General features: G+C 63.2%; 116 protein-coding genes and 2 tRNA genes (2 of these 118 only partly in view). 75 read left to right on the plus strand and 43 right to left on the minus strand.

The window, feature by feature from the left end; translation table 11 throughout:
• The 3 genes from VR863_RS13530 to wecC all read left to right on the plus strand — a co-directional run.
• Positions 1-341, plus strand: partial view of a hypothetical protein gene (locus VR863_RS13530; protein ID WP_324828993.1) — the 3' portion only. Its footprint begins 244 nt before the window's first position; the window shows 341 of its 585 coding nt (coding positions 245-585); the start codon falls outside the window, past its left edge; the stop codon is at positions 339-341.
• A 45-nt stretch (positions 342-386) separates the two neighbouring features.
• Positions 387-1,508: a non-hydrolyzing UDP-N-acetylglucosamine 2-epimerase gene (gene wecB / locus VR863_RS13535; RefSeq protein ID WP_324828994.1), complete on the plus strand. Its 1,122-nt coding sequence runs from the start codon at positions 387-389 to the stop codon at positions 1,506-1,508.
• Between the two features lie 70 nt (positions 1,509-1,578).
• Positions 1,579-2,844, plus strand: coding sequence for a UDP-N-acetyl-D-mannosamine dehydrogenase (gene wecC / locus VR863_RS13540; protein ID WP_324828995.1), 1,266 nt, complete (start codon positions 1,579-1,581; stop codon positions 2,842-2,844).
• A gap of 9 nt (positions 2,845-2,853) precedes the next feature.
• Here wecC and fabI read toward each other — a convergent pair whose 3' ends face one another.
• Genes fabI through VR863_RS13555 form a run of 3 tightly spaced genes read right to left on the minus strand, consistent with a single transcriptional unit; the run spans position 2,854 to position 5,613 of the window.
• Positions 2,854-3,663: an enoyl-ACP reductase FabI gene (fabI, locus tag VR863_RS13545; RefSeq protein ID WP_324828996.1), complete on the minus strand. Its 810-nt coding sequence runs from the start codon at positions 3,661-3,663 to the stop codon at positions 2,854-2,856.
• The gene (locus tag VR863_RS13550) at positions 3,660-4,670 is read right to left on the minus strand and encodes a YihY/virulence factor BrkB family protein (RefSeq protein ID WP_324828997.1); all 1,011 of its coding nucleotides are present in this window, start codon (positions 4,668-4,670) and stop codon (positions 3,660-3,662) included. The genes fabI and VR863_RS13550 overlap by 4 nt, the downstream gene beginning before the upstream one ends.
• 4 nt (positions 4,671-4,674) lie before the next feature.
• A complete protein-coding gene (locus VR863_RS13555) occupies positions 4,675-5,613 on the minus strand; it encodes a DnaJ C-terminal domain-containing protein (RefSeq protein ID WP_324828998.1) in 939 nt (312 codons plus the stop codon).
• Positions 5,614-5,696: 83 nt separating this feature from the next.
• Between VR863_RS13555 and pdxH the strand changes: the two genes are divergently transcribed.
• From pdxH to VR863_RS13570, 3 genes are read left to right on the plus strand one after another with little or no spacing between them, the layout of a single operon-like run.
• Complete coding sequence (pdxH, locus tag VR863_RS13560; RefSeq protein WP_324828999.1) at positions 5,697-6,302, plus strand: pyridoxamine 5'-phosphate oxidase; 606 nt, start codon at positions 5,697-5,699, stop codon at positions 6,300-6,302.
• A complete protein-coding gene (locus VR863_RS13565; RefSeq protein WP_324829000.1) occupies positions 6,299-7,234 on the plus strand; it encodes a cation diffusion facilitator family transporter in 936 nt (311 codons plus the stop codon). The genes pdxH and VR863_RS13565 overlap by 4 nt, the downstream gene beginning before the upstream one ends.
• Positions 7,231-8,025 carry a PhzF family phenazine biosynthesis protein gene (locus tag VR863_RS13570; RefSeq protein WP_324829001.1) on the plus strand — a complete coding sequence of 265 codons (795 nt, stop codon included), beginning with the start codon at positions 7,231-7,233 and terminating at the stop codon, positions 8,023-8,025. The genes VR863_RS13565 and VR863_RS13570 overlap by 4 nt, the downstream gene beginning before the upstream one ends.
• On the opposite strand, the gene VR863_RS13575 is transcribed toward VR863_RS13570, so the two are convergent.
• Entirely contained in the window at positions 8,022-9,152 is a 1,131-nt protein-coding gene (locus tag VR863_RS13575; protein WP_324829002.1) for a serine hydrolase domain-containing protein, read from the minus strand. The two genes, VR863_RS13570 and VR863_RS13575, sit on opposite strands and share 4 nt — an antisense overlap.
• A 14-nt stretch (positions 9,153-9,166) precedes the next feature.
• Here VR863_RS13575 and VR863_RS13580 point away from each other — a divergent pair, with 14 nt between their 5' ends.
• Positions 9,167-9,526: a hypothetical protein gene (locus tag VR863_RS13580; protein WP_324829003.1), complete on the plus strand. Its 360-nt coding sequence runs from the start codon at positions 9,167-9,169 to the stop codon at positions 9,524-9,526.
• Here VR863_RS13580 and VR863_RS13585 read toward each other — a convergent pair.
• The 3 genes from VR863_RS13585 to mnmA form a co-directional block, all read right to left on the minus strand.
• Positions 9,523-10,458, minus strand: coding sequence for a GDP-L-fucose synthase family protein (locus VR863_RS13585; protein WP_324829004.1), 936 nt, complete (start codon positions 10,456-10,458; stop codon positions 9,523-9,525). The two genes, VR863_RS13580 and VR863_RS13585, sit on opposite strands and share 4 nt — an antisense overlap.
• Positions 10,459-10,460: 2 nt before the next feature.
• The gene (gene gmd / locus VR863_RS13590; RefSeq protein ID WP_324829005.1) at positions 10,461-11,507 is read right to left on the minus strand and encodes a GDP-mannose 4,6-dehydratase; all 1,047 of its coding nucleotides are present in this window, start codon (positions 11,505-11,507) and stop codon (positions 10,461-10,463) included.
• A 74-nt stretch (positions 11,508-11,581) separates the two neighbouring features.
• Positions 11,582-12,736, minus strand: a complete 1,155-nt coding sequence (mnmA, locus tag VR863_RS13595; protein ID WP_324829006.1) for a tRNA 2-thiouridine(34) synthase MnmA — start codon at positions 12,734-12,736, stop codon at positions 11,582-11,584.
• A gap of 105 nt (positions 12,737-12,841) precedes the next feature.
• Here mnmA and VR863_RS13600 point away from each other — a divergent pair, with 105 nt between their 5' ends.
• From VR863_RS13600 to VR863_RS13625, 6 genes are all read left to right on the plus strand, one after another.
• Positions 12,842-13,135: a hypothetical protein gene (locus VR863_RS13600; protein WP_324829007.1), complete on the plus strand. Its 294-nt coding sequence runs from the start codon at positions 12,842-12,844 to the stop codon at positions 13,133-13,135.
• The gene (sciP, locus tag VR863_RS13605; RefSeq protein ID WP_324829008.1) at positions 13,132-13,431 is read left to right on the plus strand and encodes a CtrA inhibitor SciP; all 300 of its coding nucleotides are present in this window, start codon (positions 13,132-13,134) and stop codon (positions 13,429-13,431) included. Before VR863_RS13600 ends, sciP begins: the two co-directional genes overlap by 4 nt.
• Before the next feature lie 144 nt (positions 13,432-13,575).
• The gene (locus tag VR863_RS13610) at positions 13,576-13,842 is read left to right on the plus strand and encodes a GlsB/YeaQ/YmgE family stress response membrane protein (protein ID WP_324829009.1); all 267 of its coding nucleotides are present in this window, start codon (positions 13,576-13,578) and stop codon (positions 13,840-13,842) included.
• 236 nt (positions 13,843-14,078) lie between these two features.
• The gene (locus VR863_RS13615; protein WP_324829010.1) at positions 14,079-15,269 is read left to right on the plus strand and encodes an efflux RND transporter periplasmic adaptor subunit; all 1,191 of its coding nucleotides are present in this window, start codon (positions 14,079-14,081) and stop codon (positions 15,267-15,269) included.
• 13 nt (positions 15,270-15,282) lie between these two features.
• Complete coding sequence (locus VR863_RS13620) at positions 15,283-18,753, plus strand: efflux RND transporter permease subunit (RefSeq protein WP_324829011.1); 3,471 nt, start codon at positions 15,283-15,285, stop codon at positions 18,751-18,753.
• Positions 18,754-18,818: 65 nt separating this feature from the next.
• Positions 18,819-20,027, plus strand: coding sequence for a DUF445 domain-containing protein (locus VR863_RS13625; protein WP_324829012.1), 1,209 nt, complete (start codon positions 18,819-18,821; stop codon positions 20,025-20,027).
• 15 nt (positions 20,028-20,042) lie between these two features.
• Here the strand turns inward: VR863_RS13625 and VR863_RS13630 are convergent, their stop codons facing one another.
• The 4 genes from VR863_RS13630 to sucC all read right to left on the minus strand — a co-directional run bounded on the left by VR863_RS13630 (position 20,043) and on the right by sucC (position 24,121).
• Positions 20,043-20,867: an energy transducer TonB gene (locus tag VR863_RS13630; RefSeq protein ID WP_324829013.1), complete on the minus strand. Its 825-nt coding sequence runs from the start codon at positions 20,865-20,867 to the stop codon at positions 20,043-20,045.
• Between the two features lie 155 nt (positions 20,868-21,022).
• Positions 21,023-21,952 carry an electron transfer flavoprotein subunit alpha/FixB family protein gene (locus VR863_RS13635; RefSeq protein WP_324829014.1) on the minus strand — a complete coding sequence of 310 codons (930 nt, stop codon included), beginning with the start codon at positions 21,950-21,952 and terminating at the stop codon, positions 21,023-21,025.
• Positions 21,953-21,979: 27 nt separating this feature from the next.
• Complete coding sequence (locus VR863_RS13640; protein ID WP_324829015.1) at positions 21,980-22,726, minus strand: electron transfer flavoprotein subunit beta/FixA family protein; 747 nt, start codon at positions 22,724-22,726, stop codon at positions 21,980-21,982.
• A 195-nt stretch (positions 22,727-22,921) separates the two neighbouring features.
• On the minus strand, positions 22,922-24,121 hold the full coding sequence (gene sucC / locus VR863_RS13645) for an ADP-forming succinate--CoA ligase subunit beta (protein ID WP_324829016.1): 1,200 nt from the start codon (positions 24,119-24,121) through the stop codon (positions 22,922-22,924).
• 146 nt (positions 24,122-24,267) lie between these two features.
• Here sucC and VR863_RS13650 point away from each other — a divergent pair, with 146 nt between their 5' ends.
• The gene (locus VR863_RS13650) at positions 24,268-25,047 is read left to right on the plus strand and encodes a 3'(2'),5'-bisphosphate nucleotidase CysQ (protein WP_324829017.1); all 780 of its coding nucleotides are present in this window, start codon (positions 24,268-24,270) and stop codon (positions 25,045-25,047) included.
• A gap of 90 nt (positions 25,048-25,137) precedes the next feature.
• Here VR863_RS13650 and VR863_RS13655 read toward each other — a convergent pair whose 3' ends face one another.
• Positions 25,138-25,836 carry a YiaD family glycine zipper/OmpA-like lipoprotein gene (locus tag VR863_RS13655; protein ID WP_324829018.1) on the minus strand — a complete coding sequence of 233 codons (699 nt, stop codon included), beginning with the start codon at positions 25,834-25,836 and terminating at the stop codon, positions 25,138-25,140.
• A gap of 186 nt (positions 25,837-26,022) precedes the next feature.
• Here VR863_RS13655 and VR863_RS13660 point away from each other — a divergent pair, with 186 nt between their 5' ends.
• Positions 26,023-27,351, plus strand: a complete 1,329-nt coding sequence (locus VR863_RS13660; protein WP_324829019.1) for a hemolysin family protein — start codon at positions 26,023-26,025, stop codon at positions 27,349-27,351.
• Positions 27,352-27,398: 47 nt separating this feature from the next.
• Here VR863_RS13660 and VR863_RS13665 read toward each other — a convergent pair.
• Positions 27,399-27,473 (minus strand) — tRNA-Thr (locus VR863_RS13665).
• A 90-nt stretch (positions 27,474-27,563) separates the two neighbouring features.
• Between VR863_RS13665 and VR863_RS13670 the strand changes: the two genes are divergently transcribed.
• The 10 genes from VR863_RS13670 to VR863_RS13715 are packed head-to-tail and all read left to right on the plus strand — an operon-like array spanning position 27,564 to position 36,224.
• Complete coding sequence (locus VR863_RS13670) at positions 27,564-27,707, plus strand: hypothetical protein (RefSeq protein ID WP_324829020.1); 144 nt, start codon at positions 27,564-27,566, stop codon at positions 27,705-27,707.
• Between the two features lie 36 nt (positions 27,708-27,743).
• On the plus strand, positions 27,744-28,430 hold the full coding sequence (gpmA, locus tag VR863_RS13675) for a 2,3-diphosphoglycerate-dependent phosphoglycerate mutase (RefSeq protein ID WP_324829021.1): 687 nt from the start codon (positions 27,744-27,746) through the stop codon (positions 28,428-28,430).
• A 1-nt stretch (position 28,431) separates the two neighbouring features.
• Positions 28,432-28,914 (plus strand): 5-(carboxyamino)imidazole ribonucleotide mutase, encoded by a 483-nt coding sequence (purE, locus tag VR863_RS13680; protein ID WP_324829022.1) that lies wholly within the window; start codon positions 28,432-28,434, stop codon positions 28,912-28,914.
• Positions 28,914-29,969 (plus strand): 5-(carboxyamino)imidazole ribonucleotide synthase, encoded by a 1,056-nt coding sequence (locus VR863_RS13685; RefSeq protein ID WP_324829023.1) that lies wholly within the window; start codon positions 28,914-28,916, stop codon positions 29,967-29,969. Before purE ends, VR863_RS13685 begins: the two co-directional genes overlap by 1 nt.
• Entirely contained in the window at positions 29,966-30,457 is a 492-nt protein-coding gene (locus VR863_RS13690; RefSeq protein ID WP_324829024.1) for a dihydrofolate reductase, read from the plus strand. Before VR863_RS13685 ends, VR863_RS13690 begins: the two co-directional genes overlap by 4 nt.
• Positions 30,454-31,380 (plus strand): bifunctional riboflavin kinase/FAD synthetase, encoded by a 927-nt coding sequence (locus tag VR863_RS13695; RefSeq protein WP_324829025.1) that lies wholly within the window; start codon positions 30,454-30,456, stop codon positions 31,378-31,380. The genes VR863_RS13690 and VR863_RS13695 overlap by 4 nt, the downstream gene beginning before the upstream one ends.
• Entirely contained in the window at positions 31,377-32,429 is a 1,053-nt protein-coding gene (locus VR863_RS13700) for a glycerophosphodiester phosphodiesterase family protein (protein ID WP_324829026.1), read from the plus strand. Before VR863_RS13695 ends, VR863_RS13700 begins: the two co-directional genes overlap by 4 nt.
• A gap of 41 nt (positions 32,430-32,470) precedes the next feature.
• Positions 32,471-35,278: an isoleucine--tRNA ligase gene (gene ileS / locus VR863_RS13705; RefSeq protein WP_324829027.1), complete on the plus strand. Its 2,808-nt coding sequence runs from the start codon at positions 32,471-32,473 to the stop codon at positions 35,276-35,278.
• Entirely contained in the window at positions 35,275-35,814 is a 540-nt protein-coding gene (gene lspA, locus VR863_RS13710; RefSeq protein ID WP_324829028.1) for a signal peptidase II, read from the plus strand. The genes ileS and lspA overlap by 4 nt, the downstream gene beginning before the upstream one ends.
• A complete protein-coding gene (locus tag VR863_RS13715) occupies positions 35,814-36,224 on the plus strand; it encodes a DUF3035 domain-containing protein (protein WP_324829029.1) in 411 nt (136 codons plus the stop codon). The genes lspA and VR863_RS13715 overlap by 1 nt, the downstream gene beginning before the upstream one ends.
• Here VR863_RS13715 and VR863_RS13720 read toward each other — a convergent pair.
• On the minus strand, positions 36,221-37,117 hold the full coding sequence (locus tag VR863_RS13720) for an SDR family oxidoreductase (RefSeq protein WP_324829030.1): 897 nt from the start codon (positions 37,115-37,117) through the stop codon (positions 36,221-36,223). The two genes, VR863_RS13715 and VR863_RS13720, sit on opposite strands and share 4 nt — an antisense overlap.
• 88 nt (positions 37,118-37,205) lie before the next feature.
• Between VR863_RS13720 and VR863_RS13725 the strand changes: the two genes are divergently transcribed.
• Positions 37,206-37,673 (plus strand): PH domain-containing protein, encoded by a 468-nt coding sequence (locus VR863_RS13725; RefSeq protein WP_324829031.1) that lies wholly within the window; start codon positions 37,206-37,208, stop codon positions 37,671-37,673.
• Positions 37,670-39,217: a PH domain-containing protein gene (locus tag VR863_RS13730; RefSeq protein ID WP_324829032.1), complete on the plus strand. Its 1,548-nt coding sequence runs from the start codon at positions 37,670-37,672 to the stop codon at positions 39,215-39,217. The genes VR863_RS13725 and VR863_RS13730 overlap by 4 nt, the downstream gene beginning before the upstream one ends.
• On the opposite strand, the gene VR863_RS13735 is transcribed toward VR863_RS13730, so the two are convergent.
• On the minus strand, positions 39,206-39,505 hold the full coding sequence (locus VR863_RS13735) for a GNAT family N-acetyltransferase (RefSeq protein ID WP_324829033.1): 300 nt from the start codon (positions 39,503-39,505) through the stop codon (positions 39,206-39,208). The two genes, VR863_RS13730 and VR863_RS13735, sit on opposite strands and share 12 nt — an antisense overlap.
• A 50-nt stretch (positions 39,506-39,555) precedes the next feature.
• Between VR863_RS13735 and VR863_RS13740 the strand changes: the two genes are divergently transcribed.
• Together VR863_RS13740 and VR863_RS13745 are read left to right on the plus strand one after the other, a co-directional pair.
• On the plus strand, positions 39,556-40,551 hold the full coding sequence (locus VR863_RS13740; protein WP_324829034.1) for a threonine aldolase family protein: 996 nt from the start codon (positions 39,556-39,558) through the stop codon (positions 40,549-40,551).
• Positions 40,548-41,492 (plus strand): DMT family transporter, encoded by a 945-nt coding sequence (locus VR863_RS13745; protein ID WP_324829035.1) that lies wholly within the window; start codon positions 40,548-40,550, stop codon positions 41,490-41,492. The genes VR863_RS13740 and VR863_RS13745 overlap by 4 nt, the downstream gene beginning before the upstream one ends.
• On the opposite strand, the gene VR863_RS13750 is transcribed toward VR863_RS13745, so the two are convergent.
• On the minus strand, positions 41,467-42,261 hold the full coding sequence (locus VR863_RS13750) for a Rossmann-fold NAD(P)-binding domain-containing protein (protein WP_324829036.1): 795 nt from the start codon (positions 42,259-42,261) through the stop codon (positions 41,467-41,469). The genes VR863_RS13745 and VR863_RS13750 overlap by 26 nt on opposite strands.
• A complete protein-coding gene (locus VR863_RS13755) occupies positions 42,258-43,505 on the minus strand; it encodes a M48 family metallopeptidase (RefSeq protein WP_324829037.1) in 1,248 nt (415 codons plus the stop codon). The genes VR863_RS13750 and VR863_RS13755 overlap by 4 nt, the downstream gene beginning before the upstream one ends.
• 148 nt (positions 43,506-43,653) lie before the next feature.
• Between VR863_RS13755 and pepN the strand changes: the two genes are divergently transcribed.
• The 9 genes from pepN (at position 43,654) to VR863_RS13800 (ending at position 53,312) form a co-directional block, all read left to right on the plus strand.
• Positions 43,654-46,308 (plus strand): aminopeptidase N, encoded by a 2,655-nt coding sequence (gene pepN / locus VR863_RS13760; RefSeq protein ID WP_324829038.1) that lies wholly within the window; start codon positions 43,654-43,656, stop codon positions 46,306-46,308.
• A 6-nt stretch (positions 46,309-46,314) separates the two neighbouring features.
• On the plus strand, positions 46,315-46,977 hold the full coding sequence (pgeF, locus tag VR863_RS13765) for a peptidoglycan editing factor PgeF (protein WP_324829039.1): 663 nt from the start codon (positions 46,315-46,317) through the stop codon (positions 46,975-46,977).
• A gap of 215 nt (positions 46,978-47,192) precedes the next feature.
• Positions 47,193-47,765 (plus strand): ubiquinol-cytochrome c reductase iron-sulfur subunit, encoded by a 573-nt coding sequence (gene petA, locus VR863_RS13770; protein ID WP_324829040.1) that lies wholly within the window; start codon positions 47,193-47,195, stop codon positions 47,763-47,765.
• 24 nt (positions 47,766-47,789) lie between these two features.
• Positions 47,790-49,082, plus strand: a complete 1,293-nt coding sequence (locus VR863_RS13775; RefSeq protein WP_324829041.1) for a cytochrome b — start codon at positions 47,790-47,792, stop codon at positions 49,080-49,082.
• A 24-nt stretch (positions 49,083-49,106) separates the two neighbouring features.
• On the plus strand, positions 49,107-49,961 hold the full coding sequence (locus tag VR863_RS13780) for a cytochrome c1 (RefSeq protein ID WP_324829042.1): 855 nt from the start codon (positions 49,107-49,109) through the stop codon (positions 49,959-49,961).
• Positions 49,962-50,040: 79 nt separating this feature from the next.
• Positions 50,041-50,571 (plus strand): adenine phosphoribosyltransferase, encoded by a 531-nt coding sequence (locus VR863_RS13785; protein ID WP_324829043.1) that lies wholly within the window; start codon positions 50,041-50,043, stop codon positions 50,569-50,571.
• Between the two features lie 76 nt (positions 50,572-50,647).
• A complete protein-coding gene (locus tag VR863_RS13790) occupies positions 50,648-52,531 on the plus strand; it encodes a cation:proton antiporter (protein WP_434784996.1) in 1,884 nt (627 codons plus the stop codon).
• Positions 52,532-52,533: 2 nt separating this feature from the next.
• On the plus strand, positions 52,534-53,151 hold the full coding sequence (locus VR863_RS13795) for an OmpA family protein (RefSeq protein ID WP_324829044.1): 618 nt from the start codon (positions 52,534-52,536) through the stop codon (positions 53,149-53,151).
• 87 nt (positions 53,152-53,238) lie between these two features.
• Positions 53,239-53,312, plus strand: a tRNA-Gly gene (locus VR863_RS13800).
• Between the two features lie 184 nt (positions 53,313-53,496).
• On the opposite strand, the gene panC is transcribed toward VR863_RS13800, so the two are convergent.
• Positions 53,497-54,342 (minus strand): pantoate--beta-alanine ligase, encoded by an 846-nt coding sequence (panC, locus tag VR863_RS13805; RefSeq protein WP_324829287.1) that lies wholly within the window; start codon positions 54,340-54,342, stop codon positions 53,497-53,499.
• A 214-nt stretch (positions 54,343-54,556) separates the two neighbouring features.
• Between panC and VR863_RS13810 the strand changes: the two genes are divergently transcribed.
• The 3 genes from VR863_RS13810 to pgmG are packed head-to-tail and all read left to right on the plus strand — an operon-like array spanning position 54,557 to position 57,080.
• The gene (locus VR863_RS13810) at positions 54,557-55,369 is read left to right on the plus strand and encodes a division plane positioning ATPase MipZ (RefSeq protein WP_324829045.1); all 813 of its coding nucleotides are present in this window, start codon (positions 54,557-54,559) and stop codon (positions 55,367-55,369) included.
• Positions 55,366-55,668, plus strand: a complete 303-nt coding sequence (locus VR863_RS13815; RefSeq protein WP_324829046.1) for a J domain-containing protein — start codon at positions 55,366-55,368, stop codon at positions 55,666-55,668. The genes VR863_RS13810 and VR863_RS13815 overlap by 4 nt, the downstream gene beginning before the upstream one ends.
• The gene (gene pgmG, locus VR863_RS13820; RefSeq protein WP_324829047.1) at positions 55,665-57,080 is read left to right on the plus strand and encodes a phosphoglucomutase/phosphomannomutase PgmG; all 1,416 of its coding nucleotides are present in this window, start codon (positions 55,665-55,667) and stop codon (positions 57,078-57,080) included. Before VR863_RS13815 ends, pgmG begins: the two co-directional genes overlap by 4 nt.
• A gap of 10 nt (positions 57,081-57,090) precedes the next feature.
• Here the strand turns inward: pgmG and speB are convergent, their stop codons facing one another.
• Positions 57,091-57,915, minus strand: a complete 825-nt coding sequence (gene speB / locus VR863_RS13825; protein ID WP_324829048.1) for an agmatinase — start codon at positions 57,913-57,915, stop codon at positions 57,091-57,093.
• Between the two features lie 84 nt (positions 57,916-57,999).
• On the opposite strand from speB, the gene VR863_RS13830 reads away from it, so the two are divergent.
• Complete coding sequence (locus VR863_RS13830; protein ID WP_434784997.1) at positions 58,000-60,480, plus strand: ligase-associated DNA damage response DEXH box helicase; 2,481 nt, start codon at positions 58,000-58,002, stop codon at positions 60,478-60,480.
• 150 nt (positions 60,481-60,630) lie between these two features.
• Here the strand turns inward: VR863_RS13830 and VR863_RS13835 are convergent, their stop codons facing one another.
• From VR863_RS13835 to VR863_RS13855, 5 genes are all read right to left on the minus strand, one after another.
• The gene (locus VR863_RS13835; protein WP_324829049.1) at positions 60,631-61,059 is read right to left on the minus strand and encodes an ExbD/TolR family protein; all 429 of its coding nucleotides are present in this window, start codon (positions 61,057-61,059) and stop codon (positions 60,631-60,633) included.
• A gap of 138 nt (positions 61,060-61,197) precedes the next feature.
• The gene (locus tag VR863_RS13840; protein WP_324829050.1) at positions 61,198-61,626 is read right to left on the minus strand and encodes an ExbD/TolR family protein; all 429 of its coding nucleotides are present in this window, start codon (positions 61,624-61,626) and stop codon (positions 61,198-61,200) included.
• 39 nt (positions 61,627-61,665) lie between these two features.
• The gene (locus VR863_RS13845; RefSeq protein ID WP_324829051.1) at positions 61,666-62,196 is read right to left on the minus strand and encodes an ExbD/TolR family protein; all 531 of its coding nucleotides are present in this window, start codon (positions 62,194-62,196) and stop codon (positions 61,666-61,668) included.
• Between the two features lie 84 nt (positions 62,197-62,280).
• Positions 62,281-63,057 carry a MotA/TolQ/ExbB proton channel family protein gene (locus VR863_RS13850; RefSeq protein WP_324829052.1) on the minus strand — a complete coding sequence of 259 codons (777 nt, stop codon included), beginning with the start codon at positions 63,055-63,057 and terminating at the stop codon, positions 62,281-62,283.
• Positions 63,058-63,108: 51 nt separating this feature from the next.
• The gene (locus VR863_RS13855; protein ID WP_324829053.1) at positions 63,109-63,774 is read right to left on the minus strand and encodes an energy transducer TonB; all 666 of its coding nucleotides are present in this window, start codon (positions 63,772-63,774) and stop codon (positions 63,109-63,111) included.
• 371 nt (positions 63,775-64,145) lie between these two features.
• On the opposite strand from VR863_RS13855, the gene VR863_RS13860 reads away from it, so the two are divergent.
• The 3 genes from VR863_RS13860 (at position 64,146) to VR863_RS13870 (ending at position 66,773) form a co-directional block, all read left to right on the plus strand.
• Complete coding sequence (locus tag VR863_RS13860; protein ID WP_324829054.1) at positions 64,146-64,979, plus strand: hypothetical protein; 834 nt, start codon at positions 64,146-64,148, stop codon at positions 64,977-64,979.
• A 71-nt stretch (positions 64,980-65,050) separates the two neighbouring features.
• Positions 65,051-65,470 carry an acyl-CoA thioesterase gene (locus VR863_RS13865; RefSeq protein WP_324829055.1) on the plus strand — a complete coding sequence of 140 codons (420 nt, stop codon included), beginning with the start codon at positions 65,051-65,053 and terminating at the stop codon, positions 65,468-65,470.
• Positions 65,463-66,773, plus strand: a complete 1,311-nt coding sequence (locus tag VR863_RS13870) for a homoserine dehydrogenase (RefSeq protein ID WP_324829056.1) — start codon at positions 65,463-65,465, stop codon at positions 66,771-66,773. Before VR863_RS13865 ends, VR863_RS13870 begins: the two co-directional genes overlap by 8 nt.
• On the opposite strand, the gene VR863_RS13875 is transcribed toward VR863_RS13870, so the two are convergent.
• Together VR863_RS13875 and VR863_RS13880 are read right to left on the minus strand one after the other, a co-directional pair.
• Positions 66,727-67,338: a hypothetical protein gene (locus VR863_RS13875; protein ID WP_324829057.1), complete on the minus strand. Its 612-nt coding sequence runs from the start codon at positions 67,336-67,338 to the stop codon at positions 66,727-66,729. The two genes, VR863_RS13870 and VR863_RS13875, sit on opposite strands and share 47 nt — an antisense overlap.
• Positions 67,335-67,769: a hypothetical protein gene (locus VR863_RS13880; protein ID WP_324829058.1), complete on the minus strand. Its 435-nt coding sequence runs from the start codon at positions 67,767-67,769 to the stop codon at positions 67,335-67,337. The genes VR863_RS13875 and VR863_RS13880 overlap by 4 nt, the downstream gene beginning before the upstream one ends.
• Before the next feature lie 97 nt (positions 67,770-67,866).
• Here VR863_RS13880 and glpX point away from each other — a divergent pair, with 97 nt between their 5' ends.
• Positions 67,867-68,841 (plus strand): class II fructose-bisphosphatase, encoded by a 975-nt coding sequence (gene glpX / locus VR863_RS13885; RefSeq protein ID WP_324829059.1) that lies wholly within the window; start codon positions 67,867-67,869, stop codon positions 68,839-68,841.
• A gap of 120 nt (positions 68,842-68,961) precedes the next feature.
• Complete coding sequence (locus tag VR863_RS13890) at positions 68,962-69,897, plus strand: ribose-phosphate pyrophosphokinase (protein ID WP_324829060.1); 936 nt, start codon at positions 68,962-68,964, stop codon at positions 69,895-69,897.
• On the opposite strand, the gene VR863_RS13895 is transcribed toward VR863_RS13890, so the two are convergent.
• A complete protein-coding gene (locus VR863_RS13895) occupies positions 69,878-70,837 on the minus strand; it encodes a helix-turn-helix domain-containing protein (protein WP_324829061.1) in 960 nt (319 codons plus the stop codon). The genes VR863_RS13890 and VR863_RS13895 overlap by 20 nt on opposite strands.
• Positions 70,837-71,724: a helix-turn-helix domain-containing protein gene (locus VR863_RS13900; protein WP_324829062.1), complete on the minus strand. Its 888-nt coding sequence runs from the start codon at positions 71,722-71,724 to the stop codon at positions 70,837-70,839. Before VR863_RS13900 ends, VR863_RS13895 begins: the two co-directional genes overlap by 1 nt.
• 227 nt (positions 71,725-71,951) lie before the next feature.
• Between VR863_RS13900 and hisN the strand changes: the two genes are divergently transcribed.
• From hisN to VR863_RS13985, 17 genes are all read left to right on the plus strand, one after another.
• Positions 71,952-72,731, plus strand: a complete 780-nt coding sequence (gene hisN, locus VR863_RS13905; RefSeq protein ID WP_324829063.1) for a histidinol-phosphatase — start codon at positions 71,952-71,954, stop codon at positions 72,729-72,731.
• Positions 72,728-73,471, plus strand: a complete 744-nt coding sequence (locus VR863_RS13910; RefSeq protein ID WP_324829064.1) for an SDR family oxidoreductase — start codon at positions 72,728-72,730, stop codon at positions 73,469-73,471. The genes hisN and VR863_RS13910 overlap by 4 nt, the downstream gene beginning before the upstream one ends.
• Positions 73,472-73,591: 120 nt before the next feature.
• On the plus strand, positions 73,592-73,795 hold the full coding sequence (gene rpmI / locus VR863_RS13915) for a 50S ribosomal protein L35 (protein ID WP_324829065.1): 204 nt from the start codon (positions 73,592-73,594) through the stop codon (positions 73,793-73,795).
• Between the two features lie 28 nt (positions 73,796-73,823).
• Entirely contained in the window at positions 73,824-74,183 is a 360-nt protein-coding gene (gene rplT, locus VR863_RS13920; protein ID WP_324829066.1) for a 50S ribosomal protein L20, read from the plus strand.
• 116 nt (positions 74,184-74,299) lie between these two features.
• A complete protein-coding gene (locus VR863_RS13925; RefSeq protein WP_324829067.1) occupies positions 74,300-74,959 on the plus strand; it encodes a helix-turn-helix domain-containing protein in 660 nt (219 codons plus the stop codon).
• Positions 74,953-75,168 (plus strand): helix-turn-helix domain-containing protein, encoded by a 216-nt coding sequence (locus VR863_RS13930; RefSeq protein ID WP_324829068.1) that lies wholly within the window; start codon positions 74,953-74,955, stop codon positions 75,166-75,168. Before VR863_RS13925 ends, VR863_RS13930 begins: the two co-directional genes overlap by 7 nt.
• A gap of 103 nt (positions 75,169-75,271) precedes the next feature.
• Positions 75,272-76,162, plus strand: coding sequence for a helix-turn-helix domain-containing protein (locus VR863_RS13935; RefSeq protein WP_324829069.1), 891 nt, complete (start codon positions 75,272-75,274; stop codon positions 76,160-76,162).
• A 90-nt stretch (positions 76,163-76,252) separates the two neighbouring features.
• Complete coding sequence (gene pheS / locus VR863_RS13940) at positions 76,253-77,353, plus strand: phenylalanine--tRNA ligase subunit alpha (RefSeq protein WP_324829070.1); 1,101 nt, start codon at positions 76,253-76,255, stop codon at positions 77,351-77,353.
• Positions 77,350-79,740 carry a phenylalanine--tRNA ligase subunit beta gene (gene pheT, locus VR863_RS13945; protein WP_324829071.1) on the plus strand — a complete coding sequence of 797 codons (2,391 nt, stop codon included), beginning with the start codon at positions 77,350-77,352 and terminating at the stop codon, positions 79,738-79,740. The genes pheS and pheT overlap by 4 nt, the downstream gene beginning before the upstream one ends.
• Positions 79,737-80,483, plus strand: a complete 747-nt coding sequence (locus VR863_RS13950) for an SDR family NAD(P)-dependent oxidoreductase (RefSeq protein ID WP_324829072.1) — start codon at positions 79,737-79,739, stop codon at positions 80,481-80,483. The genes pheT and VR863_RS13950 overlap by 4 nt, the downstream gene beginning before the upstream one ends.
• A 17-nt stretch (positions 80,484-80,500) precedes the next feature.
• Entirely contained in the window at positions 80,501-82,024 is a 1,524-nt protein-coding gene (locus VR863_RS13955) for a peptide chain release factor 3 (RefSeq protein WP_324829073.1), read from the plus strand.
• A gap of 37 nt (positions 82,025-82,061) precedes the next feature.
• Positions 82,062-82,931: an alpha/beta fold hydrolase gene (locus VR863_RS13960; protein WP_324829074.1), complete on the plus strand. Its 870-nt coding sequence runs from the start codon at positions 82,062-82,064 to the stop codon at positions 82,929-82,931.
• A 119-nt stretch (positions 82,932-83,050) separates the two neighbouring features.
• Positions 83,051-83,752: an endonuclease/exonuclease/phosphatase family protein gene (locus tag VR863_RS13965; RefSeq protein ID WP_324829075.1), complete on the plus strand. Its 702-nt coding sequence runs from the start codon at positions 83,051-83,053 to the stop codon at positions 83,750-83,752.
• A 145-nt stretch (positions 83,753-83,897) separates the two neighbouring features.
• Positions 83,898-84,236, plus strand: coding sequence for a P-II family nitrogen regulator (locus VR863_RS13970; RefSeq protein ID WP_324829076.1), 339 nt, complete (start codon positions 83,898-83,900; stop codon positions 84,234-84,236).
• Between the two features lie 20 nt (positions 84,237-84,256).
• Positions 84,257-85,591, plus strand: coding sequence for an ammonium transporter (locus VR863_RS13975; protein WP_324829077.1), 1,335 nt, complete (start codon positions 84,257-84,259; stop codon positions 85,589-85,591).
• Between the two features lie 284 nt (positions 85,592-85,875).
• Positions 85,876-88,572 carry a TonB-dependent receptor plug domain-containing protein gene (locus VR863_RS13980; protein ID WP_324829078.1) on the plus strand — a complete coding sequence of 899 codons (2,697 nt, stop codon included), beginning with the start codon at positions 85,876-85,878 and terminating at the stop codon, positions 88,570-88,572.
• Between the two features lie 76 nt (positions 88,573-88,648).
• Positions 88,649-89,173 (plus strand): GNAT family N-acetyltransferase, encoded by a 525-nt coding sequence (locus VR863_RS13985; RefSeq protein ID WP_324829079.1) that lies wholly within the window; start codon positions 88,649-88,651, stop codon positions 89,171-89,173.
• On the opposite strand, the gene VR863_RS13990 is transcribed toward VR863_RS13985, so the two are convergent.
• The 4 genes from VR863_RS13990 to VR863_RS14005 form a co-directional block, all read right to left on the minus strand.
• Positions 89,165-89,458 (minus strand): YkvA family protein, encoded by a 294-nt coding sequence (locus VR863_RS13990; RefSeq protein ID WP_434784998.1) that lies wholly within the window; start codon positions 89,456-89,458, stop codon positions 89,165-89,167. The two genes, VR863_RS13985 and VR863_RS13990, sit on opposite strands and share 9 nt — an antisense overlap.
• A gap of 76 nt (positions 89,459-89,534) precedes the next feature.
• Entirely contained in the window at positions 89,535-91,121 is a 1,587-nt protein-coding gene (locus VR863_RS13995; RefSeq protein ID WP_324829080.1) for a GMC family oxidoreductase, read from the minus strand.
• 24 nt (positions 91,122-91,145) lie between these two features.
• Positions 91,146-92,084 carry a sterol desaturase family protein gene (locus VR863_RS14000; RefSeq protein ID WP_324829081.1) on the minus strand — a complete coding sequence of 313 codons (939 nt, stop codon included), beginning with the start codon at positions 92,082-92,084 and terminating at the stop codon, positions 91,146-91,148.
• Positions 92,085-92,086: 2 nt separating this feature from the next.
• Positions 92,087-92,515 (minus strand): hypothetical protein, encoded by a 429-nt coding sequence (locus VR863_RS14005; protein ID WP_324829082.1) that lies wholly within the window; start codon positions 92,513-92,515, stop codon positions 92,087-92,089.
• A gap of 44 nt (positions 92,516-92,559) precedes the next feature.
• Between VR863_RS14005 and VR863_RS14010 the strand changes: the two genes are divergently transcribed.
• Complete coding sequence (locus VR863_RS14010) at positions 92,560-93,981, plus strand: amidohydrolase (protein WP_324829083.1); 1,422 nt, start codon at positions 92,560-92,562, stop codon at positions 93,979-93,981.
• 1 nt (position 93,982) lies between these two features.
• On the opposite strand, the gene VR863_RS14015 is transcribed toward VR863_RS14010, so the two are convergent.
• Positions 93,983-94,423 (minus strand): protein tyrosine phosphatase family protein, encoded by a 441-nt coding sequence (locus tag VR863_RS14015; RefSeq protein ID WP_324829084.1) that lies wholly within the window; start codon positions 94,421-94,423, stop codon positions 93,983-93,985.
• Complete coding sequence (locus VR863_RS14020; protein WP_324829085.1) at positions 94,420-95,232, minus strand: TerC family protein; 813 nt, start codon at positions 95,230-95,232, stop codon at positions 94,420-94,422. The genes VR863_RS14015 and VR863_RS14020 overlap by 4 nt, the downstream gene beginning before the upstream one ends.
• A gap of 258 nt (positions 95,233-95,490) precedes the next feature.
• Here VR863_RS14020 and VR863_RS14025 point away from each other — a divergent pair, with 258 nt between their 5' ends.
• The 7 genes from VR863_RS14025 to VR863_RS14055 all read left to right on the plus strand — a co-directional run bounded on the left by VR863_RS14025 (position 95,491) and on the right by VR863_RS14055 (position 102,355).
• Positions 95,491-96,267, plus strand: coding sequence for a cold-shock protein (locus VR863_RS14025; RefSeq protein WP_324829086.1), 777 nt, complete (start codon positions 95,491-95,493; stop codon positions 96,265-96,267).
• Positions 96,268-96,393: 126 nt separating this feature from the next.
• Positions 96,394-97,584, plus strand: a complete 1,191-nt coding sequence (locus tag VR863_RS14030) for an aspartate aminotransferase family protein (RefSeq protein ID WP_324829087.1) — start codon at positions 96,394-96,396, stop codon at positions 97,582-97,584.
• On the plus strand, positions 97,584-98,543 hold the full coding sequence (gene argF / locus VR863_RS14035) for an ornithine carbamoyltransferase (protein ID WP_324829290.1): 960 nt from the start codon (positions 97,584-97,586) through the stop codon (positions 98,541-98,543). The genes VR863_RS14030 and argF overlap by 1 nt, the downstream gene beginning before the upstream one ends.
• A 49-nt stretch (positions 98,544-98,592) precedes the next feature.
• Positions 98,593-99,495 (plus strand): Hsp33 family molecular chaperone HslO, encoded by a 903-nt coding sequence (gene hslO, locus VR863_RS14040; protein WP_324829088.1) that lies wholly within the window; start codon positions 98,593-98,595, stop codon positions 99,493-99,495.
• 113 nt (positions 99,496-99,608) lie between these two features.
• On the plus strand, positions 99,609-99,998 hold the full coding sequence (locus VR863_RS14045; protein WP_324829089.1) for a hypothetical protein: 390 nt from the start codon (positions 99,609-99,611) through the stop codon (positions 99,996-99,998).
• A 40-nt stretch (positions 99,999-100,038) separates the two neighbouring features.
• On the plus strand, positions 100,039-100,755 hold the full coding sequence (gene queC / locus VR863_RS14050) for a 7-cyano-7-deazaguanine synthase QueC (RefSeq protein WP_324829090.1): 717 nt from the start codon (positions 100,039-100,041) through the stop codon (positions 100,753-100,755).
• Between the two features lie 4 nt (positions 100,756-100,759).
• Positions 100,760-102,355 carry a spinster family MFS transporter gene (locus tag VR863_RS14055; RefSeq protein WP_324829091.1) on the plus strand — a complete coding sequence of 532 codons (1,596 nt, stop codon included), beginning with the start codon at positions 100,760-100,762 and terminating at the stop codon, positions 102,353-102,355.
• 11 nt (positions 102,356-102,366) lie between these two features.
• Here VR863_RS14055 and VR863_RS14060 read toward each other — a convergent pair whose 3' ends face one another.
• The 4 genes from VR863_RS14060 to VR863_RS14075 all read right to left on the minus strand — a co-directional run bounded on the left by VR863_RS14060 (position 102,367) and on the right by VR863_RS14075 (position 105,492).
• Entirely contained in the window at positions 102,367-102,894 is a 528-nt protein-coding gene (locus tag VR863_RS14060; RefSeq protein ID WP_324829092.1) for a superoxide dismutase family protein, read from the minus strand.
• A gap of 92 nt (positions 102,895-102,986) precedes the next feature.
• Positions 102,987-104,096 (minus strand): OmpA family protein, encoded by a 1,110-nt coding sequence (locus tag VR863_RS14065; RefSeq protein WP_324829093.1) that lies wholly within the window; start codon positions 104,094-104,096, stop codon positions 102,987-102,989.
• A 191-nt stretch (positions 104,097-104,287) separates the two neighbouring features.
• Positions 104,288-104,746: a DUF2793 domain-containing protein gene (locus VR863_RS14070; protein ID WP_324829094.1), complete on the minus strand. Its 459-nt coding sequence runs from the start codon at positions 104,744-104,746 to the stop codon at positions 104,288-104,290.
• A gap of 281 nt (positions 104,747-105,027) precedes the next feature.
• On the minus strand, positions 105,028-105,492 hold the full coding sequence (locus tag VR863_RS14075; RefSeq protein WP_324829095.1) for a hypothetical protein: 465 nt from the start codon (positions 105,490-105,492) through the stop codon (positions 105,028-105,030).
• Between the two features lie 571 nt (positions 105,493-106,063).
• Here VR863_RS14075 and VR863_RS14080 point away from each other — a divergent pair.
• A complete protein-coding gene (locus VR863_RS14080; RefSeq protein ID WP_324829291.1) occupies positions 106,064-106,534 on the plus strand; it encodes a DUF4760 domain-containing protein in 471 nt (156 codons plus the stop codon).
• On the opposite strand, the gene VR863_RS14085 is transcribed toward VR863_RS14080, so the two are convergent.
• The 3 genes from VR863_RS14085 to VR863_RS14095 all read right to left on the minus strand — a co-directional run bounded on the left by VR863_RS14085 (position 106,526) and on the right by VR863_RS14095 (position 108,664).
• Positions 106,526-106,675, minus strand: a complete 150-nt coding sequence (locus VR863_RS14085) for a hypothetical protein (protein WP_324829096.1) — start codon at positions 106,673-106,675, stop codon at positions 106,526-106,528. The two genes, VR863_RS14080 and VR863_RS14085, sit on opposite strands and share 9 nt — an antisense overlap.
• A complete protein-coding gene (locus tag VR863_RS14090; RefSeq protein WP_324829097.1) occupies positions 106,668-107,231 on the minus strand; it encodes a winged helix-turn-helix domain-containing protein in 564 nt (187 codons plus the stop codon). The genes VR863_RS14085 and VR863_RS14090 overlap by 8 nt, the downstream gene beginning before the upstream one ends.
• A gap of 467 nt (positions 107,232-107,698) precedes the next feature.
• On the minus strand, positions 107,699-108,664 hold the full coding sequence (locus VR863_RS14095) for an IS1595 family transposase (protein WP_324829098.1): 966 nt from the start codon (positions 108,662-108,664) through the stop codon (positions 107,699-107,701).
• A gap of 230 nt (positions 108,665-108,894) precedes the next feature.
• Between VR863_RS14095 and VR863_RS14100 the strand changes: the two genes are divergently transcribed.
• On the plus strand, positions 108,895-109,536 hold the full coding sequence (locus VR863_RS14100) for a YqaA family protein (RefSeq protein ID WP_324829099.1): 642 nt from the start codon (positions 108,895-108,897) through the stop codon (positions 109,534-109,536).
• Positions 109,537-109,538: 2 nt separating this feature from the next.
• Here the strand turns inward: VR863_RS14100 and VR863_RS14105 are convergent, their stop codons facing one another.
• Positions 109,539-110,225 carry a Crp/Fnr family transcriptional regulator gene (locus VR863_RS14105; RefSeq protein WP_324829100.1) on the minus strand — a complete coding sequence of 229 codons (687 nt, stop codon included), beginning with the start codon at positions 110,223-110,225 and terminating at the stop codon, positions 109,539-109,541.
• Positions 110,226-110,274: 49 nt separating this feature from the next.
• Between VR863_RS14105 and VR863_RS14110 the strand changes: the two genes are divergently transcribed.
• Positions 110,275-111,120, plus strand: a complete 846-nt coding sequence (locus VR863_RS14110) for a sterol desaturase family protein (RefSeq protein WP_324829101.1) — start codon at positions 110,275-110,277, stop codon at positions 111,118-111,120.
• Positions 111,121-111,171: 51 nt separating this feature from the next.
• Here VR863_RS14110 and spt read toward each other — a convergent pair whose 3' ends face one another.
• Positions 111,172-111,226 carry the final stretch of a serine palmitoyltransferase gene (gene spt, locus VR863_RS14115; RefSeq protein WP_324829102.1) on the minus strand. Its footprint extends 1,196 nt past the window's final position, so only the last 55 of its 1,251 coding nucleotides appear in the window; the start codon falls outside the window, past its right edge; the stop codon is at positions 111,172-111,174.

The raw sequence follows: 111,226 nt of genomic DNA on the forward strand, positions 1-111,226 counted from the left end.
CCCAGCGTGTCGAACAGCTGGAAATGGTCGGCGCCTTCGGTGCCATGTCCTGTTCGCCCACGGGAGCTGGTGGTTTTACCGGCTGCACGCAGGAAATGATTCGCCAGGCCTATGCCGACAAGGAAAATTCGTCCGATGTCCGCTTTGGCCAATTGGTGGCCGAAGCGCGCGAGGAACGCCTTTCCACGATCGACGCGGAAGCCGCCGAAGAACAGGAGCGCGTCGAGATGATCGAGCGCGACTATATGGAACGCCTGGAACGCGAACGCGCCGGCCCCACCCCCGACGAGGAAAACGAAGCGCTTCCCGTCCCGCAGGGTGCGACCGAACCGCAGAGTTGAAGGGCGTCTATCGCCAATTAACCATTTGCCGCTAACTGGCGGGACATGGTTTCACTTCGCAAGATCCTAACCGTATTCGGCACCCGGCCCGAAGCGATCAAGCTGTTCCCGCTGGTGCATGCGCTGGAACGGGATCCGCGCTTCGACAGCCGCGTCTGCGTGTCCGCGCAGCATCGCGGAATGCTCGACCAGGTGCTCGAGATAACGGGCATCACGCCGCACCACGATCTCGACCTGATGACGCCCGGACAGACGCTCGATGCGCTGACGGCGCGTGCGCTGGTTGAAATCGGCAAGGTGCTGGACGAGGAAAAGCCTGACCAGGTCGTGGTCCAGGGGGACACCACCACGGTCATGGCGGGCGCCATTGCGGCCTATTACCGCCAGATCCCGGTCTGCCATGTGGAAGCCGGCCTTCGCAGCGGCGACATCTATCATCCGTGGCCCGAAGAGGTGAACCGGCGAACGGTGGGCACCTTCGCCGCGCTTCATTGCGCGCCGACGGAGACCGCGCGCGACGCCCTGCTGCGCGAGAACGTCGATCCTTCCACGGTCCACGTCACCGGAAACACCGTGATCGACGCGTTGCACTGGGTGACCGACCGGATTGAACGCGATCCCGGCCTTGCCGCCGGGCTGGCGGGCCTGGAAAGGCGTTTTGCGGGCAAGCGCATCATCGGAATGACCAGCCACCGGCGCGAAAACTTTGGCGAGGGAATGCAGAAAATCGCCAATGCGGTTAAACGACTTGCTTCTCGAGATGACGTTGCGGTTATTTTTCCGGTGCACCTCAACCCCAATGTGCGTGCCGTGATGAACGAACAGCTGGCCGGACTGGACAATGTCGCGCTGATCGAACCGCTCGATTATCCGCATTTCGCCCGCCTGCTCGATATTTCGCACCTCATGCTGACCGATAGCGGCGGGGTGCAGGAAGAGGCGCCCGCGCTGGGCAAGCCGGTCCTGGTGATGCGCGAAACGACCGAGCGACCTGAAGGCGTGGAGGCGGGTACGGCCCGGCTGGTGGGTACGGATGCCGACACGATCGTGCGCGAAACGCAGCGCCTGCTCGACGATCAGGACGCCTATGGCGCCATGGCCCGCGCGCACAATCCCTTCGGCGATGGCCAGGCTGCCAAGCGCATTTGCGATCTTCTGGCCATCTGATTTCTGCCGTTACTGTAAAATTTACCGACACGCGTTAGACACGCGCCAAACGGTTTGGGGACACAAGTTCATGCGTGGTGATATCAAGCCCGACGTCTGCGTTATCGGCCTCGGCTATATCGGGCTGCCCACTGCTGCGATCATTGCGCGTGCGGGCTGTCCGGTCCTGGGGATCGACATCTCGCAAGGCGTGGTGGACACGATCAATCGGGGCGAAATCCACATCGAGGAAGTCGATCTCGACGGTCTGGTGCAGGCAGTCGTCCAGCGCGGGTTGTTGCGCGCCTCGACCGATATCTGCGCCGCCGATGTTTTCGTCATCGCCGTGCCGACCCCTTTTGCAAAAGACGGCAACCACACGCCCGACACGTCCTTCGTGATGGCGGCGGCCGAGATGGTCGCCGGTGTGCTGAAGAAGGGCGACACGATCATTCTTGAATCGACGTCGCCGGTCGGCACGACCGAGCAGATGCGCGACCGGATCGCGGACATGCGGCCCGATCTGGTCATGCCGGGAACGTGCGACGGGCAGGGCGATGTTTCGATCGCCTATTGTCCCGAACGGGTGCTGCCCGGCCATATCCTGGAAGAGCTGACGCATAACGACCGTTCGATCGGCGGCATTACTCCGCGCTGCGCGCGCAAGGCGCTCGCCTTCTACAAACGGTTCGTGAAGGGCGAATGCGTCACCACGGACGTGCGGTCGGCCGAAATGACCAAGTTGGTCGAAAACAGCTTCCGCGATGTGAACATCGCCTTTGCCAACGAACTATCGATGATTGCGGACCGTCAGGGTCTCGACGTGTGGGAGGTCATCCGGCTCGCCAACCGGCACCCCCGCGTCAACATACTGACGCCTGGCCCGGGCGTGGGCGGCCACTGTATCGCGGTCGATCCCTGGTTCATCGTGCACGGCGCACCCGAGGAAGCCCGGATCATCCGGCAGGCGCGCGAAACGAACGATGCCAAGATGCATCACGTGCTGGCCCGGGCGAAGGCGCTGATCGGGGCCAGCCCCGATGCAAAGGTCGCCTGCCTCGGGCTGGCCTTCAAGGCAAACATCGACGATTTTCGCGAAAGCCCCGCGCGCTATGTCGCAGCCAGCCTGGCGCGTGAATTCGGGTCGCGGGTCCAGGTGGTCGAACCGTACGCGGGCGAACTTCCGGCCGAATTTTCCGGCACAGGTGCCGAACTGGTCGATATCGACACCGCGCTGGAAGAAAGCGGCATCATCGTGGTCCTTGTCGATCACGATATCTTCAAGGTGATCCCGCCCGAAGAACGGGCCGGCAAGGCGGTTTACGACACGCGCGGCATCTGGCCCGACGTCGCCTGACGGCGCGGGTTATCCCTTGTCGAGCGCGATATCCGGCGCGTCTTCCTGCTTCATGCCCACGACATGGTAGCCCGCGTCGACATGATGGGTTTCGCCGGTGACGCCCGATGACAGGTCCGACAGGAAATACAGCCCCGAGCCGCCCACGTCTTCAATGGTGACATTGCGCCGCAGCGGCGCGTTGTATTCGTTCCACTTCAGAATGTAGCGGAAATCGCCGATGCCGCTGGCCGCGAGCGTCTTGATCGGTCCGGCGCTGATCGCGTTGACGCGGATGTTTTCCGGTCCGAGGTCGTTCGCGAGATACTGCACGCTCGATTCCAGCGCCGCCTTGGCCACGCCCATGACATTGTAATGCGGGATGACCTTTTCCGCGCCGTAATAGGTCAGCGTCAGAATCGACCCGCCATTGGGCATCATCGCCCGCGCGCGCCTGGTTACCGCGACCAGCGAATAGGCCGAAATGTTCATGGTCATGAGGAAATTGTCGAGGCTGGTGTCGACATACTTGCCGCGCAGTTCGGCCTTGTCGGAATAGCCGATCGCATGAACCACGAAGTCGATCGTGTCCCAGCGCTGCTTGAGCGCGTCGAACGCGGAATCGAGCGCGTCCATGTCGGAAACGTCGCATTCGAAGATGAAATCGCTGCCCAGTTGCGCGGCGAGGGGCTCGACACGCTTCTTCAGCGCTTCGCCCTGGTAGGTGAACGCCATTTCGGCGCCATGTTCCGCCAGTTTCCTGGCGATCCCCCACGCCAGCGACTTGTCGTTCGCGAGGCCCATGATCAGCCCGCGCTTGCCCGCCATCAATCCGCTCATTGCGCTTCCTCTTCCTTCGCCTGCGCGGCCCTTCGCCGGTCGTCCTTCTGGCCGACCAGATTCATTTCCTCTTCCGGCGTTTCCGCCAGCGCTGCGTTCAATTCCGCGCCGATAACCACACCCAGGCCCACAAGCCAGAAAAAGAACAGCGCAATCATCATGCCGGCAAGGCTGCCGTAGGTGAGATTGAGGGTGAAGAAGTTGCGCAGCACCGCCGGCAACAGCGATGTGGCCCCCATCCACCAGATCGTGGTCAGCAGGACGCCCGGCCACTTGGGATACCGGCGCGCGCGGTAACGCGACGGGGTCAGCGTGTAGAAAATCAGGTAAAGCGACGCGAACAGACCCGCTGCGGGCACGATCCGCGTGAGGCGCAGGTCAGAAACCCGGTCGAACAATTGCGGGAAATAGGCATCGATCACCTCCTGTGCGGCGCCGATCACGAATTGTGCGATCAGCGACAGCATCAGCAGGATGACCGCCCCGATGATCATGCCCGACGACCACAGACGGTATTTCCAGAAGGCATGGGTCATCTTCGTGCCGTATGCGCGCCGCAGGATATCGCGGATGGTTTCGACCAGGCTGCCCACGGTCCACAGCGCAACCAGCCCGCCGATCCATAAGACCCAGCCGTTGCGCGCTTCGATCACGTCGCGCGCCACTGGTTCGATGACGTTGCCGACAACGGGGGGCAGGGCCACCAGCACCGCGTTGACGGTTGCCGCGCGTTCGCTTTCTTCGCCGATCAGCGAAAATATGGCGGCGCCCAGAATGAAGAACGGGAAGATCGAGAACATTGCCAGATAAGCAAGGTTGCCGGCGTGAATGAACCCGTCGTTGAATGTGCCGACGAGGGTGCGCTTCACCACCTGAAAAGCGCGGGTCCCCGGGCCCATCCGGCCCGCCACACGCCCGCCAAGGGTTCGCGCTTCCGCCCGACGCGCCTCGGGGGAGAGCAAATGGACTTCGCGCTCCACTTCAGGCGGCGGATGCTTTGCGGTCAAATGGTTATACCCCGAGTTGGGCCCTTGGATCGCTTTCGTCCTTCCACCCCTCGAGCCGCTTGGCAAGCTCGGCAAGATCATCGGGCAGCTGGATTTGCAGTGTAACCAGCTGGTCGCCGCGCGTCCCATCCTTGCGGGTGAAGCCTTTCCCCTTGAGCCGCAGGACCGTGCCGCCGTCGGTGCCCGCCTTGATCGTCATCATGACCGGACCGTCGACGGTGGGAACGCGGACCTTGGCCCCGTTCACCGCTTCGTCGAGCGTGATCGGGAGGTCGAAACGCACGGCATCGCCGTCACGGCGATAGAGCTTGTGGCTGTCGATCTCGATTGCGACAAGCCCGTCGCCCGTGCCGCCCGGGCCTTGTTCGCCCTTGCCCTTGAGCCGCATCTGGGTGCCGCTTTCGACGCCCTTGGGCAATTTCAGGTCGATCGTCTTGCCGTCGGCCAAGGTGATTCGCTGATCCTTCAGCGTTGCCGCGTCGACGAAGGACACGCGCAGGCGATACCCGATGTCCGCGCCCTTGCGTGGCGGCGCGGACCGACGCTGTCCGGCGCCGAACGGGCTGCCGCTGGGGCGCCGCGCGCCGCCACCGAACAATCCTTCGAAAATATCGCCGAGATCGACTTCCTCGCCGCCGAAGCCCTGGAAATCCTGGGGCCGATGGCCGCCTTGTGCGCTGCCGCGAAAGCCGCCGCCCATCCCTGCAAAAGGGTTTGCGGGGTTGCCGTCGGCATCGATTTCGCCGCGATCGAACTGGGCGCGTTTGTCCTTGTCGGACAACAAGTCATACGCGTTGGTGATTTCGGAGAACCGCTCCGACGCCTTGGGATTGTCCCGGTTGCGATCGGGGTGCAGTTCCTTCGCCAGCTTGCGATAGGCGCTCTTGATGTCCTTTTCGCTTGCTGTGCGGGCAACGCCAAGGGTGGTGTAAGGATCGGCCATAGCGTGTTAGCTAGGTGCAACGCTTGGCCGGCGCAAGCATCGACGCTTCCACCATGTGCGCGGGGGCGTTAGAGCGTTGGTCCATGGACAACCAAAGCACCATTCCCGAATCCGATCCCTTTACCCTGTTCGAAGTGTGGTTCGGGGAAGCCAGGTCAAGCGAACCGAACGATCCCAACGCGATGGCTTTGGCCACCGCCACGCCGGACGGATTTCCGTCCGTGCGCATGGTGTTGCTGAAGGGGCATGGCGCCGACGGGTTCGTGTTCTACACCAACGCCGAGAGCCGGAAGGGTGAACAGATCCGCGCGAACATGCGCGCCTCGTTGCTGTTTCACTGGAAAAGCCTGCGCCGCCAGGTGCGTATCGAAGGTCCGCTCGAAGAGGTGACCGAAGCCGAAGCCGACGCGTATTTCCATTCGCGGCCACGCGCTTCGCAGATCGGTTCGGCGGCATCCGACCAGTCGCGGCCCTTGCCTGACCGCCAGGTCTATATCGACCGGGTTCATGCGCTCGAGAGCCGGTATCCCGAAGGAGACATTCCGCGTCCCCCGCACTGGACCGGATTCCGCCTGAGCCCGCGTCGCATCGAATTCTGGAACGACCGGGAATACCGCCTGCACGACCGCCGGTTGTTCGAGCGCGCCGCGCCGGACCGGCCATGGTCCAACACGCTTCTCTACCCATGACGGACAACCGCGCCAATCTGGCCCGTTCGGCGGCCATCGCGTCGATATCGGTCGCGTTGCTGCTGGTAACGCTCAAGACGTGGGCAAGCATGCGCACGGGTTCGACCGCGATGCTCGGCAGCCTTGCCGATTCGGCGCTCGACCTTATCGCTAGCCTGGCCACGCTCACCGGTGTCTGGATCGCTTCCCAGCCGGCTGACGAGGATCATCGCTTCGGACACGGCAAGGCCGAAGCGTTGGCGGCGATTTTCCAGGTCATGCTGATTGCCCTTTCCGCGTTCGGCATCGCGGTGCGTGCGATCATGCAGTTGACCGCGGGCACCCATACGGCGGCGGCCGAAGAAGGGATCGCGGTTTCGGTGATCGCGATCGTCGCGACATTCGCCCTGCTGGGTTGGCAGCGGTATGTCATGGCGCGCACCCGGTCGCTCGCCATTCAGACCGATCATCTGCATTACAAGTCGGATCTGCTGCTCAACGTTGCGGTCATCTGCGCGCTGGTTCTCGATCAATACGCCGGCTTTTCGCTGGCGGACCCATTGTTCGGGCTGGCGATCGCAGGCTGGCTGGCCTGGGGCGCGTGGCGTGCCGCGGGCGAGGCGGTCGATGATCTGATGGATCGCGAATGGCCGGAAGACAAACGCCTCGCCTTTGTCGAGGCGGCCGCCCGCCATCCCGAATTGTCGAACCTGCATGATCTGCGGACGCGGACCAGCGGCCATCGCGATTTCGTGCAGTTCCATGTCGACCTGCCCGGCGAAATGACCGTCGAAGAAGCGCATGATATCATCGAACGGGTGGAAGCCGACCTGTGCGGGCGGTTCCCCGCGATGGAACTGCTGATCCACATCGACCCCGAAGGCCATGTGGATGAACCCGGCAACCCGCTGGCCGAAGAAAACCAGTTTGCCCGGCTGGACGAACCGAAATGATCGCGCTGCCCTATTGGCATGTCGATGCCTTTGCGGACCGGCCGTTCACGGGAAACCAGGCGGCGGTGATGCCGCTTGAAGGCTGGCTGGACGATGCCACGCTGCTGGCCATCGCCGAAGAAAACAAGTTCGCCGAAACCGCCTATGTAGTTCGCGATGAAACGGGCGCTGCCGATTGGGAACTGCGCTGGTTCACGCCCACCGAGGAAGTTCGCTTGTGCGGACACGCAACGCTGGCGAGCGGGCACGTTCTGCTGGCGCGCGACGGGGGGGAGAAAGTCCGCTTCCGCACGCGCCATGCCGGTGTCCTTGAGGTCGCTCGTGCAGGAGGCGGTTATGAACTTGCCCTGCCGCTGATACCGACCCAGCCGGGCGAATGGGCCGAAGCCGCGGCGCTGCTGGGTGTGCAGCCGCTCGAGACATGGCTCAGCCCTGATGGTTACGGCATCTATCTGTACGCAGACGAAGCCGCCGTGCGTGCGCTCGACCCGGACCTTCGCGGATTGGGCGGGCTTGGGAACGACCAGTTCATCTGCACCGCCCCTGGCACCGTAGTCGATGTCGTGAGCCGCGTCTTCGTGCCCGGCGGCGGCGTGGACGAGGACAGCTTTACCGGGTCTGCCCATGCCGCGCTGACCTGGTTCTGGAGCGAACGGCTGGGCCGCGCCAGCTTCACGGCGTTTCAGGCTTCGGCGCGCGGTGGCCACGCCACCTGTCGCCGCGACGGCGATCGCGCCGTGCTGGGCGGCGCCTGCGTCACCGTGGTCGAAGGGTCGTTCCTGCTGCCTTAGTTCGCAGGGTACAGTTCGATCAGATCGGCAAGTTGCTGAAGCATGGCCTCGCGCTGCGGCGCATCGGAATGCCCCAGCCGCACCACGGTCAGTTTCTGGCCGGGGGACACGAACACATATTGGCCCATATGTCCGATCAGCGAAAACGCGCTGTGCGGCGCACGATCGGGAAAAAGCGGATGTTCCTGCGTATCGGGCAGGGGCCGGTTGAGCCAGGTCTGCAGCCCATAGTGCGGGCTCCTTGGGCTGGGCGTCACCATTTCTTCCACCCAGCCGCGCGGGACCAGTTGTTCGCCGCGATACGCGCCCTTGGTTCGCAGCAATTCGCCCATCTTGGCCCAGTCGCGCGCAGTGGCGTGCATCAGGCTGCCGCCGATCAACGTGCCGGCGCGGTCGAATTCCGGAACCACGGATGTCATGCCCAGCGGCCCGAACAACCGCGATTGAAGATAGTCCGCCACCGCCTTGCGGCGCACGTCCGGATTTGCGCTGTCGGTCAGCGCGCGCGCGGCAATATCGGCAAGTATGACGGTGGTGTTCGACGAATATTCGAACTGGGCGCCCGGTTCGGCCTCAAGCGGCTGGGCGGTCGCGTAATCGGCCATGTCGTTGCGCCCGTCGAGGAACAGCATCCGCACTTCGCCGCTCTCGTATGGCACTTCGCCCGCTTCGGTGTGTTCGAGGCCCGATCGCATCTGCAACAACTGGCGCAATGTAATTTCGGCGCGCGGATCGCCCGCACGCTGCCAGCGCGGGACCGGGGCGGGCGCATCGAGGCGCAGTTTGCCATCGGCAACCAGCATCCCGATCATCACCGCGGTCACCGTCTTGGCCATCGACCAGCTTATGAAGCGCGTGTCCTGGTCATAGCCGGGCGCATACCGTTCCACCGCGATCCTGCCGCCGTGCATCAGGACCAGCGCGCGCGTTTCGCCCAGCCCGTCGAGCGCGAACAGATCATCGCTCTGCCGGGCGAGTGAATTGGTCGGTGCGCCGGGGTCCTTGGCCACCGCGGCCAGCGCTTCTTCGCTCAGTGGCGGTTCTTCCACCGGCCCGGGGGAGCCGCAAGCACCAAGGCTTGTGACCGAAAGGAGAAGCGCGATAAGGGGTGCGGGCCGCAATGACATGCGGCGTCACTCGCATGAAGGAATCCCGCTTGGCAACGGCCAAAAACACTATCGGTAAAACGCGCCTTTGGGTGTGGCTGATTCTCCTGGTCGCAGCCCTCGGGGCGGCCGCCTGGTTTGCTTGGGGAGAGGGGCTGCGCCGCACCGGCGCGGCCGGTACGGCCTATGGCGCGCATGTCGCCTGTTCGTGCCGCTTCATTGCCGGGCGCGGCCTCGATGACTGCGCGAAGGACAAGCTGGACGGCATGGAACTGATTCGTTTCAGCGAGGATGCACAGGCGAAAAGCGTGACCGCATCGATCCCGCTGGTAGCATCCGACACCGCCACCTACCGCGAGGGATACGGCTGCGTCCTTGAACCCTGGGAAGGCTAACGCGCCTCTTGCAGGAAGGCTGCGTAGGCGGCGCTCAGACCGTCTTCCAGCGTGATGCTGGGCTGCCATCCCAAGCTGCGCAGGCGCGCGGAATCGAGCAGTTTTTGCGGGGTGCCATCGGGTTTGCTCGGGTCCGTTCGCACTTCGCCTTCGAAGCCGACAATGCGCGCGATCAACGCGGCAAGGTCCGCGATGGCAATGTCCTGCCCGGCGCCCACGTTTACCGGCGGGATGTCGGAATACCCCTGCAGCAGGATCGCGCAGGCATCGGCCAGATCGTCAACGTGCAGGAATTCCCGGCGCGGCGTTCCCGTGCCCCAGATCGTGAAGCTGTCGCTCCCGCTCATCTTGGCCTCGTGGGCCTTGCGTATAAGGGCCGGAACGACGTGGCCGCTGACCGCATCCCAATTGTCGCCGGGTCCGTACAGATTGGTCGGCATGGCCGAAATGTAGTCGCAACCATGCTGGCTGCGATAGGCCGCAGCCAGTTTCAGGCCGGCAATCTTGGCAATCGCATAGGCTTCGTTCGTGGGTTCGAGCGCGCCGGTCAGGAGCGCGTCTTCCGAAATCGGCTGCGGGGTAATCTTGGGATAGATGCAGGACGATCCCAGGAACAGCAGCTTGGCGACCCCGTGCCGCCGCGCCGCTTCGATGACCGTGGTGGCGATGGCGATGTTGTCGAACAGGAATTCGGCCGGGCGCTCGGCGTTGGCCAGGATGCCCCCGACCCGCGCCGCTGCCAGAATGACCGCATCGGGCCGGTTCGCCGCAAACCATTCCTCAACCGCCACCTGGTTGCGCAGGTCGACCGAACGGGGCGCGGTGAGAATGGTGCAATCCTCGCTTTGCAAGCGGCGCACCAGCGCCTTGCCGACCATGCCGCCGTGCCCGGCGACGAAGACCGATTTCCCATCGAGCGCGAACCGCGCCACGATCAGAACCCCTGGATTGCCGCGAGGTCGGCGGCCACCATTTCGCGCGCAAGGTCGCGCACCGACGTGCGGGCCTCCCAGCCGAGAGCGGCCTTGGCCTTGGAGGCATCGCCAAGCAGGAAGTCGACTTCCGTCGGCCGGAAATAGCGTGGATCGATTTCGACCAGGCAGCGGCCGGTTTCGGCGCAATACCCCTTCTCGTCCCGGCCTTCGCCGCGGAATTCCAGCGTTATATCGATGTCCTCGAATGCCCAGCGAGTAAATTCGCGGACGCTGGTGGTCGTGCCGGTCGCCAGAACGTAGTCATCGGCCGTGTCCTGCTGGAGCATCTGCCACATGCCCTCGGCGTATTCGCGCGCGTGGCCCCAGTCGCGTTCGGCATCGAGATTGCCGAGGAAAAGGCGGTCCTCGAGACCCAGCGAAATCGCCACGGCGCCGCGGGTGATCTTGCGGGTAACGAAGGTTTCGCCCCGCACCGGACTTTCGTGATTGAACATGATCCCGCAACTGGCGTGCATGCCGTAGGCTTCGCGGTAATTCACCGTGATCCAGTGCGCGTAAAGCTTGGCCACCGCATAGGGGCTGCGCGGGTAGAAGGGCGTGCTCTCGGTCTGCGGGGTTTCCTGCGCCAGACCGTACATCTCGCTGGTCGAGGCCTGGAAGAACCGCGTTTTCTGTTCGAGGCCGAGGATGCGGATCGCCTCGAGCAGGCGCAGCGTGCCGAGCGCGTCGGCGTTGGCCGTGTATTCGGGCGTCTCGAAGCTGACGAGGACGTGGCTCTGCGCGGCGAGGTTGTAGATTTCGTCCGGGCGAACTTCCTGGACAACGCGAATGATGTTGGTGGCATCCGTCACATCGCCGAAATGCAGGTGCATCTTGGGATCATCGCCGTGCGGGTCTTCGTAAATGTCCTCGATTCGGGCGGTGTTGAACGAAGACGAACGGCGCTTCACGCCGTGGACTTCATACCCTTTCGACAGCAGCAGGCGCGCCAGGTAGGAACCGTCCTGCCCGGTAACCCCGGTGATCAATGCACGCTTGGCCGCCAACCCGCCTTCTCCTTTTTGCGCGCCATCGGACAAAGGGCGGGGCGAGACAAGGCCGATGCGGGGGCAATCCCCTGTCAGGAAGCCGTTCGCTGCGTTTCCGCGATCCATCCGCCACCAACGACCCTGTCGCCGGCGTAGAGAACGGCGGCCTGGCCGGGGGCCACGCCGTATTCGGGCTGGGCGAAACGGATGATCGTTTCCGCGCCGCCGCCCAGCGGACCTTCCAGCGTGACGGGGACGGGCTTGGCAAGGCTGCGGACCTTGGCCGTCAGCTGCACATCGGGCAGCGGACCGATCCGGTTGGTTTCCACGATCCGGGCCGCATCGACCGCCAGCATCCGGCGCGGGCCGACTCGCACTTCGGCGCTCGGCGCGTCGATGGAGATGACATAAAGCGGCTCGGGCTGTCCGCCGATGTCCAGTCCGCGGCGCTGGCCGACGGTGTACTGGATAATGCCCCGATGATCGCCCAGGATTTCGCCCGTCTGCGCGTGCACGATCTTGCCCGGACGCACGCCTTCGGGCCGCATCTTGCGCACGATGCTGGCGTAATCGCCGTCGGGCACAAAACAGATGTCTTGGCTGTCGGGCTTGGCCGCGTTGCGCAGGCCCGCTTCCTCGGCAAGGCGGCGCACATCGGTCTTCGGCATCCCGCCGAGCGGAAAGCGCAGATAATCCAGCTGATCTTCGGTGGTCGCGTAGAGGAAATAGGACTGGTCGCGGGCCGGATCGATCGCGCGATGCAATTCGGGTCCGGCGACCCCCATCACCCGCCGGACATAATGACCCGTGGCAAGGCAGTCGGCACCCAGCTCGCGCGCCATGGCGAACAGGTCGGTGAACTTGGGCCCCATGTTGCAGCGGATACACGGCACCGGCGTCTGCCCCGCCAGATAGGCATCGGCAAACCCTTCGACCACGTCTTCGCGAAAGGCGCTTTCGTGATCGTGTACGTAATGGGCGATGCCAAGCCGGTCGGCCACGGCGCGCGCGTCGCGGATATCGTCACCGGCGCAGCACGCGCCCTTGCGCCCGCTGGCCGCACCGAAATCGTACAGCTGCAGCGTGACCCCGATGACTTCGGCACCACTTTTTGCCGCGAGTGCGGCAACGACGGAGCTGTCCACGCCGCCCGACATGGCGACGACGATCCGGCAATCGGACGCGGCACGGGGCAGGTCGAAAAGGTCGGCCGCAGCGGCCGGAGTAAGGGTAAGGCTGTCTTCCACGGCGCGCGCCATACACGCATGGACCGCTTGTCGCCAGCATGGCGCGCAACAGGCCGAAGGCGATGTTTCACGGAACGTTTACCATGGGGCGTTATCCACGATGGAATGTACGAGGGGCAATTCAACAAGGCAGGGGTGCCGGAAGTTGGCGAAGCAGCGGATCTCCGCCGTTTTCGCTGGACTGACCTGGTGGCGAAAATCGCTGCGACTCGCGATCTCCGCGAGGAGATGGCGCGGATCGAAGGGGGCTTTGGTGCCTTTGCTGATGTGCGCCGCGAAAGCAGCGAGAATGGTAAAACCGGCATTAACCACGATATTTTAGCTAACGGCAAACCGGGCGCGGTAGATCTTGGGAACACCGAGAATGACCCGGCGCAAGGCGATCGAGAGACAGAATGATAGAAAACCAGGATATCCGCCCTGCACAGGTCATCGGCCCGCTTGGCGAACCGCTGACCGTCGCCGACCTGCCGTCGCCCAAGACGAAGCGCTGGGTCGTGCGCCGCAAGGCTGAAGTGGTCGCCGCGGTTAACGGCGGGCTCCTGACCATCGACGAAGTGCTGGAACGATACGGCCTCAGCCTCGAGGAATTCGCGTCCTGGCAACGCGCGGTCGACCGTTCGGGGATGCAGGGTCTGCGCGTGACGCGAATCCAGCACTACCGCGACCTGTACGAACGCCAGCTGAAATACTGATAATCCGCAATTCCGCATTGCGCGGGAACCTGAAGCCGTTCCGCACGCTTTGACCTGTATCCCCGTTAGATAAAGGGGAACCCGCAGCCTGCGCCAACCACTGGGTGGCATCAGGGCGCTCGGGCTCAAACAGGAGGAATTGCAATGGGTTGGATTATCGCACTTATCGTTGGTGGTGTTGCAGGCTGGCTGGCCAGCATGGTCATGAACCGCGACGCATCGATGGGAATTTTCTGGAATATCGTGGTCGGCTGTATCGGCTCGGTCCTCGGCAACCTGATCGCCGGTCCGCTGCTCGGCGTTTCGGGTAGCGTGCAGGAGTTTTCGATCACCGGACTGATCATTGCGATCGTCGGCGCGGTTGTCCTGCTCGGCATCGTCAATCTGGTTCAGCGCGGACGCGTTCGCTAAACCACGACGGAAACTAAGGGGAAAGGGTCGGGGCCTCGGGGCTTCCGGCCCTTTTTCGTGTTTGTTGACCGTGATGTAGGCGGTTGCTGTTCGTCCAACTAACTCTGGCCCCGGTCGATACCCGCATTGCCCTGCCGAGCCCCTCGGTCTAACGCCTGATTGCTTGCTTCTTGCGCTTAGTGACATAGCAAGGTAACACACTGCAGTCTGAAGACGCGTACCGGGGCAGGATGGCGATGAATTACGAATCTGGTTTCGAAACTGGCGAAGCGCAGGCTGTCGAGCTTGAATCCGACGGCGATCTGCCGCGCAGCCGCTTCGGTCTCAGCGGCCGGACGCGCCTGATTGTCATCGGCTTGCTCGTCCTGCTTGCCGCAATCGTTGCCTATGCCATGCTCAAGGGCGGCGACGCCGCAGCGCCCGCCGACACCGATTCCCAGGTTCCCAGCGTCACGGTGATCGCACCGGGCCGCACCACGATCGAAGGCGAAATCATTGCCACCGGCTCGCTGGCCGCGCGCCGCGACATGCCCGTGAGCGCCGTCGGCGAAGGTGGCCGGGTGGTTTCTGTTCCCGTCGATGCCGGTGACTGGGTGCGCCAGGGCCAGGTGCTCGCCGTGATCGACCGTTCGGTCCAGTCGCAGCAGGCGCAAAGCTCGGCTGCACAAATCCAGGTTGCCCAGGCCGACGCCAATCTCGCGCAGGCCAATCTCGAACGCGCGCTCAAGCTGGTGGAACGCGGCTTCGTTTCGACCGCCGATGTCGACCGCCTGACCGCGACCCGCGATGCCGCCAACGCCCGCGTCCGCGTGGCACAGGCCCAACTTCGTGAACTTCAGGCGCGCAACGCACGCCTCAATATTGTCGCTCCGGCGGCGGGTCTTGTGCTCGAACGCAATGTCGAACCCGGCCAGACGGTCAGCGGCGGCGGACAATCGCTGTTCCGCATTGCGCGCGGCGGCGAAATGGAATTGCTCGCACGGCTGGGTGAAACCGATCTGGCCCGCATTTCGGCCGGGGTAACCGCGGAAGTCACGCCGGCAGGGTCCGACAAGACCTTTACCGGGCAGGTGTGGCAGGTATCGCCCATCATCAGCACCCAGGATCGCCAGGGCACGGCGCGGGTTGCGCTCTCCTACGCGCCCAGCTTGCGGCCCGGCGGATTTGCCACCGCAGTAATCAAGAGCGGGACCGTCACCGCCCCGATCCTGCCGGAGAGCGCGCTGCTTTCCGATGACAAGGGCAGCTTTGTCTTCGTGGTCGGCAAGGACAACAAGGTGGAACGCCGGGACATCACCCTCGGCCCGGTCACGTCCGAAGGGGTCGTGATTCTGGATGGGCTTAACGGCACCGAACGCATCGTCCTGCGGGCGGGCGGCTTCCTGAACCCCGGCGAAGCGGTCAAGCCCGTTCGCGACGCAGGATGAGCGGAGCGAAACCATGAACTTTCGCAATATATCCGCCTGGTCGATCCGCAACCCGGTCATTCCTCTGGTTGCCTTTACCGCGCTGTTCCTTGCCGGGTTGCTCAGCTTCATCCGCATGGATGTGGTGAACAATCCGGACATCGAATTTCCCGGTGTGAACGTCACGATTTCCCAGCCGGGCGCTGCCCCGACGGAAATCGAAAACCAGATCACGCAGCGGGTGGAATCCGCGGTGCGTTCGCTCAACGGCGTCCGCAACATATCCTCCACCGCCCGCGAAGGCAGCTCGAACACCTTCGTCGAATTCGAAGTCGGCACCGATGTGAACAACGCGGTTGCCGAAGTGAAGAACGCGGTCGACGCGACCCGCGGCAGCCTGCCCGACGGCATTCTAGAACCACGCATCAACAAGGTTGAAATTGCGGGCGGCTTCCTCGCGATTTACGCGGTCGAAGCCGATGACATGACGATCGAACAGCTCAGCTGGTTCATCGACGACGTGGTGGCCAAGCAATTGCTTTCGATCGAGGGCATGGCCGAGGCGAACCGCTTCGCCGGGGTGGACCGCGAGATCGAAGTGGTCCTCGATCCGGCGCGCATGCAGGCGCTCGGCGTGACGGCAGGGCAGGTGAATTCGCTGCTGCGCCAGACCAATCTCGACGCTGCGGGCGGGATGGCGGAAGTTGGCGGTACACGCCAGTCGGTCCGCGTTCTCGGCAACACGAAGACCGCGTACGAACTTTCGCAGCGGCAGGTGCGGGTGTCCAACGGGAACGCCGTGCGGCTGGCCGATTTCGCGACCGTACGGGACGGGTATTCGGAACGCACCTCGATCAGCAAGGTGCGTGACCGCGAAGTGGTGAACTTCGCGATTTCGCGCGCACGCGGCGCGTCCGACGTGACGGTGTTCGACGAGGCGAAGGAAGTGATTTCCGCGATCGAGGCGGAAAATCCCGGCGTCCGGTTCATCCCGCTGTTCAACACGGTCAAATACACCGAAGATCAGTACGAAAGTTCGATCGCCGCCATGATCGAAGGCGCCATCCTTGCGGTGGTCGTGGTCTTCTTCTTCCTGCGCGACTGGCGCGCCACGGTGATTTCCGCAATCGCGATCCCCCTGTCGGCGATCCCGACCTTCTGGTTCATGGACTTGCTGGGGTTCAACCTGAACCAGATGTCGCTGCTTGCGCTGGGTCTTGTGGCCGGTGTGCTGGTCGACGATGCCATCGTGGAAATCGAGAATATCGTCCGCCATATGCGGATGGGCAAATCCGCCTACCAGGCATCCATCGACGCGGCCGACGAAATCGGCCTGGCCGTCGTCGCGACGTCGTTCTGTATCGTTGCCGTCTTCCTGCCGGTTGGCCTGATGCCCGGAATTACCGGCCAGTTCTTCCAGAACTTCGGCCTCACCATCGTGGCTGCCGTGATGATGAGCCTTGCCGTCGCGCGTATGATCACGCCGATGCTGGCCGCCTATTTCCTGCAGGCCAAAGGCCATGCGGAACACGGCGGCGGCGTATGGATGGAACGGTACATGGCGGTGCTGCACTGGTCGCTCGACCGGTCCAAGATGACCGCCGCACGCGCCGGGCTCGACCCGATCCGCCACCGCGCGCTCTATATCATCACCCTGATCCTGGTGGTTCTTGCCCTGATTGCGGTTTCCGCGTTCGGGTTCTTCGGAAGCTACCAGCTCCTGTCAAAGCTGTCCGTGCCGTCGACCGTCGCCGATGCGATCGTGGGCAACAAGGAATCGCTGCTGTGGTTGTTGATCGACCGTCCGCTCGAATTGGTGCAACTGGCGCTTAGCGGAGCGATCGGCTTCGCCGCCGCGATGCTCCTGCTCAGGCTGTTCGGCCTGATTGCGCGCATGATCGGACGCGGTTTCGACAACGCCTGGAAACATATGAATGCGCGGTTCAGCGATCACCGTGTCGGCATGATTGCCATCGGCTGGTTCTCGCTGTTGCTGTCGGGCTTGCTGCTCAGCCAGACGCCGTTCCAGTTCCAGCCCGAGGTCAACGAAGACAACAGCCGCATCGAAATCGAAATGGTGCCGGGTACGACGCTGGAATCGACCGAACTCGTCGCCGATCAGGTTGCGGACATGCTGTATGAACAGCCCGAAGTGGAGCGGGCGCTGGTCCGGGTTCGCGAAGGCGAGGCGACGATTTACATCACGCTGACCGAAGACCGGAAGAAGAAGTCGTTCGAATTCGAACGCGATCTTGCGCCGGCGCTTTCCCAGATCCCCGATGCGCGGGTTCGTTTCCAGTCGCAGGGGGGGCCGGGTGGTCCTGGCAGCGGCCGCGACCTGACCATCATGCTGGCGGGCTCCAATCCGGAACTGCTGCGCACCACGGCAACAAAACTCGTCGAAGAGATGAGCGGGCTGGACACGATTGTGGCGCCGCGGATCACGGCCGATATTCCGCGCCCCGAAATCATCATTCGCCCGCGCGCCAACCTCGCTTCCGATCTTGGGGTCACCACCGTGGCGCTCAGCCAGGCGATCCGCATCGCAACCATGGGCGAAATCGAGCAGAACGCGGCCAAGTTCTCGCTGTCCGATCGCCAGATTCCGATCCGCGTGAAATTGCCCCGCGATTCGCGCGAAAACATCGAGACGATCCAGAACCTTCCCGTTCCGACCGCGTCGGGCGGCTCGGTTCCGCTGGGCAGAATTGCGGAAATTTCGTTCGGTTCAGGCCCGACGTCGATCCAGCGTTACAACCAGAACCGCCGCGTCTTCATCGGTGCCGACCTGGCCAGCGGCGTGCTGCGCGGGGACGCGATGGAACAGGTAAACGCCCTTCCCACGCTTGCCGAACTGCCGTCCGGCGTGATCCGCGACGCCGTGGGTGAGGACGAACTCCAGAACGAATTGCTCGAAAACTTCACCGTGGCCTTGATAGCCGGCATCCTGCTCGTCTTCGCCACGCTGGTGCTCCTCTACAAGCGCCTGATGAGCCCGCTGGTAAACATGTGCTCGCTCGCCCTTGCGCCGCTGGGCGGGATCTTCCTGGTCTGGATCGTCGGCCAGCCGCTTTCGATGCCGGTGCTCATCGGCATTCTGCTGTTGCTCGGCATCGTGTCCAAGAACTCGATCCTGCTTATCGATTTCGCGATCGAGGCAATGGGTGAGGGCAAGGACAAGTTCGAAGCGATCATGGACGCCGGGCACAAGCGCGCGCAGCCCATCGTGATGACCACGGTTGCAATGACCGCGGGCATGGTGCCCACCGCACTCAGCCTGTCGGGCGATGGCGCCTGGCGCGCACCGATGGGCACGGTCGTGATCGGCGGGTTGATCCTGTCCACGCTTCTGACGCTGCTGATCGTTCCGGCGGGTTTCAGCCTCGCGGACAGTCTCGAACGCCGAATGGGTCCGTGGCTGCGCGACCGGTTCCTGACCTATCGTCCCGGTGATGCTGCGCATCCTGTCGCCACGGGGACTCCGGGGACAGAGCCGGCCGAGTGAGCATACGCATCCCCGCGCGCTCTGTCCGTGTAGAGCCGCCGCCTTTGCCCGATCGGGCGCGCACCATGCGCCGTACGGCGACCGGGCTGATCGTGCTGATGGCGGCGGTTTTCCTGCTGTCGGGCCGCTATCTCGGGCTGCATCCCGCGTTTGGATACGTCCACGCCTTTGCCGAAGCCGCAATGGTCGGCGGGCTTGCCGACTGGTTCGCGGTGACCGCGCTGTTCCGCAGACCGCTGGGGCTGCCGATCCCGCACACGGCGATCATACCCGAAAACAAGGACCGCATCGCCGATACGATGGCGGGCTTCCTGCGCGAGAATTTCCTTACGCCCGCGGTTGTCGGGCGGCGCATGGGGGCGATGAACCTCGCAGGGGCAGTCGGCAGTTACTTGTCCGATCCCAAGGCCATGCGCGATTCGCGAATTCGCATGGGTGCGGGCGAACTGGCGGTCGAAGTCCTCGAATCGCTCGATCCCGAGCGGCTCGGCGGGCAGGTGCGAAGCGGCATCAAATCCCAGCTTTCGCGGCTCGATATCGCGCCGCTGCTCGGCGGGATGCTGCAGGCGATGATCGCCGATGGTCGCCACCGTCCGCTGATCGACAAGATCATCCGCTGGGCGGGCCTGGTGCTCGAAGACAACGAGGAAATGGTCCGCGACATGGTCCACAAGCGCGCGAATGCGGTGCTGCGCTTTACCGGACTGGACGAACGGCTGGCCAATTCCGTTCTCGATGGGCTCTACAAGCTGCTGGCCGAGGTTCTTGTCGATCCGGACCACCCCTTGCGCGACAAGATCGAAGAAGGACTGGCAGAATTCGCCAAGGGCCTGCGCGAAGATCCCGAATTGCAGGAACGCGTGGAGAAGATGAAGCGCGAGCTGCTCAACAACCCCGCAATTGCCGACTGGTGGCAGGGTGTGTGGGAGCGGCTGCGGGGCAATCTGATCGAAACGATCCGCACGTCGGGCGGTGCGGGCCAGGGGTATCTGGGCGAGACACTCGGCGAACTTGGCGCCGCGCTGCGCGATGACGAGCGGCTTCAGCGCCAGGTGAACCGCTTCGCACGCCGCACCGCGGTTGGCGTGGCGACCCGTTACGGCGATCAGATCGTACGGCTCGTTTCCGAAACCGTGCGTCGCTGGGATGCCCAGACCATCACCGATCGGGTGGAAAGCGCGGTTGGCCGCGATCTCCAGTTTATCCGGATCAACGGCACGATGGTCGGCGGGCTCGTGGGCCTGACGATCCACGCAGCCGCAAGTTTCCTCTGATATCGCGCGTCGCGATTATCGCGGGACGAACAGGACCGTGTTGGACCAATAGGATGCAACCGGCTTGCCCGTCACAGTAACGGCGGGATCGAAACGCCCGTCGCGGGTAAACGCGTCGCACACGGCCTTGGGAAAATCGGGGTGCGAATGGTCCGACTGGATCGTGCATCCCGTGACCCGACCTTCCGGTGAAACGGCCAGCCGGAACCGCACCATTCCGGCCATGTCCTTCCTCAGCGCGTCGGACGGATAATCGCGATGGTTGATCCATTTTTCGGGCGATGACGCTGGGGTTGGCCCCTGCGCGATGGTTCCTTGCTCCGCCAGATCGAAGCCCCAGCTTTCAACGAGATCGTCGAGGCACGTGTCCATCGCGGACATCGCCGCCGAGAGGCGGCCAGTGCGCAGCCGAACCGGTTGCCTGACACCGCGCGTTACGCTGAAGCTTGTGATCTCACCGGCCAGGTCTGCTTCGACTTTTCTGAAATCGGCGCGAACCGCGCCTTCCTTGCGCAGCTTTTCCGCGGCTTTTTCCGGGATCAGGTCGGTCGAGAACTGCCAGATCGTCGCGCCGTTCTGCGTTTCTCCGAAAACGGGCCGGTCGACGACGCGTTCGTCCTGGGGGTCGAGGGCATAGCCCAGCCGTGTCGCCCCGTTGCTCTTCAGCGGGTGTCCTGCGGCCAGCACCTCGATCGATGTGCCGGGCGCAAATCTCGAAAGCGTCAGCAAGACCTGGCCTTCGCCTTCGCCAAAGCTGCGCGAAAGGCGGCAGGCCTCTTGATCGTAGCTGAGGGACCACGTGCTGCTCGGCGCCAGTTCGATCGGTTCCTTTGCGGACAAACAAGCCGGTTGGACGACAAGTACGGCGCAAGCGGCAACAACAAGTGATTTGTTCATGAGAGCGACCCCACAGCATCAAGACAATAGGGGTACTTAAACAAAAGGCGGCGCATCTGAAAAGATACGCCGCCCCTTATTGTGTATTTTTTATCTGCTCAGAGCTTTTCGGTAAGTTCCGGCACGATCTTGAACAGATCGCCAACCAGGCCAATGTCCGCCACCTGGAAAATCGGTGCGTCCTCGTCCTTGTTGATCGCGATGATGGTCTTGGAATCCTTCATCCCGGCAAGGTGCTGGATCGCACCCGAAATGCCGATGGCGAAATAGACTTCCGGAGCCACGATCTTGCCGGTCTGGCCAACCTGGTAATCGTTGGGGACATAGCCCGCATCGACCGCCGCACGGCTGGCCCCGATCCCGGCGCCAAGCTTGTCGGCGAGCGGGGTGATCACTTCTTCGAACGTGGCCGAATCCTTGAGCGCGCGGCCCCCGGATACGATGACCTTGGCGCTCGTCAGTTCAGGACGTTCGCTCTTGGCGATTTCCGCGCTGACGAAACTGGACAGGCCCGATTCGCTTGCGCCCGAAATGTCTTCGATGGCGGCCGATCCGCCTTCGGCGGCGGCCTTGTCGAAGGCGGTGCCGCGGACGGTGATGACCAGCTTCGCATCCGACGATTCGACGGTGGCGATGGCGTTGCCGGCATAGATCGGACGGGTGAAGGTCTTGTCGCCTTCGACCGAGAGAATGTCCGAAATCTGCATCACGTCGAGCAACGCTGCCACGCGCGGGGCAACGTTCTTGCCGGTGGTGGTGGCAGGCGCAACGAAAGCGTCGTGGTGGCCCATCAATTCGACCACGAGCGGAGCGACGTTTTCAGCCAGCGCGTGTTCGAGCGCCGCATCGTCGGCGAGGTGGACCTTGCCCACTCCGGCGATCTTGGCGGCTTCCTCGGCCACCGGGCGGCAACCCGATCCGGCAACCAGCAGGTGCACTTCGCCCATCTTTGCCGCGGCGGTAACCGCAGCCAGCGTGGCGTCCTTCATGTGGGCGTTGTCGTGTTCGACCCAGACGAGAGTTTTCATGGTGTGATTCCTTTCGTGTCCGGGTGCTTACGCGATGCCGAGGGCTTTGATCTTGGCAACGAGCTCGTCGACATCGGCGACCTTGATGCCTGCCTGCCGAACGGGGGGCTCGGTGACGTTGGTCGTCTTCAGGCGCGGCGCGGTGTCCACGCCGAAATCGGCCGGGCTCTTGATGTCGAGCGGCTTCTTCTTTGCCTTCATGATGTTGGGCAGCGAAGCGTAACGCGGTTCGTTGAGGCGAAGGTCGGTGGTGATGATCGCCGGAAGCGTGAGCTTCACGGTTTCGAGACCGCCATCGACTTCGCGCTTCACGACGACACTGTCGCCTTCGACAGCGACGGTGTTCGCGAAAGTGCCCTGCGGACGGCCCATCAGCGCAGCCAGCATCTGGCCGGTCTGGTTCGAATCGTCGTCGATGGCCTGTTTGCCCAGCAGGACGAGACCCGGCTGTTCCTCGTCGGCGATAGCCTTGAGAATCTTGGCCACCGCAAGCGGTTCGACTTCATCGTCGGTTTCGACCAGGATCGCGCGGTCCGCACCCATGGCGAGCGCCGTACGCAGCGTTTCCTGCGCCTTTGCCGGTCCCACGGACACCGCAACGATTTCTTCTGCCTTGCCAGCTTCCTTGATGCGGATGGCCTCTTCGACGGCGATTTCGTCGAACGGGTTCATGCTCATCTTGACGTTGGCGAGGTCTACGCCCGAGCCATCGGCCTTGACGCGCGGCTTGACGTTATAATCGATCACCCGTTTCACGGGCACGAGGATTTTCATGGAGCTTCCTTCCTCTCGAATGAACTTGGCGCTCGCCTAGCTTGCGTTTACGTAAACGTCAAGTGAGGCGGCGGCGGGTCTTACTCTTGCAATGGTCGGACAAGGCCCCGCGTTCCCTGCCCCTGGAATGCAAAAAGGCGGACCGTGCAGGGCCCGCCTTGATGCGTGATGTTCAGGTCTTTGGCATGGCCGCGGTCAGGCTGCCTTCTTGACCTCGGCAACGATCTTGCGCGCCGCGTCGCCAAGGTCGTCGGCGCTCACGATCGGAAGACCGGAGTTTTCAAGGATGTCTTTGCCCTGCTGCACATTGGTGCCTTCGAGGCGGACGACAAGCGGAACCGAAAGGTTCACGTCCTTGGCTGCCTGAACGATACCGTTTGCGATAACGTCGCACTTCATGATGCCGCCGAAGATGTTGACCAGGATACCCTCGACCGCCGGATCTTTCAGGATGATCTTGAAGGCCGCGGTCACCTTTTCGGTGGTGGCGCCGCCGCCCACGTCGAGGAAGTTGGCCGGGAACGCGCCGTTCAGCTTGATGATGTCCATCGTGGCCATCGCCAGGCCTGCGCCGTTGACCATGCAGCCGATGTTGCCGTCCAGCTTGATGTAGGCGAGGTCATATTCGCTCGCTTCGACTTCGGCCGGATCTTCCTCGGTCACGTCGCGCATCGCCTCGACGTCCTTGTGGCGATAGAGCGCGTTGCCGTCGAAGCTCATCTTCGTGTCCAGCACCAGAAGGTTGCCGTCTTCGGTTTCGACCAGCGGGTTGATCTCGAGCATTTCCATGTCGAGGTCCATGAACGCGGTGTAGAGCTGCTTGGCCAGCTTCTGGCACTGCTTGTTCAGATCGCCGGTCAGCTTCAGCGCGAAGGCAACGGCGCGGCCATGGTGGGGCATGAAGCCCTGGGCCGGATCGATGGTGATCGTGGTGATCTTTTCGGGCGTATTGTGCGCCACGTCCTCGATATCCATGCCGCCTTCGGTCGAAGCGATCATGGCGACGCGGCCACTGGCGCGGTCGACCAGCATGGAGAGATAATATTCGTGCGCGATGTCGACACCGTCGGTGACGTAGAGGCGGTTGACCTGCTTGCCTTCGTCACCGGTCTGGATCGTGACCAGCGTGTTGCCGAGCATTTCCTTGGCGTTCGCTTCGACGTCCTCGATGCTCTTGGAGAGGCGCACGCCGCCCTTGGCGTCCGCACCCAGTTCCTTGAACTTGCCCTTGCCGCGGCCACCAGCGTGGATCTGCGCCTTCACGACGTAAAGCGGACCGGGAAGCTGCTTGGCGCCGGCAACGGCTTCTTCGACGGTGAGGGCTGCGTGGCCGGCGGGTATGCCGATGCCGTATTTCGCGAGCAGTTCCTTGGCCTGGTATTCGTGGATGTTCATGGGTTGGCGTGTCCTTCGCGTCCGTCGCGGCTGGAGGGAATGGGAGTCGCGGGCCGCATAAGCATGTCTGGGCGCGCTTGAAAAGTGCTGCGTTCGGGTGCAGGGGCCGCCACCATCCAGGATACTCAAGCCATGATCGCCTTCTCATGATCGACAGCGCACGTTTCGAATCGATCGTCTCGGAAGCGGGGCGGATCGCTTTCGACCTGTGGCCGGGGGCGGGCAACGCCCTGCGCAGCTGGGAAAAAGGGCCCAATGATCCGGTGTGCGAAGCCGACATGGCCGTCGATTCGTTTCTCAAGCGGGAACTTGGCGCGCTGCTGCCGGCGGCGGGCTGGCTATCGGAAGAAACTGCCGACGATTCCCGCCGGTTGGACAAGGACCTGATCTGGCTGGTCGACCCGGTCGATGGAACCCGCGATTTCATCCGCGGGCGCAGCGGCTGGGCGGTTTCGGTGGCGCTGATCAGCGGCGGCCGGCCCTTGATCGCCATGCTCGCCGCGCCAGCGCGCAAGGAAAGCTGGCAGGCGGTGGCCGGGCGCGGGGCGTTTCGCAACGGCAAGCGGCTGGTCGCATCGCGGCGCGAGCAATTTTCCGGCTCGCGCGTGCCGGCCCAGGCCCTTCCCAAGGCCGACAGCGATCTGGTCACGGTCGACCAACCCAATTCGATCGCCCTGCGTATCGCGATGGTTGCCGCCGACGAGGCGGACCTCGTGGCGACGCTGCGCTGGGGATTTGAATGGGATATCGCGGCCGCCGGCATGATCGCACGCGAAGCGGGTGCCGCGGTGACCGACGCCTTCGGCAACAAGATCAATTACAACAAGCGCGACCCCCGCGCCTTCGGCGTGCTCGCCAGTTCCGAGGGCATTCACGCCGATGCGGTCGATCGGCTGGCCGACAGGGCGGCGCAGATCAGGGGCTGACCCACCTGATTGCGGGCGGCACAAAAAAGGGCCGGCACAAAGGCCGGCCCAATTCTCTGCGACACCAATTCGTGATTTTCCGGGCTGGTTTTAGTTGCCCTGGCTTTGCTGTGCCTGTTCGACATCCTGCTGGTCGAACGGGATGATCTTGATTTCGACGCGGCGGTTCAGCGGTTCGTTCACACCGTCGCCGGTCGGGACCTTGAGCTGCGTTTCGCCATAACCGAGCCAGCGGATACGCGACGACGATACGCCGGTGCTGATCAGGTAATTGGCAACGGCCTGGGCGCGCTGTTCCGACAGGCGCTGGTTCGATTCGGACGAACCGGTGGTGTCGGTGTAACCGTACACGTCGATCAGGCTGTTGGGATATGCGCGCAGGCTGGCCGACACACGGTCGAGCAGATCGCGGAAGCCGGGCGAAATCGTGTAGCTGCCGGTGGCGAAGGTTACGCCGTCGGGAAGATTGACCAGGATGGCTTCGCCGCCATCGACTTCCGAAACGTCCACGCCCGAACCGGCGGTCTGTTCCTTCAGTTCCTTGATCTGTTCGTCCATCCGGTAACCGACATAGCCGCCGGCTGCTGCGCCGCCGACTGCACCGATGATGCGTCCGGTCTTGCCGCCGATGACGCCGCCGAGGAGGCCGCCAAGTACAGCACCGCCGGCGCCGCCGAGCACGGTCCGCGAAACTTTTCTTTCACCGGTGTTGGGATCGGTAACGCAAGCGGACACGGTCAGCAGCGAAACGGCTGCGAGGCTGGCGGTAAAGATGCGCGATTTTTTCATATGTCAAATCCTCCTGTGCGGCGGGCATTTACGTCCTGAAGACCAAGTTCGGCCCGCATTGTTAGGACGCACCCACCTGCGTCTCATGGATTCCTAACTTCCAAATCGTCAGTGCGTTCCTGACTCCATCGCAGATAAGTGCGAAGGGCCGCTGGCAGCGCGCCTCATTTGTGCTAGCCAGCGCTGGTGACACCATTTCCCTGGACAGATTTGCTCATCATTGCCGGGCTGATCGTAATCAATGGCGTTTTCGCCATGAGCGAGCTGGCAATCGTATCCGCACGAACCGCGCGTTTGCGTTCCGCAGCGCACAAGGGTGTTCGCGGCGCGCAGATCGCGCTCAACCTGGCGGCCGAGCCGGGGAAGTTCCTCTCGACCGTCCAGATCGGGATCACCTTGATCGGGATCATCGCCGGCGCGTATTCGGGCGCCAGCCTGGGCAGCCCCGTGGCCGAACGGCTTGCGGCAGCCGGTTTCCCTGCGGAATGGGCGGAAGAGGCCGGCTTTGCTCTCGTCATCGCGCTCACGACCTATTTCAGCCTCGTGGTCGGCGAACTGGTCCCCAAGCAGGTGGCCCTTCGCCTTGCCGTACCGATCGCGATCGCGATGGCACGCCCGATGGCCATCGTGGCGCGGGTGGCGGCACCGCTGGTGTGGCTGCTGGACGCATCGTCGGGGGTCCTGATTCGCCTCCTGGGCGTGCGCCCCGCCGGACAGGGTTCGGTTACGGCCGAAGAATTGCACATGCTGTTTGCCGAAGCGACGCGGACGGGCGTGATCGAACACGAACAACACCAGATGCTGCAGGGCGTCGTGCGGTTGGCCGAACGCCCGGTCCGCGAAATGATGACCCCGCGCACCGAAGTCGACTGGATCGATATCGCCGCCGATGAGGACGCGATTCGCGAAACGATCGATTCGAGTCCCCATTCGCTGCTGCCCGTGGCCGACGGATCGCCCGACAAGGTGTTGGGCATCATCCGGGTGCGCGAAGTTCTTTCGGCACTTGTGGCGGGCGGGCCGGTCGATATCCCGGCGCTGATGAAGAAAGCCGAAGTGGTGCCCGACCAGCTCGATGCGGTCGACGCGCTGCGGGTTCTCCAGCAGGCGGAAGTCGCGATGGCGATGGTGCACGACGAATACGGGCATCTCGACGGGATCGTGACGCCGGTGGATCTGCTGACCGCACTGGTCGGGGATTTCGTAAGCGACCAGGATCCGGGCGATGCCCCCGGTGTGGTCGAGCGCGATGACGGCAGCCTGCTGGTCGCCGGTTCGCTTTCGGCGGACGTTCTGGCGGACCGGCTGGCGCTGGAATACGGTGACGACCGCGAATTTGGAACCGCGGCGGGTTACGCGCTTCACGTCCTCAAGCGGCTGCCGACGGAAGGCGAAAGCTTTACCGATCAGGGCTGGCGTTTCGAGGTGGTCGACATGGATGGCCGACGCATCGACAAGCTGCTGGTGCAGCATGAAAGCGGCACGATGCCGGAAAAGGTCGAAGACGACGGCTGAGGGATTGGTGGTCTGGCCTCGGTCCGGGGCCGTGCATCGGGCGATAATGGTGCTGCTGGGGAGGATTGAACTCCCGACCTCACCCTTACCAAGGGTGCGCTCTACCACTGAGCTACAGCAGCACTCGACCGGAGGCGCGCGCTATTGTCAGACCGTGTAGGAATGTCAACCTTCGCTTGAGTATCGTGGCGAAATTGGAGAAAACTTGCGCGATGGCCAGCCACGACGATTCAACGAACCGCGAAGAACGCCTTGCCGCGAAACTGCGCGAGAACCTGCGCCGCCGCAAGGCGCAGACACGCGAAATGCGCGAATCGGAGGATCAAAGCCTTCCCAAGGGCGATCCGGGCAGCTAACGCGCCTTGCTCCTAGGGGAATTACGGGAGCATCCAGTGTCCAAGCTTGTCCTCGTCCGCCACGGACAGAGCGAATGGAACCTCGCCAACCGCTTCACCGGATGGTGGGATGTAGGCCTGACCGAAAAAGGCGTGGCCGAAGCGCGCGCCGCAGGGGACCTTCTGTCCGCCAGGGGCGTACTGCCCACCGTCGCCTTCACATCGCTCCAGACCCGCGCGATCAAGACGCTGCATCTGGCGCTGGAAGGGTGTGACCGGTTGTGGATCCCGGAAACGAAAGACTGGCGCCTTAACGAGCGCCATTATGGCGGCCTGACCGGCCTCGACAAACAGCAGACCCGCGAAAAGCATGGCGATGAACAGGTGCATATCTGGCGTCGCAGCTTCGACGTGCCGCCGCCACCGCTCGAACCGGGCAGCGAATTCGACCTTTCGTCCGACCCGCGTTACGCCGGGATCGATATTCCGCGCACCGAAAGCCTCAAGCTGACGATCGAGCGTGTGCTGCCCTATTGGGAAAGCGCCATCCTTCCGCAGCTTGGCGCCGGCGAAACGGTGATCGTTTCGGCCCACGGCAATTCGCTGCGCGCCCTGGTCAAGCACCTGTCGGGCATTTCGGACGAAGACATAACCGGCCTCGAAATTCCGACCGGCGAACCGATCGTGTACGAATTCGACGGCACGCGGGTGTCGGGCGACCGTTATTACCTGAAGGACAGCTGACATGGCGGCAAAGGTAGCGATCGTCATGGGCAGCCAGTCGGACTGGCCGACGATGACATGCGCGGCGCAGGTGCTGGACGAACTCGGCGTTGAAACCGACGTGCGGATCGTGTCGGCGCATCGCACGCCCGAACGCATGTACGATTTTGCCAAAGGTGCGGCCGGCGACGGGATCGAAGTCATCATCGCGGGCGCAGGCGGGGCAGCGCATCTGCCCGGCATGATCGCGGCACTGACCCATGTTCCGGTGCTGGGTGTGCCGGTCCAGTCCAAGGCGCTTTCGGGCCAGGACAGCCTGCTGTCGATCGTCCAGATGCCCGCCGGGGTTCCTGTGGGCACGCTGGCTATCGGGGCGGCGGGCGCGACCAATGCCGGCCTTCTGGCCGCAGCAATTCTCGCCAACCATGACGCTGCCTTGTCGCAGCGATTGCAGGACTGGCGCGCCGCCCGCAGCGCCGCCGTAGCTGAGCGGCCCGAGGGTTGATGCTGCACCGCGGGGCCACCATTGGGATCCTCGGTGGCGGCCAGCTCGGCCGGATGATGGCGATGTCCGCCGCGCAGCTCGGTTTCCGCTGCATCGGCTACGCGCCCGAAGGCGACACGGTCGCTGAACAGGTCAGCGACGATTTCTTCGCCAACCGCTGGGACGATACCGCCGCGCTGGCGGCGTTCGCCGCGCAATGCGACGTGGTGACCTGGGAATTCGAGAATGTACCGGTTGCCACGGCCGCCGCCGTTCCGAAAGACCGCATGTTTCCGCATCCGCGCGCGCTTGAAACCGCGCAGGACCGGCTGGCGGAAAAACGCTTCATCGAAGGGCTGGGCGGCCGTCCGGCTGCCTACGCCCGTATCGATTCGCGCAGCGATCTGGATGCCGCCGTGGATCGGTTGGGCGCGCCCGGCATCCTCAAGACCCGGCGTGACGGGTACGACGGAAAGGGCCAGTGGCGCATCACGTCGTCGCGCGATGCCGATGGGCTGAATTTCCCCGACGTTCCGCTGATCTACGAAGGCTTCGTCGAGTTCGAGGCGGAATTCTCCGTCATTCTCGTGCGCGGTCAGGATGGCGAGATCCGGTTCTGGGATTCGGCCTGCAATTCGCACGTCGACGGCGTACTTTCGACGTCTTCGCTGCCAGCGGGCGCGCTCATCGAAGGTCAGGTCGACGAAGCGCGGACACTGGCGCGCCGCGTGGCCGACGCGCTCGGTTATGTCGGCGTGCTGACACTGGAATTCTTCGCCACGCGCGAAGGGCCGATCTTCAACGAAATGGCACCCCGGGTTCACAATTCCGGCCATTGGACACTCGAAGGCGCGGTCACCAGCCAGTTCGAAAACCACATCCGCGCCGTGGCGGGCCTGCCGCTGGGCGAAACGCGCACCGTGGCCCGCGCCGTGACCATGACGAACATCATCGGCAAGGACATTGCCACTTCGCAAGGCCATCTCGCCGCGCCCGACACCCATCTTCACGATTACGGCAAGGCCGAAGTGCGCGCAGGCCGCAAGATGGGCCATGTGACGCGGCTCGAGCGATGAGCCTTTTCCTGATCTACGCGCGTGCGGCCAACGGCTGCATCGGCAAGGACGGCAGCCTGCCGTGGCACCTTCCGGCCGATCTAAAGCGTTTCAAGGCGCTGACCATGGGCCTTCCGATGATAATGGGGCGCAAGACTTTCGAAAGTCTGCCCGGCCTGCTCCCCGGTCGCCGGCACATCGTGCTGACCCGCAAGGAACGCTGGGACACGACTGGCGCCGAACACGCGCGTTCGGTCGAGGAAGCGCTGGCGATGGCGGGCGATGGCGACGTGGCCGTTATTGGCGGCGCAGCGATATACGACGTGTTCATGAGCCACGCCGATCGCATCGAACTAACCGAAATCCACGCCGAGTACGAGGGCGATACCTTCATGCCCCCGCTCGGCCCGGAATGGGCAATCCTCGCGCGCGAGGATCACGAACCGGAAGGCAGCCGTCCGGCCTACAGTTTCGTCACGTTCGGGAAAGTGGGGGCTGGCGCGCAATGAGGTTCCTCGATCACCGCGATCCGCTGCCCGAAAGCCTGCGCGGCGCGATCATCGCGCTGGGCAATTTTGACGGTTTTCACCTCGGCCACCAGGCCGTGGCAGGCGAAGCGATCCGATGGGCGCGCGCCGAAGGCCGCCCATCGATCATCGCCACGTTCGACCCACATCCGGTGCGGTTCTTCAAACCCGATGCCGAACCCTTCCGGCTGACCACGCTGGAGCAGCGGCAGGAACTGTATCTCGCCGCAGGGGCCACCGCGATGCTGGTGTTCCATTTCGATGCCGACCTTGCGGGCACCACGGCGGAAGATTTCGTCAAGGTGCTGCTGGCGGAAAAGCTGGGCGTTGCCGGGGTCGTCACGGGGGAGGATTTCACGTTCGGCAAGGCGCGTGGCGGCAATTTCGAAAAACTGGTCGAGATGGGCCGTGACGTCGGGATAGACGCGCGCGCGGTTCCGCCGGTGCTGGATAACGGTGCGCCGGTATCATCCAGCCGGGTGCGCGATGCCCTGCGCGATGGCGATCCGCAGGAAGCCGCGCGCCTCCTTACCCGCCCGTTTTCCATCCGCGGCGTGGTGCAGCATGGCGACAAGCGCGGGCGCGAAATCGGTTATCCCACCGCCAATCTGGGCATCGAACATTACCTGCGCCCCAAATACGGAATCTACGCCGTTACGGGCCGCATCCTGTCGACGGGCCAGGTTCTGCACGGCGCGGCCAATATCGGTGTGCGCCCGCAGTTCGAACCGCCCAAGGAATTGCTCGAGCCGTATTTCTTCGATTTTTCCGGCGACCTGTACGGGCAGGAAATCGAAGTGGCGTTTCACCACTTTCTTCGCGGAGAGGCGAAGTTCGATTCGCTCGATGCGCTCACCGAACAGATGGCCCGCGATTGCGACAGGTCGCGGGACCTGCTTGCGTGACACCATGGCTCAAGCGGGTCGGGTTTGCCGGTGCAATCCTGTTCCTCGCCCTAACGGTCCTGAACGCCAGTTGGCTTGCATCGGAACCCAAGGGGGCGGTCAAGCTGATCGCGCATCGCGGGCTGTACCAGCTGTACGACCGCACGGATTTGGGGCGCGACACCTGCACGGCGGACCGGATCGAGCCACCGGCGCACGGCTATCTGGAGAACACGGTCCCTTCCATCGCACGAACCGCCAAGCTGGGTGCCGCGATGATCGAGATCGACATCGCCCCGACGAAAGACGGGAAGATCGCCGTTTTTCACGATTGGACCGTCGATTGCCGAACCGAAGGCAGCGGCGACACGCGTGATTTCACGCTGGGCGAACTGAAGGCGCTCGACGCGGGATACGGCTATACCGCGGACGGCGGTCGGACCTTCCCGTTCCGCGGCAAGGGTATCGGCGCGATCCCTTCGCTTCAGGAAGCGCTTGGCGCCGTGGGCCGTGCGCGCGTGCTGTACAATTTCAAAAGCAAGAACCCGGCCGAAGCGGACCTTCTGGCGGCCGCGTTGAAAGCGGCAGGGCGCGATACCGGACCGCGCGGCGATGCCTTCTATGGCGCGCAGGGGCCGGTGGATCGCATCCGCCAGATATTTCCCGAAGCCTGGGCCTTCACCAAGGACGAGGCGGTCGGATGCTCCAAAGCCTACGCTGCGCTGGGCTGGAGCAGTTTGGTACCCAAAGTCTGCCGGGGCCGGACGATCTTCGTCCCGCTCGATTACCAGTGGGCGATGTGGGGGTGGCCCAACCGCATGATTGCGCGAATGGAGGAACACGGCACGCGCATCGTGGTGCTCGGTCCGCAGGGGGAAGGGCGGCCTATCGGCCTCGATCTGCCCGAGCAGCTGGGGGATATTCCTGCAAGCTTCAACGGGTATGCCATGGTCGATGACAGCTTCGCCGTGGTGCCCGCGCTGATCCAGCGCTTCGACGACCGCAGCCAGGCCGAGATCGACGCGGTGGCCGACGCGCTGGAACGCCGGCGCGCCCGTCGCGGCGATTGACGCTTTCACACAGCGGCCAAATCCCCTAACGGCTCGCCCCTATGTCTGAACAGCGCGACTATCGAGACACGGTCTTCCTGCCCAAGACCGATTTCCCCATGAAGGCCGGCCTTCCACAGAAGGAGCCGGGCATCCAGTCGCGCTGGCAGGACGAGGGCATTTACAGCCAGCTGCGCGAAAGCCGCGCGGGGCGCGACAAGTTCATCTTCCACGATGGCCCGCCCTACGCCAACGGCGACATGCATATCGGCCATGCGCTCAACCATGTGCTCAAGGACATGGTTTGCCGCACGCAGAACCTGCTCGGCAAGGATGCGCCTTACGTTCCGGGGTGGGACTGCCACGGCCTGCCGATCGAATGGAAGGTCGAAGAACAGTACCGCAAGAAGAAGCTCGACAAGAACGAAGTCGATCCTAAGGAATTCCGCGCCGAATGCCGCGCCTATGCGCAGCATTGGGTGGATGTGCAGCGCGAGCAGCTCAAGCGCCTCGGCATCATGGCGGACTGGGACAATCCCTACCTCACCATGCAGTTCGACAGCGAGGCGACCATTGTTGCCGAGCTGATGAAGTTTGCGGAGAGCGGCAATCTCTATCGCGGGTCGAAGCCGGTGATGTGGTCGCCGGTTGAAGAAACCGCGCTGGCCGAGGCCGAGGTGGAGTACGAGGACATCGTCTCGACCCAGATCGACGTGGCGTTCGAGATCGTGGACTCGCCTATTCCGGAACTGGTCGGCGCGCATGCAGTGATCTGGACCACCACGCCTTGGACGATCCCGGTGAATCAGGCTTTGGCCTATGGGCCGGAGATCCCTTACTTTGCCATCGACGGTCACCCTTCAGGTAAAACCATATTGATCGCTCAGGCTGGCGATATTCCAGATCAAGTTTTTATGAGGCTTGTAGGCGACCATCTTCTTTCAGGGATGAGCGTGATTTGGGCCGGTATAGGCTCCGACCTCGCCGGCACCGTCGCCCGCCACCCGATGCACCATCTCGGCGGGTTCTACGCTAAACCGCGCCCCTTCCTGCCGGGCGACTTCGTCACCACCGACAGCGGCACCGGCCTCGTCCACATGGCACCCGACCATGGCGAGGACGATTTCGACCTCTGCCGCGCCAACGGAATCGAACCGCAATTCGCGGTCATGGACAACGGCGTCTATCGTGACGACTGGGAATGGCTGGGCGGCAACGACGAACGCCGCCGCAGCGTCATCAACAAACCGTTCAATTCCCCCGAAGGCCCGATCTGCTCGGACCTGCGCGAAGCGGGCGCACTGCTCGCCGCGAGCGAGGATTACACCCACTCCTATCCGCACAGCTGGCGCTCCAAGGCCAAGGTGATCTTCCGCTGCACGCCGCAGTGGTTCGTGCCGATGGACAAGGAACTGGCAGGCGGCGGCACCCTGCGCGAACGCGCGATGGGCGCCATCGCCGATACGCGCTTCATCCCTGAAAAGGGGCGCAATCGCATCGGCTCCATGGTCGAAGGGCGGCCCGATTGGGTGCTTTCGCGCCAGCGTGCGTGGGGCGTACCGATCACGCTGTTCGTGAAGAACGGTACTGGCGACTACCTCCAGGATGCCGCGGTCAACGCCCGGATCATCGCGGCGGTCGCGCAGGAGGGCGTGGATGCGTGGGACCAGGCTCGCAAGGCCGAGTTCCTGGGCGCGGACTACAATGCCGACGATTACGAGATGGTCACCGACATTCTCGACGTCTGGTTCGATTCGGGCTGCACCCATGCCTTCGTGCTGGAAAGCGGGCGCTGGCCCGAAATGCAGTGGCCGGCGGATCTGTATCTCGAAGGCAGCGATCAGCATCGCGGCTGGTTCCAATCTTCGCTGCTGGAAAGCTGCGCCACGCGCGGCCGCGCGCCTTACAACCAGATTCTCACCCACGGCTTCACCATGGACGCCAAGGGCAAGAAAATGTCCAAGAGCCTGGGCAACACCATCGACCCGCTGAAGGTGATGGAACAATACGGCGCCGACATCATCCGCCTGTGGGCGCTGAGCGTCGATTTCACCGAAGATCACCGCATCGGCGATGAAATCCTGAAGGGCGTGGGCGACCAGTATCGCAAGCTGCGCAACACCTTCCGCTATCTGCTCGGCGCGCTCGACGGGTTTATCGGCGATATGGGCGATGGCGGCGAAATTCCCGAGCTGGAACGTTATGTCCTCGCTCTGCTGGCCGATCTGGACGGCAAGCTGCGCCGCGCGGTCGATGATTACGATTTCAACGCCTACACCCGCCTGCTGGTCGATTTCTGCAACGAAGACCTGTCGGCGTTCTTCTTCGATATCCGCAAGGACAGCCTGTATTGCGACGGGCCGGACAGCACGAAACGCAACGCCTATCGCACCGTGCTCGACCTCCTTTTCCATGCGCTGGTGCGCTATGCCGCGCCGGTGCTGGTCTACACGGCCGAAGAGGTGTGGGGTGCCCGCTACCCCGATGGCGGCAGCGTCCACCTTCTCGAATGGCCCGCCGTTCCTGGCGTCACCGCCGATGGCGAACGCTGGGGCAAGCTGCGCGAGCTTCGCGAGAGCGTGATGGAAGCGATCGAGCCGTTGCGGCGGGAAAAGGTCATCCGTTCCGGGCTCGAGGCCGATGTCATCGTCCCTGCGGCCGCCGTGCCGGACGGTTTTTCGGACGAGGATCTGGCGGAGTTGTTCATCACCGCGTCAGTCACGCGGGGGCAAGGCGACACCGTGACGGTAAGCCGGACATCCGAAGACAAATGCGGGCGCTGCTGGCGCCTGCTGCCCAGCGTGCCGCAGGACGGCGCGTTGTGCGATCGCTGTGAAGATGTCGTCGCCGCAATGGATGCCGCACAATGACCCCGCTGCTCAAGAACCGCCTGACCGGCTGCGTGCTGGCGCTGGCCATCTTCGTTGTCGATCAATGGACCAAATGGCTCGTCACCGGCCCGCTGGGGATCGACCAGGTCGGCAAGGTGCAGCAACTGCTGCCGTTCTTCGATCTGCGGTTTACCCGCAATTACGGCGTGTCGCTCGGCATGTTCGAGGCGACCAGCCCTGAAATGCGCTGGGGTCTGGTGATCGTCACCGCCCTCATCGCCCTAGTGGTGACCGTCTGGATGCTGCGCGAAAAGCTGTTCGGCGACATTCTGGGCCTTTCGCTGATCCTCGGCGGGGCGCTGGGCAACATCAAGGACCGGTACGAACTGGGCTATGTGGTCGATTTCGCCGATCTTCATTTCGGCGAATTTCGACCCTTCCTTATCTTCAACGTTGCCGATGCAGCTATCACCATCGGCGTTTTGATCATCCTTGCGCGGGCGTTCTTCATGCGCGACAAGGAAGTTGACGATCTCATGACCACGAAGGCGCCCGGCGCCGCGGAGAATATCTGATGACCAAGCATGCCCGTATCGCCCTTGTTGCCGGCCTTGCCGCCATGACCGCAGCCTGCGGCGGCGGCGGCCTGCTCAACCGTGAACGGCCCGACGAATTCGCCGTGCAGCGCCAGGCGCCGCTGGTGGTTCCGCCGGACTTCAACCTGACCCCGCCGACCCCGGGCGCTCCGCGTCCGACCGAAGGCACCGCAGCCGAACAGGCGCTCGAGGCGCTGTTCGGCGGCCCGGCACCGCGCAGCAGCGTGGAGACGAGCCTGCTCGACCGTGCCGGCGCTGCGGCGCCCGGCATCCGCAGCAGCGTGGGCGATCCTGCCACGGCCACCGTGGCCAAGGGTTCGGTGACGCGCGATATCATCGCCGCCCCTGAAGGCGACGGTGCAACCGCGGTGGCCGTAATCCCGGGCTAAGTCGTCCGGTCGGCCTTGTCCTGCGCGTTGGTGTTCTTGATCATGTCGCGCATCTGGCCCCACTCTTCATCGCCAAGCCCGTGCAGCGCACCCCAGAAGGTGCCGCCCGTGGCCTGATAGCCCGCGCCGTCGATCGCGATGGTCTGGCCGTTCACCCATTCCGCACCCGGCCCCATCAGGAACACGGCGAGGTTGGCGAATTCATGCATTTCGCCGTGGCGGCCCATCGGGTTCATCGAATCGTTGGAATTGCCGCCCCGTCCGCCGGGGCTCAGCCGCGCGCTCATTCCCTTGGTCGGAAACAGGCCCGGCGCGATCGCGTTGAAACGCAGACCGTAACGGCCCCATTCGACGGCAAGGCTTTGCGTCATCGCGTTGATCCCCGCCTTGCTCATCGCCGAAGGCACCACGAACGCGCTGCCGTTCCACACCCATGTGGTGAGGATGGCGAGGAAGCTGGCCTTGCGCTTTTCGGCGATCAACCGCTTGCCGACTTCCAGAGTGACGTAGAACGTCCCGCGAAACACGATGTCGCTGATGGCGTTGAAGCCGTTGACCGACAGGTCTTCGGTACGGCTGATGAAGTTGCCGGCTGCGTTGTTGACCACACCGGTCAGCGGCCCATGCGCCCAGATCGCGTCGACCATTTCGCGGATCGCATCGGGATCGCGAATATCGCAGGCGTGCCCGATCACCTTTCCGCCATGCGCGGACGACAGTTCGCTGGCTGTTTCGTCGATCTTGGATTGGCGGCGCCCGCAGATATGCACTTCGGCACCCAGCTGCACGAAGGCTTCGGCCATTTCCCGGCCAAGACCGGTTCCCCCACCGGTGATCAGGATGCGTTCGCCCTTCATCAGGCCATCGCGGTACATCAGCTTGCCAATTTCCATACTTCTCCCCTTTTCGCGGACAGTCATAACGCACCAAGGCAATGAAACCAGATTGAATTGGCTCGCTGTATTGCGTAACTATAACGGTATGGAAGAACCCGACGATCTCACCCCGCTCGATCCGGCTTACCAGTCGATGCTTCGCCTGCAGTTCGCCCTGGTGGCGCTTGTTCTGCTGGCGGGCGCGACAGTCGCCGAGTATTTCATTCCCGGGTACACCGGTGCGGTCTGGGCGCCGGTCATCGTATTTGCCCTGTGGCTCCTGATCCGGATGCCGATGCGCCGCTATGCCGCGCGCGGCTATACCCTCGAAGGCGAACGGCTGCGCGTCGTGCGGGGGATCCTGTTCCGTTCGGATACCGTCGTTCCGTTCGGGCGGGTGCAGCACATCGATGTGAACGAAGGCCCGCTGGAGCGTGTGTTCCACTTGGCCACCGTCACCGTCCACACGGCAGGCACGCATAACGCATCGGTCTCGCTCCCCGGGCTCAAGCGCGAAGATGCGATGGCCATGCGCGAGGAAATCCGCGCGGCGATCCGGCGCGACACCCAGTGACCGACCACCCCGCCGGGATGGCGCGGCGAACGGACCCGCGCACGTTTGCAGTCAAAGCGGCGACGATGCTGACCCAGCTCGTGGTTCCCGTGGCCATCGGGGCTGTCACGATCTTCGACAAGGGCGATTTCGGCGACGTTGCCGCGTTCTATCTGCCGCTGGTCCTGCTGGTGATCGCCGCCAATTTTGCGGTCGCCTACCTGCGGTGGAGCCGCCTGACCTACGAAGTTCGCGAGAGCGATATCAGGGTGGAAAGCGGGCTGCTGTCGCGCACCGCACGGGCCATTCCTTACGAGCGTATTCAGGACGTCAGCCTCGAGCAGAAATTCCTTCCCCGCCTGTTCGGCCTGACCGAGGTGAAATTCGAAACCGGGGCCGGCGGCGGCGATGACCTCAAGCTCGCCTATCTTTCGGAAGACGAGGGTGAGCGGCTTCGCAAAGTCGTGCGGTACCGGCGTGACGGCGGGGTGGAACCAGACGGGCAGGCGGGCGCGGCGGACCACGATGAAGAGGCAGCCGAAGTGCTGTTCGCCATGACGCCCGGGCGGGTGTTGAAATTCGGCCTGTTCGAATTCTCGCTCGCGGTGGTGGCGGTGATCGGCGGTGCGGCGCAGCAACTGGATTTCCTGCTTCCGTTCGACCTGTGGGATCTCGATGCCTGGCAAGAACGGATTGCCGGACCCGGGCGCTGGCTCGCCGGCCTTGGCGTGGCGGCACAGATCATCGGGGCGGCCGTGGCGCTGGTATTCCTCGCGGTTCTGGGGCTTGCGACCGGATTGGTGCGGACCGCCCTGCGCGAATGGAATTTTCGTCTGGAGCGCGGTGAAAAGGGCCTGCGCCGGCGACGGGGCCTGATCACCCGCACCGATGTGGTGATGCCGTTGCACCGGGTGCAGGCCCTGCGGCTGGGCACGGGGTTCGTGCGGCGTCTGTTCGGCTGGCATTCGCTGAAGGTGGTGAGCCTGGCGAGCGATAGCGGTTCGGCCAATCACGATGCCGCCCCATTCGCGCAGATGGACGAAATCGCACCCATCGTTGCAACCACCGGTTTCGCCCTGCCGGACAGCGGCCTGCCGTGGGGGAGGCGCAGCGCGAGGGCGAGTTTCGATGCAGCGATGATGGAGCTTGCCCTGTTCACCATGGCCGCGGTTCCGGCCTACGTATTCTCTCCCTATCCCCTCATTGCCCTGCTTCCGCTGGCCGCCGGGCTGGTAGCGGCGATCCGGCAATATTACCTCTACCGCGTCGACCGCCACGCGCTGGGCGCGCAGTTCCTGTATTCACGGCACGGCTGGCTTTCACCCAAGACGACGATCGGTTCGCGCATTCGGCTGCAATCGGTCGAAATCCGCCAGGGTCCGCTGGCGCGGCGCCGGGGATACGCGGCGCTTCACCTTGGGCTTGCCGGCGGCACGTTTGAAATCGCCGCGATGGATGTCGCGGACGCCCGCCGCTGGCGCGCCGAAATTCTCGAGAGCATCGCGGGAACCGATTTTTCCCGACTGGTCGGCCCGGTCGGCGATCCCGAAGTGTCAGGCCCGTAGGTCTGACCAGTCCGGGTTGCGGCGAAACGCGCCGGCGACATAGGAACAATCGGGTGAAATCGTGAACCCCTGTTCGCGCGCGTCGGCAATCAGCGCATCGACCAGTTTGGCGGCAATACCCTTGCCGCGCATTTCGTCGGGCACGAAGGTATGGTTGGCGTGCCTCACCCCGTCGCGGGCGACCCAGGTCAGTTCGGCGCGCCGTTCCACTCCGGAAAGCTTGATCACATAGGCGCCGCTGCTGTCATTTCCCTCACGTTCGATCGTGATGTCCGTGCTGTCGGTCATGCAGAATTCCTTTCTGTGCAAGAAATGCGGTGGGGGGTATGCGCGTTCCAATGCAATTTCTTTCCGACAACGCCGCCAGTGTTCATCCCGCCGTATGGGATGCGATGCGTGCCGCCGATTCGCCCGATGCACCATACGATGGCGATGCGCTGTCCGCCGCGCTTGACGACAGGTTTTCCGCGCTGTTCGGGCGCGAATGCGCGGTGCTGTGGGTCGCCACGGGGACGGCGGCGAATTGCCTCGCGCTGGCGTGCATGGTGCCGCCGCACGGAGCGGTCGTGTGCCACGAGGAAGCGCATATCGAAGTGGACGAAGGCGGCGCGCCCGGCTTTTATCTTCACGGCGCCAAATTGCTGCTCGCGCTGGGTGACGGTGCCAAGCTGACGCCGGACGCCATTCGCGCCGTGATCGATCCGATCCGCGATGACGTGCACCAGGTCCAGCCGCACGCGATTTCCATCACGCAGGCCACCGAATACGGACGCAGCTATCGTGCCGACGAAGTGGCGGCGATTGCCACCCTGGCAAGGGAGCGAGGCCTTGGCCTCCACATGGACGGTGCACGGTTCGGCAACGCTGCAGCTTTCCTCGGCTCCACCCCGGGCGAAGCGGCGGGGGATGTCGACGCGCTCAGCTTCGGCTTCATCAAGAATGGCGGGATGAGCGCGGAAGCCATCGTGTTCTTCGATGGCGCGCTGGCGGATGTGGCGCGCTATCGCCGCAAGCGGGCAGGCCATCTGCAGTCCAAGGGCCGGTATCTGGCGGCGCAGATCAACGCGATGCTCGACAATGCCGTGTGGCTGGCCAACGCGCGCCATGCGAACGCCGCCGCATCGGAAATCGCCGCGGTGTGCGGTGCGCGGCTGATGCATCCGGCCGAAGCCAACGAGCTGTTCGTGCGATGCACCCCGGCCGAACGCGAGACGCTGCGCAAACAGGGGTTCGGATTTTACGACTGGGGCGCCGATGCCGCCCGGTTCGTGACGGCGTGGAACACGCGTGACGAAGACGCCAGCGCCCTGGCGCGGGCCATCGCCAGCCTATGAGCGCGTCCACCGTCGGCGAAAGCCTGTTTACCCCCCGCAACCTGGCCGCTTTCCTTCTGGTCAGCGCGATCTGGGGCGGGACGTGGCTGGTCATACGGGACCAGATTTCCAGCGTGCCGCCCGCATGGTCGATCGCCTATCGCTTCGTGGTGGCCGCGGCGGGCATGTTTGCGCTGGCGGCTTTCCGGGGCGAACCGTTCCGCCTCGCGCGATCCGGCTGGCCGTGGGCGGTGGCGCTGGGGATCTTCCAGTTTTCGCTGAATTTCGGTTTCGTCTACAACGCCGAAGGGTTCATCACTTCAGGATTGGTTGCGGTCATGTTCGCTCTGCTGGTCGTGCCGAACGCCCTGTTCGGCCGGTTGGTTCTGGGCCAGCCGATCAAGTCCGAATTCGTGCTGGGTTCAGCCATCGCGGCCGTCGGCGTGGCCATGCTGTTCGCGCAGGAATACCGCGCATCGCCGGCCACGCTGGGCGAGGTTCTGACCGGCGCCGCGCTGACCGTTGGCGGGATCCTGTCGGCCAGCATTGCCAATATCGTCCAGGCGACCGAAGGCGCAAAACGCCAGCCGCTGCTGACACTGCTGGCGTGGTCGATGCTGATCGGTGTCGGCATCAACGCGGCCTATGCGCTGGTGTTCGAAGGTCCGCCGCAATTCGATCCGCGGCCCGAATACACGCTCGGCATATTGTATCTGGGTCTCGCCGGGTCGGTGGTGACCTTTCCGCTCTATTATGGGCTCGTGCGCAAGGTGGGGGCGGGGCAGGCCGCCTACAGTTCGGTGGTGGTGCCGATCGTGGCGATGATCCTGTCGACCCTGTTCGAGGGGTTCGTCTGGGGGCCGCTGCCTGCCGCAGGCGCAGCGATAACCCTGGCCGGCATGGTGGTGGCGATGCGCGGGCGGGCGGCTCCTCCGCCTAGGCGCGCAACTCCCGAACCCTGATATCGGCCAGCCCTTCGCGGTAGGTGGGAAAGCGCGGCTGCCAGCCCAGGACGCGCTTTGCCTTGCCGTTCGCAACCCGCCGGTTTTCGGCATAGAACCCGCGCGCCATGGCGGACAACTGCGCTTCCTCGATGGTCTGCAGGGGTGGGGGTTCGACATAGAGTAAACGGCACGCTTCCTCGATGACGGCGTTCCCGCTGGCTGGCAGATCGTCTGCCAGATTGTAGGCCCCGCGCGGCGAGCCGCCGTCGATCGCCGCAATCACGCCGGATACGATATCGTCCACGTGGACGCGGCTGAACACCTGGCCCGGCATGTCGATCCGATGGGCCTTGCCTTCGCGCACCCTGTCGAAGGCGCTGCGTCCCGGCCCGTAAATGCCGGGCAATCGAAAGACATGCGCCCCAAGATCGAGCCAGCGTGCATCGGCCTCGCTGCGGGCCGACCGTCTGCCGCCGCCGGTCGGCGATGCCTCGTCCACCCAAGCGCCCCGGGCATCCCCATAGACGCCGGTGGAAGACAGATACCCCAGCGTTCGTCCGGCCAAAGCCGCCGCATACGCGGCCAACACGGGATCGGCATCCTGCGAAGGCGGAACCGAGCTGAGGATATAATCCGCCTTTTCCAACGCCGCAGTGACCGTGTCCCGATCGTCGAACGCGATTGTCCCTGCGCTTCCCGTGGCGTCGACTTCCCAGCCGCGCGCACGCAAGGCTCCGGCGATCCGCGATGCCGTGTACCCCAGGCCGAAGACGAAAAGCCGGTTCATTGGCTGTCGAGATAACCTTCTTCGGGCACGACGATCTGCGGGTTGTCGACGTTCGCCGCCTTCCACTCCATCGCCATGCGCACGCGCGTGGCGCCGCTGGGGTGATCGAAGAACAGGATTTCCTCCAGCGGACCCGGTTCGATCTTGCGGTATTCGGAAAGACGCATCGAAACCCGGGCAAAGCCGTCGGGTTCTTCCGCCGCGTCCAGACCAAAGGCGTCGGCATGGCTTTCGTTGATCCGGATCAGCGAATTGATCGCGGGGGTCATCGCGAACATCCACAGCGCAAGGCAGATGCCCAGCACTGGCATCGATGCCGGATCGGCCACATCGCGCACGCCCCAGCGGTCGCCGTATTTGCGGATCAGCCACGGGGCCGCGCGGCTGGTGATGAACAGGCCCAGCGCAAGGATCGCCAGCATGATGCCCAGCATCCACCACACGTGGTTGAGTTTGTAGTGCCCCATTTCGTGGCCCATCACGGCAAGGATTTCCGCCTCGCTGGTGCGTTCCAGCAGATTATCGTTGAGCGAAATGCGTATTGTCGGGCCCAGCCCCGAAACGTTGGCCGATATGCGTTTGTGCTGTTTCGACTGGTCGAACACGTAGATGTGTTCTGCGGGAATGTCGTAGCGCGCCGCCACCGCCTCGATCCTGTCGCGCAGGGGGCCCTGCTCCATTTCGGTGTATTCGTTGAACAACGGCGCGAGGAAGACCGGACCCAGCACCATGGCCAGCAGCAGGAACAGGCCGGTTACGCCTGTCCCCCACACCCACCAGCTTCGCGGCGCGCGGCGGATCAGCGCATAGAACACGGCAATCAGCAGCGGCGCGATCACCAGCGAAATCGCCAGCGCCGTCATCTGTTCGGCAAACCATCCGGCGAACGGCTGATCGAGCAGGTCGTACTGTCGTTCGCGAACGAAGCCGGTGTAGATCGACCACGGCATCGTCACCACCGCACTGGCAAGCAGATAACCCAGCGCCGTCATCCAGGTGACCAGCCACGCGCGCTTGCTGACCCGTTCGGCCAGACTGCGCAGGCCATGGGTGAACCGAAGGCGAAGGAACAGCCAGTCGATCAGCACCGCCACCGCCGCGCCGAACAGGATCAGCCAGTACCCGCCTTCGAAATAGGCGTCCGACTGCGCGCGGGCCGGGCCCTGCAGCGTGTCGAGATAGGCGCGCGTCGCCGCTTCGGCATCGAACGCGGCACCGGTCGTCGCAAGCAAATCAATGAACATTGGTGGCCCTCCCCTGGATGCAGGGGGCTGCAACCATCGCGCGAATCTGTCAATCGGGCGTAGGAACGGCACCGACCAGTGAACGCGAAGGCTCGACGGGCGTTGCATAGGGTGACACAGGAAACGCCGACCCAGGAACAGGACCAGCATGGACATCGCACGCACCCCCGCTACCCCCGACGGCAACCCCGAAATGGCCGACGCCGCGCGCCAGCCGAGCGAGCCCTCGCTGATCCGGCGCGAAGACTATCTGCCGTTTGCCTGGCTCGTTCCGCAGACGCTGCTCGACTTCGATCTCGGTCTGGAGAGCACGACGGTGACTGCAACGCTCAGCGTGGCGCGCAACCCTGCGGCGGCCCGATCCCCCGTCATTCGCCTCAACGGTGACGGGATCACCGCGGCGCGTGTGGAGGTGGACGGCGAAGAATCCAGCAGCTGGACAATGGATGGCGACGACCTGCTGCTCAGCCTGCCGGGCGATGCCCATCAGATCACGATTGTCACGCAAATCGATCCCTCGGCCAATTCGCAATTGATGGGCCTGTACGGATCGAACGGGATGCTGTGCACGCAGTGCGAGGCCGAAGGGTTCCGGCGGATCACCTTCTTTCCCGATCGGCCGGATGTGCTGTCGACCTATTCGGTCCGGATGCGTGGATCGCGGGCGCAGTTCCCGGTGCTGCTCTGCAACGGCAACCTGACGGGCGAAGGTGAAGGCGAAAATGGCACGCATTGGGCCGAATGGCACGATCCGTGGCCAAAGCCGTCGTATCTTTTCGCACTGGTTGCGGGCGATCTGGTGGCGCGCAGCGACAGCTTCGTCACGATGACCGGGCGCAACGTGGCGCTGAACGTCTATGTGCGTGACGGCGATCTCGACCGCACCGAACACGCCATGGAAAGTCTCAAACGGTCGATGAAATGGGACGAGGACGTGTTCGGGCGCGAATACGATCTCGACCTGTTCAACATCGTCGCGGTGTCCGATTTCAACATGGGCGCGATGGAGAACAAGGGCCTCAACGTCTTCAACACCAAATACGTCCTGGCCGATCCGGAAACCGCCACCGATGGCGATTATGACGGTATCGAAGGCGTGATCGGGCACGAATACTTCCACAACTGGTCGGGCAACCGGATTACCTGCCGCGACTGGTTCCAGCTGAGCCTGAAGGAAGGCTTCACCGTCCTTCGCGACCAGCTGTTCAGCCAGGACATGGGTTCCGCGCCGGTCAAGCGGATCGAGGATGTTCGCGTACTTCGCGGCGTCCAGTTCCCCGAGGATTCCGGCCCGCTCGCTCACCCGATCCGGCCCGATTCCTATCGCGAGATCAACAACTTCTACACCTCGACCGTCTACAACAAGGGCGCCGAGGTCATTCGCATGATGCGCACGATGGCGGGCGAGCAGCGCTTCCGGCAGGGCACCGATCTCTACTTCGAACGTCACGATGGCGAAGCCGCCACCTGCGAGGATTTCGTCAAGGCGATCGAAGACGGGGCCGGGCTGGACCTTGGCCAGTTCCGCCTGTGGTACAGCCAGGCCGGCACACCCAAGGTGTCGGTTGAATTGCGCCATGACGGTTCGACCGTGACCCTAGCCCTGCGCCAGCAGGTTCCGCCGACCCCGGGCCAGCCGGACAAGCTGCCGGTTCCCATTCCGCTGCGGATCGCCCTGTTCGATCGCAACGGCAGGACGCACCGCGGCGAGGAGTTGATCGTTCTGGACAGCGCCGAAGCCGAATTTTCGTTCGACGGGTTTGCCGACATGCCGATCCTTTCGATCAACCGCGGCTTTTCTGCGCCTGTCACCATCGAGCGCGATGTGTCGCGCGACGATCTGGTATTTCTCGCTGCCCGCGATGACGATCCCTTCGCCCGCTATGAAGCGATGCAGGAATTGATGACCGGCCATCTTGTCTCCGCTGTCGGCGGCGAACTTTCCGATGGCGACCGCGACGCCGCGCGCCATGATATCGCACGGGCCATGGCCGCGGTGATCGAGGACACCAAACTCGACGATCTGATGCGCGGCGAACTGCTGCTGATGCCCAGCCAGACCTACGTTGCCGAACAGATGCTGGTGGCCGACCCGGGGCGCATCCATGCCGAACGCGAAGCGCTGAAGGCGTCCATCGGCAGCGCTTTGGGCAGCGAGTTGGACGCGTTGTATGCCCGTGTCGAAAAAGTGCCCTATTCGCGCAGCAGCGCGGCGTGCGGCGCGCGTAAGCTGAAGACGCTCGTGCTGACGTATTTTGCCGCCAGCGATCCGGCGAAGGCCGCGCAACTGGCGACTTCCCAATACGATCGCGCCGACAACATGACCGATCGGCAGGGTGCCCTGATGGTGCTGGCCGGCCTCGACACCGTGGAGCGGACGGTGAAGCTGATGGATTTCTACGACCGCTATCGCGGCAACGCGCTGGTCATCGACAAGTGGTTCTCGCTCCAGGCGGCTTCGCTTCACGGCAACGCGCTCGAACACGTGAAGGCGTTGCGCGAACACCCCGACTTCACGATGAAGAACCCGAATCGCGTGCGTTCGCTTTACATGGCCTTCGCGGCCAACCCGCACGCGTTCCACGCCGCCGACGGCGAGGGGTATCGGCTGGTTGCGGACCTCATCCTCGACCTTGACCCAATCAACGCGCAAACGGCAGCCCGTTTCGTGCCCCCGCTGGGGCGCTGGCGCAGGATCGAGCCGGGCCGCGCAGCGATCATGCGCAGCGAACTGGAACGTGTTGCCGCCGCGCCCGAATTGTCCCGCGATACCTACGAGCAGGTTTCGCGATCGCTGGGGTAGGCGCGCTTGGCACAGATCATCCGCTCCTCGCTCCTTGCCGATTGCCGGCACGGGTTCTCCACTCACGAAGGGTTGGACGCCGCCGATGTGCTCGCTGGCGCGGCGCTGGTTCGTGTGCGGCAGGTCCATTCGCCCGATGTGGTCACCATCACCCGGCCCGATGACGGCGGGGTCGAAGGCGATGCGTTGGTCACCGACACGCCCGGGCTGGTCCTGGGCATCGTGACCGCCGATTGCGCGCCGGTCCTGCTGGTCGACGTATCGGCCCGCGTCATCGGTGCCGCCCATGCCGGATGGCGCGGCGCGCATGGCGGGGTAATAGAAAATACCGTTGCCGCGATGGAGTCGCTCGGCGCGCAACCGGGCCGGATCGTGGCTGCAATCGGCCCGACGATTGCCGGGCCGAGTTACGAAGTCGATGACAGCTTCCGCGTCCGGTTCGCCGCTGGCGATGAGCGGTTTTTCGCGACCGGAAAACCCGGGCATTTCCAGTTCGACCTCCCCGCCTATGTCGCCCATCGCCTCCGCCGCTCAGGCGTGGGCGCGATCGACGACCTCGCGCTCGACACCTATGGCGATCCGTCGCGGTTCCATTCGTTCCGCAGGTCGACGCATCGCGGCGAGGACACCGCCGGGCGGCAAATCAGCCTCATCGCGTTGGCCGGATGATTGCGCCGGAGCGCAGCGAACTTGCCAAAATGGCGGTTGGCAACCTGTCGCAGAGCCGCTAGAGGCCCGGACCAAACCGGGATTCCGGGGGCAATCGCACACGATCTATCGATACGGCGCGACGCCCTCTGGCAGACGGGTGGTACATCGCACATAGTGGCGTTTCCGGATTCCCGGTTTCGCTGCAATTACTAGGCAGGCAAGGCAAAGCGCTGATGGCAGACACGGCTGCAACCGCAACTCCCGAAACGGCTGGCGTGACCGAAGACGGTATCCGTCGCCGCGACTTCCTCGATATCGCCGCGGTCAGCGCGGCCGGTATCGGTGGTCTCGCGGTGGTGTTTCCGCTGATCAGCCAGATGGCTCCGTCGAAAGACGTTCTCGCCGCAAGCTCGACCGAGGTGGATGTTTCCTCGATCCAGCCCGGCCAGGCGATCAAGGCGGTTTTCCGCAAGCAGCCGCTGTTCGTGCGCCGTCTGACCCCTGCCGAAATGCAGGCGGCCAACGCCACGCCGACCAGCGAACTGCGCGATCCGCAATCGCTCGCCGAACGCACCAAGGAAGGGCATGAAGACATGCTCATCACCATGGGCGTGTGTACCCACCTCGGCTGTGTGCCGCTGGGCGCTGCCGAAGGCGAAGTGAAGGGCGAATTCGGCGGGTATTTCTGCCCTTGCCACGGTTCGCATTACGATACCGCCGGCCGCATCCGCAAAGGTCCGGCACCGACCAACCTCCTGGTACCGGAATACGAGTTTACCTCGGACACCGTGATCCAGGTCGGCTGAGCTTAAGAGACGAGAGACAAGACCATGAGCTTTCCCTGGGCACGCCAGTACGAACCCAAGACCGGGTTGACGAAGTTTCTCGACGAGAAGCTGCCGCTCCCGCGCCTCGTCTACAACGCGATCGGTGCCGGCTATCCTGTGCCGCGCAACCTCAGCTATTTCTGGAATTTCGGCGTTCTGGCCGGCTTCTTTCTGGTGGTGCAGATCATCACCGGCGTGGTTCTGGCGATGCATTACGCCGCGAACGCGCAGGTGGCCTTTGCCACCACTGAACACATCATGCGCGATGTAAACTGGGGCTGGCTGATGCGTTATGCGCACGCCAACGGCGCCAGCTTCTTCTTCATCGTCGTCTATCTGCACATCTTCCGCGGCTTCTATTACAGTTCGTACAAGGCCCCGCGTGAAATGATCTGGCTGCTGGGCGTGGTCATCTTCCTGCTCATGATGGCGACCGCTTTCATGGGTTACGTCCTTCCCTGGGGCCAGATGAGCTTCTGGGGTGCCAAGGTGATCACCGGCCTGTTCGGCGCGATCCCGCTGGTGGGCGAGCCGATCCAGATCTGGCTGCTTGGCGGATACGCGCCCGACAACGCCGCGCTGAACCGTTTCTTCAGCCTGCACTTCCTGCTTCCGTTCGTGATTGCGGGTGTGGTCATCCTGCACATCTGGGCGCTGCACATCCCGGGCTCGTCGAACCCCACGGGCGTCGAGATCAAGAGCGAGAGCGACACGCTTCCCTTCCACCCGTACTACACGGCGAAGGACGGCTTTGGCCTCGGCATTGCGCTCCTGCTGTTCTTCGGTCTGGTGTTCTTCCTGCCGAACGCGCTGGGCCATCCGGACAACTACATCGAAGCGAACCCGCTCTCGACCCCGGCCCACATCGTCCCTGAATGGTATTTCTGGCCGTTCTACGCGATCCTGCGCGCCTTCACCGTGGACTTCATCCTCCCTGCCAAGCTGTGGGGCGTGCTGGCCATGTTCGCGGCGATCCTGATGTGGTTCTTCCTGCCCTGGCTCGACAAGTCGCCGGTGCGTAGCGGCCACTATCGCCCGCTGTTCCGCAAGTTCTTCTGGTTCGGTCTCATTCCGGCGATGGCCATCCTGTTCTACTGCGGCGGTGCGCCGGCAGAAGAACCGTTCGTCATGCTGAGCCAGATCGCAACGGCTTACTACTTCCTCCACTTCCTGGTGATCCTGCCGATCGTCAGCCAGGTGGAGAAGCCCGAGCCGCTGCCCTATTCGATCACCGAAGCCGTCCTCGGCTCGGACAAGAAGGCCGTCCTCGGCGAAAACACCACGCCGGCCGTCTAAGCGATACGAGAAAGATACAAGGTCATGAGCAAACTCCTCAGCGTCCGCCTCGTCGCCATTCTGGTCGGCCTCGGATTCGCCTTTGTGGCGCTGTTCGCATTCGTCATCGGCGCGTATAACGCGGCGACCGAAGAATCGCAGGGCCACCTGCCGTACGAAAAGCCGCGCGACTTCGACTTCGCGTTCGAAGGCCCGTTCGGAAAGTGGGACGCCCAGCAGCTCCAGCGTGGCCTCAAGGTCTACAACGAAGTCTGTTCGGCCTGCCACAGCCTCAAGTTCGTGGCGTTCCGCGACCTTGAAGCGATCGGTTACGACGAAAGCCAAGTAAAGGCATTCGCGGCCAGCAAGCAGGTTCCGGGTATCGATCCCAACACCGGCGAAGCCACCACGCGTCCCGGCCTCCCGACCGACTATTTCCCTTCGCCTTATCCCAACGCGGTTGCAGCGGCTGCGGCGAACAACAACGCGATCCCGCCAGATCTCTCGCTCATGGCGAAGGCACGCGCCGACGGGACCAATTACGTCGCGTCGCTGTTGAGCGGATACGCCGAGCCGACGGCCGAACTGCTGGCTGAACATCCCGAAGCCGCACCGGCTCCGGGCCTTCATCACAACCCCTACTTCCCGAACCTGAACCTCGCCATGGCACCGCCCCTGACGACCACGGATCAGGTGACCTATGACGACGGAACCCAGGCGACTGTCGAACAGATGTCGCAGGACGTTGCCGCTTTCCTTGCCTGGACGGCAGAACCGACGATGGTGAAGCGCAAGCAGACCGGTTGGCCGGTCCTGATCTTCCTGCTGTTCGCCACGGTCCTGGCCTATCTGTCGAAGAAGCAGATCTGGGCAGCGGCCAAGCCGAAAAAGCGCGACTGATCGCAGCTACACCGCTCTTGCAAGGCGCCCCTCCATCCTGTCGGATGCGAGGGGCGCTTTCATTTCCGGGAGACACGAATTGACCCCCGCGCAGTTGAAGGCCCTCGTCCGCACCATTCCCGATTTCCCCAAGCGGGGAATCCAGTTTCGCGACATCACGACCCTCATCGGCCATGGCGAAGGCTTCGCCGCATCGGTCGAATGGCTTTCGCTGCGCATCGGCGACGCCCAGGCTGTGGCCGGAATGGAGGCGCGCGGGTTCATTTTCGGCGCGGCGGTCGCAGCCCGGTTGGGCCTGCCCTTCATCGCCATCCGCAAGCCGGGAAAGCTCCCCTGCGCCACGATCGGGGTGGATTACGAGCTGGAATATGGCCTCGATCGGCTCGAAATGGACCCGACCTCGGTTTCGCACGGCCAAAGCGTCGCCATAGTGGACGACTTGCTGGCCACGGGCGGCACGGCCTGCGCGGCGACGGCCCTGTTGCGCAAGGCAGGGGCAAAGGTATCCTGCGCGGCCTTCGTTATCGACCTGCCGGACCTTGGCGGCGCAAGGGCGCTGGGGCAGGAATCCGTCATGGTCGAGGCGCTGATGCAGTTCGAAGGCGACTAAGTACCTTCGTCCATTTGGATATATCCGCGTCCTCGGGCATTGAGGAATGAAGCGCGACACGCGTGTATAACGGGCCATGGCCCGGAAATCTGTGAGGGGCATGGAACAGACACTCGTCATTGCAATGGTCGGGATCCTCGGAATCGGGGCGCAGTGGCTCGCCTGGCGTACAGGTTGGCCGGCGATCGTCCTGATGCTTGCGGCCGGCTTCCTCGCGGGGCCGGTGCTCGGCCTGTTCGATCCCGAACACGCGTTTGGCACCATGCTCGAACCGATGATCGCCATCGGCGTTGCGCTGATCCTGTTTGAAGGCGGGCTGAGCCTCGATTTTCGCGAGCTTCGGCACGCGGGCGACGGCTTGTGGCGCCTTGTCTTCTTCGGCGTTCCACTGGGGTGGGTGTTCGGCGCCTTCGCGGCGCATTCGATTGGCGGCCTCGAATGGCCCGTAGCCATCCTGTTCGCCGGTATTCTCGTGGTGACCGGACCCACCGTTGTCATGCCTTTGCTGCGCCAGTCCTCGGTCAAGCCGCGACCGGCAGCCATCCTGAAGTGGGAAGCGATCGTCAACGATCCCATTGGCGCCCTGTGCGCCGTGATCGCCTACGAATATTTCCGCAAGGTTGCCGAAGCGCCGGGTTCCGGCCTGTTCGAAGTCGTGCCGCCGCTGATCTTCGCGGCGATCATCGCCGGCCTTATCGGCTATATCGCCGCCGCGGCAATCGCGTGGGCCTTCCCGCGCGGCGCGGTGCCCGAATACCTGAAGGTGCCGGTGCTGCTGACGGCCGTGATCGTCGTGTTCGTTCTTTCCAACACGATCGAACACGAAGCGGGCCTGGTGGCGGTGACCGTCATGGGTATCGCGCTCGCCAACATGAACGTCTCGTCGCTTCGCAGCATCCATCCGTTCAAACAGAACATTGCGGTCCTGCTGATTTCCGGGCTGTTCATCATCCTGTCCGCCAGCCTGGAGTTCGAGGAGCTTTCCTATCTCAACTGGAACTTCGCGCTGTTCCTGCTGGCTTTGCTGTTCCTCGTCCGGCCTGCGACCATCCTGCTCAGCCTTCTGGGGTCGAGCGTGCCCTGGAACGAACGGTTGTTCCTTGCGTGGATCGCGCCGCGCGGGATCGTGCTGGTCGCTATCTCGGGGTTCTTCGCCCTGCGACTGGCGGACATCGGCTATGACGGCAGGGCGCTGATCGGCCTGTCCTTTGCGGTCGTCGTGGCGACGATCGTTGCCCATGGCTTCACCATCAACCTTGTCGCGCGCCTTCTCAATCTGAAGGGAAGCAACCGGCCGGGAATGCTGGTGGTGGGCAGCACGACGTGGACCACCGCCCTGGCAAAACTGCTGCACGACATGAAGACGCCGGTCATGGTCGTGGATTCCAGCTGGCAGCGCCTCGCCCTGGCTCGGCAGAAGGGCCTGCCGTTCTATCACGGTGAGATCCTGAACGAGGCGACCGAGCACAATCTCGACCTGACGCCCTATTCCGTGCTTGTCGCGGCGACTGAAAACGAGGCGTATAACGCGCTCGTCTGCAACGAATTTGCTTATGAAATCGGCCGCGACAAGGTGTTCCAGCTGGGCGAGGCCGGGGATGACGACGATCGCCACACCCTGCCGATCGGCCTGCGTGGCCGCGCCCTGTTCGAATCCGGTTTCGGCGTCGAGGACGTCAGCGAACGCCAGGCGAGCGGTTGGGTGTTCCGCAAGACCAAGCTGTCGGAAGAATTCGATTTCGAAAAGGCACAGCAGCGCCTGCCCGAAGCGGCAAACATGCTCCTGTTGGTCCGGGAGGACGGCACGATCCGTTTCTTCACCCATGCCGCGCGCCCGGAACCGCGCGCAGGCGATACCATCATCAGCTTCTCCCCGCCGCAGGAGCGTAGCCCTGAAGAGGTCGCGGCAAGGCGGGCAGGCAAGCGTCAGAAATCGCAGGAGGCAGGACAGGGCGCATGATCATGCGAAAGAGGAAGTATCCGTTTGCAGGTGCAGTCCTGCTGGCAGGCGCGGCAGCGCTGTCGGGTTGCGGCGGCGCGGGCGATCCGCCTGCGCCCACACCTGACGAGGACGGCGAGGCCCGCTCGATCTTCAGGCCCGAATTCCAGACCGAACCGGGGGCCAGGGCCGAACAGTCCGCCAGCCTGACCGCGCGCATCGATTTTCCCGAAGGCAACGAATTGACGCAAGCCGCCCGTGCCGAACTGGCGACCGTTGCGGGCTCACCCCAGGTCCAGGCGGGTAACCAGATTATCCTGCGCGGCCATTCCGATGCGGGCGGAAGCGATGCCGTCAATATGCGGGCATCGATCGCACGGGCCGAAGCGGCGCGGGATTTCCTTGTCGAGCTGGGCGTTCCAGTCGATCGCATCACGATTATCGGCTTCGGTGAACAGAACCCGGTTGCCCCCAACGCGCTGCCGGACGGCACGCCGGACGAAAAGGGCAGGGCGGCAAACCGCCGGGTCGATATCGAGGTCGATGCCGCGCAAGCCCCGCCCAAGGCCGATCCGACGGACGCGACCCTTGCCGAAACTCTGGCAGAAACCATATCCGCAGAAGAAAGTTCGCCCAACTAGGCCATCAGGGCGTTCAACCGTGTTGACGAGCGCGCCACGGTGGTGGCATTGGCGCATCGGTTCAACGGACGCGCAGCTTCCGCGAGCGCGGGTATAGCATAGTGGTAATGCTCCAGCCTTCCAAGCTGGCTAGAGGGGTTCGATTCCCCTTACCCGCTCCAGCCCCATCCTTACGAAAATCCGGGCCCGCCAAAAGGCAAAGCCGGACACGCAACCATTCAGGAAGCGTATCCGGCCCTTTGCGACCGCGAAGGCAACGGCCGTTTCCGGCCATCGTCCCGACGGGTCCGCGCTCCCTACCGGTGCGCCGATTTTCGGGACAGTCCCCCACACAGGGGACGCCGGTCAGACGGGCATGTTGTCGATAAGCCGTGTTCCGCCGATCCTGGCCGCCACGAACAACCGCGCCGTGCCGTTGTCGCTGTCGAGCGGGGCCAGGCTGTCCCGGTCACGCAGCTCGGCATAATCCACGCTGTCGAACCCGGCTGCCAGGATTTTCCCGCGCAGCGCGGCAAGGGCTTCGGCTGCCGGCGTGGATGCGGCGATTGCCGCAATCGCGGCCTGCATCGCCTGTGGCAGTGCGGCTGCCTGGGATCGCTGGGTCGGGGAAAGATACGCGTTGCGGCTGCTCATCGCCAGCCCGTCGGCTTCGCGAACGATGCCCACGCCGTGGATGGCATCCACCGAAGGAAAGGTGAGATCGAGGTCGCGCGCCATGCGGCGAATAACGGCTAGCTGCTGCCAGTCCTTTTCGCCGAAGAACGCCATGTCGGGGCGCACCTGGTTGAACAGCTTGCACACTACCGTGGCGACCCCGTCGAAATGGCCGGGCCGGTCTGCGCCGCACAGGCCATCGCTCACCCCGGCTACCGAAATGTTCGTGGCATAGCCGGCAGGGTAGACTTCCGCCGGAGCGGGCGCCCACAGCAGCGACACGCCCTCTGCCTGCAGCAATTCGCTGTCGCGTGCCAGCTGGCGCGGATAGGCATCGAGGTCTTCGCCCTGCCCGAACTGGCGCGGGTTCACGAAGATCGAGGCAACGACATGATCGGCCCTTGCGCGCGCCTCGCGCATCAGCGTCAGATGGCCCTTATGCAACGCGCCCATGGTCGGAACCAGCGCGAGCGTACCGGTCGCGCGCAGGAGATCGGTCTGCTCGCGCAATTCGACCAGCGTGGTGACTGTCTTCAACTTCATGCTCCGGCGCTGCCGCGTGCCCCCTCGAATGGGCCGCAAATTTTCCATAGTCCCATGCATCTGTGCTGGCCAGCGGCGGCAATCACCCACACGAATCCCGGCCTCGGTCAGACGAAAAACCCGGCGCTTTGAGACGCCGTGCGTTGCCCACAAGCGAGCGCTTGGATAGGAGGGCGCATCCAACACCGATTTCGAGATTACACACCTGATGGCCACTCCTGCGCACCGTATTGTCTTCGCCAACGAAAAAGGCGGTACGGGTAAATCGACGACCGCGGTGCACGTTGCCGCCGCGCTGGCGTTTCGCGGCGCGCGCGTCGTTGCCTTCGATCTCGACCATCGCCAGCGCACCATGTGCCGCTATTTCGAAAACCGGGCGGAAACGATGCAGCGCCGCGGGATCGACCTGCCCACCGTCGAATGCCACGTGGCCGAAGACATGGACGAAGCCGCGTTCGAAGACTTCGTGGCGGAACGCGCCGACGGCGCCGACTTCGTCCTGATCGACACGCCCGGCCGCGATGACCCGCTGGCCCGCCACGCCGCAACGACGGCCGATACGCTGGTTACGCCGATGAACGACAGCTTCGTCGATTTCGACCTTATCGGTCAGGTCGAGGGCGAAAGCTTCAAGGTGAAGAAACTGTCGTTCTATGCGGAACTGATCTGGGAGGCGCGGATCAAGCGCGGCCGTTCCCAGATCGAACAGAACCGCACCCAGATGGACTGGGTGGTCGTGCGAAACCGCACCGGCCACACCGAGGCGCGGAATATGGCCCGCATCGAACAGGCGCTGGCCGAAATGTCGAAGCGTGTCGGTTTCCGCGTGGCCAAGGGGCTGTCCGAACGGGTGATCTACCGCGAACTGTTTCCGTCAGGCCTTACCTTGCTGGACAAGGGGCACCTGGGCGACCTGGGCACCAGCCATCTTGTCGCGCGCCAGGAGCTGCGCGGGCTGATCGCCAGCCTGCGGCTTCCCGGCGGCCCCGCGGCGCCGTTTGAAGTGGAGGCGGCCGAATGATCCGTTTGATCGCCATTGCGCTGCTCGTCTCGGTCGCGTGCCGCTGGATCTTCGGCAAATGGCCGTGGGAATATCTTGGCGCGCCCGACACCCGGTCGCAGGCGCTGATAAAGGCGCGCAAGCTGCTCGGCGTGGGGGCGGCGGCCAGCCCACGCGAGATCCGCGACGCGCACCGCCGCATGACCGCCATGATTCATCCCGATAAGGGCGGCACGAACACCGCGATGCAGGAACTGAACGCCGCGCGGGACCTTCTGCTCGACACCATGCCCCACGAAAAACCGGAGCGACCCGAATGAGCCACCAATTCGACCCGACCGTCCTGCGCGAATACGACATTCGCGGCATTATCGGCGAAACGCTGGGGGCGGACGATGCCCGCGCCATTGGGCGTGGTTTCGGATCGATGCTGGGTGAAGCGGGCGGATCGCGCGTCGCGGTGGGTTACGACGGGCGCGTATCTTCCCCGATGCTCGAGCACGCGCTGATCGAAGGTCTCACCGCTTCGGGAATGGATGTCGTTCGCGTCGGCATGGGGCCGACCCCGATGCTGTATTACGCCGAAGCGTCAGCCGATGACGTGGATGGCGGCATCCAGATAACCGGCAGCCACAACCCCGCCAACTACAACGGCTTCAAAATGGTGTTTCAGGGACGTCCGTTCTTTGGGGCGGACATTCTGGAACTGGGGCGCAGAGGCGCTGCGGGCGAGTGGGCGGATGGCACCGGATCGGTCGAAACCCGCGATGTCATGGACGATTACATCGCCAAGATCGTGACGGCGCTGGACGGCATCGATGCCGGAACGCTCGCTTCGATGCGGGTTGGCTGGGACGCGGGCAACGGCGCCGCCGGACCCGCGCTCGAAAAGCTGGTGGCGCACCTGCCGGGCGAACATCATCTGCTTTATACCGAAGTTGACGGCAATTTTCCCAATCATCATCCCGACCCCACTGTGGAAGCCAATCTCGAGGACCTGCGCACGCTTGTCGCCGACAAGTCGCTCGATTTCGGTGTGGCTTTCGATGGTGACGGGGACCGCATCGGCGCGGTCGACGGCGAAGGCCGGGTGATCTGGGGCGACCAGTTGCTGATGATCTATGCCGAAGACCTTCTGAGGAACCGGGCTGACCGCTTTGCCGGCGCCACGATCATCGCCGATGTGAAGGCCAGTCGCGCCTTGTTCGACCAGGTGGCGGCGTTCGGCGGCAAGCCGCTGATGTGGAAGACGGGCCACTCGCTGATAAAGTCCAAAATGAAGGAAACTTCCTCGCCGCTGGCAGGCGAGATGAGCGGGCATGTTTTCTTCGCAGACGATTACTACGGGTTCGACGACGCGCTTTACGCTGGCGTCCGGTTGATCGCGGCGTCGGCCCGGCTGGGCAAATCGGTCACGCAGTTGCGCGGTTCGATGCCGGCGATGATCAACACGCCTGAAATGCGCTTTCAGGTCGACGAAAGCCGCAAGTTCGCGGCGATCGAGGAGATTGCGGCACGCATCGCCGCGAGCGACGCCGTAGCCGACACGACCGATGGTGTGCGCGTCACCAACGATGACGGATGGTGGCTGCTGCGCGCTTCGAACACGCAGGATGTGCTGGTTGCCCGTGCGGAAAGCGAAAGCGAGGAAGGGCTTGCCCGCCTCGTGGCCCAGATCGACGAACAGCTGTCGCTAAGCGGTCTGGAACGGGGCGAAAGCGTGGGCCACTAGGGCAGCGCGCTTACGAGCGGTTGTCGTCTATCATCCTGCCCGCCAGTTCCTTCACCAGCTTGGCCGCGACCCTTGCGGTCATCCCGTTGATGTCCCGCACCGGGTTGTATTCGACGATATCGCCGCCGATCACCTTGCCGCCAATTTGGTGAATGCAGTCGATGATCCGGCGTACGCTCATCCCGCCCGGTTCGTGATGCGAGACGCCCGGCGCATAGGCCGGGTCCAGCGCATCCAGATCGACCGAAACATAGACCGGTCCGGAAAATGCGATCTGCCCGATCCCCGACAGGTCGCGCATCTCGTGCTGCTCCACGCCGTAGCGGGCGGCCTGTTCGCGCTGGTGGTCGTTCAGGGTGCGGATACCGATCTGGACCAGTCGGTCTATCCTGCCGCTCTCCATCAGGCGGGCGAAGGGGCTCGCGTGGCTGAAAGGATTGCCTTCGAAATTGTCGTACAGGTCAGGGTGTGCGTCAAAATGCAGGATGGATAGCCTGCCCAGATGCTCTGTATGCGCCATGGCCGCGGGATAGGTGACCGAATGGTCTCCGCCGATGCCGATGACCTGCCCGCCGCCAGTCAAATGTTCGCCAACAGCCTTGTGTATGGCATCGTAGGCCACCTGGCCTTCCATATGCGCGAGCGGAACGTCCCCCACACTGCGAAACAGTTCAGGATCGGCGAGATCGTGGCCGCTTTCGCAGAACATGTTCGCCGAATCGGATACCAGCGCAACCCGCACCTCTTCCGGTGCCTTCGCCGCGCCCGCAAGGAAGCTTGAATTGCAGTCGTGCGGGATGCCGAGCAGGGTAATCGCCATGCCGTCCAGTCGCATGGCCCGTGCAGGGGCGCAAGGGGCGGGGATTGTGCGGGCGCTGAGGAACGTAAGGCTCGCCTCATTCGCTGGACATGGCATAGCATGACCATGATCCCGCCCGCCTCCATCCCTCCCGAGATTACCGATTGGTTTGCCAGTCGCGGGTGGCGCGTGCGGCGGCACCAGTCGGATATGCTGGCGGCCAGCGATGCCGGCCAGCACGCCCTGCTGGTTGCCGATACCGGTGCGGGCAAGACGCTGGCGGGGTTTCTGCCCACGTTGGCGGATTTCACGCCGTCGCGTTTGAACGGTGCGGAGGCACCGGACGGTCTGCACACGCTCTACGTTTCGCCGCTCAAGGCCCTGGCGCATGACGTGCAGCGCAACCTTGTCACGCCGGTGGAGGAGATGGGCCTGCCGATCCGGGTGGAAACCCGCAGCGGCGACACCCCGTCCGACCGCAAGAAGCGCCAGCGTATCCGTCCGCCGCACGTCCTGCTCACCACGCCGGAAAGCCTGTCGCTCCTGCTGTCCTATCCCGACAGTTTCGAGATGTTCGCCAATCTGAAGCGCATCGTGATCGACGAAATCCATGCCTTTGCCACGGGCAAGCGGGGCGACTTGCTGGCGCTGGCGCTTTCCCGTCTGCAGGCGATTGCGCCCGACATGCAACGGGTTGCCCTGTCCGCCACGGTCGCCAGCCCGGCCAGTTTCCGGGAATGGTTGGCCCCGTGGGGCGATATCGACGCGGTCGAACTGGTCGAAGGCGAGGCGGGCGCGCCTGCCGAAGTGGAAATCCTGCTTCCCGTCGAAGAACGCGTTCCGTGGGGCGGGCACGCTGCGACCTGGGCCATCCCGCAGCTCTACGAACAGATCCGCCACAACCGGACATCGTTGATCTTCACCAACACACGGTTCCTTGCCGAATACATCTTCCAGAACCTGTGGGATGTGAACGAGGACAAGCTACCGATCGGCATCCACCACGGCTCGCTGTCGAAAGAGGCACGGCGCAAGGTGGAAGGAGCGATGGCGCGCGGCGAACTGCGTGCGCTGGTGGCGACGGCCAGCCTCGATCTCGGCGTCGATTGGGGCGACATCGACCTGGTGGTGCAGATGGGCGCGCCAAAGGGATCGAGCCGCCTGTTGCAGCGCATCGGCCGCGCCAATCACAGGCTCGACCAGCCCAGCCGTGCCTTGCTGGTTCCGGGAAACCGGTTCGAGTTTCTCGAAGCCACCGCGGCCAAGGATGCAGTGGACGCAGGACAGCGCGACGGCGAGGACTTCCGGCCCGGCGGCCTCGATGTTCTGGCTCAACATGTCATGGCCTGCGCGTGCGCCGCCCCGTTCGAGGAAACGGCGTTGCTGGCCGAAGTGCGCGCCAGCCTGGCCTATGCCTGGGTGGACGAGGATGTGTGGCAGCGCGTCCTCGCCTTCGTGGCTACGGGGGGATACGCGCTCCAGGCGTATGACAAGTTCAGGCGGATCGTGCGCGACAGGGCTGGTGTGTGGCGCCTGACCCACCCGGAACAGGCGGCGCGGCACCGCCTGAACGCGGGCATCATCATCGATTCCGAAATGCTCGATGTGCGTATCAACGCGGGCCGCGGGCGGGGTGGGCGCAATTTGGGCAAGGTGGAGGAACGCTTTGCCGCATCGCTCAGTCCGGGCGACACCTTTGCCTTTGCCGGCATGAGCCTGGAAGTGATCAAGCTTCAGGACATGGAAGTGGTGGTGAAGGCCGCCAAGGCCAGCGCCATGATCCCCAGCTATGGCGGCGCGCGGATGCCCTTGACCACGCATCTGGCCGAACGGGTGCGTGAAATGCTGGTCGACCGGGCGGGGTGGGCCCGTTTCCCCGACGATGTGCGCGAATGGCTGGAGGTGCAGGACTGGCGCAGCCGGATGCCGGGGCCCGGGCAATTGCTGGTCGAAAGCTTCCCCCACGCCAAGCGGTTCTACAGCGTCTATTACACCTTCGAAGGCTGGAATGCGAACCAGAGCCTGGGGATGCTGATAACCCGGCGGATGGAAGATCGCGGCCTCATGCCGGGCGGGTTCGTGGCCAATGATTACAGCCTCGCGGTTTGGGGGCTGAAACCGGTCGTCGATCCGGCGCCCCTGCTTTCACCCGATATCCTGCAGGATGAATTCATCGAATGGGTGCAGAATTCACATCTGTTGCGTCGTGCCTTTCGCGAAGTAGCGGTGATCGGGGGACTGGTGGAACGCCAACACCCCGGCAAGCGCAAGACGGGTAAACAGGTCACGTTCTCGACCGACTTGATTTACGAGGTGCTGCGCAAATACGAACCAGATCATGTGTTGCTGGAGGCGGCGTGGGCGGACGCGCGCACGCGCATGACCGATGTGGGGCGATTGGGCGATCTGCTCGACCGGTCGGCGGACCAGCTGTTCCATGTCGAACTGGACCGGGTCAGCCCGCTCGCCGTGCCGGTCATGGTGATGATCGGCCGCGAGGCGACACCGCAGGGTTCGGTCGACGACGAACTGCTGCTCGAGGCGGAGAGCCTTTCCGGCGCGGCAATGCGGCTGGATCAGTCCGCCGAATCCGATGACTGATGCGCTTCTGGTTCCGATTGTTTCCAGTCAATGCGCCAGGGCATCGCTTCGAACGGTTGGCACACCACCCCAGCAGGATCTGGCCGTTAAAGTTTGGCATCTGGCGCTGCCAGTAATGTCGAGCGGAGCGGCCTGCCTCGCCGTGCGAATTTAATCGACACGGAAAGCGCGGTATTTCTCGTTACCGACGAAGGCGAAGGTCTCAACCCCCGAATCCTTGATCAGGGCGATCGTGCTGGCCGACCTTTCATAGCTGGCCAGCGCATCGGGTTCGAAGCGGATCAACGGGCGGCTGGGCATGGTAGCTGCGCTGGCGAGCTGGTTGAGCAGCTCCTGCCGGTCAAGCGATTGCCCGTTCCAATACAGCTGGTCGCGTGCGTCGATATGGACGGTGTTGACAGCCTGAGTCTCGAAGCGACCTTCGCTCGTAGGCAGCGGGATTGCCAAGGTGTGGACCGCCATCGGGATCACGATGATGAACATGATGAGAAGCACGAGCATCACGTCGATCAGCGGGGTGATGTTCATTTCCGACATGGGCATGGCCGAATGGGCTTGCCGACGGGCGGTGTAGGGCATGGCCGGCCCGTTTTACCGCAAAGGCATGGAGCCCGGTGAAGAAGCCGGGACCTTGGGGGCAGGGTGTGACAAAAAGAAAGGGGCGGATCGCTCCGCCCCTTTCCGATGTTTGTTGGCTGGGTGCCGTAACCGGCAAACCTAGCTGAAGGTGCGGTACCGTTCGTTGCCGACGAAGCCGAACTTCGTGACGCCGCTGGCCTTGATGATCTGCAGCACCTTGGCTGCAAGGTCGTAGCTCGAAAGCGGTTCGGGTTCGAACTGCAGCTCGGGTTCTACTGCCATCGCGGTCGATTCCTGAAGCAGCGTAACGAGCTGGCCCTGGTCGATTGCGCTGCCGTTCCAGAGGATTTCGTCCCCTGCAGTCAGCACCAGCTTGTTCTTCTCCGGCTCGACGAAAACGTCGGGCGGGGTGGGATTCGGCTGAGGCAGGTCGATGTCGACCGAGTGGGTCGCGACCGGGATGGTGATGATGAACATGATGAGAAGAACGAGCAGGACGTCGATCAACGGCGTCATGTTCATTTCCATCATCGGCGCGCCATCATCCTTGCCGCCTGACATTGCCATTCTGGGTTACTCCCTAATCTGCTCTGCTGAAACCGGCCGTCAACCGTTGGGGTCGACCGGGTTCGAGATGAAGCCCACGGTCGGATAACCAGCGGCCTGTACGTTGTAGATTGCGCCTGCGACGCAAGACCACGGTGCATTCACGTCGCCGCGAATGTGCACCTGCGGGATCTTGTCCGGGTCTTCCATGATGGCTTCAGGACCACCTGCACGCTGCACGATCGCATCGAGACGTTCGAAGGCTTGGTCGTAGAGTTCTTCCGAGCTCACCGGCGTAAGGTTGTTGAAGTAAACCCTGCACTGGCCGTTGCGAGCAGCACCTTCGAAGCCGGGCTCGCCGGCACTGCGGCCGGAAGCGTCGGTGGTGCTGACGGTCAGGAGAAGATTCTCGACCTTGTCCTTCGATTCAACCGATTCGAAGACCGGAATCTCGAGCTTTTCGATCGTCTGGATCGCGACCGGAACCGCGATAAGGAAGATGATGAGGAGCACCAGCATCACGTCCACGAGAGGTGTGGTGTTGATGTCCGACATAGGCGCAGAACCGCCTCCTCCTGTCGAAATCGCCATGGTTCAAATCCTATCGTTCGAAATTCTTGGGTTCGATGAAAGATTGCGAGAGGGCAGCCGGAGCAACCCTCTCGCGATCATCGATTACTTCTTGATCGTGGTCGTCGGTGCGGCGGTCGCGGGACGAGCGGCCGGCTTCGGCGCTGCAGCGACAGTTGCAACCGGCTTCACGGCGCCGTTCGAGTTGATGTTCGCCAGCAGGTCGGTCGAGAATGCGCTGAGCATTTCGGCGATCCGCTTGTTGCGGCCCTGGAGCCAGTTGTAGGCGAACACCGCGGGAACTGCGACGAGCAGGCCGATGGCGGTCATGATCAGTGCTTCACCGACCGGGCCAGCGACCTTGTCGATCGATGCCGAACCGGCGATGCCGATGTTGATCAGGGCGCGGTAGATACCGATAACCGTACCGAGCAGGCCGACGAACGGTGCGGTAGCGCCGACCGTTGCGAGGAACGGCAGGCCGCCGGCGAGCTTCGAATTGATCGAATCTTCCGAACGAGCGAGCGAACCGTGCAGCCAGTCGTGAGCTTCCATCTTGTCGGTCATCTTGGAGTGCTGGTCTTCAGCCGAGAGGGCATCGTCGACGAGCTGGCGCCATGCGCTGTTCTTTTCGAGCTTGGTGGCGCCTTCCTTGAGGCTGCCGGCCTTCCAGAACGAGCTGCGGACAGCGTTGTACTGGTTCATCACCTTGCGCTGTTCGAACAGCTTGGTGAACAGGATGTAGAACGATCCTACCGACATGATGACGAGCACGGTGAAGATCGACCATGCGATGATGCCGCCCTGCTCCATTGCTTCCATGAAGCCGAAGGAACTCTGCGGGGCCGCATCCGCGGCTGCTGCAAGGATTTCAAAAGTCATAGCGAGTGGTCCTCTTGAGTAATTTTCCGGCCGCCCTGGGGCGGTCCTTGTTTAGTTGAGCTGGTAAACGATCGTAGTCGAATAGCTGTCCGAGATCGCGTTGCCGGCAGTGTCGAGGGCCGGGTCGAACCGCGCATAGCGGGTCATGCCGTCGCAGGCTGCACTATCGAGATCGGACGATCCGCTGGAACGCGTGACCGAACAGGCCGATACGCGCCCATCGGGGCTAATAGTGACATTCACACCCACCGAACCTTCGGTTCCTTCACGCTCGGCGCGACGGGGATAGTTCGACTGGATACGGCGAGCCCAACCAGCCTGACCCTTCGGCGACGCTCCGCGTGCCTTGGACACGGCGGGCGGCGGCGGCGGTGCCGGTGGCGCGGGGGGCGGAATCCGCAGCGCCGGCGGTGACGGCGGGGGAATCGTCGACTGGGTGCGGATCGGAGGCGGTGCCGGCGCGATGTTAATCGGCGGCGGCGGTGCCACCGGCGGCGGCGGTGCGTTATCAGGCTCCGGCGGCGGCGGTTCGTCTTCCGGCTCTTCAGGCGGAGGTGGCTCCTCGATATCAATCGTGGTCACGCGCTCGATCACCTTGCTTGCCGCTTCGTAGGCAAGTCCGGTGACGAGGGCATAACCGAGCGCGATATGGACGAGGGCAACAATGATGATCGCAATGACGCGATTGCCACTCATCTGTTGGTCAGCATATGCCATTCGGTCGCTTCACTCCATCGGTCGTCCCGGTTGGATCGGGATCGGGAGGCGGCGCGGGACACGGTCAGGATGTCACGACCCGCAGCCTCGTTTTAAATTTCGAACATCGCCATAACCCTGATGCTACGACGATGCAGGAGACCTGAAGTTCCCGAAAGAAACCCCTAGACCTCTCCCCCAAGCAACATTGTATCATGGCTTGGGCCCGGCTCGTGGCTTTAGCTACGATGTAGTGTCACCGCAAACGCTTTATCGGTTAACCGCCGATTCAGTGGTTTGCTTGGAAGGCAATGGTACAACCGTTGCGCCCCACGTCGCGTTGCGCGAATCACTAAAGCGTGGCTCCCCCGGGCCAGGCACGGAGACTTTTCATGCGCCTCAAGACCAGCTTTGCCGTTGCCGCATTCGCCGCGGCTACCTTCACCGCCGCGAACGCCATGGCGCAGCCGGCGCCCGCGGCGCAGCTTACCTATGCCGACATGGCCGACCTGGCCGATGCGGCGCCCCTGGTTCTTCGCGTGACCGTGCGCGACCAGGTGGCTGTCGAGCCTGAGCGTTCGCCCGGGCTTGCCCCTGGCCATGTCCGCCTGTTCATCCAGGCGCGGACGAGCGCGCTTATCTCGGGCGACGTGCCGGTTGGCGAATCGCTGCGCTATCTGGTGGACGTTCCGCTGACCGCGAAGGGCAAGGCGCCAAAGTTGAAGAAGCAGGATTTCGTGCTCTTCGCCCGCACCGTCGCCGGGCGGCCCGGCGAATTGCAGCTGGTGCGGCCCGATGCCATGATCGCCTTCGATCCGGCCTTCGAACAGCGCCTTCGTCCGATCCTGGCCGATCTTCTTTCCGCCGATGCGCCGCCCAGGGTGACCGGAGTGCGCGATGCCCTGGCGGTCGAGGGAACGCTGGTCGGCGAATCGGAAACCCAGCTGTTTCTTGGCACGGCCAATGATGGGCCGGTTTCGGTCACTGTCGTGCGCCGGCCCAACCAGGCCCCGCGATGGGGTGTGTCGTGGACCGAGATCGTCGATCAGGCGGCGCGGCCCCCACAGCGCGATACACTTGAATGGTACAGGCTGGCGTGTTTCCTCCCCGCGCAGTTGCCAGGCGATGCCAACCTGTCCCGCGAACCGCGGACGAAGGCCTTGGCTGCGCGTGACTATGCCTTCGTCATGGAGGCGCTCGGCCCCTGCACGCGGACGCGCGGCTGACAGTCTGGTCTTGGCGTGCGCCAAGACAAACTGTTTCCCCTGTGCCCGCACCGTGCGCTAACCCGCGCGGCATGGAGCCATTCAGCTACACCTTTCGCGTGCGCTATGCCGAGGTCGATCCGCAATCGGTCGTCTTCAATTCGCGTTATCTTGAATACGCCGACATCCTGGTAACGGAATACTACCGTGACCGGCGGGCCCACGGCATGCCGCAGGACATGGAGTTCCACGTCCGCCGTGCCGAGGTGGATTACCTGGCCCCGATAAGGATGGACGAACTGGTCGAAGGGCGACTGAGCGTGACCCGGGTGGGCAATTCCAGCGTGGAGAAACGAATCACCCTGCACGGGGCCGACGATGGTTCGCTGCGGGCGGAAATCGTCCTCGTTGCAGTTCATGTCGATCTGCCGAGCGGCAAGCCGGAACGCATCCCCGACGCGGTCCGCAACGCCTTCGGCTTTCCGGCAACCGGGGAGACGGCCCATGGCTGAACCCTTGCGCATTGCGCTGGCCGGTCTGGGCACGGTCGGTACCGGTGTTATCCGCCTGCTCGAAACCAACCGCGACATGGTCGAAAGGCGCGCGGGCCGGGCGATCGAGATCGTCGCCGTCAACGCGCGTGACCGGGCCAAGGATCGCGGCGTCGATCTGTCACCCTATTTCTGGGTCGACGACATGCAGGCGATGGCCACGCGGGCCGATGTCGATGTGGTTGTCGAACTGGTCGGCGGGTCCGACGGTCCGGCGTTGACGCTGGCGCGCACCGCGCTGGATGCGGGCAAGGGCTTCGTCACTGCCAACAAGGCAATGGTGGCCCATCACGGAATGGAACTGGCCGAACTGGCCGCGATCAGGAACGCCCCGTTTGCGTTCGAAGCCGCGGTGGCCGGCGGCATCCCGGTCGTGAAGGGCCTGCGCGAAGGAACCGCGGCCAACGCCCTGACGCGGATCTACGGCATTCTCAACGGGACCTGCAATTACATCCTCTCCGAGATGGAGCGCACCGGGGCCGACTTCGACACGATGCTGGTCGCAGCGCAGGAAAAGGGGTTCGCCGAGGCCGACCCCTCCTTCGACATCGAAGGGGTGGATGCCGCGCACAAGCTGGCGATCCTTGCCGCGATCGGGTTCGGCACCCGGATCGATTTCGGCGCTGTGCACACCGAAGGGATCACCCAGGTCAGCGCAACCGACATCGCCCAGGCCGATGCGCTGGGATATGTTGTGCGTCTGGTCGGCATCGCCACGCTGGATGATCGGGAGGATGGCAGCCATCACCTGATGCAGCGCGTGCGGCCCTGCCTGGTGCCATTCCGGCACCCGCTGGCCGCAGTAACCGGCCCGACGAATGCGGTTGTCGCAGAAGGCGATTTTTCCGGTCGGCTGCTGTTCCAGGGCGCTGGTGCGGGCGACCGGCCCACGGCAAGCGCGGTGGTTGCCGATCTGATCGATTTCGCACGCGGACAGGCAGGCGCGCCTTTCTCCGTTCCGGTCGCCACGCTCGAAAAGCCGATCGCGGGCGATCCGGGCGAACGTGAAGGGCGCGACTATATCCGGTTTACCGTGGCCGACCGTCCCGGTGTGCTGGCTGAAATCACGGCCGCCATGCGCGACGCGGGCGTTTCGATAGAAAGCCTGATCCAGCGTGGCCGCGACCACGACGGCGGCGAGGTACAGGTGGCCATGGTCACCCACGAAGGGCCCGAACGCTGCGTTACGCAGGCGCTCGCCCTGCTCGACGGTTCGCCTAGCCTGACGGCTCCGCCTCTGGTGATGCCGATCCTGAAGGATTGACCGCTTGCGCCTCTGCGGCGGGTTCTGCGGGAGGCAGGCCCAACGCCTGTTCGCGCGGGGTCAGCCGTGGGCGCGGGGTCGCCGCGTCCCGGCCCAGCGGCGGCAACCCGCGTGAAATGCGGTCCGCGTCGGATCCGGGCGGTGCTTCGGGCAGCGCGGCGAAATCGATCATGTAGGCCGGTGGGGGCGGGCATTTGTTCAACCCGATCCCGCAAATGCCGCTGACCGTGGCCGGTCCCCGAAATATTCCCGGCCCAGCGACGTCGGGGGTGCGCAAATCGCCCTTGTTCATCGTTTCGCGGGCGTAGCGCCGCTCCGCCCGTTCCTTGTCATACCCGTACTGCGCGGTGTCCGCCCGCCGCCGGCACACGATGATTTCGCCGGAGAGCGAGGCGTTTTCCTGTTCTTCGCTGCAATCTTCCAGAGGCCCCTCGCCTGTGTCGTGCGGCACGAGAATGTCGATCCTCTCAGGCTGACCTTGTGCAACGCCTTGCGCTGTATCCTGCGCCAAACCGTGCGAGTGCAGCGCGGCCAGTGCGCCAATCACGAGAAGGTTGCGGATCATTCGGCCAATTCTCCGCGCGCGATGCGGTCGGCGTCCGACCCCGTCGGCGCATCGGGCAGCGTGGCGAAATCGATGAGATAGGCGGCCTGCGAGGCGCCGCCGAACGTGGGGCACCAGGTCAACAGGCTCGGCTGGCATGGCGGTGGGGCAAAGTCCGGCGCAAGCGCCAATCCCTCGGTCTGCGTTTCTTCGGCATAACGAGAACGGGCCTCAGCGGGCGGGGATAGCCGGTGGGAATCGTTCTGCTCGCGGTCACCGCAAACGACAATCTCGCCAGAAATAAGGGCCGCTTCCTGTTTGCGTCGGCAGAAGTCGTCGTCCTCTGGCGGGGGCTCGAAATTGGCGCCATCCCCGGAAGATTGGGCAGAGGCAGGCGCGAAGGGGGCAACCAGCACCACCAGCGGCGCAATCCTTCGCAGTCGTCTCGACAATCCAACGCTCCCTGTCTATCGGCCCGTGCATACGAATTCGCAGCGTCGGCGCGCATATGCGGCAGGGCTGCTTCACCGTTATGGGACTGAACCGCTTATGAACTCGCCCGCCGACAACCCCCTTGACCGCGTTCTTGTCATGGAAATGGTCCGTGTGACCGAAGCTGCCGCGATTGCGGCGTCGAAGCTGATCGGCCGCGGCGACGAAAAGGCCGCCGACGCTGCCGCCGTGGAAGCCATGCGCCGCACGTTCGACACGCTCTACATGGACGGCACCGTGGTGATCGGCGAGGGCGAGCGCGACGAAGCCCCGATGCTGTATATCGGTGAAAAGGTCGGCGGCGCACCCGGCAAGGGCCCCAAGATCGACATCGCGCTCGACCCGCTCGAGGGCACGACCATCACGGCAAAGGCCGGCCCCAACGCGTTGGCCGTCCTCGCGGCAGCGGAAGAAGGCTGCCTGCTGAACGCCCCCGACGTCTACATGGACAAGCTGGCGGTTGGCCCGGGCTATCCCGAAGGCGTGATCGATCTTGCCAAGACCCCGACCCAGAATGTCGAGGCCGTGGCGAAGGCCAAGGGTGTTGCGCCGGGCGATATCATCGTCTGCGTGCTCGACCGCCCGCGCCATGCAGCCCTGATTGCCGAATTGCGCGGCATCGGTTGCGGCGTCGTCCTGATCGGCGATGGCGATGTGGCCGGCGTGATTGCGGTGACCGACGAAGACACCACGATCGACATGTACATGGGTCAAGGCGGCGCGCCCGAAGGCGTGCTTGCCGCGGCTGCCCTGCGATGCGTTGGCGGCCAGTTCAACGGCCGGCTCGTGTTCCGCACCGAAGATGAAAAGTCGCGTGCCTATAAGTGGGGTATCGAGGATCTCGACCGCATCTACACCCGCGACGATCTGGTGAAGGGCGACTGCATCTTTGCCGCGACCGGCGTGACTTCGGGCTCGTTGCTCGAAGGCGTGAAATATCTGCGTGGCGGCCGCATGACGACCGAGAGCGTTGTGATGCGCGCCAGCAGCGGCACCGTGCGCTGGGTCAAGGGTGAACATCGCGCCAAGTAAATGGCCGGGCCTGCGCGGCGGAATGGCCGACGAAAGTCGAGGCAAAAGCCGCGCCGCACTGTTGCGTTTCGATGACGCTCGGCTAGGCGGGGCGCACAGCCTTTAACGGGGATTCGTCGTATGAAGATCATGGCCGCCAACTCGAACCTGCCGCTCGCCCGTGCGATCGCAGCCTATCTCGAGATGCCGCTGGTGGACGCGCAGGTGCGCCGCTTCGCGGACGAGGAAATCTTCGTCGAAATCCATGAAAACGTCCGCGGTGAAGACGTGTTCGTCGTCCAGTCGACGAGCTATCCCGCGAACGACAATCTCATGGAACTGCTGATCTGCATCGACGCGCTGCGCCGCGCATCGGCGCGCCGCATAACCGCCGTGGTGCCGTATTTCGGTTACGCCCGGCAGGATCGCAAACCCGGCCCGCGCACCCCGATTTCGGCGAAACTCGTCGCGAACCTCATCACCGAAGCGGGCGCGGATCGCGTCTTGTCGGTCGATCTGCACGCCGGCCAGATCCAGGGCTTCTTCGATATTCCGACCGACAATTTGTACGCCGCGCCGGTCATGGCCGCGGATATCCAGGCGCGGTATGGCGACCAGGACCTGATGGTGGTCAGCCCCGATGTCGGCGGCGTGGTGCGCGCGCGCGCGCTTGCCAAACGTCTCGACAACGCGCCCCTGGCCATTGTCGACAAGCGCCGCGATCGCCCAGGCGAAAGCGAAGTGATGAACATCATCGGCGATGTGCAGGGTCGGCATTGCATCCTGATCGACGATATCATCGATTCGGGCGGTACGCTGTGCAACGCGGCGCAGGCGTTGCTGGATCAGGGCGCAAGCTCTGTCGCGGCCTACATCACGCACGGCGTCCTGTCGGGTGGGGCGGTGGCCCGCGTGGACGGTTCGGCGCTGAAGGAACTGGTCATCACCGATACGATCCGCGCCACCGATGCGTCGCAGGATTCCGACCGTATCCGTATTCTGGCGATCGCGCCCCTGATCGGCGAAGCTGTCCGGCGGATCGCAGACGAAAGCTCGGTCAGCTCGCTGTTCGACTGACCGCCGGGACGAACGGCTTGCGCATCCACGGGCGAACCGCTCCGGGCGCTATCCTGTCCAGCATTTCCAGCCGTCGCGCCTGGCGAATTTCCAGGCTGAGCGTCAGCAATCCGTGCCGGTTGCGGCGAAACACCTGCGGCGTCATCTTGAAGAAGGCCTGGAATTCGCGGATCCGGTGCGACTGGTCGAAGAAGCGCAAGAGGATGTCGTCTTCGTCTTCATCGGCCACCCCGCACAGGCGGGACGCGAGGTCCAGCACACGGGCGCGACGCATCACCTGTTTCGGCGTCATTCCGAAATCGCGCTTCACCACGCGCTGCAACGTGCGCAGGGTTACGCCGTGTTCTTCCGCGAAATCGGTCATCTGACGGTTGGGATCGGCAAACGCCGCCACTTCGAACTGGCGCGACAGGAGATCGGGTTCCCTGGCCCCCAATCGCGTCACGGCCTTTCGCATCCAATTTTCCAGCGCCTCGACCCACTCAACACTCGCGATGCCGGGCCGGTAAAGCGCATTCAAACCGTCCTCGTCCATTCCCAGGTCGCCCATCAGGCAAACCCGCTGAACCATGCCTGCATCCTCGATGCCCCACAGCGCGTGCATCACGCCCGGCCTGAGCATGATTCCGGCCACCCGGACAGGCCCGGTGTAATGAAGGCGCATGCTCTCCCGGTTCTGTCCGCACAGGAACGACCGGTCGAAGATCTCGACGTTTCCGTCGACGGTCTCGACAGTCCAGTGCGCGTCGATTGCTGTTCGCAGATACGACGTGTCGTTGCACAGCAGGCCGGCGTTGCGCCCACCGGGTCCAGCGGCCGATTGCGCCACCATGAAGCGCCCCACCCATGGATCGAGATCCGGTGCGGGCGCCCTGTTGAAGGACAAGGGAAGGGCGGGTTCGTCTTCCGCTCCCGGAGTGATCGCGCGGCCGTCCGGCATCAGGCCTCGCCTTGTTTTTGCGCGGGTTCGGCGCCGGGATCGCGCCACGGCGGAAGGGCGCCGAGCGGCTTTGCGTCGATCGCCGCGAGGCGCCGCGCCTGCCTGGTCTCAAGGCTCAACCGCAGCAAGGGGTGGGCGCCCGCAGCCAGCTTGCCTGGTGTGGTGTCGAAGAAATGGCGGATTTCGCGGTTCTGGTGCGATTGATCGAAATAGCGCAGCCGCAAGGCCGCCTCTTCTTCTTCCATCGCAACACCGAGCAGCGCGGCTACAAGATCCAGCGCGCGGGCGCGCCGCTGGACCTGCTTGGGCGACAGGCCGTAATCGCGCTGGATCGTGCGCTCGACCGTACGGGACGCCACACCCTGTTCTTCCGCGAACCGTGCGAGGGAGAACGACGGGTCGACCAGCGTGCATTGTTCGAATGCAAGGGTGAGGTCGTCAGGGCGGCTTGTCCGGTTTACTTCGAGGAACTTGGCAAGTTCCCGTTCGAACACGGCCAGCCATTCCTGCGGTCCGGCATCGGGATCGAAGCGCGAACTGAATTGCCCGCGACCGGCGTTTTCGTCCTGGTCCACTATCCGGTCGATCATGTCGACCTGGCGCGGCCCCCCCATCACGCTGCCCGCCCCGGGGGCAAGGTGGACCGTGATGACCTTGAATTCGCCGCGCACCGTGATGGGCATCACCTTGCTGTGCGGTCCGAAATAGAGCGTCATCCCCTGTTCGCCGGGGTCGAATTCCATCGGCCCGTCCGCGGTCATGGCCGTCCAGAATCCGCCGAACAGGACGCGAAGACAGGAATGGTCGTTGAACATTCCATCGGCAATCTGGACGCCATCGGGAATCGTGGTGTGGCTGGCGCTGAACCAGGTGAACCAGGGCTGCATGTCTTCTGCGGACGCATGGCTGAACGCGAGGGGCTGCCCATCTCGCGTTTGACCGGTATGTGAGACCAGCCCGGCTGATCCGTTTGCGAAGCCCGTTTCCGCAGCCAACCCCTGCTCTCCGAACGGTGTTGATACGCTAAATGTCGGGTTTATACATCTTTGCCCTAGTGGTGAAAGTGGCAATTACCCGTAGTTTTGGGGCTGCGCGCCTGATAGCGGGCAGAGCCATGACCAGCTCAACCGATCTCGATCTCGCCAATCGCCTTGCCGAAGCGGCGGGCAATGCCATCCGCCCGCTGTTCCGCGGCGACTGGGCCCAGGAACGCAAGGCCGATCGCACATTCGTGACCGAAGCGGACCGTGCAGCGGAAGCCGCGATGCGCGCGATCATCGAAGCCGAACGGCCCCATGACGGCATCGTGGGCGAGGAATACGGCACACGCAACGAAGGCGCCGGGCGCCAATGGGTGCTCGACCCGATCGACGGAACGACCAGCTTCATTGCGGGTCGCCCGATCTTCGGCACGCTGGTGGCGCTGCTGCAGGATGGTTGGCCGGTGTTGGGTGTGATCGACCAGCCGATCCTCAAGGAACGCTGGGTGGGTTCGGTTGGCGAGGTGACGACCTTGAACGGCAAGCCGGTCCGCTGCGCGCCCTGCCGCGATCTGGGCGACGCGGTGCTGGGCACCACAACCCCGCATCAGTTTACCGGCGGCGATGTGGAAGCCTTCATGGGGGTCGCCAAATCGGTGGCGGAACGCAAGATCGTTTATGGCGGCGATTGCTACAATTATGCCCTGGTGGCGAGCGGTCACATCGACCTGGTCGTCGAGGCGGGGCTTCAGCTTTACGATTACGCCGCGCTTGTTCCGGTTGTCGAAGGCGCCGGCGGCATCATGAGCGACTGGCAGGGCAACCCGCTGGATGCGGGCAGCGATGGTCGCGTGATCGCCCTTGGCGATCCGGCCCGGCTGGAGGATGTGCTCGAAGCGATGGGGGCATCGTGAGCGCCGACCTGACCGGCCGCGTCGCTCTGGTGACGGGTGCATCGCGGGGCCTTGGTTTCGAGATTGCCAAACGGCTGGCGGCTGGCGGTGCGACCGTATGGCTGAATGGCCGCGATGAAACCGCGCTGGCGCAGGCGGCACAGGCAATCGGGGCGGGGGCAAAGGCGCTGGCCTTCGATATTGGCGACGATGAAGCGACGCGCGCTGCATTCCAGAAAATTGCGGGCGAGAGCGGGCTCGATATCCTCGTCGACAATGTCGGAAACCGTGACCGGCGCAGTTTCGGGCAACTCGACCGGGCGGCCATGCAGGCCATGCTCGCCATCAATCTGGTCGCGCCCTTCGATCTGGCGCGCCGGGCCGTGCCGCTGATGCGCGAGCGCGGATACGGGCGCATCGTCAACATCACATCCATTGCTGCCGAGATTGCCCGGGGCGATGTGGCCTATACGGCATCGAAGGGTGGGTTGGCCGCTCTGACCCGAGGGCTTGCAGCGGAACTCGGACCCGACGGCATCACCGTCAACGCCGTCGCGCCGGGCTATTTCGCGACCGAGGCGAACGCCGCGATGGTCGCCGATCCGGCGATTGCCGGGTATCTCGGGCGCCGCACGTCGCTGGGCCGATGGGGCGAGCCGGACGAGATTGCCGGAGCCGTCGCATTCCTTGCATCGGCCGAAGCCGCCTACATCACCGGCCAGACGCTGGCGGTCGACGGCGGGTACCTCACCCATTTCTAAGCCTTGCAATTGTGCGCGAAACCGCTATTTGCGCGCCCTTCACTGACACGTGAATCACCGCCGGTCTGGCCGTTAGGGCTGCCAGGGCTGGTCGGACGTGTCTCTGCAAAGGAGATGAAAATGCCCAAGCTTAAGACCAAGAGCGGCGTCAAAAAGCGCTTCAAGCTCACCGCCACGGGCAAGGTCAAGCACGGTGTCGCCGGCAAGCGCCACCGTCTGATGAGCCACAATGCCAAGTACATTCGCCAGAACCGCGGCACCTCCGTCCTGTCCGAAGCGGACTGGAAGGCAGTGAAAAAGTGGGCCCCATACGGCCTCGACTGAGCCCGATTCGAGTTAGGAGTACAACAGCATGTCCCGTATCAAGCGTGGCGTAACCACCCGCCAGAAACACAAGCGTCTTCTCGATCAGGCCAAGGGCTATCGCGGTCGTCGCAAGAACACCATTCGCGTTGCGCGTCAGGCCGTCGAAAAGGCTGGCCAGTATGCCTATCGCGACCGCAAGGTTAAGAAGCGCAGCTTCCGCGCCCTGTGGATCCAGCGTATCAACGCGGCAGTCCGCGCCGAAGGCCTGACCTATTCGCAGTTCATGCACGGCACCAAGCTTGCCGGCATCGAATTGGACCGCAAGGTGATGGCCGATCTCGCCATGAACGAAGGCGCTGCCTTCAAGGCGATCATCGAGCAGGCGAAGAAGGCACTTCCCGCCTAAGCAATGCGCATTGCACAAGAAAACAAAGGGCATCTCCGAATGGAGGTGCCCTTTGTTTTTGGCAACTTGTCGCAAACCTACAAGGTGCTAAGCTTTGCGGTGGAGGGAGGAAGCGCTTGAGTTCGGCAGGCCCGGTTCACGTCAGGTTTTTCGCGGCGCCCGCGGACCTCGCTCCTTTTTTCTCGACCATCTATCGGATCGACGTGGATTTGCCCGACGGTGAGGTGATCACCGACTATCTCCAGCCGTCCTGGACGAACCTGCGGTTCCACACCGGCAATCCGGCCCGTATGCTTGCCTCGACCTCACCGACCGATGGCCCGGCCAGATTTTCTGTCGCAGGGCCGAGCGCGTCCCTCTCCAAATACGAGCTTGGCCGGGCGAGCGTCTGGGGCTTTGGCCTGTTTCCCCAGGGATGGGCTCGGTTCATTGGCAGGGTTGCCAGCGAATACGCCGACGACAGGTTCGATGGCGAACGGACCGAGGGATTTTCTCACCTTTCCCCCCTGTGCGATATTCTGTGCGGTGATGGCTCAGACGTCGAAGACCAGTTCGAACGTGCGATGCGATTTTTCCGGGAATGCGACGACACCTCGCGCGACAGCGATCGCATTCGGGCGGCTCAAGAGGCCATGCTCGACCCGCACCTCCTGCATGTCGAGGATTTTGCCGCCCGAGTCGGCGTATCGAAGCGCACGCTCGAAAGGCTGTGCAACCGGCATTTCGGGTTCCCCCCCGGCTCTTGCTGCGCCGCCAACGGATCATCCGCGTGTTGACGGCGTTCATGCTGGAGCGCGGGTCCTGGAACGCCGTGATCGACAGCAATTATCATGATCATCCGCACTTCGTTCACGAATTCAAGACCTTCATCGGGATGAGTCCGAGCGAGTACGCCGCCATGCCGCATCCGATGCAGGCGGCTTTCGTGGCCGATCGCAGGCGGGTTTGGGGATCGCCGGCCCAGGCACCGCATCGACCGAAATAGCCACTCGCCATCAGCCGACGATTTGCTAGGTTGCAAAGCTGGGCATGAGAGTAACGATCAGATCAGCAGCGCCCCGGCGCGCAAATCGCAGGAAAAAGCCCGCATGAGCGGGGGTGCGGCAAGCGATCGCGTGGCCCTGCGCTTCTTCCTGCCCCCGGAAGACCTGCGCCCCTTCATTACGACAATCTACATGCTGGAAGTCAGCGGGTGCGGCGATGGATGGATCGAGGATCGCCTGCATCCCGAATGGGCCAATCTGCGCCTGATACCCGACATGTCCATCGAAGCGGCCATCGGTGACGCGCCGATGGCCGGTGTTTCGGCCGCGGTGATGACCGGTCCGACCAGCGTGAGCACGCATTTTCGCGCCCGTGACGGCGTATCCTGGGGTATCGGTTTGCTGCCGATGGGGTGGGCCCGCTTCGTCGATGCGCCCGCCGATGCCTATGCCGACCGACCGGCGGACGTCATGCAAGATCCGGCGATGGCACGGCTCGCGCCCTTGCTCGGCAGCCTCGATGCAGGATCGCGGACGCCCGCTGCACGGCGCGATCGGTTGGTCGATCACTTGCGGCGCGCGCTCGCCCCGCCGACGCCGCGCGAGCCGGAAATCCTGCGTCTCGAACTGGCTTTGGTAGACACTTCGATCCACACGGTGTCCGGCCTGGCGGAAAAGGCGGAACTGAGCGTGCGGACGCTTGAGCGGCTGAGCGCCAGCGTTTTCGGGTTTCCCCCGCAGCTTCTGCTTCGCCGCCAGCGCTTCCTGCGCAGCCTTGCCCAGTTCATGCTGGACCCATCGCTCAAGTGGATCGAAACCCTCGACGGGCATTACCACGACCAGGCGCACTTCGTTCGGGATTTCAAGCGGTTCATGGGGATGAGCCCGAGCGAATACGCGCGACTCCCGCATCCGGTTCTGGGCGCGGCGGCCCACGCCCGCATGGCAGTGGCGGGCGAAGCGTTGCAGGTCCTGCACAGGCCGGACGCTCCATAGGCCGCACACGGCAATCGGGGCTTGGGTAGCGCGCCGTCAGCGGCTAGGGGGCACGGCATATTTCTTTGCTGCGGACCGAACGCGAACACGATGACCGAACTCGAAACAATGAAGGCGCAAGCGCTTGCGCGGATCGATGCCGCCGGCGATGCGGCCGCGCTTGAAACGCTGCGGGTCGAATTCCTGGGTAAGCAGGGGTCGATTTCCGCGCTGATGAAGACCTTGGGCAAGATGAGCCCGGAGGAACGCCAGACCGAAGCTCCGAAAATCCAGGACCTGCGCGGCGGCGTTGCCGATGCGCTGGCGGCCAAAAAGGCCCAGCTGGAAGAAGCCGAGCTCGAAGCGCGGCTGGCGGGCGAAATGCTGGACCTGACGCTGCCTTCACCTGCCGCGCCCAAGGGCGGTGTCCACCCGGTGAGCCAGGTGATGGACGAACTGGCGGAAATTTTCGCGGATCTCGGCTTTTCGGTCGCCACCGGTCCCGAGATCGAGGACGACTGGCACAATTTCACCGCCCTCAACATGGCGGAAACGCATCCGGCGCGCGCGATGCACGACACGTTCTATTTTCCCGATACCGACGCCGAAGGGCGCCGGATGCTGTTGCGGACGCACACATCGCCGGTGCAGATCCGCTCGATGATGGCGCAGGGCGCGCCGATCCGCATCATTGCGCCGGGCCGGGTCTACCGCAGCGACAGCGACGCCACCCACACGCCGATGTTCCACCAGGTCGAAGGCCTGGTGATCGACAGGGATATCCACCTCGGCCACCTCAAGTGGACGCTGGAAACCTTCCTCAAGGCCTTTTTCGAACGTGACGACATCGTGTTGCGCCTTCGCCCGTCCTATTTCCCCTTCACCGAACCGTCCGTCGAAGTCGATGTGGGTTGGCAGGATGTTGGCGGCCGCCGTGTTCTGGGCGGTGACGGCGATGCGCCGGGCCACGGCTGGATGGAACTGCTCGGCAGCGGCATGGTCAATCGCAAGGTCATCGAATGTGTGGGCCTCGATCCGGACGAATGGCAAGGGTTCGCCTTCGGCGTAGGGGTCGACCGGCTTGCGATGCTCAAATACGGAATGGACGATTTGCGCGCCTTCTTCGACGGCGATGGCCGCTGGCTTGACCATTATGGCTTCTCGCCGTTCGACCAGCCGACCCTTTCCGCCGGTGTAGGAGCACGGGCATGAAGTTCTCGCTCGAATGGCTGAAGTATTTCCTCGAAACCGACGCATCGGTGGAAGACATCGCGGCCGCCCTGAACCGGATCGGCCACGAGGTCGAGGGGATCGAGGATCCCTCGGAAAGGCTCGCCGGATTCCGGGTCGCCAAGGTTCTGACCGCGGCGCCGCATCCCGATGCGGACAAGCTTCAGGTCCTTTCCGTCGACACCGGTGAAGGCGACCCGTTGCAGGTCGTGTGCGGTGCGCCCAACGCTCGCGCCGGCATGAAGGGTGTGCTGGGCCTGCCCGGCGCGGTTGTTCCGGCAAACGGCATGGAACTGCGCAAGAGCGCGATCCGCGGGGTCGAATCCAACGGCATGATGTGTTCGGTTCGCGAACTGGAACTGGGCGACGAGCACGACGGGATTATCGAACTCCCCGACGATGCGCCGGTGGGCACCAGCTTTGCCGATTATCATGCCGCCTCGCCCATCTTCGACGTGGCGATAACGCCGAACCGCCCCGATTGCATGGGCGTCTATGGCATCGCGCGCGATCTTGCGGCCGCCGGGGTGGGCACCTTCAAGCCGATCGATGTGCCGCAGATCGAGGCTGCGTATTCCTGCCCCGTCGAAATCCGTACAGACGATCCGCAAGGGTGCCCGGCCTTTTATGGCCGCGTCCTTCGCGGCGTATCGAATGGCAGCAGTCCCGAATGGATGCAGCGCCGCCTGATCGCCGCCGGACAGCGGCCGATCAGTGCGATCGTCGATGTGACAAATTACCTCATGCTGGCATTCGGACGGCCTGCACACGCCTATGACCTTGCCAAGCTGACCGGTGCCGTTGTCGCGCGCCGCGCCAGGAATGGCGAACAGGTCGAAGCGCTGAACGAAAAGACCTACACACTCGACGATACCATGACGGTGATTGCCGACGATGCCGGTGTGCACGACATTGCCGGGATCATGGGCGGCGAACATTCGGGCGTGACCGAAGGGACCACCGACGTCCTGCTGGAAATCGCCTATTTCGATCCCGAAAGCATTGGCGTCACCGGGCGCAAGCTCGGCCTCGCTTCGGATGCGCGCACGCGGTTCGAGCGCGGTGTCGATCCGGCGTTTCTCGATGATGGCCTGGCTCTGCTGACTTCGCTCATCCAGCGCATCTGCGGCGGCGAGGCAAGCGATGTGGTGCATGCGGGCACCCCCCCGCACGAACCGCAGGCGATCGCATTCGATCCGGCGCTGACGGCCCGGCTTGGCGGTGTCGAAATCGCCGAGGACGAACAACGACGCATTCTCGAGGCTCTGGATTTCAAGGTCGCAGGCGATTGGCAGGTTATCTGCCCGCTTCGCCGCCACGACATCGAAGGCCCCGCCGACCTTGTCGAGGAAGTGGTCCGCATTCATGGTCTCGACCATGTCCGGAGCGTTGCCTTGCCGCGGGCCGACGGGGTCGCCAGGCCGACCGCGACGCCGCTTCAGCAGGTGGAGCGCAAGCTGCGCCGCGCGGCGGCAGCGCGCGGGTTGAACGAGGCGATTACCTGGTCCTTCCTGCCCACGCGCGATGCCGAGCATTTTGCCGACGGCGCGCAGCTCTGGGTTCTGGAAAACCCGATAAGCGAAGACATGAAGGCGATGCGGCCATCGTTGCTGCCCGGCCTGATTGCCGCGGCAAAACGCAACGCCGATCGCGGTTCGCCGGGCGCACGCCTGTTCGAGATCGGCCGCCGGTATTTCCGCGGAGCGAACGGGGCCAGCGATGAAAAACCGACGCTTGGCGTAGTGCTTTCGGGGGAGGACACTCCGCGCGGCTGGGCCCAAGGCAAGGCCACCGCGTTCACCGCTTTCGACGCAAAATCGGAGGCGCTGGCTCTCCTCGAAGCCGCAGGCGCGCCGGTCGAAAACCTGATGGTCATGGGCGAGGCGGGCGAGCAGTTCCATCCTGGCCAGTCGGCCACTTTGCGCCTCGGCCCCAAGAACGTGCTCGCACGCTTTGGCGCGCTGCATCCCCGCACGCTGAAGGCGTTCGATCTCGATGGCCCTGTCGTGGCGGTGGAGATTTTCCTCGATGCACTCCCGGCGAAGAAGGGCGGCAACGGGTTTGCCCGTGCAGCCTATGCGCCCCCGGCGCTTCAGGCCCTGACGCGTGATTTTGCGTTCCTCGTGCCATCCGAACTCGCGGCTGCGGACCTGGTCCGTGCGGTGAAGGGCGCCGACAAGCAGAGCATCGTCGGCGCACGCGTGTTCGACGTGTTTGCCGGACAAGGCGTGCCGGAAGGGCGCAAATCGGTTGCGGTGGAAATCGTTCTCCAGCCGGGCGAGAAAAGCTTCACCGATGCCGAGATCAAGGCGATTTCGGACAAGGTGATCGCCGCCGCCGCCAAACAGGGTGCGGAGCTGCGCGGATGAAGACCGCCCTTGTCACTGGCGCCACGGCGGGAATTGGCGAAGCAACCGTTCGCGCCCTCGTGGCAAGCGGATGGCGCTGCGTAGCGACCGGACGCCGCAGTGATCGGCTCGATGCGCTGGTTGCGGAACTGGGCCGCGACACGGTGTGCCCCGCCTGTTTCGACGTGACCGACGAAGCGGCCCGCGACGCGGCGCTGGACGGATTGCCCAGCGATTTTGCAGGCATCGACCTGTTGGTGAACAACGCTGGGCTCGCGCTGGGCACCGGCCCGGCACAGTCCAGCGATCTCGATCAGTGGAAGACCATGATCGATACCAACGTGACGGCGCTGGTTTCGCTCACGCACAAGCTTCTGCCGATGTTGATCGAACGCAAGGGCGGTATCGTGAACCTGTCCAGCGTGGCGGCCACTTATCCCTATCCCGGCGGCAATGTTTACGGCGGGACCAAGGCTTTCGTGCGCCAGTTCACGCTGGGCCTGCGATCCGATCTTCACGGCACGGGCGTCCGGGTGTGTTCGATCGAGCCCGGCATGGTGGAAACGGAATTCACGATGGTCCGCACCGGCGGGAACGCGGAAGCGCACGACAAGCTGTATGGCGGTGCCGACCCGATGACCGCGCAAGATATCGCCGAAACCATTCGCTGGGTTGCAGAACTGCCCCCGCATCTCAATATCAACACGCTTGAACTGATGCCGGTGAGCCAAAGCTTCGCCGGGTTCCAGATCGCGCGCGCCTGACTGAAACAAGACTTTCCATGACCTCCAATCGCCGTACCTTCGCGATCATTTCGCACCCTGACGCGGGTAAGACCACGCTGACCGAAAAGCTGTTGCTTACCGGCGGCGCGATCCATCTCGCGGGCGAGGTGAAGGCGCGCGGCGCGGCGCGGCGCGCACGGTCCGACTGGATGAAGATCGAGCAGCAGCGCGGAATTTCGGTGACGTCCTCGGTGATGACGTTCGAACGCGACGGTATCACGTTCAACCTGCTCGATACGCCGGGGCACGAAGACTTCTCGGAAGACACGTACCGCACGCTGACCGCGGTCGACAGCGCCATCATGGTGATCGACGCCGCAAAGGGCATCGAACCGCAGACGCGCAAGCTGTTCGAGGTTTGCCGCTTGCGTTCTGTCCCGATCATCACCTTCGTCAACAAGGTCGACCGCGAGGGTCGGCCCGTCTTCGAACTGCTCGACGAGATTGCCGACATGCTCGCGCTCGACGTGAGCCCGCAGGCCTGGCCGGTGGGAATGGGCGGGGAATTCCAGGGTGTGCTGGATTTCACCAGCGGTACGGTCGCCCGGCCCGAAGGTCCGTCGAAGGAATTTCAGGGCACGCGCGACGCGAACGCCGACATTCCGGCCGATGTCGCCGAGAACATCGAACTGGCGCAGATCGGCTATCCCGAATTCGATCTCGAGGCGTACCGCAACGGTGATCTCACGCCGGTCTATTTCGGCTCGGCGTTGAAGAATTTCGGGGTTACCGAACTGATCGAGGCAATCGCGAAATACGCCCCGCCGCCGCGTCCCCAGCCAGCCGGCGAAGAACAGATCCTGCCCGAGCGGGACGAAGTGACCGGGTTCATCTTCAAGGTCCAGGCCAACATGGACCCCAACCACCGTGACCGTATCGCGTTCATGCGGCAGGTTTCGGGGACGTTCAAGCGCGGGATGAAGCTGACCCCGTCGGGGCTGGGCAAGCCAATCGCGATCCATTCGCCGATCCTGTTCTTCGCGCAGGACCGCGAACTGGCCGACACGGCCGAAGCGGGTGACATCATCGGCATTCCCAACCACGGTACGCTTCGTGTCGGCGACACGCTGAGTGAAAAGAACGAAATTCGTTTTACCGGCCTGCCGAATTTCGCGCCGGAAATCCTGCGCCGCGTGGCGCTGGTCGATCCGACCAAGACGAAGCAGCTGCGAAAGGCGCTCGACGATCTTTCCGAAGAAGGCGTGATCCAGGTCTTCTATCCCGAGATCGGCGCCCAGTGGATCGTCGGGGTGGTCGGGCAGTTGCAGCTCGAAGTGCTCGTCTCCCGGCTGGAGGCCGAATACAAGGTGCAGGCCAATCTGGAAGCATCGCCCTTTGCCACCGCACGATGGATCAAGGGCGACCAGAAGGATCTCGACGAATTCGAGAAATTCAACCGGCCGCATCTTGCGCGCGACCGGGATGGCGATCTGGTGTTCATGGCGAAGAGCCCGTGGGATGTTTCCTATCAGCAGGAAAAGAACCCCGAGCTGACCTTCTCGGCAACCAAAGAGCGCTAGGCTTGCGGGGCGCGCGGCTTCGCGGCATTGGGTTTCCATGACCCTGCCCGGCCCCACATCGCAAACCTTCATTTCCCAGCGCCTGCGCCTCCATTATCTTGATTGGGGCAATCGCGGAAAACCGCCGCTGGTGCTTGTCCATGGCGGACGCGATCACGCGCGCAGCTGGGACTGGATTGCCGAACAGCTGCGCGACGATTGGCACGTGGTGGCCATGGACCACCGCGGGCACGGCGATTCCGATTGGGTTTCCGACGGCAATTATTCCGCCAACGACATGGTCTATGACCTTGCCCAGCTGATCCACCAGCTGGGCGTCGGGCCAGTCACCATCGTCAGCCATTCGATGGGCGGCAATGTGTCGCTGCGCTACGCCGGGACATTCCCGGACATGGTCAAGAAGATCGTTGCAATCGAAGGCCTGGGCCCAAGCCCCAAGCGGCAGGCGGAAATGCGCGCGCGGTCCTATCCCGAGCGGATGAACGAATGGATCGAGAAGAAGCGCGCCGCGTCGGCCCGAAACCCGCGCAAGTACGAAAGCATCGAGGCGGCATTCGCCCGCATGATCGAGGAAAACTCCTACCTCACCGAAGAACAGGCGCGGCACCTGACCATTCACGGCGTAAACCGTAACGAAGACGGCACATACAGCTGGAAATTCGACCCGCATCTCAACGTCTGGTCGGTGGAGGATGTGGCGGACGAATTCCTGTACCAGACATGGTCGGCGATCACCGCGCCCACACTGCTTCTCTATGGTGCGGACAGCTGGGCGTCGAACCCGGAAGGGGACGGACGGCTGGACCATTTCAGCAACGCGCAGGTGATCGAATTCGCGAATGCCGGCCACTGGCTGCATCATGACCAGTTCGATCGGTTCATGGCGACCCTGCGGGATTTCCTGTGATGGCGGGACTGGTCGTCCCCCCAGTCATGAGCGGGGGGCGGGCCACATCTGGCCTCCAGGATCTTGATGCCTTGCGGGCGGCGGCGGCCCGATGCTGCGATGCGGGTGCATAGGCGCCGGTGAAGATCACATTCGCCAGCTATAACATCCACAAGGCCGTCGGCACCGATCGGCGCCGTGACCCGGACCGGATCATATCGGTGCTGCGTGAAGTGAACGCGGACATTATCGCCCTGCAGGAGGCGGACCGCAGATTGGGCGACCGCGCCAGCGTGCTGCCGCGCGCATGGCTCGACGATACGCATTGGCGTGTCGTCGAGGTGGCCCGCAGGCCTCGAAGCATTGGCTGGCACGGCAACGCGCTGCTCGTGCGCCGCGATTTCGATGTCGTCGCGGGCGAGGCGCTGGATCTGCCGACGCTTGAGCCGCGCGGGGCCGCGTGCGGGGAAGTGCGCATTGAGGGCCATCTCATCCGGATCATCGGCACCCACCTCGACCTGTCCGGCCTGCGCCGGCGGGACCAGATCCGCTCGATGCTGAACCATGTCGGTGCCTGTGACAGGAATCTGCCCACGGTCATCATGGGCGATTTCAACCAGTGGGGCCGCCAGACCGGCGCGATGCGCGAATTTGGCGAAGGCTGGCAGGTGATCACACCCGGTCGCAGCTACCCAAGCCGCCAACCGGTCGCCACGCTCGATCGGCTTGTCGCCAGCGGTCATTGGGAATGCACGGAGGCACAGGTGCACCATACCGCGCTGGCCGCGGCCGCATCGGACCATCTTCCGGTGATGGCCACACTCAATCTGACCAAAAAGTAATCACCCGCCTAAATATTGGGCATTGAGTCGCAGTTCCTCACTGTGCACCTCCCCCTTTCTCCCCCTGCCTCCCTTTTGGCACGCTTCGTGCTGCACTAGCGAAGGCCGGTGCTGGGATCGGTCGACAAACAAGAGGGGTGAGCGCGTGAAATTCATCATCGCAGTCATCAAGCCATTCAAGCTCGACGAAGTGCGCGAAGCGCTCGGCGCGATCGGTGTGGCCGGTATGACGGTGTCCGAAGTGAAGGGCTTCGGTCGCCAGAAGGGGCAGACCGAGATTTATCGCGGCGCCGAATATTCGACCAACATGTTGCCCAAGGTGAAGCTCGAAATCGCCGCCAGCGACGACCTCGCAGCGCAGGTGGTCGAGACCATCCAGCAAACCGCCAGCACCGAAGCGATCGGCGACGGCAAGATTTTCGTGCTCGACCTTGCCAGCGCCACGCGCATTCGCACTGGCGAAACCGGCGACACCGCACTGTGAAGACGATGAAGGGATCCACGATGCTTCGCACATTCACCCGCGCCGCCGCTACCGGCCTGGCGCTTTTCGCACCCATCGCGGCGCACGCACAGGAGGCCGCAGAGGCCGCCGTTGCCGTGCCCAACCCGGGCAACAACGCCTGGATGATGACCGCAACCGTGCTGGTCATGCTCATGATACTTCCCGGTCTCGCCCTGTTCTACGGCGGCCTGACCCGGTCCAAGAACATGCTGTCCACCATGACGCAGATCGGCGCCACCGCTTCGCTGGCGATGCTCATCTGGGTCATGTGGGGCTATTCGCTCGCCTTCGGTGACACGACTTACGAAGGCACGCTGGGCCTCTTCATCAGCGGCGGCAGCTATTTCCTTGCCGGTACCGATGCGAGCAGCACGGCTGCGACCTTCACCGATGAAGTGATCAGCAAATACGTCTTCATCAGTTTTCAGATGACCTTCGCGGCAATAACCGCGGCCCTGATTCTGGGCGCGACGGCGGAACGCATGAAGTTCAACGCCGTGATGGCGTTCGTGCCGCTTTGGCTGACGATCGTCTACTTCCCGATCGCGCACATGGTGTGGGCGGGTGGCGGCCTGCTGTTCGAAGATGGCGCGCTCGACTTTGCCGGCGGGACCGTGGTCCACATCAACGCAGGTGTATCGGGTCTCGTGCTTGCCTATCTCCTCGGCAAACGTCGCGGCTATCCGGCAGAGCCGATGCCGCCGCACAGCCTTACGCTCACCATGGTCGGCACCGGCCTGCTGTGGGTGGGTTGGTTCGGCTTCAACGCCGGCTCCGCTCTCGAAGCCGACGGTTCGGCGGGCCTTGCGATGATCAACACCTTCGTGGCCACCGCTGCCGGTGCGTTGACCTGGATGGTCATCGAACGTGCAGCCGGCCACAAGGGCAGCGCCCTTGGCTTCTGCTCGGGCGTCATTGCCGGCCTCGTGGCGGTCACTCCGGCGGCGGGCAACAGCGGCCCGTTCGGCGCGATCCTTCTGGGCATCGTCGCATCGGCGGTCTGCTACTTCGCGGTTGCCAAGGCGAAGGCCAAGTTCGGCTATGACGACTCGCTCGACGCGTTCGGGATCCACGGTATCGGCGGGATCGTCGGCGCCATCGGGACCGCGGTTGTCTACCAGCCGTTCCTCGGCGGCCCTGGCGACGGCTCGACCGCTCTGGGCGCGCAACTCGGCGTGCAGGTGTTCTCGGTACTCGTGACGATTGTCTGGGCTGCCGTCGGAACGCTTGTTGCCGGCCTTATCGTCAAGACGCTCATCGGCCTCCGGGTCACCGAAGAAACCGAAGTCGACGGCCTCGACATCGGCGAACACGGAGAGCGTGCCTACAACTGACCACAGGTTCGGCGGGGGGCCGCCCATATCTCTCCTCTCCTCCTGGGAGGTGCCCCCGCCAAACGATGTTCCTCCTGCGAACACCGCACCTCAAAGGGCCGGAGATCACTCTCCGGCCCCTTTTTTGTGTGTTGCAGAAGTGTAACAGCGGCACGCCTCTCGCCGGGTGCAAATCCAACGTGCCTTGCCTACTTGCTGGAAAAGTGAGCTATTTCGAGGCTTCGAGGGGTCGAAATTCAATTTCACACGAGGGGGATGCCATGAAGAAAGCAATTTCAGGGAAAATGGCAATCAGGACTGCGTTCCTTTGCAGCGCGTGCTCGGTCGCCGTGGCGACACCGGTACTGGCGCAGGAAGCGGAAAGCGCGGAACCAGCGCAGGCCATTATCGTCACCGGTACCCGCCAGTCGGATCGCTCGGCGGCTGACACCGTTGCACCTGTCGATGTCGTGTCCGGTGCGGAACTTACCAACCAGGCAGACAGCGATATCGGCAACCTGCTGCGCGTGTCCGTCCCGTCCTTCAATGTCGGCACCCAGCCGATTTCCGATGCGGCAACGCTAGTCCGCCCCGCCAACCTGCGCGGCCTGTCGCCGGACAACACGCTGGTGCTCGTCAACGGCAAGCGCATGCACCGCGCTGCCGTCATCACATTCCTCGGCGGCGGTATTTCCGATGGCTCGCAGGGGCCGGACATTTCCACCATCCCTGCAATCGCCATCAAGCAGCTTGAAGTCCTGCGCGACGGCGCATCGTCGCAATACGGTTCGGACGCCATTGCCGGCGTGATGAACTTCATCCTCAAGGATGACGCGCGCGGCGGTTCGGTCTCGGGCAAGTGGGGATCGACCTACGAAGGCGACGGCGACAATTACCAGATCGCCGCAAACATCGGCCTGCCGATCACCGATGCCGGGTTCCTGAACCTGAGCGCAGAGTACGGCGAATCCAATGCAACCAGCCGCTCGGTCCAGCGTACCGATGCGGCGGCCCTGATTGCTGCGGGTAATACCGCCGTGGCCGACCCGGCCCAGATCTGGGGCCAGCCCAACGTCAACGACGATTTCAAGTTCTACGCCAACTTCGGCATCGATCTGGCCCAGGACATCACACTCTACGCCTTCGGTAACTATGCCGAACGCAATGTCGATGGCGGCTTCTATTTCCGTAACCCGACCAATCGCGGCGGCGTTTACGCCGGCCCGCTGGTCGATCCGGCAACCGGCTTTGCCGATCCGGCAGGCGTGGCGTCCATCCTGGTGGGCGATCTGACCAACACCACCACTGGCGATTGCCCGGCCGGCATCCCGCTGACCGGCACCAATGGCCTGATCCCGGATGCCACCATCCTGGCGGCCGTTGCAGCGGACCCGAACTGCTTTTCCTTCGTGGAGCTTTTCCCTGGCGGTTTCACCCCGCGCTTTGGCGGTGACCTGAAGGACTACTCGGTCGCGGCAGGCCTTCGCGGCCAGCTGTTTGGCGGACTCGATTTCGACCTCAGCTATCGCCACGGCAAGAACGAGGTGAACTTCTTCATCCGCAACACGGTCAACGCTTCGCTCGGCCCGAACACGCCGACCGAATTCAATCCGGGCGGCTATTCGCAGAAGGAAAACCTGTTCAACCTCGACATCGGTCATGAGATCACGGTCGGAAGCGGCAGTGTCTATGTCGCGGCCGGTGCCGAATATCGGGACGAAACCTTCACGACCATCGCCGGCGATGCCGCAAGCTTTGCGCTCGGACCGCTCGCCCAGCCGACCGCCGCCTATCCGTTCGGCCAGGGCTTCTCGACCAGTTCGAACGGCTTTGGTGGCTTTTCCACCAACGCCGCCGGATCGGCCAAGGAAGACAACAAGGCAGCGTATATCGATGTCGAAGCCGACCTGATCGAAGCGTTGACGCTCCAGGCAGCCGTTCGCTACGAAGACACCAAGAGCTTCGGCAACACCACCACATGGAAACTGGGCGCGCTGTATCGTCTTTCGGATGCCTTCCGCGTTCGCGGGACCTATTCGACCGGCTTCCACGTTCCCACCGCCGGCCAGGCAAACGTCGTCAACGTGACCACGCAGTTCTCCAACGGGATGCTGCAGGACGAAGGCACGTTCCCGCTGTTCAGCGCCGCCGGTCTGATCGTTTCGGACTTTATCTCCGATACGACCGCCAACGGCGGACTTGGCCTAGCCCGTCCGACCTTGGGCCCTGAAAAAGCCGACAGCTTCACCCTGGGTGTTGCTGGCGACTTCGGCGACATCACCTTCACGCTCGATTATTTCAACATCAAGCTGAAGGACCGGATCTCGCGTTCGTCCACCATCAACTTCACCGACGCCCTGCTTTACCTGGCAGACCGCGAAGGCGTTGCGGCGGTCAGCACGACGACGGCCGGATTGCTGGCTGAACTGGATACGGCAGGGGTAATCGATCGCGGTGATTTCACCGGCTTCGAAGACCTCACCTCGTTCGCGTTCTTCAACAACGCTTTCGACACGCGCACCCAGGGCATCGACTTCGTCGCCAACGCCCGGCTGCGTTTGACCGACAGCGGCGACACGCGCGCAACCCTGGCTGTGAACTACACCAAGACCAGCGTGCTCAATGCGGATGTCACCATCTCCGATACCCGCATCCGCCAGCTTGAAGAAAACCTGCCCCGCTGGAAGGGCTTCCTGAACCTCACGCATGAACAGGGCCGTTTCCGCGGCCTGTTGCGCGCCAACTATTTCGGTGACTTCTACGAAGCCCACCTCGATGACGGCACGCTTCCGATCGATGCCGGGGCACGGGTAACCTTCGACGCAGAGCTCGGCTACGAAGTGGTCGACGGCTTTGAACTGGCGGTCGGCGCGCAGAACCTGCTGGACACCTATCCGACCCGCAACCCGTATGCGGGTATTGCAGGCGCGGAATACACCGTGACCTCGCCGTTCGGTTTCAACGGCGGCACCTACTATGTGCGGGCGCGCTACCAGTTCTAATCGGTAGAGCCTTGTAGTATGCATGAGGGGGCGGCTTTCGGGCCGCCCCCTTTTTCGTGTGCAGGTGGATTTGGATATGAAGATAAGGCTCGCCGTTCCCGACGACGCAAAGGCAATCGGCCAGTTGATGGGGCGCGCCATCGAAGAGCTTCAGCACGGTTTTCTGACCCCGGAACAGGTGGCCGCCTCCCATGCGGGGATGGGGCTCGACATGATGCTGATCGAAGACGGCACCTATTTCTGCGTGGAAGACGGCGATGAACTGGTCGGCTGCGGCGGCTGGTCGCGGCGGGCGACGCTATACGGCGGGGACCATTCCGCAGGGCGCGATTCGCGCCTGCTCGATCCGGCTACGGAGCGCGCCCGCATCAGGGCCATGTACACCCACCCGGAACACGTGCGTCGCGGGATCGGCGGCCTGATCCTCAGCGCCGCCGAAGACGCCGCACGCAACGAGGGGTTTCGTGAAATCGAAATGGCGGCGACCATGGCCGGAAAGCCATTCTATTTGACATGCGGGTACGCGATCGAGAGCGAATGGTACGACACCCACGGTGCGGTGCCCGTACCCCTGGCGACGATGGCCAAGTCTCTAGATTGATCGGGCCGAATACAACGCCCAGCCAGCCGCGATTGCAGCAGACGCCCAGGCAACCGCGATTATAACGGCCGCGACGGTCGAACGCGGGCGGTCGACGATGGCGTTCGCCTGCATCCTGAAGTCTGCCATCAGGCCGGGCGGTATCAGGCGCAGGACAAGCCAGATTCCAGCCGGGAGGATAATGATGTCATCAACCAGGCCCAGCACCGGAATGAAATCGGGTATAAGGTCGATCGGGCTCAACGCGTAACCGGCCACCAGGGCCGCCAGCACCCGTGCCGCCAACGGTGTGCGCGGGTCACGCGCCGCGACCCACAAGGCAACCACTTCGCGCCCGAGCGAACGAGCCCAGTCGCGCAGCCTACCCAGCCAACGCCGCCTTCACGAAATCGGCACAGCGTTCGCCGATCATGATGCTCGGTGCGTTGGTGTTCCCGCTGACAAGGCGCGGCATGATGCTGGCATCGGCAACATACAACCCGTCCACCCCGCGCGCCTTCAGCGTGGGATCGACCACGGCATCGGCATCGGCGCCCATCCGGCAAGTCCCTACCGGATGGTAGACCGTGTCCGCGCGGCTCCGGATCAGGGCGTCGAGTTCGGCGTCGTCATCGAGGTCGATCGGATACCGGTCCTTCGGTTCGTAGCGTGCCAGCGATGGCGATCCGGCGATGCGGTGCGAAAGACGCACCCCGGCCCGCATGGTCGCAATATCGCGGTCATCGTCAAAGAAATTCGGATCGATGCGCGGCGCATGTGCGGCATCGCGGCTATCGAGCCGCACTGTGCCGCGGCTTTCGGGCCGCAGCACGCACGCGTGAAGCGAAAACCCGTGCCCCTTCACCTTTTCCCGTCCGTGATCTTCCAGCATGGCCGGTACGAAATGCCACTGGATATCGGGTGCCGGTGCGTCGGGCATGACTTTCCAGAAACCGCCCGCCTCGGCGTAGGGGGTGGTCATGATGCCGGTACGCTTGCGCCGGTGTTCGACGATGGCCTTCGCCATACGGACCGTGCCTGCCAGGCTGTCGCCGATGAAGTCCTTGCTCTGGGTTTCCCAGCTCGAAACGTAATCGATGTGATCCTGCAGGTCCGATCCCACCGCGGGCTTGTCGAGCACTACGTCGATGCCGTGTTCCTGCAGATGCGCTGCCGGGCCGATCCCCGATAGCATCAGGATCTGGGGCGAGTTGAACGCGCCGGCTGACAGGACGACAGCGCCGCGCGCCCTGACCGTCCGCTCCTTGCCGCCAACCGCGTAGGTCACGCCCGTCACGCGCCCGTTCTCGACCTCGAGCCGTTGAACGGTCACGCCGATCCGGATGTCGAGGTTCTTCGATTTGCGCTTGGGTTCGACGTAGGCGCGCGCCGCAGACCAGCGTTCGCCATCCTTCTGCGTGACCTGGTAGAGGCCGAAGCCTTCCTGGTTCGCGCCGTTGAAGTCGTTGTTGCGGGGCAGTTGCAGCTGCGCCGCGGCCTCCACGAAGGCAAGGCTGCCCGGGTTCGGCCAATTCTGGTCGCTCACCCACAGCGGGCCGTCGTCGCCGTGAAAACCGTCTTCCCCGCGCACGTTGTGTTCCGCGCGTTTGAAGTAGGGGAGCACGTCGTCATACGCCCAACCGGCGCACCCGAGGGCAGCCCAATTGTCATAGTCGTACGAATTGCCGCGGATATAGACCATGGCGTTGATCGCGCTGGAGCCGCCAAGCCCGCGCCCCCGCGGTTGATACCCGATGCGTCCGTTCAGCCCCTTCTGCGGAACCGTTTCGTAACGGTAGTTCGACTTGTCCGTGAGGAATGGCATGAAGCCGGGCGTCTTGATCAGAAAGGTGTCGTTGCGCGGCCCCGCTTCGAGCAGGCAGACGCTTTTCCCAGCTTCCGCCAGCCGTCCGGATACCGCACTGCCGGCGCTGCCGCCGCCCACGACTATTACGTCGAACTCGTCCATGATCTCTCCTCTTCGCGGGAGAGGTTACGCAGCCTTCGACCCGCCCGCAATCGGGTTTTCAGATGAAACCGGCTTTTCAGTCGACCGCTGGCGTTCCTGCCAGCGCGCGCGAATCTGGTCGGACGTTTCGCGGGTGCCATCGTGGGTCCAGCCCGGTTCGCGCAGCAGATAGGAAAGCTTGTGGCGCCACGGGCTGCGCCGCATGTCCTGCGCGATGCCGATCCATTCGTGAAACACGGCCCAAAGCAGGTTGAAGCTGCCAAGCTGTCTGACGATGCCATAGCGGATCTTTTCGTCCCGCACTTCCTGTTCGAATGTGCCGAACAGCTTGTCCCAGACGATAAATACCCCGGCGTAATTTCGGTCGAGATAGCGGGGGTTGGTGGCATGATGGACGCGGTGATGGCTGGGCGTGTTCATGACGGCTTCGAACCAGCGCGGCATTCGGTCGATGGCTTCGGTGTGGATCCAGAACTGGTAGATCAGGTTGAAGCCCGCGCAGATCGCGATCATGCCGGGGTGGAACCCGACGAGTATCAGCGGCAGCTTGAACGCGAAACCAAGCGTCAGAAACCCTGTCCACGTTTGCCGCAGCGCGGTGCTGAGGTTGTAGTGCTGGCTGGAATGGTGGTTCACATGGCTGGCCCAGAACCACCGCACCCGGTGCCCGAAACGGTGAACCCAGTAATAGGCAAGATCATCGAGGACGAAGCAGGCCGCAAACGCCCACCAGGTCCACGGAACGTCGAACAGGCGGAACTGCCACAGCCACACGAACAGGGCGAAAAACGCGCCACCAAAGATCAGGCCCGACACGGTGCTGCCCAGCCCGAAGGCAAGGCTGGTCAGCGTGTCCCTCGGTTCGTAGGCGTCGCGCCGCTTCATCCGCGCCCAGATCATCTCGATCAGGACGAGCGCAACGAAGCCGGGAACGGCCAGTTCGGTGGGTGAGAAATCCGGCATGGTCAGGACCCTCCTATGCCTTCGATCGCCTGTACCCAAGCTTTAGGATCGGCCAGCACGAGCCGTACGCCGCCATAGCGTCTTTCCGCCGTTTCGATGACCAAGGCCTCGCCGTCGGGGCGAGCCGACGCTGCCTTGGTCAGCACACGCCCCGCGAAATGCGAACCGTGGGGGCGCAGCAACAGCACGCGGTCTTCGGCATCGCGCAGCAGGGCCCCGCGTCCATCGCGATCGATCGATATGGCGACAGGTTCGAACCCGCTTGCAGCTTCATCGGCGGCGCGCCGGGCGGCGTTCTCATCCGCCAGACGCGGCTCGGGCCCGAGTTTCAGCCAATACGCCAACCCCGCAAGCGCGAGGATTGCGGCGAGCGAGCCGAGAAACTGGATGAGGGCAGGTGGCAGGTCCATGGCAGAGGTCAGGATTGGCACGCGCCGCGCTTTGCGGCAAGCAGGGGAAAATCGGGAGATTGAAAATGAAATCCACCACTGCCCTGGCCATAATGTCCGCCTTGCTGGCCTCGCCCCTTTACGCGCAGGCCGCCGATCCCGTCGCGGAAGTCTCCGCGCAGAAAGATCGCACCGCACGCGTGGCGCAGCAGATATGGGACTGGGCCGAACTCGGCTATCTCGAAAGCCGATCCAGCGGGCTGTTGCAGGACGAACTGGAAGGCGAAGGCTTTGCGATCAAGCCCGGGGTCGCCGGAATTCCGACCGCCTTTGTCGCCGAATGGGGCACGGGCGGCCCGGTCATCGGGATACTCGCCGAATACGATGCCCTGCCGGGGATCAGCCAGTCGGGATCGGCGGCGCGCGATCCTCTGGCCGACAAGCATGCAGGGCACGCCTGCGGGCACAATCTTTTCGGTGCCGGCTCGCTGACCGCTGCAATCGCGGTGAAGCGCTGGCTCGAGCAGACGGGCACGCCGGGGCGCATCCGTTTGTATGGCACACCGGCTGAAGAAGGCGGTTCGGGCAAGGTATATATGGCGCGGGCCGGGCTGTTCGAAGATGTCGATGTGGCGCTGCATTGGCACGCCGACGACGAAAACAGCGCCGCTGCGCAGACCAGCCTCGCCAACCGGTCCGCCAAGTTCCGGTTCCGCGGGGTTTCGGCCCATGCCGCCGGCGCCCCCGAACGTGGTCGCAGCGCGCTCGATGGCGTCGAAGCGATGAACATGATGGTCAACATGATGCGCGAACACACCAGCATGAATACGCGGATCCATTACGTCATCACCGAAGGCGGCTCGGCGCCCAACGTGGTCCCCGATTTTGCCGAAGTCTTCTATTACGTGCGCCATTCCGACGCGGACGAGGTCCGGGCCTTGTGGACCCGTTTGGAAGCGGCTGCAAAGGGCGCGGCGCTGGGCACCGACACCAAGGTCGAATGGGAGATCATCCACGGCAACAACCCGTTGCTGGTCAACCAGACGCTAGCCCGCGTGATGGACGCCAAGCTGCAAAGCCTGGGCGGGATCGAATACACCGCCGAAGAACGGGCATGGGCCGAGGAAATATCGCGCAGCTTCGGCACCAACGCCGAACCGATCGATTCGGCTGCCAAGGTCCAGCCCTACGAAACGTCGCTTGGCTATGGTTCCACCGATGTCGGCGACGTGTCATGGGCCACGCCGACCGTCGGGGTCCGCACGGCAACCTGGGTTCCCGGCACCAGCGCGCACAGTTGGCAGGCGGTCGCCGCCAGCGGCAATTCGATTGGCCACAAGGGCGCGCAGCTGGCTGCCAAGGCCCTGACGCTGACCGCCGTGGAATTGTTCACCAATCCCGGATTGCGCGCCGCCGCACGGGCCGAATTCGATGCCTCACGCGGCGAAGGCTACGAATATCTGTCGCTGCTGGGGGATCGTGACCCGCCGCTCGACTTTCGCAAGTAGATCAGTCCTTCGCCTGCCCGGCGAGCATTTCCAGCGTCGGGCGGACAGGGCTGATATCGTAACCTGCGTTGGCGGCTGAAGCCGCCAGGGTGTCCGGTTCAACGCCGGCCTTCGCGCGGGCAAGTGCCCAGAGAAACGTCGAGCGGGTGCCCGAACGGCAATAACCCAGCACGGTCCCGCTTTGGCGAGCGATAGTATCGGCAAGGGCATCCACCTGCGCCATTCCGAAGCCGGAATGGTCGATGGGAATGGCAAGATAATCCATGCCGGCCGCGCGCGCCGAGGCCTCGATCTGTGCGCCTTGCGGCTCGCTTGGCGATTCGCCATCGGGCCGGTTGTTCACGATCAACGAAACGCCGGCCTCGGCCGCCTTCGCCACATCGTCGGGCGTCAATTGCGGGCTGGCGTAGAAATCGTCGGTCAGCTTGCGGAAATCGCTCATGCGGCATTCCTCAACGCTTCACGCTCGCGAATCCGGCGTCGCCGCTGGACGATGTTGAGTATCTCCACACCGACCGAGAAGCCCATGGCGGCATAAATGTAACCCTTGGGCACGTGGAACCCGAACCCGTCGGCGATCAGCACCAGGCCGATCATCACGAGGAAGGCGAGGGCCAGCATGACCAGCGTCGGGTTCTGTTCGATGAAGCGCGCCAGCGGATCGGCGGCCACCATCATGATGCCTACCGTGATGACGACCGCGGCGACCATGATCGGGATATCGTCCGTCATCCCGACGGCGGTCAGAATCGAATCGACCGAAAAGACCAGGTCGATTGCAACGATCTGGACGATCACGGCCCCAAAGGTTGCGGTTACCGCGCCCACGGTGCCCGGCGTCTTGTCCAGAAGATCGCCCGAATCATCCTCCGGCTCCATCGCATGGTGGATTTCCTTGGTCGCCTTCCACAAAAGGAACAGCCCGCCCGTCAGCAAGATCAGGTCGCGGCCCGAAAAGGCGGTCTCGAAACTGGGTTCACCGTAGTCGTTGGGCGACCCGACAATGCCGAGATCGAACAGCGGTGTCTGCAACGTCACCAGCCAGCCGATCAGCATGAGCATGCCGATTCGCATGATCAACGCCAGCGCAAGGCCGATGCGGCGCGCGCGCTGTTGCTGGTCTTCGGGCAGTTTGTTCGAGAGGATGGCAATGAAGATCAGGTTGTCGATGCCGAGCACGACCTCCAGCGCGATCAGTGTCAGCAGGGCCAGCCAGGCGGCCGGATCAAAAAGCAATGCCATGATGTCCATAGCCGCGCCTTTGCCAACCCGCCATCATTCGCGCAAGGGCCACGAGACGCCGCGATCGTCATGCGAAAATGTCACATCTGGCCATGCCGCAAGGTCGGAATACTAAAACATTCGCATGACGCGCCAATTCGCGCTATGTCGTTGCCAAGATGTGGCAGCGTGCGTGTTTCGTACGTGGCTGCCCGTATCCGGCGCGTCTTGCAGCCCCCGCGCCGGTGCTAATCGAACGACGGGCGGCACGAAGGTATAGTTCGACTTATGGGTTACGATAAAGGGCGGCGTCGCGGACGGGACAAGCGCGACGGTTTCGGGGAAGACAATTTCGATCCGTTCGGTGGTCCTCCGGCTGGTTTCACACCGCATGACAACTTCCGCGACGATCGTGGCGGCGGTGACCGTTACGGCGGCGGTGGCGGCGGAGATCGCTACAGCGGTGGCGGCAACCGTGGCGGCGGTGGCGGCGGCTTCGGCGGCGGCAATCGCGGCGGTGGCGGCGGTGCTGGCGGCGGTGGTGCAGGTGGCGGCGGCTTCAGCCGCATGCCCGCGCAGGTCGTCGGTACGGGCAAGGGCACCGTCAAGTTCTTCAACAGCCAGAAGGGCTTCGGCTTCATCCAGCAGGAAACTGGCGGTGAAGACGTTTTCGTTCACATCAGCGCTGTGGAACGTGCGGGTCTCGAAGGTCTGGCCGAAGGTCAGGAACTCGAATTCAACCTCGTTGATCGCGGCGGCAAGGTAAGCGCTCAGGACCTTCAGGTCGTGGGCGATGTTATCGCTGTCGAAAAGCGCGAAGAAGCTGCGCCACGGCGCGAGCTGACAGGCGAAAAGGCGACAGGCACGGTCAAGTTCTTCAACTCGATGAAGGGCTTCGGCTTCCTGACGCGCGATGACGGCCAGCCCGATGCGTTCGTGCACATCAGCGCGGTGGAACGTTCGGGTCTGCAGTCGATCGACGAAGGCGAACGCTACCAGTTCGACCTTGAAGTCGACCGACGCGGCAAGCATTCGGCGGTCAACCTCGTTCCCGTACAGGAGTGAGGCTGCCACGCCGCTTCCGGTTTGACCCGGGGCGCGCAAGGCAATAGATCGCTGGCAAGACCACAGATGGCGGTTCCCTTACGGGACCGCCATTTGTCTTTGACCTAAAGGATTTTCGGAGGACTCATGTCGATATCGCCGCTGATGCCCGTCTACCCCCGCTGCGGTGTCCGCCCGGTGAAGGGCGAACATTGCCACCTGATCGATGAAGACGGCACACGATACCTCGATTTCGCGAGCGGCATCGCGGTGAACCTTCTTGGGCACAGCCACGCTGGCCTGATTGGCGCGATCCAGAAGCAGGCGGAAACGCTGATGCACGTCTCGAACCTGTATGGCAGCCCGCAGGGTGAAGAACTTGCGCAGATGCTGGTCGACAAGACGTTTGCGGATACGGTCTTCTTCACCAACTCGGGTGCCGAAGCGGTCGAAACGGCGATCAAGACCGCTCGGGCCTATCACCAGCACGAAGATGGCGATGCCAATCGTACCGAACTGATCACGTTCACCAACGCGTTTCACGGGCGCACGATGGCCACGATCAGCGCCTCGAACCAGGACAAGATGCACAAGGGCTTCCTGCCGCTTCTTGCCGGGTTCAAATATGCCGAGTTCGACAATCTCGCTTCGGCGAAGGCCTTGGTCAGCGACAAGACTGCCGGTTTCCTGGTTGAGCCGATCCAGGGCGAAGGCGGCATTCGCCCCGCGTCGGATGAATTCATCCAGGGCCTGCGCGATATGTGCGCCGAGCACGATCTCATGCTCGTCTTCGACGAAGTCCAGTGCGGCGTGGCGCGTACGGGCAAGCTTTACGCCTATGAGCATTACGGCGTCGCGCCGGACATCATGGCCACGGCAAAGGGCATCGGTGGCGGCTTTCCGCTGGGTGCGTGCCTTGCCACTGAAAAGGCGGCGCGCGGCATGGTTTTCGGCACGCATGGGTCGACTTACGGCGGAAATCCGCTGGCGATGGCCGCCGGCAAGGCCGTGATGGATGCGGTCGCGAATGACGAATTCCTGGCCGAAGTCACCGAGAAGGGCGAGCGGCTGCGCGCACGGCTCGAGCAGTTCATCGGCAATTATCCCGAATTGTTCGAACTGGTACGCGGCAAGGGCCTGATGCTGGGCCTGAAGATGAAGGTCGAAAGCCGGCCGTTCTTTGTTCACCTGCGCGACAAGCACCAACTGCTGACGGTTGCGGCTGGCGACAACACCCTGCGGATTCTTCCGCCGCTGGTGGCCGGCGATGCCGAGTTCGACGAATTCTTCGACAAGCTTTCCGCAGGAGCGGCCAGCTACGATCCGGACGCTGCATGATGGCGGGCGGCGGTTCGCTTGAGCTGGCAGCGGCAGTGAGAAACTTTCTCGATCTGTCGGACGCTGGTGGCAACGCGATCGCCGCCATGCTTGCCGACGCGCAAGACCGAAAGGCGGCTCGAGGCGGCTGGCCGAAAGGTCGTCCGGATGGCGATGCCCCGCTCGCCGGTCATGTGTTGGCGATGGTTTTCGAGAAGAACTCCACGCGGACCCGCGTCAGTTTCGATATGGCGATGCGCCAGCTGGGCGGATCGTCGCTCATACTGGACTCCGGCACCAGCCAACTGGGCCGCGGCGAAAGCATCGCGGATACGGCACGCGTGCTCAGCCGGATGGTCGATGCGATCATGATCCGGACCGATGATCATGCCAAGGCGGAAGAACTCGCGCATTATGCCCACGTTCCGGTCATCAACGGTCTGACGGACCGGTCGCACCCCTGCCAGATCGTCGCGGACCTTCTTACGATGGTTGAACATGGCAAGGCGCTTCCGGGCCTGGAGCTGGCCTGGCTTGGGGATGGCAACAATGTCCTGCACTCGATTCTCGAGGCAGCGGGATTGTTCAAGTTCAACGTTCGCGTGGGAACCCCGCAAGGCTATGAACCGGAAGCCGAATTTGTGGAAATGGCGCGCGCGGGCGGCGCGAAGGTCACGCTGACGCATGACGCCGCCGAAGCGGCTGCGGGGGCTGATATCCTCGTCACTGACACCTGGGTGTCGATGGGGCAGGACCACGTCCACAACAAGCTGGCGGCGATGGACCCGTTTCGGGTCGACGCCAAACTGATGGCACGGGCCAAGCCCGATGCCCGCTTCCTGCACTGTTTGCCCGCGCATGTTGGCGACGAGGTTAGCGCCGATGTCTTTGAGGGCAGCCAGTCGGTCGTGTTCGACGAGGCGGAAAATCGCATACACGCGCAGAAATCGGTCCTGCTCTGGTGCTTCGGCAAACTCTGACCCTTTCTTCCCCCCTGACAATCGCATCCATCGCCCCCATATGGCCGCGATGAACACAAATCCGACAGGACCGGAAGAAACCTTCGCCGGGCAATTGCTTGGCTTCACCATCGCATCGCGCAGCGCGCGGGGGCGGGTGGTGCGCCTCGACAAGACTCTGGACACCATCCTTTCCGCGCATGCGTATCCGCCGCCGATCACCCACCTCCTGGCCGAAGCCCTCGTGCTGGCGGCCCTGATGGGCGGTTTGGTCAAGAACGATGGATCGCAGGTGACGATGCAGGCCCAGACCGAATCCGGCGCCGTTCGGTTGCTGGTGTGCGACTTCAAGGGAGGGGAGCTTCGCGGTTACGTCGATTTCGATGAAAGCCGACTTTCCGAACTGGGGGCGAACCCGTCGCTCTTTGCACTGTTCGGCAAGGGTTATCTGGCGATCACCTTCGACATGGCAGGTGACAAGGGCCGGTATCAGGGCATTGTCCCTCTCGAAGGTGACAGTCTGTCCGAAGCGTGCGAGCGTTACTTTTTCCAGTCCGAGCAGGTTCCGACCTTGATCAGGTGCGCGGTGCGTTCGGGCGGCGAGAACTGCGTGGCTGCCGGCATGCTTCTTCAGCACCTGCCCGATGGCGAAGAAGGCCGTGACCGAATTCATGCCCGCCTCGATCACCCCGAATGGGAGCATGTGGCAATTCTCGGCGGTTCTATCCGCCACGACGAGCTGATCGACCCGGACCTGTCTCTGGAAGCCATAGTATGGCGCCTCTTCCACGAGGAGGCCGAAGTGCTTGTCGAAAAAGGCTCCGCAATCTCACGCGGCTGCCGCTGTTCGGTCGAGCATTACCACGAGGTGCTGGCAAAGTTCCCCGAAGCGGACCGGGACGACATGCGGAACGAGAATGGGATCATTCTGGTCGATTGCGCCTTTTGTTCCAGGCAGTTCGCGATCGAATGACTGCGGCGTGTCGTTGTTATACAACGGTTAAGCGCGGTTCTGGTGTAATGTATGAATATGCGAATCGCAGTCTCCCCTTGGGGGACGCAAGCTAAGGGCATGAAATGAGACGGATGGACAAGATCACGATGGCAATTGCGGCACCGTTGGCGGTGTTGGCGGCGCCCGTGCTCGCCCAGGCGTCCCTCGCCATGCTCGACAGTCTGGACAAAGGTGCCTGGGAAGTACGGTACCGGGACGGAAGCGCCACGCGAAAGGTCTGCGTACGCGGGGGCCGTGAATTCATTCAGCTGCGGCATTCGGATAAGGGCTGCAATCGATTCGTCGTGGAAGACGGCGCGAACGAGGTGGCGGTTCAATACACATGCCGCGGCAACGGATATGGCCGGACCAATATCCGCAAGGAGACGTCCAGCCTGGTGCAGATCGACAGCCAGGGCATTGCCGACGGCAAGCCTTTCCAGTTTTCCGCCGAAGCGCGCCGAACCGGACAGTGCGGCTGACGGTTGCTCGGCGCCGCGTTCCGTCCTAGCGGGACGGACCATGACAAGCATTGATGCAAAGGCGCCGGGACCGGCGGTTGTCCTTCTATCCGGCGGGCTGGATTCGATGGTCAGTGCGGCCATCGCCCTGGAACGCGGGCACACGGTTCACGCCCTCACCATCGACTATGGCCAACGCCACGTCCGGGAACTGGAATCCGCTCGTGCCATCGCTCAGAAACTGGGTGTCGAACGACACGTCCTTCTTCCGCTGGACCTGCGCCAGTTTGGCGGGTCGGCGCTGACGGCGGATATTGCCGTGCCCAAGGATGGGGTTGGCGGCGATATTCCGGTCACTTATGTGCCGGCGCGCAATCTGGTGTTTCTCGCGTTGACGACGGCCTTTGCCGAAACCGCCGCGTCGCGTGACATATTCATCGGGGTGAACGCGCTCGATTACTCGGGTTACCCCGATTGCCGTCCGGAATTCATCGCCAGCTTTGCCGAAACCGCGCGGCTGGGAACCAAGCAGGGCGTCGAGGGCAATCCGTTCACCATTCACGCCCCGCTGCAGCATATGTCGAAAGCGGATATCGCCCGCGAATGCCACCGCCTCGGACTCGATCCGGCATGGAGTTGGTCCTGTTACGATCCGACTTCTGAAGGGTTGGCTTGCGGCGCGTGCGATTCGTGTCGCTTGCGGCGAAAAGGCTTTGCGGATGCAGGGCTTGTCGATACCAGTCCCTATTCCGAGAACGCCCCTTCGCTGATGGAGTAGAGATTTGACCGAGCAGACCGCCGACGCCGTTCCTGAATCTTCAGGTACTAACAGTGCAGTCGACGGAAAGGTCCCAGCCTACAGCTGGTATGCGCTCAGCGTGTTGGTCCTCATCTATGTCCTGAACTTCATCGATCGGCAGATCCTCTCGATCCTCGCGAACGACATCAAGGCCGACCTGGGCGTCGAAGACGATTATCTCGGCTTTCTTTACGGGACTGCGTTCGCAGTCTTCTACGCTCTGTTTGGAATCCCCTTGGGACGCCTTGCCGATAGCTGGCATCGAGTCAGACTGATGGCGATCGGTCTCGCCTTGTGGTCGACCATGACGGCGCTGTCCGGCTTCGCGAAGAACGCCACCATGCTTACGGCGGCGCGCATCGGGGTTGGTGTTGGTGAAGCAACCGCGAGCCCTTCAGCCTATTCGCTGATATCTGACTGGTTTCCCGCCCGCTTGAGGGCCACGGCTCTCGCGATCTATTCGTCGGGCCTCTACATCGGCGGCGGTATCTCGCTGCTCATTGGCGCGTTGATTGTCGAAAACTGGAATGCGGCCTATCCCGACGGTGGCCCACTCGGCCTGGCAGGCTGGCAAGCGGCCTTTCTGGCGGTTGGCATACCGGGCCTGCTTCTGGCGCTGTGGGTTCTTACTCTGCGTGAGCCTGTTCGCGGCGCGATCGATGGTCTGCCGACGCCTTCGGACCCGGCTCCGTTTCGCGGCTTCGTGCGCGAACTTTTCCAGGTCATCCCGCCCTTCACGGTTTTCGGCGCAGCAGCGCGTGGTCGCGGAGCGTTAGTGGTCAATCTGCTGGGCGCTGCAGGGTTTGCGCTGACTGCCTGGCTGCTGTCCAAATGGACGGGCGTCGTAGAGCAATGGGTGTTTCTGGGTGTCGGCTATTACGCGGTATTCAGCTGGGCGATGGGCCTGCGCGCGCGCGATTTGCCCACGTTCCGGCTCACTTGGGGATCGCCCGCCTTCCTGTGCGTTATTCTCGGATACGGCACGGTGTCGTTCATGGCCTACGCGGTTTCATACTGGGGCGCGCCCTATGCGGAGAGGGCCCTGGGTGTCTCCAAATCCGAGCTCGGCTGGTTCCTTGGGGCACCCGCCGCAGTGGCCGGATTTCTCGGCGTGATCCTCGGCGGACGGATGGCAGATTTCCTGCTGACCAAACGACCCGAGGGCAGGGTGTATGTGATCCTGTTCGGCCTTGTGATGCCGATCCCGGCGATGCTGGTTGCCTTCACGACCGCCGATGTCACGGTTTTCTTCATCGCCAGCTTCTTTGCCCAGATGCTCAGCGCATCGGCACTTGGAGCCGCTGCGGCTTCCAGTCAGGCTCTCGTCCTGCCCCGCATGCGAGGGCTCGCGACGGCTACGTTCTTCCTCGCGACAACGCTTATCGGGCTTGGCTTGGGGCCGTTCACAGCGGGTTACGTATCGGCCACCAATGGCGATGATCTAGCGAAAGGCGTTCTTGCCACCTTGGTGGCGGCACCGTTCGGGCTGGCGCTGCTCGTGGCTGCCTTGCGGCTTGTACCAAAGGCGAGCGCCAGCGTCGTTGAACGCGCGCGCGAAGCAGGTGAAGTAATCGCCTGACCGGCGCGGCCTTAGGCTGCCTCGATCACCCCGCAGGCAATTCGGGCGCCAGCGTCTCCGGCTGGGTCGCTGCGATAATCATCGGGTCCGGCATGGATAACGACAGCCGTTCCGTCTTCATCGAAGATGTCGGCCAAGATCGCGTCAGATTCGCCCTGAAGATCGACCTGGACGGCCGCGCTGCGATTTGATCCGACTTGCAGGTTGGGCATGTCGCCCAAATGCATTCCACCTGTTGAGAGCGAACCATGTGTTCTGTTGCCCGGGTTGAGGTGGCCGCCGGCGCTCGTGAAACCGGGTGCGGTGCATTGACCGGTCGTATGAAGATGGAACCCATGCTGCCCCTCGGTCAAACCCGTCACCGCCACTGCAACCGAAATGGTATTGCCGTTCCTGATCAACTGGGCGCTTCCAACGGGTAGGCCGTTTGCCTGTCGCAACGTGGCGGTTCCAATGCGTTCGTCAGGGATGGTGTCGATCGTAGTGCAGCCTGAAAGGGCCAGGCCTGCGGCCAGCGCGAGAGTGTAGGTTGTACGCATCGAAATCCTCCGGAAATTGCATTCTCGATTAGGCAACGAAAAAGGGGCCGGATTGCTCCGGCCCCTCAATCTTTTTCGCGAAATCGCGAAGCTTACATGCCCGAACCCGGACCGTAGGTGATTTCAACACGACGGTTCTGAAGTTCACGGACACCGTCCGCAGTCGGCACGCGGGGCTGCGATTCACCGAACGCTTCGCTGCCAATCCGGCCATCCGGAATGCCACGCGAGGTCAGGTAACCACGAACCGAAGCGTTACGACGCTCGGCCAGACCCATGTTGTATGCCACGGTACCCGAACGGTCGGTGTGACCAGCAAGCATCACGGCAGCAGTGCCGCAGTTTGCGTAGGCCGAAACCGCGTTGTCGAGGATCGTTGCCGCTTCCGGAGTGATCGCCGATTCGTCCCAGTTGAAGAAGACGATGTACGGGCCCTGCTCACACACAGCAGCCGGAGGCGGCGGCGGGGGCGGCGGGGGCGGGGGCGGGGGCGGGGGCGGCGGGGGCGGCGGGGGCGGAGGAGCAACCGGCGCACCGAAGTTGTAGGTCAGCGTACCCAGGATCGAGTGGCTACGGATATCGTCCTTCGCGGTGTTGCCAGCGAGGTCAACCAGGCTGACGCCGCTTGCGTTGAAGAAACGATAGCGAAGGCCAACGTCAACATTGTCGCTGAGCGGAGCGCGAACGCCCGCCAGAACCTGCCACGCCATGCCGCTGTCGGAATCGTCGAGAGCAGTTACACCGGCACCCGAGATGTCAACGCTCGTACGGGCAACGCCGACACCGCCGCCGACAAAGCCCTGAAGGCCGTCATCGGGACCGAAGTCGAACATGCCGTTGAGCATGAACGAAAGCGAGCTGGTCGAACCGCTCGTGTTGTAGATGCCGGTCGGCAGGGTGTTGCCGTTCGAGGTCAGAAGGCCGAGCGAGCCGACGTTCAGACCTTCGATGTCTGCTTCGCGATAGCTGACTTCGGCTTCAGCGCGAAATGCGCCGAAATCGTAGCCAACGAAGCCACCAAAATCATAACCGAAGTCATGATCGACCGACAGTACGTCACCGCCGGAGTTACGATCGAAGTTCGTGTCTTCGACGATCATTGCGCCGCCTTCGAGGCCGACATACCAGCTGTCGTCCTTTGCCAAGGCAGGCGATGCAAGGGCCGTCGAGGCCATCGCCATTCCTATGACGAAATTCCGCATTATAGTTTCCCCTTTTTGCGAATAAGAGCCACCGAGTGGGCGATATCTAACTTTTAGCCCATTGGGTGGCAAGCGGACAATGTCCGCAAACTGTTGCAATTTTGTCGCTCTTGCGGGCGATATTCTTGTGAAACGTGAAAGGGATACCCTCCATGCCGATGCTAACGCGGGTCTTGGTATACAGTTCCCGGTTAATTTTCCGAGATTATTCCAACACTCTTCATAGCTGCCACTATTGCTTGAATGGCTGTTCTTGCTTGCGCATCGATTGTCGTTCCACCTTGCGGTAGTGGAGGTGTTTGCGCTTGGTGCCACGCTCCGTCGTAAAGGGCAAGGCTGCTGCGATCGGCGACATAGACCGACATTCCGGCGTGGGGGGAGATAAACGTCCACTGGGCTCCGTCCCAGAAGGCCAGCGAATCGTCCTTTCCGGTCCAGTCGCCTGACGCCCCGGGTGCTACGATCCAGCATTTGCCCGGGCCCGGTGCAGGAGGTGGGGAAGATGTGACGGCAGTGGCAACAGGGTGCAGCAACGCATCGATCCGCGCGAGGCTTTCGTTTACGAACAGTTCTTTCTGCACCTGGCCGGCAATAAGGTAGGGCAATCCATGGCGCGGCGTCGTGTCGGTGAATTCGATGGGTTCGGACATGTTTGTCTCCGCTCAGGGGGCAATGGGAAGGGCGCCTAGGAGCAGCGCGCGGGATTTTTCGAAGGTACCGACTTGCCGGACCCAAACGGACTCGCCGGCGTAATCCGCCAGCAGCGGGGCAGCGGTCGATTGGTCGAATGACAACATCGATTCGGTGGTCGTGAAGATGGCCCGGGGCGTGGAAACCGGCCCGATACCGACCTCATACCGCCCGCGTGAGCAGGGACAGTTCGGCAAGGCGATCCTCCTCGCTCAGCTCCATCAGCGAACGGAGCCATACGCTACGCTGAGGCATCGAAATCCGTGCGATCCTGGTCCGCATCGATGGCCAGTTGCCGCTGGCGCATCTTTTCCAGCTTGGCGTTGATCGACGCGATAATCGCGTCCTCGTCCTCGTTGGCCCGCAATGCCTTCTGGCGGCCCACCGATTCCCGGTGCGCGGACAGCAGGCGAAAGGCGATCGCGTTGTCGTATTTGCGGCGAGATTTTGCCGGCCCGCCGCCGGTCAGCTCGCCAATCCGCAGGCGCCGCAGCAGGTCCATTTCGAGATTGTCGTAGCCTTCCGCCAGGGCTTCATGCCAGCGGCGGTAGAAATCGGGTTCGCTGCGCCGTGCCTTGTACACCGTGCTCGCATCGACCCCGGCCTTGTCGGCGGCCCTTGTTACGTTGGATGTCAGCGCCAGTTCGGCGAGGAACATGTCGCGCCACGCCTTTGGGGCGCGGCGGCGGGTCTTGCCTTTTGCCATTGTCCCGTCCTCCCTCTGTGCGAAGCCGGAAACGCGAAAGGGCGGCGCGGTCCACTTGACCGAGCCGCCCTTCAAGCCCCTGGGGGCTGGCGAATCACACTATCGCGATGTTCCTTTTGTCTAGGCGATTGTGTCTTTTACAAACCCATAGCCCAAAGGCCGCAGAAAACCGCCGTTTCGACTAACCCAATAGGTAAAACAGCAGCCGGATAATCCCGTACCCAATCAAGGGCAGGAGGATGAAGGCTCCCATGAAGCGGTGCAGGTTCTGGCGCTCGCGGTCGTTCATGCGGTCAGGTAGGCAGATCGAGGGTGAGTAGGAAATCCTCCATTAATGAGACATAACTCAGGAATAAGAGGGCATTCACTTCTACGCAGTATATTGAGTGCATTCTACCGATATGGGCTTGCCGCGGCAACACTGAGTCCATATGTAAGCACGCAACAAAGGGAGCTAAGTATGCATATGAAGATTGGCTTCGACAGCTGGGGCGGTCTGTAACTGAAACCAGCGCTAAACATAGATTTCACCGCAACTACGGCCCCTGATGTATGGACATTGGGGGCCGTTTTGCTGCCCGCCATAGCGATTGCTGTTGCGATATGGGGTGTTATGTCTCAGCGAGCAATCGCTAGGCGCAAGGCGACAATGGAGCACCTCGCGATCGACAATGTCGACAGCGATATGATTGACGCTCGAACTAAATTCATCAAATTGGCGAAGGCCCCTGGCGGGTTGGCCAAATATGCCGAAAACGACCAAGAGCATTCGGAAGAGCTAGAAGCAATACGCTTGATTCTGAATGATTTCGAACTCGTCTCAACCGCCATTCAATTCGGCATCATGGATTTTGATTTTTACAAGATGCAAAGTGCCGGAACGGTTTCCCGATATTGGGAGTGCGCCGCCCCCTTCATTCATGCGCTGAGGCAGCGGACGGGTCGTAAATCACTTTACCAAGAGTTTGAGGTACTGGCGGGGTGGATCGACCGCAATAACCGACCACCTAGCCGCAAGATTTGGCTCAAGAAGCTATTTTAGACGCTCCTTTGGGTGTTTGAAGTCTTTGCGCCGCACCAGCTCCCCAAGCCTCTCCTCAAAGCGCTTTTCGTCGTCGTCGCACTCAAGTTCGCGCGCCGCTTCCTTGAATTTCTCAACTTGCCTTTTCTCGCGCTCAGTCACGTGCTCGACCCCCGACAAGATCGCCGATAAATTTTTCATATTCATGGTGGCGGTCCTCAAAATCCGAGACGCGATCTGAGGCAACAGTCTCTGCTGGTTCTGAGGGCTTGGCGGAAGGCTTGAAAGACTGGTTTGGATACCATTCCTTGAGCCCCCAAGTTCCGCGCCCTACTCGCACTACGTCACCAACCTGATTGAAGCGGCGCGTCATTACCGAACCCACGGTATTCACGGGGTCTGCTGACTTCATGACAAGCCCGCCAGCAGCCAGCTCCTTCGCGATCTCTTTATTCCCCATCTTTCGATTGCGCGCGACCAAAAGCTTCTTCGCCGCATCGACAATGGACATGCCAAGGAAGGGCTCGCCATCAGCTGCGACATCTACGGGAGTCGCGTCCGGCAGCCCTGAATCCGATGAAGCAGCAGATACATCTGCCAGGTTGAGGCCGCTCATAGCCTCAAGAACCTTGATCGTATTGTCAATCTCGGCGCGCTTCCGCCGCAAATCCGCAAGGGCTGCAGCATAAGGGTTTGTGGATTGATTTTCGGTAGCCATTTCTTGACTGCTCCAACCTATATGGTAATAGGAGAGCCGTCCCCGCATCGCGGGGATACGAGGACGGCGATGCCGGACCTATAGTCTGACATCAGGGCTCTGTAGGCCCCTCAGCTATCTCCTAATCGTCATCTTCTTAACCCCCGTTAGTCTTGGCCTACGAACCGGCTGATGGAACCCAACGCCTCGGACTAGACCTCCGAGGCGTTGCTATATCGGCTGACCATGACACGAGAGTCAAGCGCTGATACCGACAAAACACACAGGCTGTGTGGATTCTCGGGGGAAACCGCTGTTCGAACGATGTTCTCCGCAGAATGTGCGGAATTACGTGCGTTACGAGTTTTGTGACCTGCGCGATAACGTTGTCACATGCGGTAGTTAATTTGCATCGCGCTACGATTCTTCGATGCTTAGTGCGCCAGCGTTGATTGTTGCGACGGTGTTTGAGCCGCTTCGCTTCGCGCTTAGTTGATTGTGTCAGGCCTTGCGTAGGTAAGGCGCTTGCCAACGATGCCTTCCATCGCGCGTACCGCGCGCCCCCTGTCGTCAATGCCGTTAGCGGTGCGGGTGTTGTAGCGAAACTCGTACTCGGCAAGGTAGCGGTGCAAGTGATGCTCTGCACAATGCTGGTATACGCCGCGCATACCGCGCTTGAAGATCGAGAACGCGCCTTCAACCGTATTGGTGTGAATGGTGCGGTCGTTTAGATCGACGTACTGGTTCGCGGCATGGGTAGTGGTACCGTGCTCTGCGAAGTCGCGGCCGATCTTGCGGTACATCTTGGCTTCGTCCGTCATGAGTCGGGCTTCACGGCTGATGTTGGCGAGCACGATAGGGTGAATGTCCGTTGCGCTGGTGTTGGCAACGTGGAACCACTTGCTCTGGCCGCTTTCGCGGTCAACCAGTGCGACAACAGCGCGCTTGTGAGCGGTGCCGCGACGGGTAGCTACGCCGCCCTTGAAGCCGATGTAGGTTTCATCGACCTCTACAGCGCCGCCATTGCTACCGAACGGCTGCGCAAGGTCGCCAGAGCGCATTGCTTCGCGGATACGGTGAGCAAGGAACCACGCGCTCTTGTAAGTGATTTCGAGAACGCGGTGCAGCTGGTGGGCGCTGATGCCCTTCTTGCTGGACACGATAAGGTGAACAGCCTGGAGCATCTTGGTTAGGGGCAGGCGGGCGTGTTCAAACACGGTGCCAACCTTGACGGTGAACTGCTTGCGGCACTCGCCACACTTCTTGAGGCCGTGGCGGACCTTGCCCTTGGGATGCTTCTTGGAGGGCTTCGTGCGAACGCCGCTTAGATCGTACACGCGGCCACCGACCACGCCGCAATGAGGGCAGGTTACTCCGTTCGCCCAAACGATGCTCTCAAGGTATTCATATGCCTTGGCTTCGTCGTGGAAATGGGGGCTGGAAAGTACCGACATTCTTCATTGCTCCTTACCCTTTTGGTTATAGGGCAGAAGCGTGGGTTTGTAAAGTATACAATCGCCTTTGTCTAACCAAACAGTGTCACAATGTCAATCAAAAAGTGCCAAATAGGTTAATCGTTGGCGATTGCCAACGGCGTCGAGGTTTTCTAGACGCTGCGAACGCCGCCTCGTCGTGAGGGGCGCGGCCTGACGGCCGCAATCTTGGACGGTGGGGATCGCACCCGATGCTGCGCAGCCTGTACAATTGGACGATGGACAAGGCCGCCCATCCGCACGCGGTGGGTTGGCTCGCGCTGTTCTGCTTCATCGAGGCGAGTTTCTTTCCCATTCCCCCGCACCCGCTGCTGGGCCTGATGTGCCTTGCCGAACCCAGGAAGGCGCTGCGTTTTGCAACCATCGCCACGCTGGCTTCGGTGCTGGGTGCGTTGCTCGGTTACGCAATCGGTTGGGGGCTGTACGATACGGTCGGCAAGCAGGTGATCGACTTGCTGGGCCTGACCACCAGTTTCCCCGCCGCGCAATGCACGTTCGAGGAATATGGGATCGCGGCGGTGATCTTCGCCGCGGCAACGCCCGTTCCGTTCAAACTGCTGACCATCACCGCGGGTTTCATGGAAATGCCGTTGGTGCCCTTCATCCTCGCCAGTCTCGTCGGACGCGCGCTCATTTTCATGACGGTGGGCATCCTGTTCCGCATGTTCGGCGCTCCGATCAAGCGCGTGATCGACAAGTATCTGGGCGCGGTAACGACCGCGTTCGTGGTGTTGGTGATCGGCGGCTTCCTTGCGCTCACCCAGCTGGGCGGGGGCGACGCCGATGAACCGGCCAGCTGTGCCGCGGTTCAGGAAGACGCACGGCCCGGATAGGTTCAGGCCAGCGCAAACCGGGCGATGGCCTGCTGGTCGGGGACATGCAGCTTGCCATAACCGCGCCGCACAAGCCCCAACCGTTCGAGTTCGCGCAAGGTCGCGTTGGCTGTCGCGCGGGGGATGCCCATCAGTTCGGCCAGTTCCTGCTGCGTGATGGCCAGCGCGTTGGTGCCAGATCCTTCGCGCGCCATATTCGCGATCAAGCCCGCCATGCGCGCCGGGTTGTTGCCCTGCCTCAACCCCGTCACGAGGGTGAGCAGTTCCTGTATCTGGTGGGACAACGCCCCCAGAAGGGCGCGGTTCGAAGCGGGATGAGCATCCAGCGCCTCAAGAAACGGGCCGCCGGGGATGAAGCGCAACCGGCTTTGCCCCCGCGAAATCGCGTCGACCACCCGGGGCCGCGCCGCGAACAGCGCCAGTTCGCCGTACGAATCGCCAGGACCGAGAACCGCCACAGCGCGGAAGTCCCCGTCGGCGAGAAACTGGCCGACGCGCACCACGCCTTCCTCGATCAGCCAGAACCCGTCGGCCTCGTCGCCCCGAAACTGGATCATCTGGCCATCGGCAAACACGCGGGCCGGATACCGGCCGCGCAGGATTGCCTGCAGCTCCGGTTCCAGCGCGCCGAACAGCATGGGTGCGCCCAGCGATCGGTAAAGCGGCAGAGAATGTAAAAAATTGGACATTTGTAGTGATTGATATCGGCTAAGCGGCGTCTCGACAAGGAGAGAACCCATGCCCGCATCGACCATCGCCATTGTCGGCATCTACCTCGGCTTCGCGCTGCTGGAACTGTGGCGTTCGAGCCTGTTCAGCAAGAACGAGCAGGTCCGCGACGACGGGATCGTCGAAGCGGTGAGCATGGTCGTGCTGCTCGGCTTTACCCAGCCCGCCGTGCTGTTCACCTCGGCCACGCTTGCCGGACTGGTCGCCCCGCAGTGGGCGGGTGCGTTGGCGGACCTGAACGTGTTCGCGGCGCTTGCGATGTTCCTGCTGCTGGACGACATGCTGCAATACTGGTGGCACCGCGCCAGCCACACCTTTCCGTGGCTCTACAATCTCCACCGCGCCCATCACAACGCGCGCTACATGAGCGTACGGCTCGTCTACCGGAACAACATCATCTATTATGCGATGATGCCCAGCCTGTGGATGTCGGGCGTGCTGATCTACCTCGGTCTTGGCTGGGTTTATGCGGGCTACATCGTGGTGAAGCTGCTGGTTATTACCGGCGCCCATTCGGACGTGGCCTGGGACAAGCCGCTCTATCGTATCAAGTGGCTGTCGCCGGTGATGTGGGTTGTCGAACGCACCATTTCGACCCCGGCCACACACCATGCCCATCATGGTCGCCATGCCGACGATCCGGCAGTCCACTACAAGGGAAATTACGGAAACCTGCTGTTTTTCTGGGACGTGCTTTTCGGCACGGCACGGATCACGCGCAGCTTCCCGCAAAGCTACGGGGTGGAAAACCTCGCGCCCGCGTCGCTGGGCCAGCAGCTGCTGTGGCCGCTGTTTCCCGAAAACAGGATCGTCGAAGAACCAGTTGGAGAGGGGACGGCCGCAAAGGTCGCCTGATGGGGTGCGCTGGCCGGGCCGGAAACAGCCCGGCCAGCGCCTTCCCGCCAATCAGATGATGCCCACAGCCTTGCCGGCAGTTTCGAAGATCTGGAGAATCTTCACG

The organism is Qipengyuania zhejiangensis (genome assembly GCF_035607565.1).
GTDB classification, from domain to species: Bacteria; Pseudomonadota; Alphaproteobacteria; order Sphingomonadales; family Sphingomonadaceae; genus Qipengyuania; species Qipengyuania zhejiangensis.

What these genes read in the sequence shown, in the direction of transcription:
- pheT (WP_324829071.1), top strand. Translation starts at nt 77,350, where the DNA reads ATGAAGTTCTCGCTCGAATGGCTGAAGTATTTCCTCGAAACCGACGCA.
- VR863_RS13565 (WP_324829000.1), top strand. Translation starts at nt 6,299, where the DNA reads ATGACGGACAACCGCGCCAATCTGGCCCGTTCGGCGGCCATCGCGTCG.
- VR863_RS13935 (WP_324829069.1), top strand. Translation starts at nt 75,272, where the DNA reads ATGAGCGGGGGTGCGGCAAGCGATCGCGTGGCCCTGCGCTTCTTCCTG.
- queC (WP_324829090.1), top strand. Translation starts at nt 100,039, where the DNA reads ATGACAAGCATTGATGCAAAGGCGCCGGGACCGGCGGTTGTCCTTCTA.
- pheS (WP_324829070.1), top strand. Translation starts at nt 76,253, where the DNA reads ATGACCGAACTCGAAACAATGAAGGCGCAAGCGCTTGCGCGGATCGAT.
- VR863_RS14020 (WP_324829085.1), bottom strand. Translation starts at nt 95,232, where the DNA reads ATGGACATCATGGCATTGCTTTTTGATCCGGCCGCCTGGCTGGCCCTG.
- VR863_RS13790 (WP_434784996.1), top strand. Translation starts at nt 50,648, where the DNA reads ATGGCCCGGAAATCTGTGAGGGGCATGGAACAGACACTCGTCATTGCA.
- VR863_RS13855 (WP_324829053.1), bottom strand. Translation starts at nt 63,774, where the DNA reads ATGGCATATGCTGACCAACAGATGAGTGGCAATCGCGTCATTGCGATC.
- VR863_RS13745 (WP_324829035.1), top strand. Translation starts at nt 40,548, where the DNA reads ATGAGCGCGTCCACCGTCGGCGAAAGCCTGTTTACCCCCCGCAACCTG.
- glpX (WP_324829059.1), top strand. Translation starts at nt 67,867, where the DNA reads ATGAACTCGCCCGCCGACAACCCCCTTGACCGCGTTCTTGTCATGGAA.
- pdxH (WP_324828999.1), top strand. Translation starts at nt 5,697, where the DNA reads ATGGACAACCAAAGCACCATTCCCGAATCCGATCCCTTTACCCTGTTC.
- VR863_RS14075 (WP_324829095.1), bottom strand. Translation starts at nt 105,492, where the DNA reads ATGGCAAAAGGCAAGACCCGCCGCCGCGCCCCAAAGGCGTGGCGCGAC.
- VR863_RS13685 (WP_324829023.1), top strand. Translation starts at nt 28,914, where the DNA reads ATGCTGCACCGCGGGGCCACCATTGGGATCCTCGGTGGCGGCCAGCTC.
- VR863_RS14095 (WP_324829098.1), bottom strand. Translation starts at nt 108,664, where the DNA reads ATGTCGGTACTTTCCAGCCCCCATTTCCACGACGAAGCCAAGGCATAT.
- VR863_RS13600 (WP_324829007.1), top strand. Translation starts at nt 12,842, where the DNA reads ATGTACGAGGGGCAATTCAACAAGGCAGGGGTGCCGGAAGTTGGCGAA.
- VR863_RS13985 (WP_324829079.1), top strand. Translation starts at nt 88,649, where the DNA reads ATGAAGATAAGGCTCGCCGTTCCCGACGACGCAAAGGCAATCGGCCAG.
- VR863_RS13620 (WP_324829011.1), top strand. Translation starts at nt 15,283, where the DNA reads ATGAACTTTCGCAATATATCCGCCTGGTCGATCCGCAACCCGGTCATT.
- VR863_RS13625 (WP_324829012.1), top strand. Translation starts at nt 18,819, where the DNA reads ATGCGCCGTACGGCGACCGGGCTGATCGTGCTGATGGCGGCGGTTTTC.
- VR863_RS13720 (WP_324829030.1), bottom strand. Translation starts at nt 37,117, where the DNA reads ATGGAAATTGGCAAGCTGATGTACCGCGATGGCCTGATGAAGGGCGAA.
- VR863_RS14105 (WP_324829100.1), bottom strand. Translation starts at nt 110,225, where the DNA reads ATGTCCAATTTTTTACATTCTCTGCCGCTTTACCGATCGCTGGGCGCA.
- VR863_RS14015 (WP_324829084.1), bottom strand. Translation starts at nt 94,423, where the DNA reads ATGAGCGATTTCCGCAAGCTGACCGACGATTTCTACGCCAGCCCGCAA.
- VR863_RS13840 (WP_324829050.1), bottom strand. Translation starts at nt 61,626, where the DNA reads ATGGCAATGTCAGGCGGCAAGGATGATGGCGCGCCGATGATGGAAATG.
- lspA (WP_324829028.1), top strand. Translation starts at nt 35,275, where the DNA reads ATGACCCCGCTGCTCAAGAACCGCCTGACCGGCTGCGTGCTGGCGCTG.
- VR863_RS13960 (WP_324829074.1), top strand. Translation starts at nt 82,062, where the DNA reads ATGACCCTGCCCGGCCCCACATCGCAAACCTTCATTTCCCAGCGCCTG.
- VR863_RS13850 (WP_324829052.1), bottom strand. Translation starts at nt 63,057, where the DNA reads ATGACTTTTGAAATCCTTGCAGCAGCCGCGGATGCGGCCCCGCAGAGT.
- hisN (WP_324829063.1), top strand. Translation starts at nt 71,952, where the DNA reads ATGACCAGCTCAACCGATCTCGATCTCGCCAATCGCCTTGCCGAAGCG.
- VR863_RS13895 (WP_324829061.1), bottom strand. Translation starts at nt 70,837, where the DNA reads ATGCCGGACGGCCGCGCGATCACTCCGGGAGCGGAAGACGAACCCGCC.
- VR863_RS13575 (WP_324829002.1), bottom strand. Translation starts at nt 9,152, where the DNA reads ATGTCATTGCGGCCCGCACCCCTTATCGCGCTTCTCCTTTCGGTCACA.
- VR863_RS13775 (WP_324829041.1), top strand. Translation starts at nt 47,790, where the DNA reads ATGAGCTTTCCCTGGGCACGCCAGTACGAACCCAAGACCGGGTTGACG.
- purE (WP_324829022.1), top strand. Translation starts at nt 28,432, where the DNA reads ATGGCGGCAAAGGTAGCGATCGTCATGGGCAGCCAGTCGGACTGGCCG.
- hslO (WP_324829088.1), top strand. Translation starts at nt 98,593, where the DNA reads ATGAACACAAATCCGACAGGACCGGAAGAAACCTTCGCCGGGCAATTG.
- VR863_RS13725 (WP_324829031.1), top strand. Translation starts at nt 37,206, where the DNA reads ATGGAAGAACCCGACGATCTCACCCCGCTCGATCCGGCTTACCAGTCG.
- fabI (WP_324828996.1), bottom strand. Translation starts at nt 3,663, where the DNA reads ATGAGCGGATTGATGGCGGGCAAGCGCGGGCTGATCATGGGCCTCGCG.
- VR863_RS13795 (WP_324829044.1), top strand. Translation starts at nt 52,534, where the DNA reads ATGCGAAAGAGGAAGTATCCGTTTGCAGGTGCAGTCCTGCTGGCAGGC.
- VR863_RS13580 (WP_324829003.1), top strand. Translation starts at nt 9,167, where the DNA reads ATGAAGGAATCCCGCTTGGCAACGGCCAAAAACACTATCGGTAAAACG.
- VR863_RS13755 (WP_324829037.1), bottom strand. Translation starts at nt 43,505, where the DNA reads ATGTTCATTGATTTGCTTGCGACGACCGGTGCCGCGTTCGATGCCGAA.
- VR863_RS13780 (WP_324829042.1), top strand. Translation starts at nt 49,107, where the DNA reads ATGAGCAAACTCCTCAGCGTCCGCCTCGTCGCCATTCTGGTCGGCCTC.
- VR863_RS13865 (WP_324829055.1), top strand. Translation starts at nt 65,051, where the DNA reads ATGGAGCCATTCAGCTACACCTTTCGCGTGCGCTATGCCGAGGTCGAT.
- ileS (WP_324829027.1), top strand. Translation starts at nt 32,471, where the DNA reads ATGTCTGAACAGCGCGACTATCGAGACACGGTCTTCCTGCCCAAGACC.
- VR863_RS14090 (WP_324829097.1), bottom strand. Translation starts at nt 107,231, where the DNA reads ATGGCTACCGAAAATCAATCCACAAACCCTTATGCTGCAGCCCTTGCG.
- VR863_RS13955 (WP_324829073.1), top strand. Translation starts at nt 80,501, where the DNA reads ATGACCTCCAATCGCCGTACCTTCGCGATCATTTCGCACCCTGACGCG.
- sucC (WP_324829016.1), bottom strand. Translation starts at nt 24,121, where the DNA reads ATGAACATCCACGAATACCAGGCCAAGGAACTGCTCGCGAAATACGGC.
- VR863_RS13875 (WP_324829057.1), bottom strand. Translation starts at nt 67,338, where the DNA reads ATGATCCGCAACCTTCTCGTGATTGGCGCACTGGCCGCGCTGCACTCG.
- VR863_RS14000 (WP_324829081.1), bottom strand. Translation starts at nt 92,084, where the DNA reads ATGCCGGATTTCTCACCCACCGAACTGGCCGTTCCCGGCTTCGTTGCG.
- VR863_RS13900 (WP_324829062.1), bottom strand. Translation starts at nt 71,724, where the DNA reads ATGCAGCCCTGGTTCACCTGGTTCAGCGCCAGCCACACCACGATTCCC.
- VR863_RS13635 (WP_324829014.1), bottom strand. Translation starts at nt 21,952, where the DNA reads ATGAAAACTCTCGTCTGGGTCGAACACGACAACGCCCACATGAAGGAC.
- VR863_RS14030 (WP_324829087.1), top strand. Translation starts at nt 96,394, where the DNA reads ATGTCGATATCGCCGCTGATGCCCGTCTACCCCCGCTGCGGTGTCCGC.
- VR863_RS13715 (WP_324829029.1), top strand. Translation starts at nt 35,814, where the DNA reads ATGACCAAGCATGCCCGTATCGCCCTTGTTGCCGGCCTTGCCGCCATG.
- VR863_RS13740 (WP_324829034.1), top strand. Translation starts at nt 39,556, where the DNA reads ATGCAATTTCTTTCCGACAACGCCGCCAGTGTTCATCCCGCCGTATGG.
- VR863_RS13980 (WP_324829078.1), top strand. Translation starts at nt 85,876, where the DNA reads ATGGCAATCAGGACTGCGTTCCTTTGCAGCGCGTGCTCGGTCGCCGTG.
- VR863_RS13655 (WP_324829018.1), bottom strand. Translation starts at nt 25,836, where the DNA reads ATGAAAAAATCGCGCATCTTTACCGCCAGCCTCGCAGCCGTTTCGCTG.
- VR863_RS13950 (WP_324829072.1), top strand. Translation starts at nt 79,737, where the DNA reads ATGAAGACCGCCCTTGTCACTGGCGCCACGGCGGGAATTGGCGAAGCA.
- VR863_RS13830 (WP_434784997.1), top strand. Translation starts at nt 58,000, where the DNA reads ATGACCATGATCCCGCCCGCCTCCATCCCTCCCGAGATTACCGATTGG.
- speB (WP_324829048.1), bottom strand. Translation starts at nt 57,915, where the DNA reads ATGCGACTGGACGGCATGGCGATTACCCTGCTCGGCATCCCGCACGAC.
- VR863_RS13555 (WP_324828998.1), bottom strand. Translation starts at nt 5,613, where the DNA reads ATGGCCGATCCTTACACCACCCTTGGCGTTGCCCGCACAGCAAGCGAA.
- VR863_RS13815 (WP_324829046.1), top strand. Translation starts at nt 55,366, where the DNA reads ATGATCCGTTTGATCGCCATTGCGCTGCTCGTCTCGGTCGCGTGCCGC.
- VR863_RS13890 (WP_324829060.1), top strand. Translation starts at nt 68,962, where the DNA reads ATGAAGATCATGGCCGCCAACTCGAACCTGCCGCTCGCCCGTGCGATC.
- VR863_RS13695 (WP_324829025.1), top strand. Translation starts at nt 30,454, where the DNA reads ATGAGGTTCCTCGATCACCGCGATCCGCTGCCCGAAAGCCTGCGCGGC.
- VR863_RS14025 (WP_324829086.1), top strand. Translation starts at nt 95,491, where the DNA reads ATGGGTTACGATAAAGGGCGGCGTCGCGGACGGGACAAGCGCGACGGT.
- VR863_RS13650 (WP_324829017.1), top strand. Translation starts at nt 24,268, where the DNA reads ATGATCGACAGCGCACGTTTCGAATCGATCGTCTCGGAAGCGGGGCGG.
- VR863_RS13845 (WP_324829051.1), bottom strand. Translation starts at nt 62,196, where the DNA reads ATGGCGATTTCGACAGGAGGAGGCGGTTCTGCGCCTATGTCGGACATC.
- wecC (WP_324828995.1), top strand. Translation starts at nt 1,579, where the DNA reads ATGCGTGGTGATATCAAGCCCGACGTCTGCGTTATCGGCCTCGGCTAT.
- VR863_RS14060 (WP_324829092.1), bottom strand. Translation starts at nt 102,894, where the DNA reads ATGCGTACAACCTACACTCTCGCGCTGGCCGCAGGCCTGGCCCTTTCA.
- VR863_RS13670 (WP_324829020.1), top strand. Translation starts at nt 27,564, where the DNA reads ATGGCCAGCCACGACGATTCAACGAACCGCGAAGAACGCCTTGCCGCG.
- VR863_RS14065 (WP_324829093.1), bottom strand. Translation starts at nt 104,096, where the DNA reads ATGCGGAATTTCGTCATAGGAATGGCGATGGCCTCGACGGCCCTTGCA.
- VR863_RS13975 (WP_324829077.1), top strand. Translation starts at nt 84,257, where the DNA reads ATGCTTCGCACATTCACCCGCGCCGCCGCTACCGGCCTGGCGCTTTTC.
- VR863_RS13870 (WP_324829056.1), top strand. Translation starts at nt 65,463, where the DNA reads ATGGCTGAACCCTTGCGCATTGCGCTGGCCGGTCTGGGCACGGTCGGT.
- VR863_RS14070 (WP_324829094.1), bottom strand. Translation starts at nt 104,746, where the DNA reads ATGTCCGAACCCATCGAATTCACCGACACGACGCCGCGCCATGGATTG.
- VR863_RS14100 (WP_324829099.1), top strand. Translation starts at nt 108,895, where the DNA reads ATGCTGCGCAGCCTGTACAATTGGACGATGGACAAGGCCGCCCATCCG.
- VR863_RS13810 (WP_324829045.1), top strand. Translation starts at nt 54,557, where the DNA reads ATGGCCACTCCTGCGCACCGTATTGTCTTCGCCAACGAAAAAGGCGGT.
- VR863_RS14110 (WP_324829101.1), top strand. Translation starts at nt 110,275, where the DNA reads ATGCCCGCATCGACCATCGCCATTGTCGGCATCTACCTCGGCTTCGCG.
- VR863_RS13610 (WP_324829009.1), top strand. Translation starts at nt 13,576, where the DNA reads ATGGGTTGGATTATCGCACTTATCGTTGGTGGTGTTGCAGGCTGGCTG.
- VR863_RS13570 (WP_324829001.1), top strand. Translation starts at nt 7,231, where the DNA reads ATGATCGCGCTGCCCTATTGGCATGTCGATGCCTTTGCGGACCGGCCG.
- rplT (WP_324829066.1), top strand. Translation starts at nt 73,824, where the DNA reads ATGTCCCGTATCAAGCGTGGCGTAACCACCCGCCAGAAACACAAGCGT.
- VR863_RS13835 (WP_324829049.1), bottom strand. Translation starts at nt 61,059, where the DNA reads ATGCCCTACACCGCCCGTCGGCAAGCCCATTCGGCCATGCCCATGTCG.
- VR863_RS13615 (WP_324829010.1), top strand. Translation starts at nt 14,079, where the DNA reads ATGAATTACGAATCTGGTTTCGAAACTGGCGAAGCGCAGGCTGTCGAG.
- VR863_RS13750 (WP_324829036.1), bottom strand. Translation starts at nt 42,261, where the DNA reads ATGAACCGGCTTTTCGTCTTCGGCCTGGGGTACACGGCATCGCGGATC.
- pepN (WP_324829038.1), top strand. Translation starts at nt 43,654, where the DNA reads ATGGACATCGCACGCACCCCCGCTACCCCCGACGGCAACCCCGAAATG.
- rpmI (WP_324829065.1), top strand. Translation starts at nt 73,592, where the DNA reads ATGCCCAAGCTTAAGACCAAGAGCGGCGTCAAAAAGCGCTTCAAGCTC.
- VR863_RS14045 (WP_324829089.1), top strand. Translation starts at nt 99,609, where the DNA reads ATGGACAAGATCACGATGGCAATTGCGGCACCGTTGGCGGTGTTGGCG.
- VR863_RS13690 (WP_324829024.1), top strand. Translation starts at nt 29,966, where the DNA reads ATGAGCCTTTTCCTGATCTACGCGCGTGCGGCCAACGGCTGCATCGGC.
- VR863_RS13640 (WP_324829015.1), bottom strand. Translation starts at nt 22,726, where the DNA reads ATGAAAATCCTCGTGCCCGTGAAACGGGTGATCGATTATAACGTCAAG.
- pgmG (WP_324829047.1), top strand. Translation starts at nt 55,665, where the DNA reads ATGAGCCACCAATTCGACCCGACCGTCCTGCGCGAATACGACATTCGC.
- petA (WP_324829040.1), top strand. Translation starts at nt 47,193, where the DNA reads ATGGCAGACACGGCTGCAACCGCAACTCCCGAAACGGCTGGCGTGACC.
- wecB (WP_324828994.1), top strand. Translation starts at nt 387, where the DNA reads ATGGTTTCACTTCGCAAGATCCTAACCGTATTCGGCACCCGGCCCGAA.
- argF (WP_324829290.1), top strand. Translation starts at nt 97,584, where the DNA reads ATGGCGGGCGGCGGTTCGCTTGAGCTGGCAGCGGCAGTGAGAAACTTT.
- sciP (WP_324829008.1), top strand. Translation starts at nt 13,132, where the DNA reads ATGATAGAAAACCAGGATATCCGCCCTGCACAGGTCATCGGCCCGCTT.
- VR863_RS14010 (WP_324829083.1), top strand. Translation starts at nt 92,560, where the DNA reads ATGAAATCCACCACTGCCCTGGCCATAATGTCCGCCTTGCTGGCCTCG.
- VR863_RS13995 (WP_324829080.1), bottom strand. Translation starts at nt 91,121, where the DNA reads ATGGACGAGTTCGACGTAATAGTCGTGGGCGGCGGCAGCGCCGGCAGT.
- VR863_RS13735 (WP_324829033.1), bottom strand. Translation starts at nt 39,505, where the DNA reads ATGACCGACAGCACGGACATCACGATCGAACGTGAGGGAAATGACAGC.
- VR863_RS13860 (WP_324829054.1), top strand. Translation starts at nt 64,146, where the DNA reads ATGCGCCTCAAGACCAGCTTTGCCGTTGCCGCATTCGCCGCGGCTACC.